The organism is Streptomyces chrestomyceticus JCM 4735 (assembly GCF_003865135.1).
GTDB lineage: Bacteria > Actinomycetota > Actinomycetes > Streptomycetales > Streptomycetaceae > Streptomyces > Streptomyces chrestomyceticus.
This window is the reverse complement of record NZ_BHZC01000001.1, coordinates 6,469,465-6,577,299: the sequence shown is the minus strand read 5'-3', so window position 1 is coordinate 6,577,299 and position 107,835 is coordinate 6,469,465. Positions and strand designations below refer to the sequence as shown.

General features: G+C 71.6%; 126 protein-coding genes, 1 tRNA gene and 5 pseudogenes (2 of these 132 cut by a window edge). 96 read left to right on the top strand and 36 right to left on the bottom strand.

Annotated elements, in window-relative coordinates; genetic code table 11:
• The 31 genes from EJG53_RS43995 to EJG53_RS28520 form a co-directional block, all read left to right on the top strand.
• Window positions 1-99 carry the 3' portion of a helix-turn-helix domain-containing protein gene (locus EJG53_RS43995; RefSeq protein WP_125047298.1) on the top strand. The gene continues 132 nt to the left of window position 1, outside the view, so only the last 99 of its 231 coding nucleotides appear in the window; the start codon falls outside the window, past its left edge; its stop codon occupies window positions 97-99.
• A 49-nt stretch (window positions 100-148) separates the two neighbouring features.
• Complete coding sequence (locus tag EJG53_RS28635) at window positions 149-502, top strand: hypothetical protein (RefSeq protein ID WP_125047297.1); 354 nt, start codon at window positions 149-151, stop codon at window positions 500-502.
• Window positions 499-864 (top strand): hypothetical protein, encoded by a 366-nt coding sequence (locus tag EJG53_RS28630; protein ID WP_125047296.1) that lies wholly within the window; start codon window positions 499-501, stop codon window positions 862-864. Before EJG53_RS28635 ends, EJG53_RS28630 begins: the two co-directional genes overlap by 4 nt.
• The gene (locus EJG53_RS28625; RefSeq protein ID WP_125047295.1) at window positions 864-1,049 is read left to right on the top strand and encodes a hypothetical protein; all 186 of its coding nucleotides are present in this window, start codon (window positions 864-866) and stop codon (window positions 1,047-1,049) included. Before EJG53_RS28630 ends, EJG53_RS28625 begins: the two co-directional genes overlap by 1 nt.
• The gene (locus EJG53_RS40770; protein ID WP_154806412.1) at window positions 1,046-1,219 is read left to right on the top strand and encodes a hypothetical protein; all 174 of its coding nucleotides are present in this window, start codon (window positions 1,046-1,048) and stop codon (window positions 1,217-1,219) included. Before EJG53_RS28625 ends, EJG53_RS40770 begins: the two co-directional genes overlap by 4 nt.
• On the top strand, window positions 1,216-1,620 hold the full coding sequence (locus tag EJG53_RS28620) for a hypothetical protein (protein WP_125047294.1): 405 nt from the start codon (window positions 1,216-1,218) through the stop codon (window positions 1,618-1,620). The genes EJG53_RS40770 and EJG53_RS28620 overlap by 4 nt, the downstream gene beginning before the upstream one ends.
• Window positions 1,617-1,961, top strand: a complete 345-nt coding sequence (locus EJG53_RS28615) for a hypothetical protein (RefSeq protein ID WP_125047293.1) — start codon at window positions 1,617-1,619, stop codon at window positions 1,959-1,961. Before EJG53_RS28620 ends, EJG53_RS28615 begins: the two co-directional genes overlap by 4 nt.
• Entirely contained in the window at window positions 1,958-2,311 is a 354-nt protein-coding gene (locus EJG53_RS28610; RefSeq protein ID WP_125047292.1) for an HIT family protein, read from the top strand. The genes EJG53_RS28615 and EJG53_RS28610 overlap by 4 nt, the downstream gene beginning before the upstream one ends.
• A gap of 87 nt (window positions 2,312-2,398) precedes the next feature.
• The gene (locus tag EJG53_RS28605; protein ID WP_125047291.1) at window positions 2,399-2,620 is read left to right on the top strand and encodes a hypothetical protein; all 222 of its coding nucleotides are present in this window, start codon (window positions 2,399-2,401) and stop codon (window positions 2,618-2,620) included.
• Between the two features lie 66 nt (window positions 2,621-2,686).
• Complete coding sequence (locus EJG53_RS28600) at window positions 2,687-2,953, top strand: hypothetical protein (protein WP_125047290.1); 267 nt, start codon at window positions 2,687-2,689, stop codon at window positions 2,951-2,953.
• A complete protein-coding gene (locus tag EJG53_RS28595; protein WP_125047289.1) occupies window positions 2,953-3,168 on the top strand; it encodes a hypothetical protein in 216 nt (71 codons plus the stop codon). Before EJG53_RS28600 ends, EJG53_RS28595 begins: the two co-directional genes overlap by 1 nt.
• A gap of 35 nt (window positions 3,169-3,203) precedes the next feature.
• Window positions 3,204-3,545: a hypothetical protein gene (locus EJG53_RS28590; RefSeq protein WP_125047288.1), complete on the top strand. Its 342-nt coding sequence runs from the start codon at window positions 3,204-3,206 to the stop codon at window positions 3,543-3,545.
• Complete coding sequence (locus tag EJG53_RS28585; protein ID WP_125047287.1) at window positions 3,545-3,754, top strand: hypothetical protein; 210 nt, start codon at window positions 3,545-3,547, stop codon at window positions 3,752-3,754. Before EJG53_RS28590 ends, EJG53_RS28585 begins: the two co-directional genes overlap by 1 nt.
• Window positions 3,751-4,215 (top strand): Pycsar system effector family protein, encoded by a 465-nt coding sequence (locus tag EJG53_RS28580; protein WP_125047286.1) that lies wholly within the window; start codon window positions 3,751-3,753, stop codon window positions 4,213-4,215. The genes EJG53_RS28585 and EJG53_RS28580 overlap by 4 nt, the downstream gene beginning before the upstream one ends.
• A complete protein-coding gene (locus EJG53_RS40765; protein WP_154806411.1) occupies window positions 4,215-4,358 on the top strand; it encodes a hypothetical protein in 144 nt (47 codons plus the stop codon). Before EJG53_RS28580 ends, EJG53_RS40765 begins: the two co-directional genes overlap by 1 nt.
• Window positions 4,359-4,378: 20 nt before the next feature.
• Window positions 4,379-5,368, top strand: a complete 990-nt coding sequence (locus EJG53_RS28575) for a DUF2637 domain-containing protein (protein WP_125047285.1) — start codon at window positions 4,379-4,381, stop codon at window positions 5,366-5,368.
• On the top strand, window positions 5,365-7,491 hold the full coding sequence (locus EJG53_RS28570) for an ATP-binding protein (RefSeq protein WP_244955381.1): 2,127 nt from the start codon (window positions 5,365-5,367) through the stop codon (window positions 7,489-7,491). The genes EJG53_RS28575 and EJG53_RS28570 overlap by 4 nt, the downstream gene beginning before the upstream one ends.
• A 216-nt stretch (window positions 7,492-7,707) precedes the next feature.
• A complete protein-coding gene (locus EJG53_RS28565) occupies window positions 7,708-7,977 on the top strand; it encodes a DUF6257 family protein (protein WP_125047284.1) in 270 nt (89 codons plus the stop codon).
• Window positions 7,978-8,015: 38 nt separating this feature from the next.
• Window positions 8,016-8,204 (top strand): hypothetical protein, encoded by a 189-nt coding sequence (locus tag EJG53_RS28560; protein ID WP_125047283.1) that lies wholly within the window; start codon window positions 8,016-8,018, stop codon window positions 8,202-8,204.
• Between the two features lie 48 nt (window positions 8,205-8,252).
• A complete protein-coding gene (locus EJG53_RS28555; RefSeq protein ID WP_125047282.1) occupies window positions 8,253-8,432 on the top strand; it encodes a hypothetical protein in 180 nt (59 codons plus the stop codon).
• Between the two features lie 11 nt (window positions 8,433-8,443).
• Entirely contained in the window at window positions 8,444-8,620 is a 177-nt protein-coding gene (locus EJG53_RS28550) for a pRL2-8 (RefSeq protein ID WP_125047281.1), read from the top strand.
• A gap of 78 nt (window positions 8,621-8,698) precedes the next feature.
• Window positions 8,699-8,872: a hypothetical protein gene (locus tag EJG53_RS40760; protein WP_154806410.1), complete on the top strand. Its 174-nt coding sequence runs from the start codon at window positions 8,699-8,701 to the stop codon at window positions 8,870-8,872.
• Window positions 8,873-8,921: 49 nt separating this feature from the next.
• Window positions 8,922-9,113 (top strand): hypothetical protein, encoded by a 192-nt coding sequence (locus EJG53_RS28545; protein ID WP_125047280.1) that lies wholly within the window; start codon window positions 8,922-8,924, stop codon window positions 9,111-9,113.
• A gap of 9 nt (window positions 9,114-9,122) precedes the next feature.
• Complete coding sequence (locus EJG53_RS40755) at window positions 9,123-9,299, top strand: hypothetical protein (protein ID WP_154806409.1); 177 nt, start codon at window positions 9,123-9,125, stop codon at window positions 9,297-9,299.
• An 89-nt stretch (window positions 9,300-9,388) separates the two neighbouring features.
• The gene (locus tag EJG53_RS28540; protein ID WP_125047279.1) at window positions 9,389-9,691 is read left to right on the top strand and encodes a hypothetical protein; all 303 of its coding nucleotides are present in this window, start codon (window positions 9,389-9,391) and stop codon (window positions 9,689-9,691) included.
• Between the two features lie 10 nt (window positions 9,692-9,701).
• On the top strand, window positions 9,702-9,875 hold the full coding sequence (locus EJG53_RS40750; protein ID WP_154806408.1) for a hypothetical protein: 174 nt from the start codon (window positions 9,702-9,704) through the stop codon (window positions 9,873-9,875).
• Window positions 9,876-9,887: 12 nt separating this feature from the next.
• The gene (locus EJG53_RS43415) at window positions 9,888-10,013 is read left to right on the top strand and encodes a hypothetical protein (protein WP_280526788.1); all 126 of its coding nucleotides are present in this window, start codon (window positions 9,888-9,890) and stop codon (window positions 10,011-10,013) included.
• 10 nt (window positions 10,014-10,023) lie between these two features.
• Entirely contained in the window at window positions 10,024-10,437 is a 414-nt protein-coding gene (locus EJG53_RS28535; protein WP_125047278.1) for a hypothetical protein, read from the top strand.
• Window positions 10,438-10,439: 2 nt separating this feature from the next.
• The gene (locus EJG53_RS28530) at window positions 10,440-10,847 is read left to right on the top strand and encodes a hypothetical protein (protein WP_125047277.1); all 408 of its coding nucleotides are present in this window, start codon (window positions 10,440-10,442) and stop codon (window positions 10,845-10,847) included.
• A gap of 16 nt (window positions 10,848-10,863) precedes the next feature.
• A complete protein-coding gene (locus EJG53_RS28525) occupies window positions 10,864-11,181 on the top strand; it encodes a hypothetical protein (protein WP_125047276.1) in 318 nt (105 codons plus the stop codon).
• A gap of 137 nt (window positions 11,182-11,318) precedes the next feature.
• On the top strand, window positions 11,319-11,507 hold the full coding sequence (locus EJG53_RS28520) for a hypothetical protein (protein WP_244955380.1): 189 nt from the start codon (window positions 11,319-11,321) through the stop codon (window positions 11,505-11,507).
• Window positions 11,508-11,612: 105 nt separating this feature from the next.
• Here the strand turns inward: EJG53_RS28520 and EJG53_RS28515 are convergent, their stop codons facing one another.
• Window positions 11,613-11,855 (bottom strand): hypothetical protein, encoded by a 243-nt coding sequence (locus tag EJG53_RS28515; protein ID WP_125047274.1) that lies wholly within the window; start codon window positions 11,853-11,855, stop codon window positions 11,613-11,615.
• Between the two features lie 52 nt (window positions 11,856-11,907).
• Here EJG53_RS28515 and EJG53_RS28510 point away from each other — a divergent pair, with 52 nt between their 5' ends.
• The 29 genes and pseudogenes from EJG53_RS28510 (at window position 11,908) to EJG53_RS28370 (ending at window position 34,622) form a co-directional block, all read left to right on the top strand.
• On the top strand, window positions 11,908-12,267 hold the full coding sequence (locus tag EJG53_RS28510) for a holin (protein ID WP_125047273.1): 360 nt from the start codon (window positions 11,908-11,910) through the stop codon (window positions 12,265-12,267).
• Window positions 12,264-12,548: a hypothetical protein gene (locus EJG53_RS28505; protein WP_125047272.1), complete on the top strand. Its 285-nt coding sequence runs from the start codon at window positions 12,264-12,266 to the stop codon at window positions 12,546-12,548. Before EJG53_RS28510 ends, EJG53_RS28505 begins: the two co-directional genes overlap by 4 nt.
• On the top strand, window positions 12,545-12,826 hold the full coding sequence (locus tag EJG53_RS28500) for a hypothetical protein (protein ID WP_125047271.1): 282 nt from the start codon (window positions 12,545-12,547) through the stop codon (window positions 12,824-12,826). The genes EJG53_RS28505 and EJG53_RS28500 overlap by 4 nt, the downstream gene beginning before the upstream one ends.
• 237 nt (window positions 12,827-13,063) lie before the next feature.
• Window positions 13,064-13,633: a hypothetical protein gene (locus EJG53_RS41760; protein ID WP_218041933.1), complete on the top strand. Its 570-nt coding sequence runs from the start codon at window positions 13,064-13,066 to the stop codon at window positions 13,631-13,633.
• A gap of 34 nt (window positions 13,634-13,667) precedes the next feature.
• On the top strand, window positions 13,668-15,197 hold the full coding sequence (locus tag EJG53_RS28490; RefSeq protein WP_244955379.1) for a hypothetical protein: 1,530 nt from the start codon (window positions 13,668-13,670) through the stop codon (window positions 15,195-15,197).
• Window positions 15,197-16,635 (top strand): annotated as a pseudogene (locus tag EJG53_RS28485) (phage portal protein). Before EJG53_RS28490 ends, EJG53_RS28485 begins: the two are co-directional and overlap by 1 nt.
• Window positions 16,635-17,672, top strand: a complete 1,038-nt coding sequence (locus EJG53_RS28480; protein ID WP_125047269.1) for a hypothetical protein — start codon at window positions 16,635-16,637, stop codon at window positions 17,670-17,672. The pseudogene EJG53_RS28485 and the gene EJG53_RS28480 overlap by 1 nt, the downstream one beginning before the upstream one ends.
• Window positions 17,673-17,734: 62 nt before the next feature.
• Window positions 17,735-18,424, top strand: a complete 690-nt coding sequence (locus EJG53_RS28475; RefSeq protein WP_125047268.1) for a hypothetical protein — start codon at window positions 17,735-17,737, stop codon at window positions 18,422-18,424.
• Window positions 18,421-18,609, top strand: coding sequence for a ribosomal-processing cysteine protease Prp (locus tag EJG53_RS28470; protein ID WP_125047267.1), 189 nt, complete (start codon window positions 18,421-18,423; stop codon window positions 18,607-18,609). Before EJG53_RS28475 ends, EJG53_RS28470 begins: the two co-directional genes overlap by 4 nt.
• Before the next feature lie 83 nt (window positions 18,610-18,692).
• The gene (locus EJG53_RS28465; protein ID WP_244955378.1) at window positions 18,693-19,910 is read left to right on the top strand and encodes a major capsid protein; all 1,218 of its coding nucleotides are present in this window, start codon (window positions 18,693-18,695) and stop codon (window positions 19,908-19,910) included.
• A complete protein-coding gene (locus EJG53_RS28460) occupies window positions 19,910-20,311 on the top strand; it encodes a hypothetical protein (RefSeq protein ID WP_125047265.1) in 402 nt (133 codons plus the stop codon). Before EJG53_RS28465 ends, EJG53_RS28460 begins: the two co-directional genes overlap by 1 nt.
• Window positions 20,312-20,323: 12 nt before the next feature.
• On the top strand, window positions 20,324-20,947 hold the full coding sequence (locus EJG53_RS28455; RefSeq protein WP_125047264.1) for a hypothetical protein: 624 nt from the start codon (window positions 20,324-20,326) through the stop codon (window positions 20,945-20,947).
• The gene (locus EJG53_RS28450) at window positions 20,944-21,351 is read left to right on the top strand and encodes a DUF6093 family protein (RefSeq protein WP_125047263.1); all 408 of its coding nucleotides are present in this window, start codon (window positions 20,944-20,946) and stop codon (window positions 21,349-21,351) included. Before EJG53_RS28455 ends, EJG53_RS28450 begins: the two co-directional genes overlap by 4 nt.
• Window positions 21,348-21,734: a hypothetical protein gene (locus EJG53_RS28445; protein ID WP_125047262.1), complete on the top strand. Its 387-nt coding sequence runs from the start codon at window positions 21,348-21,350 to the stop codon at window positions 21,732-21,734. Before EJG53_RS28450 ends, EJG53_RS28445 begins: the two co-directional genes overlap by 4 nt.
• On the top strand, window positions 21,725-22,135 hold the full coding sequence (locus tag EJG53_RS28440; RefSeq protein ID WP_244955377.1) for a hypothetical protein: 411 nt from the start codon (window positions 21,725-21,727) through the stop codon (window positions 22,133-22,135). Before EJG53_RS28445 ends, EJG53_RS28440 begins: the two co-directional genes overlap by 10 nt.
• A 12-nt stretch (window positions 22,136-22,147) precedes the next feature.
• Complete coding sequence (locus tag EJG53_RS28435; protein WP_125047261.1) at window positions 22,148-22,477, top strand: hypothetical protein; 330 nt, start codon at window positions 22,148-22,150, stop codon at window positions 22,475-22,477.
• A 64-nt stretch (window positions 22,478-22,541) separates the two neighbouring features.
• Window positions 22,542-23,021 carry a phage tail tube protein gene (locus EJG53_RS28430; RefSeq protein ID WP_125047260.1) on the top strand — a complete coding sequence of 160 codons (480 nt, stop codon included), beginning with the start codon at window positions 22,542-22,544 and terminating at the stop codon, window positions 23,019-23,021.
• Window positions 23,021-23,539: a hypothetical protein gene (locus tag EJG53_RS28425; protein ID WP_031186462.1), complete on the top strand. Its 519-nt coding sequence runs from the start codon at window positions 23,021-23,023 to the stop codon at window positions 23,537-23,539. Before EJG53_RS28430 ends, EJG53_RS28425 begins: the two co-directional genes overlap by 1 nt.
• 38 nt (window positions 23,540-23,577) lie before the next feature.
• Window positions 23,578-23,844: a hypothetical protein gene (locus EJG53_RS28420; protein ID WP_244955376.1), complete on the top strand. Its 267-nt coding sequence runs from the start codon at window positions 23,578-23,580 to the stop codon at window positions 23,842-23,844.
• 6 nt (window positions 23,845-23,850) lie between these two features.
• Window positions 23,851-28,767, top strand: coding sequence for a phage tail tape measure protein (locus tag EJG53_RS28415; protein WP_125047259.1), 4,917 nt, complete (start codon window positions 23,851-23,853; stop codon window positions 28,765-28,767).
• A 10-nt stretch (window positions 28,768-28,777) separates the two neighbouring features.
• Window positions 28,778-29,647, top strand: coding sequence for a phage tail family protein (locus EJG53_RS28410; RefSeq protein ID WP_125047258.1), 870 nt, complete (start codon window positions 28,778-28,780; stop codon window positions 29,645-29,647).
• Window positions 29,648-29,656: 9 nt separating this feature from the next.
• Window positions 29,657-30,673 carry a hypothetical protein gene (locus EJG53_RS28405; protein ID WP_125047257.1) on the top strand — a complete coding sequence of 339 codons (1,017 nt, stop codon included), beginning with the start codon at window positions 29,657-29,659 and terminating at the stop codon, window positions 30,671-30,673.
• The gene (locus EJG53_RS28400) at window positions 30,670-31,797 is read left to right on the top strand and encodes a hypothetical protein (protein WP_125047256.1); all 1,128 of its coding nucleotides are present in this window, start codon (window positions 30,670-30,672) and stop codon (window positions 31,795-31,797) included. Before EJG53_RS28405 ends, EJG53_RS28400 begins: the two co-directional genes overlap by 4 nt.
• The gene (locus EJG53_RS28395) at window positions 31,797-32,561 is read left to right on the top strand and encodes a hypothetical protein (protein WP_125047255.1); all 765 of its coding nucleotides are present in this window, start codon (window positions 31,797-31,799) and stop codon (window positions 32,559-32,561) included. The genes EJG53_RS28400 and EJG53_RS28395 overlap by 1 nt, the downstream gene beginning before the upstream one ends.
• Window positions 32,562-32,571: 10 nt before the next feature.
• Window positions 32,572-32,715: a hypothetical protein gene (locus EJG53_RS40745; RefSeq protein ID WP_154806407.1), complete on the top strand. Its 144-nt coding sequence runs from the start codon at window positions 32,572-32,574 to the stop codon at window positions 32,713-32,715.
• A gap of 61 nt (window positions 32,716-32,776) precedes the next feature.
• On the top strand, window positions 32,777-33,667 hold the full coding sequence (locus EJG53_RS42825; RefSeq protein ID WP_244955375.1) for a CHAP domain-containing protein: 891 nt from the start codon (window positions 32,777-32,779) through the stop codon (window positions 33,665-33,667).
• Window positions 33,664-34,008 (top strand): hypothetical protein, encoded by a 345-nt coding sequence (locus tag EJG53_RS28380; protein ID WP_244955374.1) that lies wholly within the window; start codon window positions 33,664-33,666, stop codon window positions 34,006-34,008. Before EJG53_RS42825 ends, EJG53_RS28380 begins: the two co-directional genes overlap by 4 nt.
• A gap of 52 nt (window positions 34,009-34,060) precedes the next feature.
• Window positions 34,061-34,312, top strand: coding sequence for a hypothetical protein (locus tag EJG53_RS28375; RefSeq protein ID WP_125047254.1), 252 nt, complete (start codon window positions 34,061-34,063; stop codon window positions 34,310-34,312).
• A gap of 13 nt (window positions 34,313-34,325) precedes the next feature.
• Window positions 34,326-34,622, top strand: coding sequence for a hypothetical protein (locus tag EJG53_RS28370; protein ID WP_125047253.1), 297 nt, complete (start codon window positions 34,326-34,328; stop codon window positions 34,620-34,622).
• 759 nt (window positions 34,623-35,381) lie between these two features.
• On the opposite strand, the gene EJG53_RS28360 is transcribed toward EJG53_RS28370, so the two are convergent.
• On the bottom strand, window positions 35,382-35,831 hold the full coding sequence (locus tag EJG53_RS28360) for a hypothetical protein (RefSeq protein ID WP_125047251.1): 450 nt from the start codon (window positions 35,829-35,831) through the stop codon (window positions 35,382-35,384).
• A 189-nt stretch (window positions 35,832-36,020) separates the two neighbouring features.
• Between EJG53_RS28360 and EJG53_RS28355 the strand changes: the two genes are divergently transcribed.
• Window positions 36,021-36,524, top strand: a complete 504-nt coding sequence (locus EJG53_RS28355) for a macro domain-containing protein (protein WP_244955373.1) — start codon at window positions 36,021-36,023, stop codon at window positions 36,522-36,524.
• Here the strand turns inward: EJG53_RS28355 and EJG53_RS28350 are convergent.
• The 4 genes from EJG53_RS28350 to EJG53_RS41230 all read right to left on the bottom strand — a co-directional run bounded on the left by EJG53_RS28350 (window position 36,521) and on the right by EJG53_RS41230 (window position 37,487).
• A complete protein-coding gene (locus EJG53_RS28350; protein ID WP_125047250.1) occupies window positions 36,521-36,700 on the bottom strand; it encodes a hypothetical protein in 180 nt (59 codons plus the stop codon). The two genes, EJG53_RS28355 and EJG53_RS28350, sit on opposite strands and share 4 nt — an antisense overlap.
• Before the next feature lie 143 nt (window positions 36,701-36,843).
• On the bottom strand, window positions 36,844-37,068 hold the full coding sequence (locus EJG53_RS28345; protein ID WP_125047249.1) for a hypothetical protein: 225 nt from the start codon (window positions 37,066-37,068) through the stop codon (window positions 36,844-36,846).
• Window positions 37,069-37,109: 41 nt separating this feature from the next.
• Complete coding sequence (locus EJG53_RS28340; protein ID WP_125047248.1) at window positions 37,110-37,328, bottom strand: hypothetical protein; 219 nt, start codon at window positions 37,326-37,328, stop codon at window positions 37,110-37,112.
• A 9-nt stretch (window positions 37,329-37,337) separates the two neighbouring features.
• Window positions 37,338-37,487, bottom strand: a complete 150-nt coding sequence (locus EJG53_RS41230; protein WP_167515179.1) for a hypothetical protein — start codon at window positions 37,485-37,487, stop codon at window positions 37,338-37,340.
• A gap of 64 nt (window positions 37,488-37,551) precedes the next feature.
• Here EJG53_RS41230 and EJG53_RS28335 point away from each other — a divergent pair, with 64 nt between their 5' ends.
• The 3 genes from EJG53_RS28335 (at window position 37,552) to EJG53_RS28325 (ending at window position 40,097) form a co-directional block, all read left to right on the top strand.
• A complete protein-coding gene (locus EJG53_RS28335) occupies window positions 37,552-38,187 on the top strand; it encodes an HAD family hydrolase (RefSeq protein ID WP_125047247.1) in 636 nt (211 codons plus the stop codon).
• 109 nt (window positions 38,188-38,296) lie between these two features.
• The gene (locus tag EJG53_RS28330; RefSeq protein ID WP_125047246.1) at window positions 38,297-39,481 is read left to right on the top strand and encodes a helix-turn-helix domain-containing protein; all 1,185 of its coding nucleotides are present in this window, start codon (window positions 38,297-38,299) and stop codon (window positions 39,479-39,481) included.
• Window positions 39,482-39,764: 283 nt separating this feature from the next.
• Complete coding sequence (locus EJG53_RS28325; RefSeq protein ID WP_125047245.1) at window positions 39,765-40,097, top strand: DUF6415 family natural product biosynthesis protein; 333 nt, start codon at window positions 39,765-39,767, stop codon at window positions 40,095-40,097.
• A 350-nt stretch (window positions 40,098-40,447) separates the two neighbouring features.
• On the opposite strand, the gene EJG53_RS28320 is transcribed toward EJG53_RS28325, so the two are convergent.
• Window positions 40,448-40,522, bottom strand: a tRNA-Val gene (locus tag EJG53_RS28320).
• 177 nt (window positions 40,523-40,699) lie between these two features.
• Here EJG53_RS28320 and EJG53_RS28315 point away from each other — a divergent pair.
• From EJG53_RS28315 to EJG53_RS28290, 6 genes are all read left to right on the top strand, one after another.
• Window positions 40,700-42,094: an efflux RND transporter periplasmic adaptor subunit gene (locus EJG53_RS28315; RefSeq protein ID WP_125047244.1), complete on the top strand. Its 1,395-nt coding sequence runs from the start codon at window positions 40,700-40,702 to the stop codon at window positions 42,092-42,094.
• A 237-nt stretch (window positions 42,095-42,331) separates the two neighbouring features.
• Complete coding sequence (locus tag EJG53_RS28310; protein WP_125047243.1) at window positions 42,332-42,979, top strand: DUF4383 domain-containing protein; 648 nt, start codon at window positions 42,332-42,334, stop codon at window positions 42,977-42,979.
• 132 nt (window positions 42,980-43,111) lie between these two features.
• Window positions 43,112-44,257 carry a galactonate dehydratase gene (dgoD, locus tag EJG53_RS28305; protein WP_125047242.1) on the top strand — a complete coding sequence of 382 codons (1,146 nt, stop codon included), beginning with the start codon at window positions 43,112-43,114 and terminating at the stop codon, window positions 44,255-44,257.
• 129 nt (window positions 44,258-44,386) lie between these two features.
• A complete protein-coding gene (locus EJG53_RS28300) occupies window positions 44,387-45,007 on the top strand; it encodes a bifunctional 4-hydroxy-2-oxoglutarate aldolase/2-dehydro-3-deoxy-phosphogluconate aldolase (protein WP_125047241.1) in 621 nt (206 codons plus the stop codon).
• Window positions 45,008-45,165: 158 nt separating this feature from the next.
• Window positions 45,166-46,170: a sugar kinase gene (locus EJG53_RS28295; RefSeq protein WP_244955687.1), complete on the top strand. Its 1,005-nt coding sequence runs from the start codon at window positions 45,166-45,168 to the stop codon at window positions 46,168-46,170.
• Window positions 46,171-46,232: 62 nt separating this feature from the next.
• Entirely contained in the window at window positions 46,233-46,451 is a 219-nt protein-coding gene (locus EJG53_RS28290) for an FmdB family zinc ribbon protein (RefSeq protein ID WP_031003538.1), read from the top strand.
• A 126-nt stretch (window positions 46,452-46,577) separates the two neighbouring features.
• Here EJG53_RS28290 and EJG53_RS28285 read toward each other — a convergent pair whose 3' ends face one another.
• From EJG53_RS28285 to EJG53_RS28275, 3 genes are read right to left on the bottom strand one after another with little or no spacing between them, the layout of a single operon-like run.
• On the bottom strand, window positions 46,578-47,237 hold the full coding sequence (locus EJG53_RS28285; protein WP_125047239.1) for an O-methyltransferase: 660 nt from the start codon (window positions 47,235-47,237) through the stop codon (window positions 46,578-46,580).
• 9 nt (window positions 47,238-47,246) lie between these two features.
• A complete protein-coding gene (locus EJG53_RS28280; RefSeq protein WP_125047238.1) occupies window positions 47,247-47,903 on the bottom strand; it encodes a response regulator transcription factor in 657 nt (218 codons plus the stop codon).
• The gene (locus EJG53_RS28275) at window positions 47,894-49,030 is read right to left on the bottom strand and encodes a sensor histidine kinase (RefSeq protein WP_244955372.1); all 1,137 of its coding nucleotides are present in this window, start codon (window positions 49,028-49,030) and stop codon (window positions 47,894-47,896) included. The genes EJG53_RS28280 and EJG53_RS28275 overlap by 10 nt, the downstream gene beginning before the upstream one ends.
• Before the next feature lie 108 nt (window positions 49,031-49,138).
• On the opposite strand from EJG53_RS28275, the gene EJG53_RS28270 reads away from it, so the two are divergent.
• The gene (locus EJG53_RS28270; RefSeq protein ID WP_125047237.1) at window positions 49,139-49,768 is read left to right on the top strand and encodes a DedA family protein; all 630 of its coding nucleotides are present in this window, start codon (window positions 49,139-49,141) and stop codon (window positions 49,766-49,768) included.
• On the opposite strand, the gene EJG53_RS28265 is transcribed toward EJG53_RS28270, so the two are convergent.
• The 3 genes and pseudogenes from EJG53_RS28265 to EJG53_RS28255 all read right to left on the bottom strand — a co-directional run bounded on the left by EJG53_RS28265 (window position 49,731) and on the right by EJG53_RS28255 (window position 54,418).
• Window positions 49,731-50,552: an HAD family hydrolase gene (locus EJG53_RS28265; RefSeq protein ID WP_125047236.1), complete on the bottom strand. Its 822-nt coding sequence runs from the start codon at window positions 50,550-50,552 to the stop codon at window positions 49,731-49,733. The genes EJG53_RS28270 and EJG53_RS28265 overlap by 38 nt on opposite strands.
• A pseudogene (locus tag EJG53_RS28260) lies at window positions 50,549-53,176 on the bottom strand (phosphoribosyltransferase). The gene EJG53_RS28265 and the pseudogene EJG53_RS28260 overlap by 4 nt, the downstream one beginning before the upstream one ends.
• 69 nt (window positions 53,177-53,245) lie before the next feature.
• Window positions 53,246-54,418, bottom strand: a complete 1,173-nt coding sequence (locus EJG53_RS28255) for an HpcH/HpaI aldolase/citrate lyase family protein (protein WP_125047235.1) — start codon at window positions 54,416-54,418, stop codon at window positions 53,246-53,248.
• Between the two features lie 219 nt (window positions 54,419-54,637).
• Here EJG53_RS28255 and EJG53_RS28250 point away from each other — a divergent pair, with 219 nt between their 5' ends.
• Window positions 54,638-55,873 (top strand): TerD family protein, encoded by a 1,236-nt coding sequence (locus tag EJG53_RS28250; RefSeq protein WP_125047234.1) that lies wholly within the window; start codon window positions 54,638-54,640, stop codon window positions 55,871-55,873.
• Window positions 55,874-56,517: 644 nt separating this feature from the next.
• Here EJG53_RS28250 and EJG53_RS28245 read toward each other — a convergent pair.
• The 6 genes from EJG53_RS28245 to EJG53_RS28220 all read right to left on the bottom strand — a co-directional run bounded on the left by EJG53_RS28245 (window position 56,518) and on the right by EJG53_RS28220 (window position 61,374).
• A complete protein-coding gene (locus tag EJG53_RS28245; RefSeq protein WP_125047233.1) occupies window positions 56,518-57,255 on the bottom strand; it encodes a TerD family protein in 738 nt (245 codons plus the stop codon).
• Between the two features lie 194 nt (window positions 57,256-57,449).
• A complete protein-coding gene (locus EJG53_RS28240) occupies window positions 57,450-58,643 on the bottom strand; it encodes a DUF475 domain-containing protein (protein WP_125047232.1) in 1,194 nt (397 codons plus the stop codon).
• A gap of 54 nt (window positions 58,644-58,697) precedes the next feature.
• Window positions 58,698-59,273: a TerD family protein gene (locus tag EJG53_RS28235; RefSeq protein WP_125049650.1), complete on the bottom strand. Its 576-nt coding sequence runs from the start codon at window positions 59,271-59,273 to the stop codon at window positions 58,698-58,700.
• A 261-nt stretch (window positions 59,274-59,534) separates the two neighbouring features.
• A complete protein-coding gene (locus EJG53_RS28230; protein WP_030023139.1) occupies window positions 59,535-60,110 on the bottom strand; it encodes a TerD family protein in 576 nt (191 codons plus the stop codon).
• Window positions 60,111-60,267: 157 nt separating this feature from the next.
• A complete protein-coding gene (locus EJG53_RS28225; protein WP_031003511.1) occupies window positions 60,268-60,726 on the bottom strand; it encodes a peroxiredoxin in 459 nt (152 codons plus the stop codon).
• Between the two features lie 207 nt (window positions 60,727-60,933).
• Window positions 60,934-61,374 (bottom strand): DUF3052 domain-containing protein, encoded by a 441-nt coding sequence (locus EJG53_RS28220; RefSeq protein WP_031003510.1) that lies wholly within the window; start codon window positions 61,372-61,374, stop codon window positions 60,934-60,936.
• Between the two features lie 469 nt (window positions 61,375-61,843).
• Here EJG53_RS28220 and aceE point away from each other — a divergent pair, with 469 nt between their 5' ends.
• On the top strand, window positions 61,844-64,576 hold the full coding sequence (gene aceE / locus EJG53_RS28215) for a pyruvate dehydrogenase (acetyl-transferring), homodimeric type (RefSeq protein WP_125047231.1): 2,733 nt from the start codon (window positions 61,844-61,846) through the stop codon (window positions 64,574-64,576).
• A gap of 143 nt (window positions 64,577-64,719) precedes the next feature.
• On the opposite strand, the gene EJG53_RS28210 is transcribed toward aceE, so the two are convergent.
• From EJG53_RS28210 to EJG53_RS28200, 3 genes are all read right to left on the bottom strand, one after another.
• Window positions 64,720-65,049, bottom strand: coding sequence for a small hydrophobic protein (locus EJG53_RS28210; RefSeq protein WP_125047230.1), 330 nt, complete (start codon window positions 65,047-65,049; stop codon window positions 64,720-64,722).
• A 69-nt stretch (window positions 65,050-65,118) separates the two neighbouring features.
• A complete protein-coding gene (locus tag EJG53_RS28205) occupies window positions 65,119-65,523 on the bottom strand; it encodes a peptidase inhibitor family I36 protein (RefSeq protein ID WP_125047229.1) in 405 nt (134 codons plus the stop codon).
• Window positions 65,524-65,940: 417 nt separating this feature from the next.
• Window positions 65,941-67,545: an MFS transporter gene (locus EJG53_RS28200; protein WP_125047228.1), complete on the bottom strand. Its 1,605-nt coding sequence runs from the start codon at window positions 67,543-67,545 to the stop codon at window positions 65,941-65,943.
• Window positions 67,546-67,745: 200 nt separating this feature from the next.
• Here EJG53_RS28200 and EJG53_RS28195 point away from each other — a divergent pair, with 200 nt between their 5' ends.
• From EJG53_RS28195 to EJG53_RS28165, 7 genes are all read left to right on the top strand, one after another.
• Window positions 67,746-68,360: a TetR family transcriptional regulator gene (locus EJG53_RS28195; protein WP_125047227.1), complete on the top strand. Its 615-nt coding sequence runs from the start codon at window positions 67,746-67,748 to the stop codon at window positions 68,358-68,360.
• Between the two features lie 269 nt (window positions 68,361-68,629).
• On the top strand, window positions 68,630-69,853 hold the full coding sequence (locus tag EJG53_RS28190; RefSeq protein WP_244955371.1) for an alpha/beta hydrolase: 1,224 nt from the start codon (window positions 68,630-68,632) through the stop codon (window positions 69,851-69,853).
• A gap of 175 nt (window positions 69,854-70,028) precedes the next feature.
• Window positions 70,029-70,925 carry a DUF4429 domain-containing protein gene (locus EJG53_RS28185; RefSeq protein WP_125047226.1) on the top strand — a complete coding sequence of 299 codons (897 nt, stop codon included), beginning with the start codon at window positions 70,029-70,031 and terminating at the stop codon, window positions 70,923-70,925.
• Window positions 70,926-71,004: 79 nt separating this feature from the next.
• Complete coding sequence (locus EJG53_RS28180; RefSeq protein WP_371858812.1) at window positions 71,005-72,387, top strand: sensor histidine kinase; 1,383 nt, start codon at window positions 71,005-71,007, stop codon at window positions 72,385-72,387.
• Window positions 72,384-73,064, top strand: a complete 681-nt coding sequence (locus EJG53_RS28175) for a response regulator (RefSeq protein WP_030023125.1) — start codon at window positions 72,384-72,386, stop codon at window positions 73,062-73,064. The genes EJG53_RS28180 and EJG53_RS28175 overlap by 4 nt, the downstream gene beginning before the upstream one ends.
• Window positions 73,065-73,274: 210 nt before the next feature.
• Window positions 73,275-74,441: an alpha/beta hydrolase gene (locus EJG53_RS28170; protein WP_125047224.1), complete on the top strand. Its 1,167-nt coding sequence runs from the start codon at window positions 73,275-73,277 to the stop codon at window positions 74,439-74,441.
• A 61-nt stretch (window positions 74,442-74,502) separates the two neighbouring features.
• A complete protein-coding gene (locus tag EJG53_RS28165) occupies window positions 74,503-75,729 on the top strand; it encodes an acyltransferase family protein (RefSeq protein WP_125047223.1) in 1,227 nt (408 codons plus the stop codon).
• A gap of 73 nt (window positions 75,730-75,802) precedes the next feature.
• Here the strand turns inward: EJG53_RS28165 and EJG53_RS28160 are convergent, their stop codons facing one another.
• Both EJG53_RS28160 and EJG53_RS28155 read right to left on the bottom strand, forming a co-directional pair.
• Window positions 75,803-76,831 carry an aldo/keto reductase gene (locus EJG53_RS28160; RefSeq protein WP_125047222.1) on the bottom strand — a complete coding sequence of 343 codons (1,029 nt, stop codon included), beginning with the start codon at window positions 76,829-76,831 and terminating at the stop codon, window positions 75,803-75,805.
• Between the two features lie 7 nt (window positions 76,832-76,838).
• The gene (locus EJG53_RS28155) at window positions 76,839-77,306 is read right to left on the bottom strand and encodes a MerR family transcriptional regulator (RefSeq protein WP_244955370.1); all 468 of its coding nucleotides are present in this window, start codon (window positions 77,304-77,306) and stop codon (window positions 76,839-76,841) included.
• A gap of 210 nt (window positions 77,307-77,516) precedes the next feature.
• Between EJG53_RS28155 and EJG53_RS28150 the strand changes: the two genes are divergently transcribed.
• A complete protein-coding gene (locus EJG53_RS28150) occupies window positions 77,517-78,335 on the top strand; it encodes a serine hydrolase domain-containing protein (RefSeq protein ID WP_125047221.1) in 819 nt (272 codons plus the stop codon).
• 52 nt (window positions 78,336-78,387) lie between these two features.
• Here EJG53_RS28150 and EJG53_RS28145 read toward each other — a convergent pair whose 3' ends face one another.
• On the bottom strand, window positions 78,388-79,062 hold the full coding sequence (locus EJG53_RS28145; protein WP_244955369.1) for a pirin family protein: 675 nt from the start codon (window positions 79,060-79,062) through the stop codon (window positions 78,388-78,390).
• 73 nt (window positions 79,063-79,135) lie between these two features.
• On the opposite strand from EJG53_RS28145, the gene EJG53_RS28140 reads away from it, so the two are divergent.
• From EJG53_RS28140 to EJG53_RS28120, 5 genes and pseudogenes are all read left to right on the top strand, one after another.
• Complete coding sequence (locus EJG53_RS28140) at window positions 79,136-80,326, top strand: PucR family transcriptional regulator (protein WP_125047220.1); 1,191 nt, start codon at window positions 79,136-79,138, stop codon at window positions 80,324-80,326.
• Window positions 80,327-80,415: 89 nt separating this feature from the next.
• A complete protein-coding gene (locus EJG53_RS28135; protein ID WP_174856468.1) occupies window positions 80,416-81,357 on the top strand; it encodes an ACP S-malonyltransferase in 942 nt (313 codons plus the stop codon).
• 13 nt (window positions 81,358-81,370) lie between these two features.
• Window positions 81,371-82,417, top strand: coding sequence for a ketoacyl-ACP synthase III (locus tag EJG53_RS28130; protein WP_125047218.1), 1,047 nt, complete (start codon window positions 81,371-81,373; stop codon window positions 82,415-82,417).
• A 123-nt stretch (window positions 82,418-82,540) separates the two neighbouring features.
• Window positions 82,541-82,789, top strand: coding sequence for an acyl carrier protein (locus EJG53_RS28125; RefSeq protein WP_125047217.1), 249 nt, complete (start codon window positions 82,541-82,543; stop codon window positions 82,787-82,789).
• 78 nt (window positions 82,790-82,867) lie between these two features.
• Window positions 82,868-84,135 (top strand): annotated as a pseudogene (locus tag EJG53_RS28120) (beta-ketoacyl-[acyl-carrier-protein] synthase family protein).
• Between the two features lie 102 nt (window positions 84,136-84,237).
• Here EJG53_RS28120 and EJG53_RS28115 read toward each other — a convergent pair.
• The gene (locus EJG53_RS28115) at window positions 84,238-85,107 is read right to left on the bottom strand and encodes an NAD(P)-dependent oxidoreductase (protein ID WP_125047216.1); all 870 of its coding nucleotides are present in this window, start codon (window positions 85,105-85,107) and stop codon (window positions 84,238-84,240) included.
• 73 nt (window positions 85,108-85,180) lie between these two features.
• Window positions 85,181-85,675, bottom strand: coding sequence for a DUF3145 domain-containing protein (locus EJG53_RS28110; RefSeq protein ID WP_003979739.1), 495 nt, complete (start codon window positions 85,673-85,675; stop codon window positions 85,181-85,183).
• A gap of 326 nt (window positions 85,676-86,001) precedes the next feature.
• On the opposite strand from EJG53_RS28110, the gene EJG53_RS28105 reads away from it, so the two are divergent.
• Window positions 86,002-86,898, top strand: coding sequence for a GDSL-type esterase/lipase family protein (locus EJG53_RS28105; protein WP_125047215.1), 897 nt, complete (start codon window positions 86,002-86,004; stop codon window positions 86,896-86,898).
• 175 nt (window positions 86,899-87,073) lie between these two features.
• Complete coding sequence (locus EJG53_RS28100; RefSeq protein WP_167515177.1) at window positions 87,074-87,805, top strand: DUF4097 family beta strand repeat-containing protein; 732 nt, start codon at window positions 87,074-87,076, stop codon at window positions 87,803-87,805.
• Between the two features lie 137 nt (window positions 87,806-87,942).
• Here EJG53_RS28100 and EJG53_RS28095 read toward each other — a convergent pair.
• Window positions 87,943-90,517 (bottom strand): annotated as a pseudogene (locus EJG53_RS28095) (glycoside hydrolase family 3 protein).
• Between the two features lie 131 nt (window positions 90,518-90,648).
• Between EJG53_RS28095 and EJG53_RS28090 the strand changes: the two are divergent.
• The 3 genes from EJG53_RS28090 to EJG53_RS28080 all read left to right on the top strand — a co-directional run bounded on the left by EJG53_RS28090 (window position 90,649) and on the right by EJG53_RS28080 (window position 93,474).
• Complete coding sequence (locus tag EJG53_RS28090; RefSeq protein ID WP_174856467.1) at window positions 90,649-91,308, top strand: TetR/AcrR family transcriptional regulator; 660 nt, start codon at window positions 90,649-90,651, stop codon at window positions 91,306-91,308.
• 73 nt (window positions 91,309-91,381) lie between these two features.
• On the top strand, window positions 91,382-92,698 hold the full coding sequence (locus EJG53_RS28085) for a C15 family peptidase (protein ID WP_125047213.1): 1,317 nt from the start codon (window positions 91,382-91,384) through the stop codon (window positions 92,696-92,698).
• Window positions 92,695-93,474: a carbon-nitrogen hydrolase family protein gene (locus tag EJG53_RS28080; RefSeq protein WP_125047212.1), complete on the top strand. Its 780-nt coding sequence runs from the start codon at window positions 92,695-92,697 to the stop codon at window positions 93,472-93,474. The genes EJG53_RS28085 and EJG53_RS28080 overlap by 4 nt, the downstream gene beginning before the upstream one ends.
• 184 nt (window positions 93,475-93,658) lie before the next feature.
• Here EJG53_RS28080 and rbsK read toward each other — a convergent pair whose 3' ends face one another.
• From rbsK to EJG53_RS28045, 6 genes and pseudogenes are all read right to left on the bottom strand, one after another.
• Window positions 93,659-94,561: a ribokinase gene (gene rbsK, locus EJG53_RS28075; RefSeq protein ID WP_125049645.1), complete on the bottom strand. Its 903-nt coding sequence runs from the start codon at window positions 94,559-94,561 to the stop codon at window positions 93,659-93,661.
• Between the two features lie 7 nt (window positions 94,562-94,568).
• Window positions 94,569-96,637 (bottom strand): annotated as a pseudogene (locus EJG53_RS42820) (ABC transporter permease/substrate-binding protein).
• A complete protein-coding gene (locus tag EJG53_RS28060) occupies window positions 96,627-98,348 on the bottom strand; it encodes a sugar ABC transporter ATP-binding protein (RefSeq protein WP_125047209.1) in 1,722 nt (573 codons plus the stop codon). Before EJG53_RS28060 ends, EJG53_RS42820 begins: the two are co-directional and overlap by 11 nt.
• Entirely contained in the window at window positions 98,345-99,379 is a 1,035-nt protein-coding gene (locus tag EJG53_RS28055) for a LacI family DNA-binding transcriptional regulator (RefSeq protein WP_125047208.1), read from the bottom strand. Before EJG53_RS28055 ends, EJG53_RS28060 begins: the two co-directional genes overlap by 4 nt.
• Before the next feature lie 572 nt (window positions 99,380-99,951).
• The gene (locus EJG53_RS28050) at window positions 99,952-100,380 is read right to left on the bottom strand and encodes an organic hydroperoxide resistance protein (protein WP_031003443.1); all 429 of its coding nucleotides are present in this window, start codon (window positions 100,378-100,380) and stop codon (window positions 99,952-99,954) included.
• A gap of 94 nt (window positions 100,381-100,474) precedes the next feature.
• Window positions 100,475-101,497, bottom strand: coding sequence for an NADP-dependent oxidoreductase (locus tag EJG53_RS28045; RefSeq protein WP_125047207.1), 1,023 nt, complete (start codon window positions 101,495-101,497; stop codon window positions 100,475-100,477).
• Window positions 101,498-101,586: 89 nt separating this feature from the next.
• On the opposite strand from EJG53_RS28045, the gene EJG53_RS28040 reads away from it, so the two are divergent.
• From EJG53_RS28040 to EJG53_RS28030, 3 genes are all read left to right on the top strand, one after another.
• On the top strand, window positions 101,587-102,018 hold the full coding sequence (locus tag EJG53_RS28040) for a MarR family winged helix-turn-helix transcriptional regulator (RefSeq protein WP_031003440.1): 432 nt from the start codon (window positions 101,587-101,589) through the stop codon (window positions 102,016-102,018).
• Window positions 102,019-102,156: 138 nt separating this feature from the next.
• Window positions 102,157-102,795 carry a mycothiol-dependent nitroreductase Rv2466c family protein gene (locus tag EJG53_RS28035; RefSeq protein WP_125047206.1) on the top strand — a complete coding sequence of 213 codons (639 nt, stop codon included), beginning with the start codon at window positions 102,157-102,159 and terminating at the stop codon, window positions 102,793-102,795.
• Window positions 102,796-102,835: 40 nt separating this feature from the next.
• The gene (locus tag EJG53_RS28030) at window positions 102,836-103,642 is read left to right on the top strand and encodes a maleylpyruvate isomerase family mycothiol-dependent enzyme (protein WP_125047205.1); all 807 of its coding nucleotides are present in this window, start codon (window positions 102,836-102,838) and stop codon (window positions 103,640-103,642) included.
• A 177-nt stretch (window positions 103,643-103,819) separates the two neighbouring features.
• On the opposite strand, the gene EJG53_RS28025 is transcribed toward EJG53_RS28030, so the two are convergent.
• Together EJG53_RS28025 and EJG53_RS41225 are read right to left on the bottom strand one after the other, a co-directional pair.
• A complete protein-coding gene (locus EJG53_RS28025) occupies window positions 103,820-105,055 on the bottom strand; it encodes a helix-turn-helix domain-containing protein (RefSeq protein WP_125047204.1) in 1,236 nt (411 codons plus the stop codon).
• 14 nt (window positions 105,056-105,069) lie between these two features.
• Complete coding sequence (locus tag EJG53_RS41225) at window positions 105,070-105,213, bottom strand: hypothetical protein (RefSeq protein WP_167515176.1); 144 nt, start codon at window positions 105,211-105,213, stop codon at window positions 105,070-105,072.
• Window positions 105,214-105,497: 284 nt separating this feature from the next.
• On the opposite strand from EJG53_RS41225, the gene EJG53_RS28020 reads away from it, so the two are divergent.
• Both EJG53_RS28020 and EJG53_RS28015 read left to right on the top strand, forming a co-directional pair.
• Window positions 105,498-106,445 carry a PorA family protein gene (locus EJG53_RS28020; RefSeq protein ID WP_125047203.1) on the top strand — a complete coding sequence of 316 codons (948 nt, stop codon included), beginning with the start codon at window positions 105,498-105,500 and terminating at the stop codon, window positions 106,443-106,445.
• Window positions 106,446-106,654: 209 nt separating this feature from the next.
• Window positions 106,655-107,835, top strand: partial view of a glycosyltransferase family 4 protein gene (locus EJG53_RS28015; RefSeq protein WP_125047202.1) — the 5' portion only. The gene runs 127 nt beyond the window's last position; only the first 1,181 of its 1,308 coding nucleotides appear in the window; its start codon is at window positions 106,655-106,657; its stop codon lies off the right edge, out of view.

The following is a 107,835-nucleotide window of genomic DNA, read 5'->3' as shown; positions in this document are numbered from 1 at the left end:
TACGAGCCCAACGATGAGCAGCGTCCCGGTGGCGCGATTCGCATCCCTGAGTCCGAGCTGATTCGCCCGCCTATCGAGCCCTCGGAGGTCGCGTCATGACCACCACCACCGAGATGACCAATGCCGCCTTCCCCCGCCGGCTGCGGCGGTGGTCCGTCGCGCGGTCGCCGCCGCGTCCGCGCAGGGCGTGGACCGCGCCGAGGTGGCGTACCTCGTGGAGCGGTTCATGGACTCCCGCGCCCGGTACGGCGAGCAGCACGCCCACCTGGTGTGGGGTCGCAGCCTGCTGGACGAGCTGGGCCTGTCCGACGGTGACCGGGCGTACCTGTACGGCACCACGGGCCGCGGCTTCATGACGGCCCTGGTCGAAGGGATCGCCGCGACCTACGACGCGCCGGCCGCCGCTCTGGCGGAGGCTGCGCGGGCGGCCGGCGACCCGGCCGGTATCGCGGTGGCGTACGTCGTCGCGAGCCTGTCGCTGGCCCGGGCGGTGACGTCATGACGTCTCTCCCGCCGCCGATGGACGAGGACGCCGGCCGCATCCTGCGGTTCGGTGAGGCCCTGGACGCCTTGGGCCAGGACACAGGCGACTTCATCGTCCGGATCAGTTTGCGGGCCATCACCGGCGAGCCCATCGGCGAGAAGATCCTGTCCCGCCGGGAGCTGGAGCGCCTGACCGATGTCACCGAGTCCTTGGTGTCCTACAGCAAGGACGACGAGGCCGAGACCGCGCCCGGCGGCAACGGCGCCTGGACGCTGGACAGCGGCGTCCCCGGGCCGGGGCCGGAGGTGGACGCGGAGACCGTCGACGAGATCGAGCAGGTCTTCACCTCCATTGACCTGGGTGAACAGGGGGACCAGTGATGTCCATTGCTCCGGTCCGTGTCCCGCAGATCAGCCTGCCTCGTGAGCTGCCCGCCGGCTCCACCCGTTCCCTTTCGATCCTCGACGCTGCGGTGGAGGTTCTGCGCGCGGCGGGTGAGGACGTGCACGTCGTCTACGCGGCGCACGGCGACGTGTTCAAGATCGTGCCGAGGGGGGAGTCATGACCGACCTCTACACGGACGCCGTCCAGGCCCTCCACCGCGAGCACTGCGACCGCTGCCGCACCCGGCACGAGGAGGACCAGGCCCGGTACGCCGAGTACGGCGCGTCCCTCCAGCGCCGCGACCGCCGCCAGCTCGGACTGAACATCCAGACCGCACGGGAGGCGTCGTGAGCGACTCCCGCGCCCCCAGGCCGGAGCCGGTGCCGACCGCGGACCGGGTCGCCGGCCTCCTCCTCCGCCTGCTCGCGGTGGGCATGCGGCTGCAGCCCGACGCGGGCCCCTGCTCGGATGTGACCGTCACTATCGCTCAGGGGTCCGGGCCGGATGCCGGGCGCGTGGCCGGGCTCTTCGAGATCCCCGAAGAACTGGCCCTGCGGATCATCGGCGTGCTGGACGCCGAGCTGTCCCTGCTGTCCGCAGACGAGCACAACCTGCGGCTCGGCCTGTACGACGACGGCGAGACGATGCCGGTCACCGGCCTCGGCCGGGACGCACTGGAACGCCGCCGGACCGGCTCCGGGGATACGCGCCGGCCCGCGCTGCGGATCGTCAACGGGGCGGTGACGTCGTGACGACTCTCGCCGATCAGCAGGCCGCGCTCGACGCGGTCGCCGCGCTGGCCCGCGCCTTCCCCGGCCTGCCCGCCGCGGCCGTCACGGTCACGGCCGCGCTCACCATCACGAGCGGGGTCTTCCCCAGCCAGGTCCTGGTCGAGGTCCGGCACGACCTCGGAGCCTTCGAGCGGTGGCGTGAGGCCCTCGGTATCGACCCCGACGGCGTCGAGTGCCGCACCTACGAGGTCGCCTACGGGCACAGCCACATGAGCCTCGAAGCCCGCAGCCAGTTCCTCGGCGCCGACATCGAGGTCACCGGCTACGCGCCGGCCCTCGCGGGGCAGGAGGTGGCGTCATGACCGAGCCGTGCCCCTTCTGCGACATCGTCGCGGGCCTGGCCCCGGCCACGGTCCTGGCTCGCTGGCCGGACGCGATCGCCATCAAGCCGATCGACCCGGTAACCAAGGGGCACGTGCTGGTGATCCCGCGGGTGCACGTGGACGGCCCGGCGGAGGATCCGATGGTGACCGGTGCCGTGATGCAGCGGGCCGCCGAGTACGCGGCCGCCACCGGCCGGCCCTTCAACCTCGTGATCTCCGAGGGCCGTGAGGCAACCCAGTCCATCCGGCACGCCCACGCCCACGTGGTCCCGCGCGCGGCCGGCGACAACCTGCCGCTGCCGTGGACGCCGCAGCAGGCCGCGGTCTGACCCTCCCGCTTCCGTCCCGCGCGGCAGCCCCGTGCGGGTGCGGCGGCCGGACGGTCCGGCCCGCACGAGCCGAAAGGACCAGTACTCATGGCAGCTGGACGTCACTTCTTCGAGGCCGGCACCCACTCCGACAGTGACCTGAAGGCGGACATCGAGTCCGACATCCAGGACGCGCACAAGGCGCGGCGCGACTGCGAACGCAACGGCCAGGTCGCGCTGGCCAGCCAGATGGGGAAAGCCGTGGACGGCTACCTCGACGAGCTGAACGCCCTGAACAACGGCACCTGGAAGCCCAAGCACGCCCGCTGACCAACCGGGCGGGGCCCCGGGCCCCGCCCGCCCACTCGTATCGACTTACCGACAGAGGACTGTCCGATGACCCTGCTCGTCGACTTCACCGCCCTGTCCGACGCGGACGCCGCCGTCACCTCCGGCCTGGTGGCCCGCCGCCGCGCCACGACGCTGGTGCCGGACCCGCACGCCACCTACCGGGCGCAGCTGGTGACCGCCTACGTCACCGCCGCCTACCCGGCTGTGCGCCGCAGCCTGCTGGAGGAGGCCGCGGCCTACGACCGCCGCCACCCCGGCGAGCCGTCGCTGGCCGACGAGCTGTACGGCGCCGAACTGAGGGAGGTGGCGTGATGTCCCGCTACCTGGAAGAGGCCGCCGACCTGCTGCGGAACGCTCGTGACGAGCTGGAGGAGACGGCCAAGGTCTACCGCGGCGACTATGAACGCCGCCGTATCGCCATCGCCCGCGAGTTCGCCACGCTGGCCGCGATCGACAAGGGCCTGCTGCCCGCCGAGATGGTCCAAGACGTGCTGCGCGCCGTCACCGGCCGGACCGGGGGTGCGTGATGGGCTGGCTCCGCTGCGGACCGAAGTTCTCCGAGATGGAGACGGAAGAAGAGCGCTACCAGCGCAGCCCGCAGCGCACCGAGCAGGAGCGGCAGGCGGAGCAGCTTCGATGCACCGAGATGGCCCGACGTGAGTGGGCCCGGCACCGCGAGGCCGAAGAGAAGGCGCAGCAGGAGCGTCGGAGCCGGGTGAAGCAGGTCGGCACGCTGACGCGGCTCCGTGACGGCGTGTGGGAGACCCGGGGCTGGCAGATCGACGGCGTCGACGACCACGAGGACGGCGTGACTCACCGCGGCAGCCTGGGCGGCCTGTCCGTACAGGATCTGTGCGCGCTGGCCCACGGGCCGCGCTGCCGCTGCACCCGCGGGAGGTCCTGATGCGTCCCGCCGCCTGGCTCGCCCTGCTCCTCACCGCCGCACTGCTGATCACCTGCCCGCAGATCGTCACCGTGGTCGTGCCCGCCGTCCTGGTCGCGGCGCTGGCCGCCGTCGGCTGGCTGCTGACCACTCCCGCCGCCCTGGTCGCGGCGCTCGCCGTGACCCTCCTGCGGCTCGTCACCCACCGGCCCGAGCAGAGGACGCCATGACGACCGTCACCCCGCCCACCGGAAGCATCGAGACCCGGATCGCCGAGGTCCGTTCGGACATCGCCCGCGCCGACAGCAAGGCCGGCGTCTTCTTCGCCGCCCTGGTCTTCGCGGCGGGCGCGCTCGCCGACAACGTCAGTGCCCTCGTGCACCGCGGCTGGGCCACCGGCGTCCCGGCCGTTGCCACCACGGTCCTCGTCGGAGCTGCCGCCTGGCTCCTGCTCGACGTCGTGCTGCCCCGCACCGGCGCGGGCCGCGCCTACTTCGCCCACTACGCCCGGTGCGACGACGAGGAGCTGGACGCCGCCCTGACCGCCTCGGACCTGCGTGCCGAACTGCGCAGCCTGTCACGGATCTGCGACGCCAAGATGCGCCTGCTCACCCGGGCGGGCCGGCTCCTCAAGGCCGCCGGACTCGCCGCCGCCGTCACGGTCGTGCCGGCGATCGGGGGGTGGTCGTGATGCGCACCGTCCTCGACATGGCCTGCGTCCTGGCCTGTCTCGCCGTGGTCGTCACCGGCGTCACCCTCCTGATCCACATGCGCGGCACCCGCACCCACAGCCCCGCCTGCCGCCCGTGCCGCTGGCTCAACCGCTCCTCCTGAACAGCAAGAAGGGAAACCCCGTGAACCGCAACTCCTGGCGCCTGGCACGGCTGGTGGTCGGCGCGGCCGCCCTCGGCGTCACCGGCTGGTCCCTGTACGTGGTCGGCCGCCACTACGGTGCCCCCGTCCTCGTCGCCGCTGCCGGAGTCGCCGTGTTCGACGGTGCCGCCTACGCCTGCCAGTACCTGGCGTCCGAGGCGTCCGCCGCCGGCCGCTCTGCCGTCGGAGCCCGCCTCGCCTCCCTGGCCATGCTCGTCATGTCCATCTACCTGAACATCTTCCACGCCACCCTCATCCACGGCGGCGTACCGGCCGCGATCCTCTTCAGTGCCCCCAGCCTCGCCCTCCAAGCCATCTCCGAACTGGCCTGGGCCGGCCCGCGTGCTCAGGCGAGGAAGGCGCTGGGGGAACGCCCGTTCCGGCTGCCGACGCTCGGCGGCTGGGCCTGGCTGCTGGCACCCAAGACCGCGGGAGGCAGCGTCCGCAAGCGGGCCCTGGCGCACATCAGCAACGCCGAACGGCCGGACGAGGAAGAGCCCGAGAAGCCGCGCGGCGCCCGGGACGTGCTGCGCGAGCAGTTCGCCTCCATGGACCCGGCACGGGCGGTGCGCATCGTCGCCGCATCACACCCGCATCTCTCGCACGCCGAACTGGCCTCCCTGCTGATCGAGCACGGGGTCGTGGTGGACGCGGTCGACGTGGCGCTGGCGCTCGATGCCCCGCGAGAGCACGTCCGCGTGGAGCGCGTATCGGACCCGCATCATGATGCGCATCATGATGCGCCGCAGGTCGGCGAACTGCCGCCGCTGAACAAGGCGCAGGCGATCGTCGAGGCCGCATCACGGCTCGGTGATGATGCGACCGCCGCCGAGGTGGTGCGCCTGGTGCACGAGAGGCACCGGCTGAAGGTGGACCCGCCGTATGTGCGCACGGTCCTGTCCCGCGAGTCCAAGAAGAAGCAGCCCGACGACGGCAGCGGCGTGGGCCAGGGCGGAGGCGGCTACGCATGAGTACCACCACCGGCCACGACGTCCACGAACGGACAGCCGAGACCACCGCCGAGCCGGTACGGCTCAGCCTCGTCAAGCCCGACGTCCCCGCCGCAGCCGCCGCGGGCGGCACGGCGCCCGCGCGCCGCCGGATCCGGCCCCTGCGCCGGGTAGGGATCATCGCCACCAGCGAGCAGACACGCACCATCGGCCGCCTCGCGGTCCGGCACGGCATGTACCTGTACGGCGGGGCCCGCATCGCGGCCCGCCGGGCCTGGGACGGGCGCACCGCGGCCCGTTACGAGCGCATGATGCGGGCCTACGAGGCCGGCGGGAAGCTGGCGGAGGCCGCCGAGTGGGAGGAGCGCGGCCAGAAGTACCGGGCCGCGCGCCACCAGCGGCGCATGGACCTGCTCACCGCCCCGGTGCGGCTGGCCAAGGGCACAGCGGTCGCCACGGGTGTCGGCGCCGGCGGTCTGCTGGCGCTCGGCGGCGCCGTGGCTATGGCCACCGGTGACCCCGGTGACATCGTCGCCCCGATCGGCCTGGTCATCGATGTCATCCACTGGGCGTTCGTCATCGGCAGCCTGGTGTGGGGCCCGGCCATGATGGCTGCCCCGGCGCTCGGCCTGCTGTCCCTGTGGAACGTGGGCCGCCAGCAGCAGGCCGCCCCGCGGTGGGCTCTGCCCGCCAGCGAGCGCGGCGGTGGTGAGCCGATCACCCCGTCCGTGGTGGTCCTCGCCCTGAGCCACCTGGGCATCTCCGCACTGCGCAAGGCCATCAAGGAGATGGGGGACGCGGGCGCGGCCATGCTCAGCCCCATCGCCTTGGCCGGATGCGGCGTCGAGGTCGATGTGACCCTGCCGCTGGAAGTGTCCACCGAGGAGATCATGGGCCGTCGGCGGAAGCTCGCCGAGAACCTCGGCCGGCACGAGCACGAGCTGTACATCAGCGTCGCCCCGGCCGCCCGCACGGTACGGCTGTGGATCGCCGACTCCGGCGCCCTGGACGAGCCGGTCCCCGCCTCCCCGCTGGTCCTCGACCCGGGCATGACCGCCGACTACAAGAACGGCCGCGCCCCCTGGGGGCGGGACCTGCGCGGCGACGCCGCCTTGGTCAGCCTCTACCAGAAGCACATGCTCGTCACCGGCCTGTCCAACGAGGGCAAGACCGCGAGCCTGCGCGCCCTGGCCCTGTGGCTGGCGCTGGACGCGGCCGTCGAGTTCCGCATCGGCGACCTCAAGGGTGTCGGCGACTGGCGGATGTTCCGCGGCCTGGCCACCGTGCTGATCGAAGGACCCACCGACGACCACGTCATGGAAGTGACGCACATGGTGGAGGGCGCGTTCGAGGAGATGCAGCGGCGCCTCCAGGCCCCCTCGGGCACCGTCTTCCGGCCGCTGGTCGTCATCGTGGACGAGGCGCAGGTCGCCTACGGGTCGGGCGCCCGGGAGACGTACGTCACGGACAGCGGGACCGTCAAGTACGGCGCCCCCTACGGCGGCCAGAAGGCCATCAGCCGGTACTTCAAGGCGGTCAAGGGCATCCACGACCAGGGCCGCGCCGTGAACGTGACCATCTGGGAAGGTACCCAGGACCCCACCGACCAGAATCTGCCGAAGCGCTCCCGCGAGGGCAACCACATCCGCGCCAGCCTGGTTCTCGGCACCGAGTCACAGGCCAAGATGGCCCTCGGCGACGCCCCCGTGACTGCCGGCGCGGCCCCGCACAAGCTCCGGCAAGGCCTCGACAAGGGCACGCTCGTCGTCGCCGGCAGCGGCATCGACCTGCCGCCGGGAGCCGCCTCCATCACGGTCCGCACCCACTTCATCGACGGCGACGATGCCGCCGAGATCGCCGACCGGGCCAAGGCCCTGCGCAACTCCGTCGCGACAACGGACCGGGCCGCCGAACCGCGCGATCACCTCGCGGACATCTCGGAAGTCCTCCGCGGCGAGGAGCGCGTGCGCACACCGGAGGTCCTCCACCGGCTGAAGAACCTCGACGAGCCGTACTACCGGGAGTGGGACGGAAGCCGTCTGCGCCGGGCCCTGACAGATGCCGGAGAGGACACCGGCGTCTATGAGGGCTACCCCGTCGTCCACCGTCAGAGGGTCCTCAAGGCACTTTCCAACCGCGAATAGATCACTCCTTGGGACCGGTGAGTCGGACGGCACCCCGGTGACTTTCCACCAAGAGCCTCACCAGATGCACCCCACCGGTACTGATCAGCGAAGACGCGGCCCTGGTGAGGCGGTGAGGCGCCGCTCCAGAAGCCTCCGGGCCCTCGTAAACAGGGCGCTCACGGGACCGCACCACCTCACCAGCGCACGCCACCGTTCATTCACAAAGGGGAACTTGTGTCGATCACTGACCGAGACGACGTCAACGCCTACGAGGCCGCGCAGATCATCGCGCTCGGCGCCAAGATCGCCCACCGACAGGCCCAGGGCAAGAGCACCGCCGACCTCGAAGCCCGCGTCGAACGAATCTTGGAGAAGGCCGCCCAACGCGAGGCGGAGAAGGACCTCATCCGCCAGGCCGCCCAAGCGGCAGCGCACGCCGCCCGGTTCGAGGCCAGGAAACAGAAGGCCGTCGACCGGGCTACCAAGAAATCCAGCTGGTGGTGAACCGCCCCCAGCACCGACACCTACCTAGGAGGAATGCCGTGGCCCTGTTCGGACGCAAGACCGCAGAGAAGCTCGACACCGCCGCAGGAGTGCTCTACCGCGCCGGCCGGAAGGCCGGCGGCGAGAAGGGCGGGCGCGTCGGCGACGCCATCGCCACCACCGTCCTCGGCCCGATCCGCGACCGCTGCGAAGACGCCTGCCCCTGCAAGGACTGCCGCCAGGACTGACGGTCACCCACGCACCCCCAGCCCGACACCACACCAGAAGGAGACCTGATGAGCGACAGCAAGAAGTTCTACGACGAGCGGTTCCAGGCCGCGAAGGCGGCGGTCGCCGACGGTGACATCGACAAGGCGGGAGACATCATCTGCCACGCCATGACGGAGTCCGCCGACGCCCTCACCGGCCTCGCCGAGCTGGCGAAGGCAGGCGAGCGCGCCCGGGACGACGGCTGATGGCGGCCCGCATGAGCACGCCGCCGGTGCCGCCCGGCGAATGCCGCCAGTGCTGGCACCACGCCTACGCCAGCCGCGAGGCACACGCCCACCTCGCCCCGCGCGAGGACTGCCCGCAGTGCGTCGACCACATGGTCAACGGCCACCCCGAGCACATGGTCGTCCCCAAGAAGTCCAGCTGGTGGTGACGGCTGCCCGCGTCGCCCCGGCCAGCGCCGGGGCGGCAAGGGGAGCCGGGACAGCCCCGGCCCGCACAAGGAGGAGCCATGGACTTCAGCGACTACGACAACGAGGACGTCAAATTCGAGGTCTGGAACTCGTCGCACAACGCGGCAGACGCCCGCGAGGCGGGCCTGTCCGATGACCGGGATCACCAGCGGGTCAATGAGGGCTTGGACGAACTGGAGCGCCGCGGCGACCTGAAGCCTTTCGGCAAGTGAGGCAGCAGGGCAGCCCAGGCGCAAGAACTCAGACAACCAGGAGGAGCACATGGCCAGGGACATCAACAACGAAGCGGCCGGCGTCGAGGCCGATGAGCTGACGCAGATCGGGACCGCAAGCGGCGCGACGGCCCTGGGGTCGGACGGCCGGGCCACCGCCACCGAGGTCCACGGCGACGGCACCACCGTCATCAACGGCGACTACACCCACACCAACGTCAGCCACACCTTCAACAAGTAGGGAGACCCCATGCCCAAGCGCAGTGAAGCCAAGCAGGACCGCAAGACCTACAAGGCCCTGAAGGCCGAGCACAACCGCCGCTTCAACAACAGCACCACCGACCCCGACAGCGACGAGTTCCTGGCCTCTGACGGCGCCGTGTCCGAGGCCGAGCAGCGCCTCCCCTTCTGGCGCCGCGGCTGGTGACCCGGCTGCCCCCGATCCGCCGGTCTCGTACCGGCGGTGAGGAGGACGCCGGGCACCCCGCCCGACGCCGAACCCGAAGGAGAACCCCAATGGACACCATCGCCCGGAGCACGGCCGGCGAGCGCCGCGCCGACCAGATCCCGAGGCAGCCCGGCCAGCAGATGCGCGCGTACACCGACGACGGCACCGTGGTCATCGACGTGGCCGTTCAAGCCGTCGCGCGCTGCCACGCCTGCGGCACGGTCGTGCCGTTCGGCATCGGCGAGGTCCACGGCAGTGCCCAGAAGTACGTCGACGGCCCGTACAAGGACGGCCTGCTGGCCGCATGGGGCTGGACCGACCAGCACCTCGCCACCTGCACCGAGACCCGCACCGACTCCAACCGCCCCTGAGGAGGCCGTCATGAGCGCAGCCCAGAACGCCGCCGACGCCATCCAGCGGCTCGTCGAGGCCGCCAACGAGTACGGCCTCCGCAGCCCGGAGGCGGACAGCGCGGCCCGCATCGTCAACGTCCTGCTCGACGCCGCCCACGCGGCCGGCGCCACCGAGGACGACATCAAGAACGCCCGAGGCTGAGAGGAGCCGACCATGCCCGAAATCACCCCGAACGGCAGCGAGATCGAAGACGACGGTGACGGAGATTTCACCATCACCTTCTCCATGACCCTGCCCCAGCCCGCCGACGACACCGACGACGACAGCAACCGACCCTGAGAGGAGCCTCATGTCCCCGCAGCCGCTGCCCGACCCGCAGCACCAGTACGGCGGGCAGCAGCTGCCCGTCCCCGCCCACCACCGGCCCCCGAACGTGCTCTACGACGCCGAGGGCCGCCCGGTGCACTTCACCATCGGACAGCCTCCGCAGCCGCCGCCCGTAGTCGTCCAGGCGCCCGTACAGCAGGGCCTGCCGCCCGAGCTGCAGCGCCTCATCATCGTGACGTTCCTGATCCTCGCCGTCATCGTCGTATGCACCGGCGCGCTCGTCGCCATCGTCGTCATGATGGGCGGCACCCTCATGGGCATCATCGGCACCGTCGGCGACAACCTCCCGTTCATCGGCATCACCTTCATCGGCCTCGTCCTCGCCGCCGGATGGGCCGCGACCAAGCTCCGCGGCGTCAACTCGAAGGAGAAATGACCATGGCAGCGCAGTACCCCCGAGAAGACGGCCGCACCTTGCCTGACTGGTCCGACCTCCCGCTGGACACGCGGGAGCACTTGGCCACCCAGACTCCCTACCGCCTCCAGACCATCATGTACGCCACCAACGTGGGCGAGGTGCCCGCGGACCACTTCGCCGCGGCCGTCGCCGACGCGGACCGAAAGCTGCGGCAGCTGCTGACCGACGAGCCCGCCGCCCGGCAGTACTTCGGCGACATGGCGTTCGCCGGAGTCGCCCACGAGACGGACCCGATGGTCGCCGCCGAGCGGGAGTACTACCTGTGTGACGCCCTGATCGAATACGGCAACCAGCACCACGGCTCGGTGTGGAACCTGCCCGTTCTGAACCGCGACCTCTACGGGCAGTTCAAGGAACAGTCACAGTGATCAAGGAGAACTGACCATGGGGTACGCGTCCTACGAGATCTACCGCAACGGCGAGAAGATACAGGCCGGATACGGTGTCGAGGCCCAGTGCGACCGACCCGGGTGCTCGGAGACGGTCGCGCGGGGGCTGGATGCCCTGTGCGGCATCGAACCCGGCGGTGACGAGTACGGCTGCGGCAAGTGGTTCTGCGACGAGCACCTGTTCATGGCCCCCGACGGCCCCGGCTACCGCTGCCCCGACTGCTACAGCAACACCGACGACCCGACGCTCCACTCACCGGACGCCATGACCGTCACCTTCCGGCCCGACGACCGCGACGCGAAGCTGCCGTAGCCGGCCGCTGTCAGTCCCAGCTCGTAGGCTCACCCTCACCACATTCGACGTGTGCCGCTCATGCTGGGAGCGCGACTCGAACGCCCCGCCGCCAGGCCAACCGGCCTACGGCGGGGCGATGCCGCATCATGGGCCCCATGCGCCCCGTGATCACCGACATATACGCCGCCGCCGCGCACAGCGGCATCAGACCCGGCACCCTCCGCCAACGCCTCCGCCGAGGCACGCTCACCCACCACGGCTACGACCGCCACGGACGCGCCCTCGTCGACCTCACCGAACTCACCGACGGACCGAGCAACCAGCAGCCCAGCGAAGCTGCTTGACCACCACCCCGACCTGCTGTAACACTGAGGCCGTGATCAGCGTGTCCACAAACCGCTGACACCCAGGCCCCAGCCGCACCACGGCGGGGCCTTCGTCGTACCCCCTCACGCCAAGCGGAAGACCAGCAGCACCACAGGGCGCGCATGAGCCGCCAACACCGCCGACTCCATCCGGTCCAGCCGCCACCCCTCGCCCTCCACCTGCTCGATCACGTCCGACAGGTCAGACGCCGCGCCGGCCCGTGCACTCTCCAGCTCCACCACCACCGAATGCACCCGGCCACCACTCGCCCGCCGCTCAGCAGCCTCCGCCGCCGCCCTCCCCGCCGCTCGCGCACCGTGCCGCATCACGCCCTCCTCCGTCTCGCTGAGGCGATCACCGTACGAGAGGAGGCAGCCCATGCCCAGACGTACAGCCTGGCGAGTGTGCTCCATCCCCGGCTGCCCCGAGTACACCAACCAGGGCGGCCGGTGCGACAGCCACCGGCAGGAAGCCGAGCAACGGCGCGGCAGCGCACGCCAACGCGGGTACGGGCGCGAGCACGAGACCAGGTTCCGGCCCGGCGTCCTCGCCCGCGACCCGGTGTGCGTGCTGTGCCGCGAGGCCCCAAGCGTGCACGCCGACCACCACCCGCTCTCCCGACGCGAGCTGGTTGACCGCGGCCTCGACCCCGCCGACCCCCGGCACGGGCGCGGACTGTGCGGCCCCTGCCACAGCAGCCAGACCGCACAGCACCAGCCCGGAGGATGGAACCGATGACCGCGGCCACCTACCGCAAGAAGCCCATAGAGATCACCGCGATGCAGTGGACCGAAGACGTCCCCCGTCGCCTCCGAGCAGGACGCTGCGGCATGAGGATCACAGTCGTCGCAGGCGAGCGGCAGGTCGCCATCCACATCAAGGGCAAGGGCGCCAAGGCACTGGCCCGAGCCGAGGCCGCCGCGGCCCGGCTGCTCACCGTCGGGCCCGAGCCCGAGGAGCGGCCGGCCTTCGGCTACGCCGTCACCTCCGACCACGAGGTGGCAGGAGAGGACACGTGAGCGTGGTGCTCGCCCTCTATCGCACCGATGACCTTCACGAGCATCGCGAGGCACTGTGCGAGTGGCTCAAGGCCAACGACGTCGACCCTCACACGGTGGCCCTGCGCTGGATCAGCGTCGAGGACGACGGCGGCCAGCGCAGCATCCGGTACCGCGCCTTCCGCACCACCTCCACCGGCAGCCGGCTCGTGGACCCCGACGATCCCGCCCAGGCGTGGACCGAGGAGCGCACCGCTCCGCTCCGAACCGACCTCCCCAAGATCGGTCACGGTCTGTGACAGACCCTGGGGGGTGACCCCATGATCATGATCCACGCCGGACCGCCGGGGAGGGCGCTTCCTCGGTGTACGGGTCTGGGAGGGCCGTGATCAGCGTCCGGCTGTGACGCAGCGTGACCCGAGCTGGCCGCGATGGCTGGCTCTGACGTGCCGCGATGGCACTTGGAGATGATCGCAATGGCTGGAATGGGGCCGGCGCCGAAGCCGAATGCCCGCCGCCGGAATGCCACGGTCGCGATGACCAAGCTGCCTGCCGGTGGACGCAAGGGAGCCCCGCCGAAGTGGCCCCTGCCGGACGACGTCGTGACGGTCGCGAAGCGCGACATGGCACAGCGCCAGGCCGACGAACTGGAACTTGCTCTGCTGGAGCCGGAACTCACAGGCCGGGCACGGTCGGCCGCCCAGCGAAAGCTGGACGCAGCCCAGACCGCGGCCACAGTGCTCGGCAAGCAGTTGGAGACGCAGGCCCGAACCGAGGGCGAGCTGTGGGCCGAGTTGTGGGCGACGCCGCAGGCAGTGGCCTGGGAGCGGCTGGGCTGGACGCGCGAGGTCGCGCAGTACGTCCGCTGGAAGGTCCGGGCCGAGATGGGCGATCTGGATGCCTCGAAGGAGGCCCGCCAGCTCGGTGACCGGTTGGGACTGACGCCGTTGGCGATGCTGCGGCTTCGCTGGGAGGTCGCGACGGACGAAGTGGGCGAGCAGCGACAGGAGCGGTCGGCGAGGCCGGCTCGTTCGGCTCGGGCGCGGCTGAAGGTCGTGGATCCGGAGGCTGCAGCCGGGGGCGACGGTGCCGTGGCGGGGAGCTAGCTACAGCGGCGAATTCCCTTCTCTCGGCTGGCTGGTGGGCGAGTGGATCGAGGAGCACTGTGTCATCCCGGACGGGGACCGGCTCGGCGAGCCGTACCTGCTCACGGACGAGATGTGGGCGTTCCTGGTCCACCACTACCGGCTGCGCCCGGACGCCGCTGAGGACCGGTGGCAGTCCGCATGGGCATACCGCCGGTCTCAGCTGGTGCGACCGCAGAAGTGGGGCAAGGGCCCGCTGACTGCGGCGATGATCTGCGCGGAGGCCGAGGGGCCGGTGCGGTTCGCCGGGTGGGACGCGGACGGGGAGCCCGTGGGCCGGCCGTGGGCGACGCCGTGGATCCAGGTCACTGCGACCAGCGAGGACCAGACGGACAACGTTTACCGCGCTCTGCGCCCGATGATCGATGAGGGACCGCTCGCCGACCTCATCCCGGACACGGGCGAGACCCGCATCAACCTGGCGGGCGGCGGCCTGATCGAGCCGGTCACGTCGTCGAAGAACGCGCGTCTTGGGCAGCGGATCACGTTCGCGGTGCAGGATGAGACGCATTGCTGGCTGGAGTCGAACGGCGGCTGGTCGATCGCTTCGACGCAGCGCCGGAATCTGTCCGGCACGGGCGGCCGGCCGGTGGAGACGACAAACGCGTGGGATCCGTCGGAGCAGTCGGTGGCGCAGCGGACCGCGGAGGCCCGGTCGAAGGATCTGTACCGGGATCACCGGGTGCCGCCGCCGTGCTCGCTGGACAACAAGGCGGAGCGGCGGCGGGCCCTTCGGATCGCGTACGGGGATTCGGCGAAGCGGCCGGACGGCTGGGTGGACATCGACCGGATCGACGGTGAGATGCGCGAGATCGCCGATGCCGGGGATCCGGCACAGGCGGAGCGCTTCTACCTGAACCGCATCGTCGCTGGCACCGGGGCGTGGATCGACCGGGACCGGTGGGACGCACGCAAGGCCCCGCAGGAGGAACCGCCGGCGCGGACACCGGTCGTGCTGGGCTTCGACGGGTCGGACGTGGACGACTGGACGGGGCTTCGGGCCGAGACGATGGACGGCTACCAGTGGACGCCGACATACGGACCTGATCGCCGTCCGACGGTGTGGGACCCGGCGGAGTGGGACGGCCAGGTGCCGCGGCTGGAGGTCGACGCGGCGGTCGATGAGCTGATGAAGCGGTATGACGTAGTGCGCATGTACTGCGACCCGCCGTACTGGGAGACCGAGGTGGACACCTGGGCAGACCGGTATGGGGAGAAGCGGGTGATCCGCTGGTACACGCTGCGGGTGTCGCAGATGCACGCGGCGTGCGAGCGCTTGGTCACGGACGTCACCAAGAGGGATGCCACTTTCCGGCACGACGGTTGCCCGACGACCGGCGCTCACGTGGCGAACGCGCGGAAGGCAGCACGGCCTGGCGGGCGGTACGTGCTCCGCAAGGCGAGCGTGCCCCAGAAGATCGACCTCGGGGTGGTCAGCGTGCTGGCCCATGAGGCCGCGGGCGACGCCATCAAGGCGGGACTGGGCAAGCCCCGCAAGAAGTCCAAGATGCTGATCATGCGCTGATGAGAGGGGTGAGCGGCATGGAGCGCTCTGAGCTGCAGTGGCTCACCCACCTGATCCGGTGTCACGACCGGGAACTGCCGGAGCTCAAGGAGCTGAACAGCTACTACGAGGGCAAGCAGCCCCTGTCGTACATGGCGCCGGAGCTGGAGCATGAGCTGGACGACCGGGTGCGCCAGGTCGTCATCAACTGGCCGCGGCTGGTCGTCGACAGTATCGAGGAGCGCCTCGACGTCGAGGGCTTCCGGTTTCCTGGGCAGCCGGCGGCGGATGAGGACTTGTGGCGGATCTGGCAGGCCAACGACATGGACAGCCAGAGCCAGCAGGGCCACCTGGACTCGCTGATCATGCGGCGCGCGTACGTGGTGATCGGTTCGCGTGACGGGGACGACGCCACGCCGCTGATCACGGTGGAGTCGGCGCTGGACATGTACGCCGAGCACGATCCGCAGACGCGGCAGGTGCGGGCGGCGGTCAAGCGCTGGGAGGAAGAGGGCGAGGACGGCAAGGTATGGCACGCCGCCCTGTACCTGCCGGACGCGACCAGCTGGTGGGTGAAGGAGCGCGGCGAGTGGGTCGAGGACCCGGAGCACGAGCGGGACGACCACGGCATCGGTGAAGTCATGGTGGAGGTGCTGGCCAACCGGCCGCGCCTGAAGAGCCCCAACGGCACCTCCGAGCTCGCGGACGTGATCCCGCTGTCGGATGCCGCCTGCAAGATCGCCACCGACATGATGGTGTCCGCCGAGTATCACGCCACCCCCGCCGGGTCGCCTTCGGCTTCGGCGAGGAGGACTTCCAGGACGAGGCCGGGCGCAAGATCAGTGCGTTCAGCCGGATCATCGGCCGGATGTGGGCCACCGAGAAGGACCGGAAGAACGACGGGGCCGACGTCATCCAGTTTCCCGAGGCGTCGCTCACCAATTTCCACGACACCCTGAAGCAGCTGGCGGTGCTGGTGGCCAGCATCTCCGGGATGCCCCCGCACTTCTTGGGACAGGCCACCGACAACCCGGCTTCCGCGGACGGCATCCGGTCAGTAGAGGCAAGGACGGTAAAACGAGCCGAGCGCAAGCAGCGCGCCAGTGGGACGACTTGGGAGCGCGTGATGCGCAAGGTGCTGCGCATCCGCGACGGTGTGTGGAACGACGCCGCGCGGTCGATGGAGACCTTGTGGCGGGACGCGGCGACCCCGACCGTCGCTCAGCGCGCGGATGCCGCGGTGAAGCTGTTCACGGCCAAGGTCGTGCCGCTGCGCCAGACCCGCGAGGACATCGGCTACACCCAGGCACAGATCGAGCGCATGGAGGAGCAGGACCGCGAAGCTGCCGACGACGCTCTTCAGCGGGTGATGGCCGGTGATCTCGCGGCGTTGGAGGCCGGCCCGAAGCCGCCACCGGTCGACGAGACCGAGCCCGAACCTGAACCGGCGGCCGCCTGATGGCCGCGCAAGATGTCCGGTCCCTCAGTGCGGAGGACCTGGCGCAGGCGTACTACGTCGCGCAGGCCCGGCACGCCCGCCGCACCGCGGACCGAGTGCAGGAGCTATGGGGCGAGTTGGACCGGCGTGACCTGACCGGGTCGTGGCAGTCGCTGGTCGGCCCCGCGGTGGTGCGGGCAGTGGCCGAAGGGCAGGTCGCTGCAGCGGCGGGTGCGGACGCGTACGTGGACGCGGTCGCCACGGCCGACGGCGAGCGCTCCCAGCGGGTGGGACGCACCTGGGCTCCGGCGTTCGCCGGGCAGGCTGCGGACGGCCGGTCGCTGGAGTCGCTGCTGTACCTGCCGGTCATCAGCAGCAAGCAGGCCATCGCCGCAGGGGCCCGGGACGTCGAGGCGATGCTCGTCGGCCTGAAGCAGCTGCTGCGCATGGCCGCGGGCGAGGTGGCCGACGCCGGCCGCAGCGCCACCGGCGCCTCGATGGTCGGGCAGCGGCTGATCAACGGCTACGTGCGTGTGCTGAATCCGCCTTCGTGCGCGCGCTGCATCATCCTGGCCGGCAAGGAGTACGGCTGGAACAGAGGCTTTCAGAGGCATCCGAGGTGCGACTGCGTGCACCTGCCGACGAAGCTGGTGGCCCGCGGTCGGCACCACCCCGGCGCCTTCGACTCGCACGCGTACTTCAATTCGCTGTCCCGGTCCGAACAGAATCGGATCTTCACTGCGGCGGGTGCGACGGCGATCCGGGACGGCGCGAGCATCAGCAGCGTCGTCAATGCGCGCCGCGGCATGACCACGGTCGCTGACCAGGCCGGACGCCGCATCCGCGCCACGACGGAGGGCACCACCCGGCGCTCGTTGTACTACCAAATGGAGCGGGCCCGCGCGTTTCGTGCCGGTACCGCCAACCCACGCTACCCGCGGCACTTCCGCTTGCAGGGGCCGCGGCTGCTGCCGGAACAGATCTACCGGGTCGCCAGATCGCGCGACGAGGCGATCGAGCTGCTGCGGCGCTACGGCTACATGGGCTGGAGCGTCTGACCGCAGACCCTGACCTGGCTGTGCGCGACGCGCAGCCATGATCCCGCGATGGGAGACGAAGAATGCGATACACCCGTCACGTCTGGCTGAACGCCGCCCCCGGCGTGTCCTGGTTCCGACTGGACCGGCATGACGATCCGGAGCCGGAGGAGCCATCCCCGGACGATCCGGTCGCCCCCGAGGCTGAGGACGAGCCGGGGAGCGATGACGATCGGGAGCCTGAGGGCGCCGACCAACTCGGCGACGCTGGGAAGAAGGCACTCGACAAGCTCCGTGCCGAGCTCAAGGCCGAGAGGACCCGGCACAAAAGGGAGTCAGCCGCCGCCCAGAAGCGGATCCAGGAGTTCGAAGACCGCGACAAGTCCGAGCTGGACAAAGCCACATCGAAGGCGGAGCAGGCCATGGAGCGCGCCGAGCGCGCTACGACACGGGCGGTGCTCGCGGAGGTGAAGGCCGCGGCATCCGACTTCGCCGACCCGGAGGACGCCGCGGTGTATCTGGACCCGTCCGCGTACACCGACGACGATGGCGATATCGACACCGCCGCCATCGCCGCGGACCTCGAAGCGCTGCTGGAACGCAAGCCGCACCTGCGACGCCCGGCCGCCGAGCCTGAGAAGAAGACGCCGAAACCCGACCCGGCTCAGGGCTCGCGCCAGGCCGCGCCGGCCACCGACTTCCGAACCGCCGACCGGGCCGAGCTCGAAGCCGAACTGGCCAAGAGCGTGCCGGGCTTCCGTCTGCGCACGTGATCCGTGTCCGCGCCCGCCTGGGCGACGGCCGCACTGTGATCGAGGTGGACGGTCACGAGGAGCACGCGGAGAACGGCCGGGTCTGCGCCGCCGTGTCGGCCATCACCCACACCGCGCTGCTGGGCCTGGAGGAGATCGCCCGGCAGCACCCGGACCTCGTGTCCGTCGACATCACACAGGAGTGACCATGACCCTGACCGCTGTGCGGCCGTGGTTCCGGCTGGACCGGCACGACGTCCGCGGCACGATCCCGGCCGCCATCCGCGCCATGATGCAGAACGGCCTGCTGGACCGTGTGTTCCAAGAGGCCCTGCGGCCCGAGTTCATCTTTCCGGCCATCGCCGATTCCGAGCCGTGGCAGGGCGGACTCGGCGACACGAAGATCATGACGCGCAAGGGGCTGCTGACCCCGTCCACCACCCCGATCACCGGCTCCGATACGTCCCCGGCGACGTACGGCATCGAGCAGTGGTCGGTCACGATGGACCAGTACGGCCTTGCCGTCGACACCAACATGCTCACGTCGAAGATGGCGCTCGCGTCGAAATTCTTGGCCGACGTGCAGACGCTGGGCATCAACGCCGGGCAGTCGCTCAACCAGATCGCCCGCAACAAGCTCTACGCGGCCTACTCGGGCGGCCGCACCTGGGTCACCACCGCCGGGGCCTCCGACACCTCCATGGTGGTCAACTCAGTAGCAGGGTTCACGCACGTCATGGTCAACGGCGTGCTCACCGCCGTATCGGCCGCCGCTCCGCTGGCGGTCACGATCGAAGGCACGCCCAACACCGTGACCGGCGTGAACACAGCGACGAACACGCTGACGCTCGGTACCGCGCGGGCCGACACCGCGGGCGACTACATCGTGGCGGCGAACGCGCCGACCACGATCCGCCCGACCGGCGATACGGCCTACGACCTGGGGGCCAACAACACCGCAACGTTCGCGATGTTCCGGGCCGCCGTGACGCGCCTGCGGAAGATGAATGTGCCCACGGTCAACGGGTACTACATCGCGCACATCGACCCGGACACCGAGGCCCAGCTCTTCAGTGATCCGGACTTCAAGCAGGCGCTGCAGGGCCGCGTCGACAGCCCCGTCTACACCGACCTGTCGATCGGGCGGTTCGGCGGGCTCGACTGGGTCCGCAACAACGAGTGCCCGACTGTTCTGGGCGGCTCCGGCGGCACGGTCCCGGTGCACAGGCCGATCGTTCTCGGCGCTGGCGCGCTGATCTCTGCGCCGTTCGACGGAATGGCCGACCTGCTCGGCGAGAGCGGCGTGGGAGACGTGCCGGACATCGCCATGGTCGACGTCGCACCAACCGTGCAGGTGGCCCGGATCGTGCGTCCGCCGCAGGACCGCCTGCAGCAGATCATCTCCACGTCGTGGAGCTGGGTGGGCGACTTCGGTATCCCGTCCGACGCGCTCGCGAACTCGGACCCGGCCCTGTACAAGCGGGCCGTCGTGCTGGAGCACGCCTGATGCGCGTGCGTGCGCGTACGGCGCTGCGGCCGTACTACAACTACCGGCTGATCGACATCGCCCAGGGCGAGGAAGTCGCAGGTGGCCTGGCGGTGCACCTGCTGGAAACCGGCTCGGACGTCGAGCCGGCCGACGACGCCGCACAGGACTGGGCGCCGCCGGCCGAGGCCATCGCACCGGGCGCTTCGGCCGCGACGGAGGACGACGACGGCAAGAGCAGCGGCGCCGCGCCGGACGCGGAGCTCGACATCGACGGCACGGCGGACGCGGTGCTGGCGTGGGTCGGTGACGACCCGGAGCGCGCCGGGGACGCCATCGAGCTGGAGACGGCGAAGGACAAGCCCCGGCAGACGCTCCTGAAGAAGCTCGGCAAGATCGCCGAATCCGGCTCCGACGAGTGAGAGGGGGCCGTCATGGCGTTGCCGCCGCTGGCCACGACGGCCGACCTCGCTGCCGCTGGCGCGACCGCCACCGGTCCGGCCGCTGAGCTGGCGCTGCGGCGGGCTTCGGCTCGGGTGCGCAAGTACACCCGGCAGACCCTCACCCTGGTGGAGGGCGACACTGTCATCCTGCCGGGCGGCGGCCGCGTGCTGGCGCTGCCGCAGCGGCCCGTGATCGTTGACGCGCAGCATCCGCTGACCGTCACCGAGCTGTCCGGCATGACGGGCATCGAGCTGGCGTGCGTCGAAGGCCGCGACTACACGCGGCTCGGCGCCGAGCTGACACGGGGCGAGCCCTGGTACCAGCCGACCCGCCTGGTGGGCTGGCCCTACAACCGCCCCTCCGGCGTGTGGGCGCCACAGGTGCGGGTGACCTACTCCCACGGGTACAGCGAGGTCCCGGACGACATTGTGGACATCGTGCTGGCTCTGGCGGTGATGAACCTGTCGAACCCGGAGAACCTGCGGGAGCAGACGATCGACGACTACCGCCGGGTATGGGCCTCGGAGACGATCGGTGGCGCCACGCTCAGCGACTCGCAGAAGGCGGACCTACGCCCTTACCGGCGCGCGGCCTTCACGGTGGCCCCGTCGTGAGCGCCTTGGAGGCTCTGCTGGCGTCGGGCCGAGCGGCGGCCGCAGAACTGATGCGCGAGACGGTGGCGCTCTACCGGCCCGGTGCCGACGGCTTCGACTGGTCGACGGGTGCTACTACGCCGACCCCGTCGACCGCCCTCTACAGCGGCCCGGCTCGGGTCAAGCCGGAGAAGGCCGAGGGCCGCGAAGTCGATGCGGGCGAGCAGCTCGTGGCGCTGCGCCGGTTCACTGTGTCGCTGCCGTGGGCGACCCCGGTGCCGTCCGTGCGGCCCCGGCCGGGGGACGTGGTCGATGTCCTGGCGTCGCCGGATGCGCGGATGGTGGGCCTGCGGCTGTGGGTGACCGGCGCGGAGTACAGCAGTACGGCCACGGCGTGGCGGATCAGTGCGGAGGACAGGTCATGACGGCAGATGTACGGGAGCTGCAGCGTACGGCGGTGGCGCTGCGGTCGGCGCCGGCGCGGGCGGAGCAGCAGATGACGAGCATCGTCACCCGCGGCGCCCTGAACATCAAGAACGCCTGGCGGGCGAACGCGGCGTCGTCGGCCGGGCGGCACGCGCGGCACTACCCGCGCAGCATCTCCTACGACGTGCTGCCCATCCCGGGCGGCGCGAGCGCGGAGATCGGCCCGGACAAGGCCCGCAAGCAGGGCGCGCTGGGCAACCTGCTCGAATTCGGGTCCGTGCACAACCGGCCGCACAACGACGGCGGCCGGGCCCTGGCCGCCGAGGCGGTGCCGTTCACCGCGCACGTGGTGGCCCTCACGCTCCGGGCGCCGTGGCAGTGACCACGGCCCCGGACATCGGCCCGCACATCGAGGCGGTGCGGGCGGCGCTGGCGGGCGCAGGACTGGCGGTGGGGCTGGGCGGAGCCCCATCGCCGGTCCCCGCCGGCGGCCGGTACGCGGTCCTGTACCCGGACCCCGGCACGGTCGGGCGCGAGTCGCTGGCCGACCGCCGCACCGACCTCGCCATCCTCTTCCAGGTCACGTGCGTGGGGCCGACCGCCGTCCAGTGCCTGTGGGTGGCGCAGCAGGTCCGCCGCGCCCTGCACCCGCCGCTCGCGGTGCCGGGCCGCAGCACTTGGCGGCCGGAGGAGCTGGGCGGCCCGCCGGTCGCCCGCGACGACGACGTGTCCCCGCCCCTGTACTTCCTGCCGGTGCAGTACCGGCTCCAGTCCACCGCCTGAAGGAGAATCCTCATGGCCACGCTGACCCCGCAGGCCGTATCCCTGGCCGGCACCTCCCCCACCTACGCCACCGCGACGTCCGGGGGCGACAAGGTCGCCCCCGGCGACCGGACGGTCCTGCACGTGAAGAACGGCGGGGCCAGCAGCGTCACGGTGACACTGACCGCGACCGCGTCCGTACGCGGCCAGGCCGTCGGCAACGTGACCGTGGCCGTGCCCGCGTCCGGGGAGCGGCTGATCGGCCCGCTCGCCAGCGACCTCCTCGCCAGCCCGGTCGACGGCCTGGTGGCCATCGGCTACTCGTCCGCGACGTCGGTGACGCTCGCCGCCCTGCGCATCTGACCTCTCCCCCGCCCCAGCTCGCCCGCCCCTCACCGGGGCTTTTTTCATGCCCTGAGGAGGGCCCATGTCCGATCTCATCTCCGACGGCAAGACGAAGGTGGTCTGGGTCGCGTCGCTGTCCAGCCAGTCCTCGCCGCCGGCCGCCGAGCTGAATGCCGGGGCCGATGTGACGCCGCGCGTCACCCCGGACGGCCTGAAAGTCGACCCCGACACCGCCAGCGTCGACACGAACAGCCTCGCGAGCCGCTTCGACACGGCCGAGCCGGGCCGCGTGAAAGTCGACATCGAGGTCACGTGCAAAAGAGGCACCACCCCGCAGGAAGACCTGCCCTGGCGCACCTTCACCTACGGCACCCACGGCTGCCTGGCCGTCCGCCGCGGCGTCGATTATGAGGTGCCCTTCGCCGCCGGCCAGGAGGTCGAGGTCTACCCGGTCGCCTGCGGTGAACCCGCGTCGGCGCCGCCCGCCGCCAACGAGGTCTCGAAGTTCACGTCGAAGATGATGTTGACGCAGGCGCCGCAGACCCGGGCGGTGGTGGCCTGATGCCCGACATCAGCGAGATCATCAAGCGGGCCCGGCCGCGCGAGACCACGGTCACCCTCTACCTGGCCGGTGACGAGGCGGCCGAGGTCGAGCGCCTGGAGAAGGAGCTGGCCGGCCTGTCGGACACCTGGCAGCCGGACAGCCTGGGAGCGAAGAGCCCCGGGGAGAAGCTGGCCAAGCAGATCGCCGCGACCCGTGAGCGGCTGAAGAAGTCCGCGGTCGAATTCCGGCTGCGGGCGCTCGGCCGGCTCGCCTGGTCCGACCTGGTGGCCGCGCACCCGTCGAAGGACAAGGCGCAGGCGTGGGATCCGGAAACGTTCCCGCAGGCGCTGCTCGCGGCGTGCTGCGTCGAGCCGGCCATGGCGCCGGAGCAGGTCGCTGAGCTGTTCGAGGTCCTCAACGAGGGCCAGCGGATCGAGCTGTGCCAGGCGGCGTACGACGTGAATGCGGAGGCGACGAGCGTCCCTTTCTCTGTCAGCGCCTCCTCGATCCTGGCCTCCCTCACCGCCGGGAAGTAGAGACCGCGCGGGCCTGGGGCGTCCCGCGGAGCATCTTCATGGGCCGCCCCATGCCGCAGCCCGGGGAGCCGCTGTGGACGGAGGAGGACCGGGCCTGGGCACTGGCGCTGGCCCAGGTGGAGGCGGACCGGTGCCCGGACTGCGGCCAGCCCTGGTCCGAGGCCGCCGCGGAGGCGGCTGAGTTCTCGTACGACGCAGAGCTGCTGCGCTGTCACGCCTGCGCCACCGGTGCCCGTGCGGCGCACCGGTATCAGGAGTCGGGGGGTGATCCCCGCGGCCTTCACGTCTCGATCCTGAAGAGGTGATGCGCCGTGGCCGATCGCACCGTTCGCGTTGTCCTGACCGGCACCGTCACGCCGTACCAGGCCGCGATGCGGCAGGCCGCCCGCGTCACCCAGCAGACGGCCGGACAGATCGCCGCGAGCGCCCGCGCCGGCACCCAGCGGGCCCAGGCGTCGCTGACGTCGATGGCCCGCGCGGCCCAGGTGCAGTCCGGCCGGGCCAGCGCTGCGGTCGACCGCATGGCCCAGCGTGCCTCCGCGTCGATGTCCCGGATGGCGGGCCGGGGTGTGGCGGCGTTCTCGCCGATCAGCGCGGCCTCCAGCCGGGCCGCGGCGCAGGTGTCGGCCCGCTGGCAGGCGGCCACGCAGACGGTGCAGTCCCGCATCGCCCGTACGGCAGCCGCCGCCCGCACGGGCGGGGCGCTGATGGGCGCGGGCCTGGCGTCCGGCGCCGACCGGGTCGCGCTGCGCTGGAACGCGGCGCTCACCGCGACGCAGGCGCGGTTCCCCCGGCTGGCGGCCCTGGCCACGGCCGCGGGGTCACGGGCGGCGGCTGGCCTGTCGGCCGGAGCGGGCGCGGTGGCGTCGCGGTGGTCCGCCGCGTCGTCGGCGGTGGCCGCGCGCTGGCAGGCCGCGATGGCGGCGGTCGGCCGGGGCGCGGCGGCCGTCCAGGGCGCGGCCGGGGCGGGTGCGGCGGCGGTGTCGGCGCGCTGGTCGGCGGCGGCCGGGGCCGTGGCAGCCCGCTGGCGGGCGACGTCGGCGGCGGTCACCGGGTCGATGGCGGCTGCGCGTGCGGCTGCCGGATCTGCGGCGGGCTGGGTGGCGGCCCGCTGGTCGGCGGCTGCCGCGGCGACCGGCCGGGCGCTCGGGTCGATGCATCTGGCGGCCGTCGCGGCGGGCGCCGGCATCATGGGCGTCGCCACCAACGGCACGAGGGCGCTCAAGGCGGTCCGGGTCGCGAGTCTCGGCCTGGTCGGCGCGTTCGTCGCCGCCGCGCTGGCCGCCGCGAACTTCGAGAAGGGCATGAGCGAGGTCCGGGCCGTCACGGACGGCTCGGCGGCCGAGATGCGGCAGCTTTCGCAGGCCGCACTGGACGCGGGCAACGCCACCAAGTACTCCGCCAGCCAGGCCGCGAACGCCGAGGCCGAACTCGCGAGGGCAGGCGTGTCGACGGCCGACATCATCGGCGGCGCCCTGAAGGGGTCCCTGGACTTGGCGGCGTCCGGGCAGCTGGAGCTGGGCGAGTCAGCGATCATCAGCGCCCAGGCCATGAACGCCTTCGGGCTGGAGGGGAAGGACGTCGCGCACATTGCCGACGTCATCTCGGCCGGCGCGGGCAAGAGCGCCACGAACGTGCACGACATGGGCATGGCCTTCCGGCAGTCCGCCCTGCTCGCCAACCAGACCGGCTTGTCGCTGGAAGACACGGTCGGCACGCTGGCGATGTTTGCCCAGAACGCGCTGACCGGCAGCGACGCGGGCACGTCGTTGAAGACGATGCTGCAGCGCCTCACTCCGCAGTCCAACGAGGCCCAGGCCGCGATGGACGCGGTCGGGTTCTCGGCGTACGACTCGCAGGGGAACTTCGTCGGCCTGAGCGAGATGGCGCAGCGGCTGCACGACTCTTTCGGCCAACTGACGCCAGAGGCGCGGAACTCTGCCTTTGCGACGATCTTCGGCAGCGACGCGGTACGCGCGGCCACGATCCTCTACCAGGCTGGCGCGATCGGCGTCGACACTTGGCGCAAGGCCGTCAGCGACTCGGGGTACGCGACGCGCGTCGCGGCCACGATGACCGACAACCTCGCCGGCGACTACGAGCGTCTGAAGTCGGCGCTGGAGACGGGCCTCATCTCCTCCGGGTCCGCAGCCAACGGCGTGCTCCGCGGCATGGCGCAGGCCCTGACCAGCGCCGTGAACTGGTACAACCAGCTTTCGCCGTCCGCCCAGCGCAGTGTGACGGCCGTCGTCGGCATCGTGGGCGCGGTCGGTCTGGCCGGGTCGGCGCTGCTGCTGATGCTGCCGCGCATCATGGCCGTACGCCGGGAGCTGGTGGCCATGGGGCTGACGGCGGCACGCGCGCGAGCCGCGATGATGATGCTCGGCAAGGTCGGTCTCGTCGTCGGTGCTCTGGCTGCGGTGAAGTTCGGCGTCGACGCCCTCGGCCGGAAGCTCCTGGAGGCCCCGCCCAACGTCACCAAGTTGACGAACAGCCTGGTAGACCTGGCTGTGCGGGGAAAAGCGGCGGGCGAGGTCAGCAAGGCGTTCGGTAAGGATCTCGACGGCTTCGGGGACGCGGTGAAACGCATCACCGATCCTGAAGGGCTGACGGCGTTCACGGACGCACTGGGCAAGGTGCCGCTGATCGGCGGTGAGGCTGGCGGCCTGACGGAGGCCAAGGACAAGGTCAAGGCCCTCGACGACGCCCTGACGCAGCTGGTGCAGTCCGGCAGTCAGGATGTGGCGCAGAAGGCGTTCGCCCGGCTGGCCGCGGAGGCCGAGAAGCAAGGCGTGTCCACCGCCAAGGTCAAGGAACTGTTGCCGCAGTACGCCGATGCGCTGACGGGTGTGGATACGCAGTCCAAGCTGTCGGCTCAGGGGCAGAAGCAGCTGGGCGACGCCGCCGCGATGACCAAGGACGAGTTCGAGGATCAGCGGTCCGAGGCTGAGAAGTTGACCGACGCGCTGAACGCCCTGAACGGCGTGAACATCTCGGCGGGCCAGGACGAGATCGCGTTCCAGGCGTCACTGCATTCGCTGACGGAAGCGGTCAAGGACAACGGCCACTCGTTGGACGTGACCAGCGAGAAGGGGCGCGCGGTCAAGAGCGCGTTCCTGGACGCGGCCAAAGCGGCGATGACGCACGCCCAGTCGGTGGCCGAGCAGAAGGGCTCGGTGGCCGCGGGCAACGCGGTGCTCGAACAGAACATCGCCGCGTTGAAGCGCACGATGCGGGCGGCCGGGTTCACCGAGCCGCAGATCCGGCAGCTCACGGCGGCCTACGCGCAGCTGCCGTCGTCGAAGACGACCGACATCAAGGCGAACACGACGAAGGCGATCCAGGACCTGCAGCAGGTCCAGAACAAGGTCCGCAACACCAAGGGCAAAGAGATCCCGATGCGCGCGCTGACCGGCGCGGCCGAGGCAGCCCTCAAGAGGCTCGGGTTCAAGGTCACGCACATGAAGGACGGGTCGGTGCGTGTCTCCGTCCCGCCCGGTCCTCCGTCCGCGCAGGTCGCCCGCATTCAGAGCGTGATCAACGGTCTGCAGGGCCGCACTGTCACCGTCAGCATCTTCAAGACCACGTACGTCGATGAGGTCAAGCGGAACACCTACGGGCCGTACGCGGACGGCTACCGGTACGGGCGCGCCCGCGGCGGCCCGGTGCCCGGCTACGCGGGCGGCGGCGACGTGCAGGCGTTCCCGCAAGGCGGATACGTGCGAGGGCCGGGCACCAGCACGAGCGACAGCATCCTCGGCCTGTTCGCCGCCGGGCCCGCCATGGTCTCGGACACGGAGTACGTCGTCAGGGCGTCCGCGGTACGGCGGTACGGGCTGCCGCTGCTCGACGCGCTCAACACTGAGCGGCTGCCCAAGTTCGCGCAGGGCGGCGTGCCCGGCTTCGCGGGTGGCGGGTTCACGTACCAGCCGACCGGTGGCGTGGTCATGACCGGTGAGGGCGGCGACCCGAAGGCCCGCTACGACAAGGAACTCCAGGACTTGAAAGACGCCTGGAAGAACCTCACGGACGCGATGGCCGATGCACGAAAGAAGGCGGCCGACCTGAAAGCGGCCGAGCAGAACCTGGCCAAGGTGCGGCGCGGCAAGCACACGGCCAGGCAACTGGACGCGGCAGAGGAGAGGGTGGGAAAGGCCCGGTCGGCGAAGCGGTCGGCGGATGCCAAGGTCCGCCAGGAGCGCAAGGACGTCAACGCCGCCGACAAGGCGCTGGGCCTGCCGTCCGGAGCGAAGCCGCCGACGACGTTCAGCTTGAAGGCGTACCAGACCCAGCTGAACAAGTCGCTCGCGGCGACGAACTGGTGGCGGCGTCAGCTTGACGTGATCGCCAAGCGTGGCGGCCAGGACATCCGCGAACTGCTGGAGGGCATGGGCTCGGAGGGCTACGCCCTGGTGGAGCAGCTGGCGAAGGCGTCCGACAAGCAGTTCAAGGACATCGTCGGCAAGCTGCAGAAGGTCGGCGGCGTTGCCAAGGCGACCCTGGCCGATTTCACCAAGCAGCTCGACTCCAGCACCTCGAAGAGCCAGCAGTTCGCCAGTGACCTGCAGTCCCTCGCTGCGCGCGGGTTCGGTGATCTGGCGGCGCAGCTGGCGGCGCAGGGCGATGCCACGGCGATGGATCTGGCCCACCAGGCCGTCACCGGCAAGGCGTCGGACGTGGCCGCAGCGAACAAGGCCGTCGGGAAGAACGGCAAGGTGCTCACCGGCGAGGAACTGTCCGCGTCGCTGACCGTGCTGGCCGCGCTGCGCTCGAAAGCGGGCGCGGGCATCGCCGACGTCATCGGCGCTGGCGTGGATTTCAGCACGCTGAAGACGCTGGTGCCGAAGATGTTGAGCCAGATCAACAAGCTGCCCGACATCTACAAGTCGACGTTCCTGAAGCAGTGGGCGGGGCAGGGCGGGGTCACCGCGATGGCGCGCGGCGGCATCCTCACCCGGCCCACCGCCGTCCTCGCCGCCGAGGCCGGAAAGGTCGAGTCGTGGATCCCGGTCGACGGCTCGGCCCGCTCGCAGGGCCTGCTCACGCGGACGGCCGGGCTCATGGGCTACCAGCTGGTGCCCGCCGGCCGGTACGGGGCCGCCCGCGCCGAGCCGTCCACGGTGGTACGCGAGGTGGCCCGGCACACCACGGTCAACCTCAACGGCGCCAAACAGAGCACGGCCGCGCAGGCCGCCGACATCGCGAGGCATCTCGCCTTCGTGGGATAGGAGGTGCGCGGTGCCGTACGCCGCGGGCGACAGCCTCGGCGGGCTGCGGGCCGATCTCGGCCCGCTCCCGCTCGGGGCCGTGGACGGGTCCGGGGTCGCCTGGTCCCTGGGGAAGCTGGACGGGTGGGGGTCCGCGTCGGTGCGGGCGGAGTACCAGCCGCGCGAGGGTGACCACGGCGCGTGGGCATCGCCGGTCTACCTCGGGGAGCGGCCGATCACGCTGGCCGGCACCATCACCGCGCCGGACCTGGCCGCGCTGGACGACGCGATGGAGCGGCTGCGGTCCGCGGCCGCGCTGACCGACACCCCGCTGGTCGTCCACGAGAGCACCCCGAAACTGGTCACGGTCCGGCGTGCGGGTGAGCCGCTGCTGGAGTACGTGACGGACCGGATCGCGTCGTACTCGGTGCTGGTCACGGCGGCGGACCCGCGGCGGTACGCCACGGTTCTGCAGCAGGGCAGTACCGGTCTGCCGGTCACCACCGGCGGGCTGACGCCGCCGTACGCCGTGCCGTACACGCTGGCGGCGACGACCGTGGCCGGGCAGGTCGACGCCTACAACGAAGGGTCGTTCGACACCCGCCCGGCCTTGGTGATCACCGGCCCGGTGTCCCGGCCGACGGTGTTCGGGCAGATGCCGGACGGCAGCGTACGGATGCTCCTGTACGGCCTGGACCTCGCCGACGGCGACCAGCTGGTCATCGACACCGACGCCCACACCGCGATCCTCAACGGCAATGTGTCCCGGCGCCGTTACCTGACCACGCCGCAGGGCTGGCCCACCATCCCCGCTCAGGCGGCCGTCAGCTACCAGTTCAGGGCGGCCGCCTACTCCCCTACCGCTCTGCTGACCGTCCGATGGCGCTCGGCCTGGATGTAAGGAGGCCCCGTGCCGTTCGACCCGCTCGACATCAACACGATCACCTACGACGAAGGCGAACTGCGCCGCGCGGCGCTCCTCGGCGTGATGGCCAACGGTCAGGTCCTCGGGGGCCGCTCCGGTGTTCGGCCGGGCGACCCAGGCCTGACCACCACCCTGTCCGGCACGACCATCAACGTCAGCCCGGGGCCCGCGTGGGTGTGGCACCCCGGCCAGGGCACCTACCGGGCGGCGCTGCCCTCGGCCTGGTCCGGCACCCTGCAGGCCGCCCACGCCACCCTCTCCCGCATCGACCTGGTGTACCTGCGGGTGTGGGATACGACGGTGGACGGGTCCGGGCTGCGACAGGCCGATGTCGTCTACCTGCCCGGCACGCCCTCCTCGACGCCGGTGGCACCCGCCCCGGTCGGCACCGTCATCTACGTCGCCCTGGCCACGATCACCGTCCCACCGGTCGGCGGCGGCTCCCCCTCGGTGTCCCTGGCCGTCCGCCCGTACACCGTGGCGCCCGGCGGCATTCTGCCGGACGCCACCGCCTCTGGTCTGTACGTCGGCATGTTCCGCGACAACGGCACTGACCTGCAGCGCTGGAACGGCACCGGCTGGGACACCTACCAGAAGGTGCAGACGGTCGGCTGGACCGTCCCGACCCTGGGCTCCGGCTACACCCAGGGCGACCTGACCTCCAACGGGAACGCCAACGGGCCGATCCGCTACCGCCGGTACAACGACCGCGGTACCGACTACATGGAGTGGGACGGCGGCGCCAGCCGCGCGAACGGCGCGCAGACCACCAACATCCTCTCTACGGCGCTTCCCGGGGGAACGAACGGTTTCCGCCCGGCCGGCCGTGCTTCCTTCAGCGTCGCCCGCAATGCGACGAGCGCCGCGGGAGAAGCCGCAGCGATCAACAGCCTGAAAGTCGACTTCAACGCTGACGGCACGGTGTCCTTGGTGTCAGCCACCTCCGGGCCGACCGAGACGAACTGGTTCTCGCTGCGCGGCATCCGGTACGCCCTCGCATGAGCACGCAGACCGTGCTGCCCGCCGCTCCTCTCGGTCAGCCCGACCCGCAGGTGCCCGTCGCCCTGGCCTGGTACGGCTGCGATCTGCGCACCGGCGCCATCATCGAGGATCTGCGCACCCTCAAGCCGGGCGGTGCGCTCGGCCGCAAGCTGGGCGAGGCGACCACGCTCAGCGCCAGTCTCGGCCTGGCCGGGGCGCCGGCCGACTGGGAGGCCGCCACCGCGCCCGGCACCGCGCTGCTGGTCGCGGTCGACACGGCCACCGATACCCCGATCTGGCCGGGCATCGTCCTGACCCGCGACGGCGGCAGTGCCACCGACATCAGCCTGCAGTGCGCCACCCCCGAGCGCTACCTCGACGCGCGCTACACCGGCACCGTCACCGCCGTCCAGCAGGACCAGGCCACCGTCCTCACCAGCCTCCTCGCCACCGCGATGAGCGACGGCCCGCCGTTCGTCCTGGACGCGCCGCCGACCGGCCGGCCGCTGGACTACTCGGTGCTGGACGGCGACGACAAGACGATCCTGTCGGCCGTGCAGGAGATCATGGGCATGGACGGCGGGCCCGAGTGGACGATCGACGTCGCCTGGAATGACGCGCACAGCGGGTTCGTGCTGCCGATCCGCGTCCGGCCGGCCATCGGTGCACAGGCCGCGGCTCCGGAGGCGGTCTTCGACTTTCCGGGGTGCGTCAGCTCCTACACTCTCGCGGAATCGTACGAAGCCGGGAAGGGTGCCACGGTCGTGCAGGCGCGCGGTGAGGGCGAGTCCGCCGGGCGCCTGACCAGCCAGGTCTACACCGCCGACGCACTGATCGCGGGCGGCTGGCCGCGCTGGGTGCACCGCTTCACCCCCGCCTCCGGCATCACCGATCCCGTCCAGCTCAACGCCCACGCTGCCCGTGCTCTGGCGATGATGCAGACCGGCGCGAAGGTGTGGAGCGTCGAGGCCGTTGCCTCCGTCGCGCCGCGCATCGGCCGGGACTGGGGCCTGGGCGACACCGTCCGCATCGCCGTCGAGTCCTCACTACGGCACCCGCGCAGCGCCGAGACCGTGGCCCGCGCCTGGGCCTGGGAGCTGGACCCCGGCGCCGACCGAATCCGCCCCATCCTCGTGGAGGACTGATGCCCACCCCCGCCAGCCAGCTGCCGCCGGACGCGACCACCCTCGCCCGCCGCATCGCCGCCCTGGAACGCGAGGTCCGCGAACTGCGCGCGGCCCGGCGCCTGGAGGCCGCGACTGTCGGCGCCGGCGGTATGCGCGTCGTCAACGGCGGCCGCCTCGCCATGGACACCCCGCCCGGCGTCCGCGTCGTAGACGTCGGGGCCATCCACGACAGCCGGTTCGATCACCCCGACGGCACTCCTCAGCAGGCGATTTGGATGCGCCGTGAGGACGGAACCGACGTGTTCACGTGCTTCGCGGGCATCGAGGACGCGACGCAGGCGTGGGTCCTGTGGGACCGCCAGGACAATGCTGTGGTCGCCGACGACACCGTGTCCGGGACCGGCCTGGCGCGTCCCTACCTGCCGGTGCAGATGGCGCCCGCGTACCAGGGCGGCTGGGATTACTGGCCCCGCACGTCATCCACAGCCGCGCAGGAGCTGTGGATCGGCCGCATCTACAAGCAGCAGCCGAGGCTCGTCGTAGTCATCCGGGCCGCCATGGACACCTCGGGCGCAACCGGCGTCGTAGACCTGATCGTCGGCAACACCGTCGCCAACAGCTTCCCGGTCGCGTTCGCTGCGGACTGGTTCACCTTCGGCCCCGTCGACCTGACGTCGTACGCCCACATGCAGCAGGTCGACGTCCGCGTGCGCGGCCGCCGCGTCACCGGCACCGGCACCATCCGCGCCTCCCTGATCTCCGCCTACACCGTCCAGAGCTGAGGAGCAGCACATGAGCACACCCATCGAAGAGCGGCCGCCGGACACCCCGCAGCCCGAGGGGCCGCTCCTGCCGACACCGCCGCCGGGCCCCACGATGCCGGACCAGCCCCCGCCCGACCGGCCGGCCGACCCCGACGGCCCTCCGGCCACGTGACCCGCCCCACCAAGGCCCCGCACTGCGGGGCCTTGCCCGTGCCCGCAGAAAGGCAGCTCCTGTGTCCTACGCACGCCGCGTCATCGCCACCGCCCGCGCCGAAGTCGGCACCCACGAAGGGCGCTCCAGCGGGCGCTGGAACAACATCCAGAAGTACAGTCCGGCCGTGCCGGGACTGGAGTGGTCGCAGGGACAGGCGTGGTGCAGCACTTTCGTGTCCTGGGTGTTCCGCAAGGCCGGCTGCGCCCAGCTTGCCCCGGTCACCGCGTCCTGCGCGGTCGGCGTCGACTGGTTCCGTTCGCGCGGCCGGTTCACCGAATACCCCGTGATCGGCGGCCCCGTCTATTTCGGACCCGGCGGCGGCAGCCACGTGGGCATCTGCATCGCCTACACGGACTCCACGATCACCACCGTGGAAGGCAACACCAACATCAACGGGTCGGCCGAGGGCGACGGGGTGTACCTCAAGTCCCGCCCCCGCAAGTCGGACTACGTCTACGGCTACGGCATCCCGGACTACCCCGAGGGCGTCGTGCTGGCGGACCCGGCATGGCGCACCCGCCGCAACGTGACCTACTTCAGCCACCAAGCCTCGGCCGACGACCTACCCACCACCGCCCCAGGCGGCCAGACCCCGGAGGACAACGTGTCCCTCACCCCCCAGCAGGCCCAGCAGCTCGCCGAGCTGCACGACGTGCTCGTGCCCTACGCCGGCTGGCAGTACAAGGGCAAGGGCGAAGAGACCGACGCCTACGCCTACCTGCGCGGCACCAACGCCTCGGTGAAGGCGCTCACCACGCAGATCGCCGCACAGACCGCCGCGATCAGCAGGATCGCACAGCTCGTCGGCTCCGGCGTGAACACCCAGCAGGTCGTCGACGCCGTCGAGAAGGCCATCGCCGAAGCCGTCGTCAAGGTCGACGTCGACGTCACGGGCGTGGACAGCGCGTGACCATCCTCAACCTGACGCCGCACCCGATCCGCCTGTACGCGAACGAGCGCGAGGACGGCATCGATGACCTCGAGCCGCACCTGCGTGAGGTGATCGAGCCTGAGCCCGTGCCTGCCAGGCTCGCCACCATCGAACTCGGCGGCGGCATCACCTTCGAGATGGTCGAGTTCGGATACGCCGAGAACCTCCCGCCCAAGCGAGACGGCTACCAGTACATCGTCTCTCTTGTCGTGGCCCTGGCCCTCGCCGACCGGCGTAGCGACCTGATCGTGCCGTACCGAGAGGTGCGCAACTCCAGCGGAACCGTCATCGGCTGCCGCTCGTTCGCGCAACCTGTCTGACGCCTTCACGGGGCACCCCGAACTTGCACCCACCAGCAGAAACGGACTCGCTATGACCAATGTGACCACGATCAGCAAGACGGCGCAGACCTACGCCAGAGACCTCGCCGAGCGCGTCGTCTGGACGTTCCTCGTCGCCGCCGGGGGCGTCGCCCTCGCGGCCGGCCCCGGCGACATGTTCGACGTGTCGTTCTGGCAGGCCGTCGGCGCCGCCGGCATCGCTGCGGTCGGCTCCCTCGTCAAGGGCTTCCTGGCGCGCGTCATCGGCGACAAGAACAGCGCCTCGACCGCCAGGGGCGTCTAACCGAGGGGCGACCGTGTCCGACGAGCCGACCCTCGGTGAGGTGGCCCGCAGAGTCGATGAGCGGTTCGCGGACGTTCGCGACGACATCCAGCAGCTCGGCCGGCGCATCGACAGCAAGGTCAGCCAGGATGTGTATGACCTGCGCCATGAGGCGCTGGCCGCGCAGGTGACGACGCTGCAGACGCTACGGGAGAAGGACGCCGAGAAGCTGGTGGCCACGCGTCGTTGGCTGATCGGCGCGGTCGTGGTCCCGCTGGTCGGCATCCTGCTGCCCGTCATCATCCTGCTCGTACAGGGGGCCGGGTCATGACGCGGTCACAGCTGCGAGCAGAAGAGAGGCGGTGGCGCCGCGGGGATGCCGCCGCGGTGGCGGGCGCCCTGGTGCTGGGCGCGGTGATGGCGTGGATTGTGCTTACCGTGCAGCATCTCGGCGGCCAGCTGCAAGACGCCAACTCGGCGCGCGACCTGCTGGCCCGGCAGGTACAGACCCTTGGTGGGAAACCGGTCGCGGGCCCGCCCGGCAGCCGCGGCGATCCCGGCCGGACCGTACGCGGCCCGGCCGGGCCCCGAGGCGCTACCGGCCCGGCCGGCCCCGAAGGCTCGGCCGGTCCCGCAGGCCAGTCCGGGGCGAAGGGCCCCGCCGGAGCGGCTGGTGCCGCGGGGAAGGACGGCGCCTCGGGATCCGATGGCGCCGCCGGAGCGGACGGTGCGGCGGGCAAGGACGGAACAGCTGGCCAGCCTGGCCCTCAGGGGCCGCAGGGCGAGCCTGGCCCGGCAGGACCGGCAGGACCGGCAGGTAAGGACGGGGCCAACGGAACGGACGGTGCGCCCGGTCGCGACGGCCAGACCTGCCCCGTCGGCTACTCCCTCCAAGCCCCGCCGGGAGACCCGGACGCGCTGGTGTGCCGCCGCGACGGGGCCCCTGCCCCGCAGCCGCCTCGGACCGCCGCGCCACCGGCGCTCGCTCCCGAGCGGAAGAGGAGATGACGGCGTCCCGCCCGCGCTTCGGCAGGAGCAGAGCGTTACGTGGTGCTCCATCGGTGCCAACGACAACAATCGCCGGAAAGGTCTACCTCGTCTCAGCAGCCCGGCGAAAAGGGTTGCTTGATGCCAGGGGATAGGGACCGCGCCCCATCATCCACGACAGCATCGGATCATTGTCGATCCTCTCGTTTGTTCGCCTCTTGCCTTCTTCGACGACATCGCCCCACTTACCTGTGGCGATTGTCACGCGGTAGGGAAGCCCGAGGACCACGTCCTCGTCCACTGTCAGGTGGAGGACGGCGCGCGATTCCCGTGTCCGACACTCGACGCCCTTGGCCTGATGGTTGTAAAGAGTCATGAGTACCGCGCGCCCTTCCTCCGCGATGGCGCGTGCGGCACGTTGAGCTACGGCGACTTCGCTCTTCGTTGCGGTACCGCCGAGAGATTTGGCCAGCGACTCCCGAATATTCACGGTGGGGTGCTGGTCCAGCGCCGCCAGCAGCGTCTGCCGACAAGTACTGATCATGGAACTCATACGGTGAGTGTGACGGTAGATTCTCCCAGGCTGATGAAGGATCGCGCCTCTCCCTGGGATCACCACCCCACCGGGTGACGCCACCGCCGCCTATCGAGACGCTCGACGCGCTCGCATGACCGCGCCCCGCCCCTGCTCCGGCAGGTGGCGGGGCCTTTCGGCATACCTGCGCGTGGCTACCATCAAGTTGTGACCCCCTCGATCTGCTACGCGGTAGGCGACGCCACCGCTCCGTCCGCCACGGGCCCGCGCATCATCGCCCACGTCTGCAACGACGTCGGCGGGTGGGGGCGCGGCTTCGTGACCGCCCTTTCGCGCCGCGGTCCCGAACCGGAGGCCGCGTACCGGCGCTGGTACCGCGAACGCGAGCAGAACGACTTCGGGCTCGGCGCCGTGCAGCTCGTGCCGGTCCACACGAACCTGTGGGTCGCCAACATGGTCGGCCAGCACGGTATCCGCCGGGCAGGCGGACAACCGCCCGTGCGGTACGAGGCCATCGAGGAAGCGCTCGGCAGACTGGCCGGCCACGCGCTCGACCTCGGTGCGGCCGTGCACATGCCGCGGATCGGCGCCGGTCTGGCGGGCGGCGACTGGACGCAAATCGAACCGCTGATCGAGAAGCAGCTCTGCGCCCGCGGTGTGAACGTCACGGTGTACGACCCGCCCGGCAGGCAAGGGAACGTTATGCGCTAGTCCTTGTTCAGGAGGGCGGCCAGTCGCCGGAGCGCGTGCAGGGCCTCGGCGTTCCTTGCCGTGTCGTCGAGGCAGCACCAAACGGCGAGAGCTTCTTGGTGGGTCAGGTACAGGGTGTAGACGCCTTCATCTTCGGCGATCTCGGCGGCAGCCTCGGGGACTGATCTCCTCTTCACCGGAGCGTCGTCCCCCTGCCCTTGTGAACGTGCTGCCCGAAGCATTGCTCACCGAGAAACTTTTCGTGGGTGGTGGGGTCACTCATGACCTGGGCAACGATGATGGTCCGGCCGTGATGCCCCCTGTCACCCGCACGTCGTAGTCACGCGCTGCTGAGGCTCGGCCCGCCGTAGTCGTGCGGCACCCCGCCGCGCCATTCGACCCACGTCGGGTCATCGAGCAGGGCCTCAGAGTCGGGGAGCCCCGCCCGTCGAAGGAATTCGATCACGTCGGCATCGGAGTGCGCGAGACCGAGAATCTCCCCGTCCACGCGCACTCGTCGGCCGCCCGTGGGGCTGGGTTCCTGGATCACGATGCGCGCGGCCATAACTCCAGGCTGCGTCGGGGCGGGCGGCGGCGCATCTGGAACTACGGCGACTCGGGACCTTGGGAGTCGGGCTCCGGGTGCCGTACCGCCTTCTTCAGGGCCTTCTCGACCTCGTGCCGGCTCTGGCCGGTCGCTTCGGCGTGCGCGGTGATGGCGGCCTGGACGGCCTCGGCGGTATCCGTGGTGAGCGCGCCGGCCTGGATCTCGGCCCAGGCCGCGGTCTCCAGCTTGATCAAGTCGTTCGACAGTTCGATAGCCACTGGCTGATTTTACGCGGCCGTGACCAAATCCCGACGCGCCGCCGCAGCCCACTCGCCGAGGAGCCGCTCGTACTGCTCCTGCTCCTCCGGCCATAGCGGGCGGCCGGCGCGGTCGGTCATGAAGGCGCGGATCGTGTCGTTCGCCTCGGCGGTCGTCATGAGGCGGATCCTAGAGGCGGGCACTGACAATCTCACCCGGATTCCGGCCCCGTAGGCTGGCCGCATGATCGAAGCGGCGGTATTCGACATCGGCGAAACCCTGACCAGCGACGAGCGGTACTGGCGCGACTGGGCCGACTGGCTCGCCGTACCCCGGCACACCTTGTCTGCCCTGGTCGGTGCTGTCGTCGCCCAAGGACGGGACAACGCCGACGCTGTCCGGCTCCTCAAGCCGGGCGTCGACATCGCCGCCGAGTACCGGGCACGCGAGGCGGCTGGCCGCGGCGAACATCTCGACGAGAGCGACCTGTACCCCGACGTCCGGCCCGCCCTCCAGGCCCTCCGGCACGCCGGGCTGCGCGTCCTGATCGCAGGCAATCAGACCGTCCGCGCCGGCACGCTGCTGCGGGGCCTGGGCCTGCCAGCCGACGCCATCGCCACGTCCGGCGAGTGGGGCGTCGCCAAACCGGCCCCCGAGTTCTTCGACAACGTCGTGGAGCTCGCGGGCGCGGCGCCGGAGCGCGTCGTCTATGTCGGCGACCACCCCGCCAACGACATCGCCCCCGCCCGCGCGGCAGGCCTGCGCACCGCCCACATCCGTCGGGGAGCCCTCGGCCACCTGTGGGCTGGCACCCCCGACGCCGAGGCCGCCGACTGGCGCATCGACTCCCTGCACGACCTGCTGCCGCTCATCCGCTGAACAGCCCCAACACCACGGCCCCGCCCGCGCATTGCGGACGGGGCCGTTCACGTACCCGCACGTCGCCGCGCGGGTACGGTTCGGAGTGGACGCCCCGAACGGAGCCAGTATGCCCGCCATCGTGTACCACCGGGTAGGCGCACGCGTCGCCTACCAGCGCCGCCTCGCGAGCCTCACCCAAGCCGAACTCGCCTCTGCCGCCGCCATCGCCCTCGGCACCCTTCGGAAGATCGAACGCGACGAGCGTGGCGCCTCCGACGCGGTCCTGGACGCCATCGCCGACGCCCTCGGCATCGACCCCTCCGAACTGCTGCCCGGCACAGGGAGGCCAGACGACCGCGTCCACCAGGCCATGCCTGCCCTGTCCGAGGTCATCGCTACCTACGACATGCCGGACGACGGCCCGGTGCGCCCGCTGCGCCAACTGCGAGATGCCGTTGACGAGGCGGTCCGCTGGCGGCTCGCTGCCCAGTACGTGCGCATCACCCGCCACGTACCTGCCCTGCTCGCCGAACTATCCCGCGCCCTGCACACCGCGCCGCCGGCCGACCGGGCCGCTGTGGCCGCGCTGCTGGTCTCCGCCTACCGTGCCGCCGACGCCGTCGCCTACAAGTACGGCGCCCGCGACCTGTCCGCCCGTCTCATCGACCTCATGCGCTGGACCGCCCCGCACGCCGAGGACCCGCTGCTTGACGCCGCCGTCGCCTACGTCCGCACCGAAACCTTCTTCGCGGCCCGCGCCCACGAAGCAGGGCTCCGCGCCCTCGAACAGGCCGCCGACGCGGCCCTCCGCCGCAACGACACCGCCACACTCGCTGCCCGCGGCGCCCTGCACATGCGAGCTGCCGTCATCGCTGGCCGCGCCGGGCAGGCCGCCACCGCCGAGACTCACCTCGACGAGGCGCGCGCTCTCGGCGACCGCGTCCCCGAAGCCACCTACGGTGGCACCGCGTTCGGCCCGGACAGCGTCCGCATCCACGAGGTGTCCCTGGCTGTGAGCCTCGGTGACGCACACGCCGGCCGCGCCCTGAGCCTGGCCCGCGAATGGCAGCCGCCCGTGGACTTGCCCGCCGAACGGCGTTCGGGCTTCTACATCGAACTCGCCCGCGCCCAGCTGTGGGCAGGGCAGGCAGATCACGCCTTCGAGTCTTTGAAGGTCGCCCGCCGCATCGCTCCCCAGCACACCCGCGAGCACCGCTGGGTGCGGGAGGACACCGCGACACTGCGCCGACTCAAGCGAGCGGACGCGGAGAGCCTGAACAACTTCGCCGCCTGGTGCCGCGCCGGCGAGTGACCCCGCTACCCCTCGCAGGGGTACTTGTGGCCCTTGCGGTGGATCACCATCTTCCTGACCCCGCACTCCAGGGAGACCAGGTGAATTCACCCAGCGCGTCGACGGCGCCTCCAGGCATGGACGACATCAGCATCGTGCGTTTGCACGGGGAGGCGTGCTGGTGGTGCGGAGCGGCATTCGGCAGCCTTCACCCGGCAGGGTCCTTCACCATGCCACTGCAGGGTGGCGGGTGCCGTCAGTGGTTCATCGTCGCCTGCGACGCGCACCGGGATTTGAGGGCCGCATGAGCACGAACGCGCACGCCGACACAGCAGAGATCCAGCGCACCATCACCAGCGCGCTGTCGATGCGTCACGGCCGCACCTCCCTGCCGGCGCTCGCCGACATGGACCGGCGCCTGCGGGAGCACATCGAGTACCTGTTGCCCGAGGCGGAGAAGGTTGTCGGCGGCCTGTGGCGGGGCTCCATCGACTGGTACCGCGGGTCCAGCGTGCTGGACGCGATCCGCGATCATGCCCGGCCGCTGCCTGCCTCGCCCCTGTCCGCGCTGGTGGATGTCGAGCAGCGGGCGCGCCACTGCCAGTGGCTGCTGGATCAGCACGCGCCGCCGGTGTAGCCGGGGCGGATGGTGTGCGGTCCGCGTCACACGGCTGGGTGATTGCAGCATGAATCGAATTCGTGTTCCCATGCTGTGGCCGCCCCCAGATGTGTCAGGTGAACGGAGGCGGCACCTTCACTGCCTGACACAAGCAGGCCCCCTTCCGACGGGAGGGGGCCTGTTTCCCATTGCGGGCCCGACCTGCACCTTCGTGGTGATCGTTTGGGAGAGATTCGGGAGACGGCACGAGTCACCGAAGGGGTCGCCAAGGGGTAAGCAAAGGTCAACCAGAGTGCGGGCAACGGAGAAGGCCCAGGATCAGAACTCGCTCTGACCTGGGCCTTCTTGCGTATCTACGCTGGTACTGATGGTGGGCACAACAGGATTTGAACCTGTGACATCTGCTTTGTAAGAGCAGCGCTCTACCGCTGAGCTATGCGCCCTGGCTGAGCCGACAGACTACCTTGCTTCCCGGGCTGCTTCACAAACCAGGGGCGCCGGCTCCGGCGGCGGGCCGGGCAACCAGCCTGCGAGATCGCGAACCAACCGGCCGCTGTGTTCGTTCCCACTGGGTGGGAGAATGGCAGCCGGGCCTGGGGCGATGCGATCGGGAGAGGGATGTGACGGCGACACACACGCAGCCGCACGAGCAGCGAGCACGCCGTGCAGTACGCCGTCGCCCCCGCGGGGGTGCGTTCCGGGACACGATGACTCTGCTCCTGCTGCCGCTGCCCTTGCTGGCGGCCGCGGCGCCGGCCGCGTTCGCGGGTGGCGGTACGCGGCGCTGGTTCGGGCGCGGGGAGAGCCAGCGGGCGGACGCGCAGGCCGCGAAGGATGCCGCGGCCGCGGCGTTCTACGAGCTGGACACGGCACAGCGCGATCTGCGGATCTCCATAGAGACGATCACGGCGGTCGACAGTTCGCCGGCGGCCGCACGCGCTGCGAAGGACTACGAGAATTTCGGACGACGGATCGACGAGGTCAGCCAGGGCTACATCAGCGCTGTCGACGCCCATGATCTCGACCGGGACGACCTCGACGCCGGTGCCGCCTCGCGGGCCCGCGCCGACCTGACCCGGGCCAAGGAGGAGCTGGAGCGGGTCAAGGCCGACCTCGACCGGTTCGAGCAGGGGCTCGGCCCGCTGCTGCAGACCGCGGAAACGCAACTGGCACGGCTCGCACCGGCGGTGGAACGGGCCCGGCAGGCCCTGCTCGCGGCGAGCAACGCGCTGGACGCCGTCCGGGCGCAGGACTTCAAGGCCGACGATCTGGCGGCCCGGCTGGCCGCCCTGTCGCCCGAGCTGACCAAGTTGAACCAGGGCGCCGGTCAGCACGGCGTGCAGGAGACGATCCGGCGCGCCGACGACGTACTGCGCCAGGCCGAGTCCGTACGGACCGAGGCCGAGCGGCTGCCCGAGAAGGCCGCGGAGATCGACAAGCGGCTGGTGTCGCTGCGTACCCGGGCGCAGGCCATCACGACGCGCGCGAGCAAGGTCGATCCCGTACTGAGCGAATTGCGGCGGCGGTACAGCGCTGCCTGCTGGCAGGACCTCCAGCACGTACCGGACCAGGCCGCGGACGCCGTCGCGCAGGCCGAGAGCAAGGTGCGGGAGGCCCAGCGGGCACGGGACGAGCAGCGCTGGGCCGACGCCACGAGCCTGCTGGCGACCGTGCGGGCCCTGCTGAACACCACCGACGAGGCGGTCTCGGCGGCCGGCGACCGGCTGCGGCGGCTGGACGAGGTGTCCTTCGACCGGGAGAAGGAGGTCGAGCGTACGCGCTTCGCCGTGCGGGACGCGCAGCGTCTGGCGATGGCCGGACGCAGTACGCCCGACCCGCGGCACGCACGGCCGCTGGACGACGCGGTGGCGCGCCTGGAGCGCGCGATCGCCGGTCTGGAGGGGCGGCACCCCGACTGGTGGCACTTCCTGACCGAGACGGAGGCGGTACGGCAGACCGCGGCCCGCGTCGTCCAGGAGATCCGGGACGAACGGGGCGGCGGCGCAGCGGGCTGAGCCGGCTCCGGTCCCAGCCCTTCGTCCCCGGCACGCCGCCACGTAGGCACGTCTGCACGTCGGCACACCGGTACGTCGATGCACCGGCTCGCCGCACTCCGCCCCGTCGCTCCGGCGATTCCTCCTCACCCTGCACGCCCGACCCTGTGACCTGGCGCTATGGCGTTACGCCCGGTACGGGCGGATGCTGGTGTCAGGCACGGCCCAGGCGGTTCCTCGCGCTAAGGAGGCCGGAACATGGACGCTGGCCAGGCTCTGCACGGGCCCACCCGGACGCTGCGCGGCAAGGTGCGGCACACACGGCTCGACGAACATCTGCCCGTCGATCACCGGCTGAGCACGGTGTACCGGTTCGGCGCCGGTCTGATGGGGCTGATTCTCGTCGCGTTCGGCATTCTCGGACTGATCGACAAGATCGGATTCTTCGACACGGGCGGCGACACCGTCGCGGGCCTGAACACCAACGGCGCGCTGAGCGTGCTGTCGATCATCGTCGGCCTGGTCCTCTTCGGGGGCATGGTGATCGGTGGAAACCTCGCCTCCACGCTCAACATCGTGCTCGGAGTGGCCTTCCTGCTGAGCGGCTTCATCAATCTCGCCATCCTGGAGACCGGCTTCAACTACCTGGCCTTCCGCATCCAGAACGTGCTGTTCAGCTTCTTCGTCGGCCTGATGCTGCTGGTCTTCGGCATGTACGGACGGGTCTCCGGCGGCCTGCCGCACGACAACCCGTACTGGCGCGCCCGGCACCCGGAAGTGGCGCAGCGACAGCCCCGGCGCCCTGTCCCGCCCCCGCCCCGTACCGGCGCTCATGTGTCACCACGGCACGAGACCGCCACGGGCGGCCGCCACCGCCGCCCGAAACACCGCAGGCACGCGGTGTGACACGGTCAGGCCAGCACGGCTGCCATGATCGGCTCTGCCGCTCCCTCTCCCCTCGCATCCACTCATCGATTGATTACCCCGCCCCACATGCCAGCCTCTGACCAGCCACGATCAGAGGAAGGGCGGCGGCTTGTGAAGATCAGCCGTGTCGAGACGTTCCTGGCTCCGCCACGCTGGATGTTCGTCCGCGTGGAGACCGACGACGGCCTCGTCGGCTGGGGCGAGCCGGTGGTCGAGGGCCGTGCGGAGCCGGTACGTGCCGCTGTCGAGGTCCTGTCCGAGTACCTCCTCGGCCGAGATCCGTCGCGCATCGAGGACCACTGGCAGGTCATGACGAAGGGCGGCTTCTACCGCGGCGGCCCGGTGCTCTCCTCCGCGGTCGCCGGGCTGGACCAGGCCCTGTGGGACATCAAGGGCAAGCGGTATGGCGTGCCCGTCCACCAGCTCCTCGGCGGCCCCGTACGGGAACGCGTCCGCGCGTACGCCTGGGTCGGCGGCGACGAGCCGGACGAGATCCGGGACGCGCTGACCGCCCAGGTGGAGGCGGGCTTCTCCGCCGTCAAGATGAACGGCTGCGGGCGGATGTCACCCGTCGCCACCCGCGCGGAGGTGCGTGACTGCCTGCGCCGGGCCGAGACCGCCCGTGAGGTACTGGGCGACGAACGGGACTTCGGCCTGGACTTCCACGGCCGGGTCTCCCCCGCCAACGCGCGCCGTCTCCTTCCTCTGCTGGCCGAGCACGCACCGATGTTCGTCGAGGAACCCGTGCTCTGCGACTACCCGCACGCACTTCCCGACCTGGTCAACGCCTCCAACATCCCGCTCGCATTGGGCGAGCGGCTCTTCACCCGCCAGGAGTTCCTCGCTCCGCTCCAAGCGGGCGTCTCCATCGTCCAGCCGGACATCTCGCACGCGGGCGGCATCTCCGAACTGCGCCGGATCGCCGCCCTCGCGGAGACGTACGGAGCCCAGCTCGCGCCGCACTGCCCCCTCGGCCCGGTCGCCCTCGCCGCCAGTCTTCAGGTCGCCTTCACCACCCCCAACTTCCTCATCCAGGAACAGTCCGTCGGCATCCACTACAACCAGGACGCCGAACTGCTCGACTACGTGGCCGACCCGGAACCCTTCCGTTTCCACGACGGTTTTCTCCTGCGCACCGACCGCCCTGGGCTGGGCGTGACGGTCGACGAGCCGGCCGTACGGGCCGCCGACAGACAGGGCCACGCCTGGCGTAACCCGGTCTGGCGTTACGCGGACGGTTCGTTCGCCGAGTGGTGACCGGCACCCCGACCAGCAAGCCGCACAAGGAGACGTCAGCAACACATCAGCGATACCTGCGCGCCCACCACAGAACACGTGCACCGGAACACGCACCCCGCACGCATCAGAGAGGCACGGCCCCACCGCATGAACTTCGCCGACGCGCTGCGAATCGCCCGTCTGGTCGCCATCATCCGTGGCACGGACGCCGACGCATCGTTCCGTACGGTCATGCCCCTTGCCGAAGCAGGCGTCTCCCTGATCGAGGTCTCCCTCACCGGCCGCGACGCACTGCACGTCATCCGCCGGGCCCGCGCCGAGCTGGGCACTGACGCCTGGCTCGGCGCCGGAACCGTACTCACCGCCGACGACGCCCAACACGCCGCCGAGGCCGGAGCGAACCTGACCGTCACGCCCGGCCTGGGCGCGGGCCTGGACACTTCCGTACGTCCCGGCCTGCCGGTTCTCGCCGGGGTACTCACCCCCTCGGAAGTGATCGCTGCCAATGCCGCAGGAGCGGCAGCTCTGAAGCTCTTTCCGGCCTCGGTAGGCGGCCCCGACTACCTCAAGGCCCTCCGCGCGCCGTTTCCCGACGCGCCGTTCGTACCGGTCGGCGGGGTGGACGCGGCAGCGGCCCGTGCTTACCTGGCCGCCGGAGCGGTGGCTGTCGGAGTCGGTTCGCCCTTGGTCGGGGACGCCGCGGACGGCGGCGACCTGGCCGCCCTCCGCACCCGCGCAGCCGACTTCCTCTCGGTGTGCGGCGGATGAGCGCGGACCCGGAACGCACAGCACCCGATACGTCCGACGGCGCCGGGCCCGGCCCGAGTGCTGGAGTCGACCCGGGTGGCGGCGCGGGCGACAGCGTGGGCCCGGGTGACAGCGTGGGCGCGTGTGGCGGCGGCAGCGTCCTCACCTTCGGTGAAACCATGGTGGCGCTGCGCGGCAGCGGCCCCCTGAAGCTGGGCGGCACGATGAACGTCTCCATCGCGGGCGCCGAGAGCAATGTCGCCATCGGTCTCGCCCGGCTCGGCCACACCGTGCGCTGGGTGGGCGCGGTCGGGGACGACGAGGTCGGGGACCTCGTGCTCCGTACCCTGCGGGCGGAAGCGGTGGACGTCTCCGGAGCCTGGAAGGACGCCGGGGCTCCGACCGGCCTGATCCTCTTCGAGCCACGACTGCCGGACCTGACACGGGTGCACTACTACCGCACGGGCTCGGCCGGCTCTCGCCTGACTCCGGGCATCCTCGACCGGGCCTTCGCCACCGCCGTACCTCGGGTTCTCCACCTGACCGGCATCACCCCGGCGTTGATCCCCACCGCCCGCGCGGCCTCGATGCATTCCCTTCGACTGGCCCGCGACCACGGCACCCTGGTGTGCCTCGACGTGAACCACCGCGCACGGTTGTGGTCGGCCGACCAGGCGTCGGCGGTATTGCAGGACTGGATGCCGTACGTGAACCTCCTGATCGCCTCGGCCGACGAGCTGCCGCTGTGCCTCCCGCCCGGCTCCCCGACCGACACCGGCGCGCGAGCTCGTACCTTGCTTTCGGCGGGCGTTCAGGAGGTCGCCGTCAAACTCGGCTCGGCCGGTGCCACCTCTTACGCACGCCCGTCCCACCCTGGCGCTCCGGCCGGGAGCACAAGCTGCACACCTTCTACGGAGGCTCCGAGCGACGCGCAGGACGCTGGTGGCGACTCGCTGTACCAGCCGGCCGTAGCCGTGCAGGCCGTGGACGCGGTCGGCGCCGGTGACGCCTTCGTGGCGGGGTACCTCTCCGCTCTGCTGGACGGCGAAGGGATCGCCGGGCGCCTCGAACGGGGCGTGACGACCGGCGCCTTCGCGGTGGCCTCGCCGGGTGACTGGGAGGGCGCTCCCACCCGAGCTGAACTGAACCTCCTCGGCGCACCTCCCGGCACCGTCGTACGTTGACCCGGACCGCTTCCTCCCCATGCCCCGCCCCCTCTCCCCCACTCGCGGGCTAATCTGTCGCCATGCCTCGTTACGAATACCGCTGCCGTTCCTGCGGCTCGACCTTCGAGCTGAACCGCCCGATGGCCGAGTCCTCCGCCCCGGCCACCTGCCCGGACGGGCACGAGGACACGGTCAAGCTGCTCTCCACGGTCGCCGTCGGCGGCTCGGCCACCGCTCCTGCCCCGGCCCCCGGTGGCGGCTCAGGCGGTGGCTGCTGCGGAGGCGGGTGCTGCGGTTAGCACCGGTCACCGGTAGTTCCGGTGGCACCGGCGATGCCAGTGACACCGGTGGCCCCGCGGGCCCGGTGGCACCGATGGCTTCGGCTTGCCGGCGGTCGCTCCGGGGTCCGCACCCGCACCCAGCCGTCACAGCTTGCGTGCCACCGTCAGTCCGTCTGCCACGGTGAGTATCACCGCCTCCACCCGCTGGTCCGCCATGACGTGGTCGTTGAACTCCCTGATCGCCGCGGCTGCGCCTGTCGCCTGCGGGTCGGTGACGGTGCCGCCGAAGAGGACGTTGTCCGCGACGATCAACCCACCTGACCGAAGGCGCGGCACCAACTCTTCCCAGTAGGGGATGTAGTTGCCCTTGTCCGCGTCCAGGTAGGCGAAGTCGATGTGCGGCTCGGCGGGCATCGATCGCAGGGTGCCCAGTGCCGGTGCGATGCGCAGGTCGATCCGGTCCGCCACACCGGCTCTCTCCCACGCTTCACGTCCGTATGCCGTCCATTCCTCGGACACGTCGCAGGCGATCAGCTTGCCGTCCGGAGGCAGGGCCTGGGCCATCGCCAGGGTGGAGAAGCCGGTGAAGGTGCCGACCTCCACGATGCGACGCGCACCGCACAGACGGACCAGGAAGGCCAGCAGCGGGCCCTGCTCCTGGGCCGACTGCATCTGTGCCTCGTCAGGGAAGTGCTGGTAGGTGGTCTCCACCAGCTTCCGTTGGACGGCGTCCAGCGGCGGGTTGTGCGCGAGGACGTAGTCGTACAGCTCCTCCGTGATCGCGGTGGATTTGCTCTTGGTCACCGGTGCTCCTCAGGTCCCCAGATAGCGCAGAACGGCCAGGACGCGGCGAGAGTAGCCCGAAGTGCCCGCCAGACCGAGCTTGTCGAAGATCGCGTTGGTGTGCTTCTCCACCGCGCTCTGCGAAATGTGCAGCCTCCCGGCGATGGCGGCGTTGGTGTGGCCTTCGGCCATCTGGGCGAGCACCTCACGCTCACGTGCCGTGAGCGAGTTCAGCGGATCGGTGCGGCTGCTGCGGGAGAACAGGACGCGTACGACCTCCGAGTCGAAGGCCGCCTTGCCCGAGCCCACCCGCTCCAGCGCGTCCAAGAACTCGTCCACCTGTACGACTCTGTCCTTGAGCAGATAGCCGACGCTTTCACTGTCCTCCGTCAGCAGTTCGGTGGCGTACCGCCGCTCGACATACTGCGAGAGGACGAGCACGCCGACATCCGGCCAGCGCTCACGGATCTGCACCGCCGCTCGCAGCCCCTCGTCCGTGTGCGTGGGAGGCATCCGTACGTCCACGACCACCACGTCGGGCCGCTGCTCCGCCGGTGCGCGCTCCAGCACGGTCATCAGTTCGGCGGCATCCGCGACCGCGGCTGTCACCTCGTGGTCCTCTTCCGTCAGCAGGCGCACCAGGCCCTCCCTCAGCAGGGTCGAATCGTCGGCAAGTACTACGCGCACGGCAACTCCGCGGTGATCGTGGTGGGTCCGCCGACCGGGCTGTCCACCCGTAACCGGCCGTCCAGGGCGGCGACCCGGCGCGCCAGCCCGATCAGCCCGCTTCCCGAGGCATTCGCACCACCCCAGCCGTCGTCCTGGATCCGGACGGACAGGATGTTCTCGTTCCGGTCGACGGTGACGGTTATCCCTTCCGCACAGGAGTGTTTCACCGCATTGGTCACCGCTTCGGAAACGACGAAGTAGGCGACGGTCGCCACGGCGGCCTCGGGCTCCCGGGTGAGGCGCCAGGTCAGCCGGACCGGGACCGCTGAACGCTCCGCGACGGTTTCCAGAGCGGCCTGCAAGCCTGCTTCGTCCAACACCGTCGGATAGATACGCCAGGCGACCTCGCGCAACTCGGTCAGGGCCTGGCGGCTTTCGGCGTGGGCCTGCCGGAGCAGTTCGACCGCATGGACCTCGTCCTTGCTGCGCACCGCGCGGCCGAGCAGCATTCCGAGGGCCACCAGTCTCTGTTGGACACCGTCGTGCAGGTCGCGCTCGATGCGGCGGCGTTCGTCGTTGACCGCCGCGACGACCCCGGCTCGGCTGGAGGCCAGTTCCGCGACCCGGCGTTTCAGTTCTTTCTCGTGTGTGGGGCCGAGGAAGTGCCGTGCCAGCCGGGCTTCCAGGGCCGCCACCCCGAACACCGCCTGCAGACTGAGGAAGAGCAGGAAGAGGGCGCCCACGCCGGTCTCCGCGACGTCGACCGGATGCTCGACATGGGTGAACGTCCATACCGTCGATGCCCAGAGGACTATGGTCGCCCCCGTGAGCGCGGCGAAGACCACACCCGCGCCGAGAAGCCCCAAGAGCCAGCGGACCGCGAGGTACTTGAGCGCCCGCTCGTCGTCGTACCCGTAGGCGAAGTCGGCACCGCCGAACTGCAGGCGGCGGCGCGCCGACTCGATGAGCCACCGGGCCACGGCCATCACCGGCTCCAGCACCCTGCGTCTCCCGCGCGGCCAGACGAAAACGCAGAGCAGCGCGATTCCCGAGAGCACGATGAACGGCAGCTCGACCGCCACCGTGCCCGCGCCGACCAACAACCCGACTGTGAGGCGCATCCCGCGCCGTGCCATCCCCCGCATGATCGAAACGCTAGTGGCTGCGCCGGCACCGCCGCACTGCGGAAAACCGCAGTGTTCCGTGCGGTTTTCCGCAATGTGCCGGTGTCCGCGAATTTCTAGCGTCGAAGCATGAACGAACACGCTGAAACCAGCTGGATCACCGGACTCATGGACACGCTCGGCGCGCCGGGCGCCGGCTTGGCCATCGCCGCCGAGAACCTCTTCCCGCCCCTGCCCAGCGAGCTGATCCTGCCCCTGGCGGGCTTCGCGGCGGGCCAAGGCCGGATGACTCTGTTCTCCGCTCTGCTGTGGACGACGCTCGGGTCGGTCCTCGGGGCCCTTGCTCTTTACGGCGTGGGCGCGCTGCTCGGCCGGGACCGGATGCTCGCGATCGCGGCCAAGCTGCCGCTGGTCAAGGTCTCCGACGTCGAGAAGACGGAGCGCTGGTTCCAGCGGCACGGCAACAAGGCGGTCTTCTTCGGCCGGATGGTGCCGATCTTCCGCAGCCTGATATCGGTGCCGGCCGGTATCGAGCGGATGTCGATACCGGCCTTCCTCGTCCTGACCACTCTCGGCAGCCTGATCTGGAATGCGATCTTCGTCCTCGCCGGCTTCGCGCTCGGTGAGAACTGGGAGGAGGTGACCGGCTATGTGGACGCGTATTCGAAGGTGGTGCTGGTGGCCGCCGTGCTGGCGGTCCTGGCCTTCCTCGTCGTACGGCTCAGCAAGAGCGGAGGGGGGCAGCGACGCCGCGGGTGAACGCCCGCAGGATCTCCTCGCCCGCCACGGCTCCGCGCGCGTCCAGCGCGGTGACGTGGGAAGCGCTCCACCCGGAGTCCGCCAGTTCACCGTGGCCGGGACGCCATCCGCGGTCCGCGGCAAGCAGCAGGTCGGCGTCCAGCAGCGAGTCGCCGGCGGCGAGGACCTGCGAGGCGCCGGTCCGGCGGACGACTTCGGCGACGGCGGCGCTCTTGGTGAGCGGCTTCGGCACGGCGTAGACCTTCCGTCCCTGGAGCGAGACGGTCCAGCCCCGGGCATCCGCCCACTCGGCGAGTTCCTTGACCCAGGTCTGCGGCAGCAGCGAGCGCTCGACGACGAGGTAGGCGAAGAGGTCCTCGGCCACGCGTTCCTTGAGCATCCAGGCCGGGTCAGCGGTCCGCAACAAGTACGCACGGACCTCGTCGAGCGTTGCGCACTCCGCGCTCAGTCGGGCGGCGACGGTGCGCTGCCAGTCCTGGTCGGACTCTCCGTCGACGAGCAGGTGCCCGCCGTTCGCACAGATGGCGAACCGCGGTGCGGGGCCCGGGAGGTGGATGCGTCCGTACTGCTCGCGGGTGCGCGTGGTCGTGGGGACGAACGTGGTGGCGTCGGCGAGAGCGGCGAGCAGCTCCGCCGCCGTCTCCGTCATGTAGGAGAGCGGTCTGTGCTCGTACACCTCGACGCAGAGGAGGCGGGGCGCCTCGGCGTCGGGCACGGCCAGGTCCAGTGCGGCGGCCGAATAGATCAGGGTGCGGTCCAGGTCGCTGGCGACGATCGTGCTCACGGCGCGGTCACCGCCTTGCCGTCCGCACCCGTAGCGCCCCGCGTGAAGCGGGGGTGAATCAGACCGACACAGGTGTAGGGGAGTCCGTCGACCTCTTCGACGGGGACGCCCCGCTGTTCAGCCAGGAGACGCACATGATCCAGGTCCGCTCCGGCGCCGCGCCGGGCCAGAATCTTCCAGGGGACGCGCCGGAGCAGTACCCGCGTGGTCTCTCCGACACCCGGCTTGACGAGGTTGACGTCGTGGATGCCGTACGCCTCGCTGATCCGCTCGACCGCGGCCCAGCCAGCCCAGGTGGGTGTCCGGTCGGCCGCGGCCAGTTCCTTCACGTCGATCGCGACCTGCTCGGCGACTTCGTCGAACCGCGCCGCGACGGTGTCGATGAGCACACGCGACAGGTCGGACGGCGCGAGGTCCCGGTAGAACTTGGCGCCGTGGAAGTCGTCGGGGCCGACCAGATCGTCGCGAAGTACGGTGCGCGAAATGAGGCCGGACACGGTCGAGTTGAGGCACGCCGAGGGGATGAGGAAGTCGTCGCGGGTGCCGTAGGTGTCCACGCAGCCGCCGGGGTCGGCGAGGACGGCGATCCGCGGGTCGAAGCCGGGGAAGTCGCGCAGCGCCTGGGCAAGTTCCCGGGTGATGGCGCCCTTGCCCGTCCAGCCGTCGACGAAGACGACGTCCGCCGGGTCGTGGTGGGCGGCGAGCCAGCGCAGTGCGGTGGTGTCGATACCGCGGCCGCGCACGATCGAGACCGCGTAGTGCGGCAGGTCGAGCCCGTGGGCGTGCAGGGCCCAGCGGCGCATCAGAACGCCCACCGGGGTGCCCGCGCGGGCCAGCGAGACCAGTACCGGACGGGCGGAGCGCTCGGCGATCACCGTTTCGGTGACGGCGCCGACCGCCTGCGCGATGCGGCCGGCCGAGGTCTCCAGAGCACTGTGGAACAGCGCCTGGTACCGCTCGCTCGGCTGGTATTCGACGGGCAGCGACTCGGCGTAGTGGGCGCCACCTGCTTGTATCGCTTCCTCGCGCTCCTCCGTCGGCGCTTCGAGGGTGATCGAGGACAGGTCCTGGAGCAGCCAACCGACCTCGTCGGGGGCGTAGGAGGAGAAGGCGGGGCCGCGCAGCGGCTCGGGGAGGGGCATCGGTCAGACCTGTCGTCGCGTGACGTGGAGCGTGGGCTTCGGGGCGGACTCCGGCGTTTGCGGCAACGGGTCCGCCGGTGTGTAGGAAGGGATGACGGCGAGCAGCAGCCGGTCGGTGTGGGCGGCGAGCCGGCCCAGGAGGCCGTCGGCAGAGTGGAGTTCCGGGGTGTCGCCGTGCGAGTCGGTGACGGCGACGACCGCGTCGAAGCGCCGCTGCGGGTCCGCGCCGGGCGCGACGTTGTACGCGTACCGCTCCCCCGGTCCGTCAGCCGGCCGGTCGTGGGCGGGGAAGGCCAGCCGGGTCCGTATGGCGTAGCCCGGGTCGTCCACGGCGAGGACCGGGGAGCGGGTGGTGGTCGAGAAGTACACCTCGGCAGATGTACCGGCGTCCAGGGCTCCGGCGAGGCGCAGCGGCGCGTACATCAGCTCTTCGTTGCCGAGGACCAGCACCCGGCGGGCGCCGGTGAGCCCGTCGGCGATCCGGGCCGCCATGCCGGGAAGCGCCGTCTCCAGTCGGGACCGGTGGGCGGCGGTGAAGCCATGGCGCCCACCGTCCGGCACGCCCTCCGGCCAGCCGAGGTCGATCCGTACGGCCTGCACCGGTTCGCTCGGAGCCGCCGGCGAATCCGAGGCCGTGCCCTCGGCCCTACGGCTGTTGCCGCTCCCGCCGCTGTCGCCCTCCCAGGCGTCGGCCACCGTGGTGCCCGAAGCCCGGTTCGCGGGCGTCGGTGCGGGCTCGGGCGCCGTCTCCTGATGGGCGGCTACGAGCGCTTGGCCGCGTTCGAGGACATCGGGCGGGAGGTGTACGCCGCCGGCGGCCAGGGCGATGAGGTCGACCCGTGCGCCGAGGTCCGCGGCGAACTTCCGCAGGTGATCGCGGTCCGTGTCCGAGCGCATGTCGACCAGGGCGACGACGACGTACCGCTCGCGGGGGAAGCGGGCGTGCAGCGCCTTGATGGTGTTCAGAACCGTGCGACCGGTGGAGAACTCGTCGTCGACGAGGACCAGGGGGCCGTCGCCGGCCAGCAGCGCCGGGTCCTCCGGGAGCAGCAGGTGCGAGGTCGCGTGGCTGTGTTCCTCCTCGAAGCCGCCCGCCTGCTCGACCCCCGCGACCGGCCGTCGCGTGGAGTGCAGATAGGGCGCGAGGGCCAGTCCGTCGGCCACGCTGTGCCCGAGTCCGGTGGCGGTCTCGGCGTATCCCAGGACGACGGCGCGCGCCGCCTCGGTGTCGCCGAGCAGTTCACGGACCTGGCGTCCGAGCCCGAGGCCCGCGCCGTAGACCGTGTCCGGCCGCTGCGGTACGTGCTTGCCGAGCACGTTCGACACGAGCAGGTGAGCCCGCTTGGGATTGCGCCGCAGCGCCAGCCCGAGCAGTCTGGGCAGCTCCGCCCCACCGCTCAGCGAGACACCGAGCCGCTGGGCGACCCACTCTCCCGTCCACACCACTGTGCCCGTCTCCTTCGTCTCTTCCGCCGTCGTCATCGTCCGTTGCTTCCCGGACGTCGTCGGCCCGGTGGGGCGGTGACCGCCAGGCTCGAACCGTTCGCCGTCTCAGGTGGGCGGAAGGCCGGCCGCCAGCAGTTCCACGAAGCCGACGCCCTCGCGGGCGACACCGAACGCCTCGGCGCGCAGGAGAGTCCGTTCGGCCCAGGCACGGTGCGGCTTGATCTCGTTCATCTTGTTCGTGTACGCGGAGCGCAGCACGCCGCCGGCGCCGCGTTCGGGCCGCAGGATGTCCACGGCGTCGCTGAACTCCTCATGGCTGACGACCGAGAGGGCGTGCACCGGTGCCACGTGCGAGGGGTGGATGCAGGTCTTGCCCTGCAGGCCGTTCGCGCGGTCGAGTTCGATCTCGCGCAGCAGGCCGTCCATGTCATGTTCGATCAAGGCCGTCCGGAGTTCCTCCGCTCGGCCGAGGAAGGGGCTCTGCCGCAACTGGGGCTTGAACATCCGCTCGTGCAGCCGGAAGTACTCCCACACCGGGCCGGTGACCGTGAAACCGGTGCCGTCCGCTCGGCCGAGGACGTTCACCACGTCCGCGATCACGGAGGCGACGATCTGCACGTCGTACGCGGTCATGTCGGGGGCCCGGCGCAGGCCGTAGGCCGAGCAGAAGTCGGTGACGCCGAGACGCAGGGCCAGGATGCGGTCACGGTACTTGTCCACCGTGCGCGCGATGCCCCGCAGTGTCTCGCCGCGGCTCTCCAGGTGGAGCAGATCGGGCGATTCGAGCACCGGCATGGCGAACAGCCGTCGACCGCACTCCTCCTCCGCGCCGGTCAGCGCCTCCAAGAACGGGACGCCGCGCTCCTCGGTGAACTTGGGCAGTACGAATCCGGACAACAGCCGAACGTCACGGCCCAGTCGGCGCACCAGGTCGGGTATCTGCGCGGCGGCGCGCACCCGGATGAACAGCAGCGGGAGGGCCGTACCGTTCTCGGCCTCCGCGCCGAGGGCCGCGAACTGCCGTACGAGATTCTCCTCACCGGCGGCCACGTCCGCGTCGCTGATGGAGTCCTCCAGGCACAGCACCATGGAGACCACTCCGCGTCCGGCCTGTTTGACGATGTCCTCGGCGAGCCGTGGACGGGTGGCCGGGCTGTAGAGCGTTGCGCCGAGGGCGACCGAGAGCATGCCGGGCGGGGAGTCGGCGGTGAACTCGACCGGCTCCTGGTGGAACAAAGCGTTCCGGATATCGGGCGCAAGATGCCCAAAGTGACGCATAGAACTCCCCGTGAGCAGGCGGGGCCGGGGCCACCCCGCGGCGACTCGCTGTCTGGATCCGGCCGGTAATCGTACGTGCGGCCGCGAGGAGAAAGTTCCCGACCATGTGAAAAGCACGTGACCCGCACACGGCGGCCAGGTGTCGCGGACACCGAGCGGGCCACGCCGGGACGGCCCCCGCGTTGTCCCCCCGACCTCCGGGAAGGCAGGATTACGGACATGACGCACGCGATGCTGAAAGGGTCCAACGTACCCCTCGACGCCACGGCGGTCCGGGCCGTACTGCGCTGGGCCCCCGGCGCGGGGGTGCCCGATGTCGATGCCTCGGCCCTGCTCCTCGGTGCCGACGGACGCGTGCGTTCCGATGCGGACTTCGTCTTCTACAACCAGCCACGGCACCCCAGCGGGCTGGTGCGGCACCTGCCGAAGACGCAACTGGCCGACGGAGTGGCGGACACCATCGAGGCGGACCTGTCCGGACTCGATGCGTCGGTGGACCGTGTCATGCTCACCGCGTCGGCGGACGGCGGCACCTTCGCGCACGTACGGGATCTGCGCGTCCTGCTGCACGACGCCTCCTCGCCGGACGACGAGCCGGTCGCGGTCTTCGACGTAGTGCCGGAGACGGGCAAGGAGACGGCCCTGATCTGCGGCGAGTTGTACCGGCGCGGAGACCGGTGGAAGTTCCGCGCGCTCGGGCAGGGGTACGAGAACGGGCTGATCGGCCTGGCCACCGAGTTCGGGATCTCGGTGGAGGAAGAGGACGAGTCAGCGGGGCAGGAAGCCGGTGCGGCAGCCGGTCCCGCGGCCGCCGCGTCGTCGGCCGCCACCGCGCCGGCTGACGGTTCCGGTTCCGGTGCCGGCACCGGGGCCGGGTCCGGCGAGGCGGAGGGGCCTGCGGCGGCCTCCGCCAGCCCTGAGGCCGCGACACAGCACCTTCCCGACCCGAGTCCGAGCCAGAGTCCGGGCTCTGGCCCGAATCAGGTGCCGGCACCGGTCCCGTCCCCCGCCGCAGGCCAGGCGCCGGCCCCGGACTCCGAAGCCTCGTCAGAACCGGACTCGTTTCCGCTGTCGCCGCCCACCGCTCCGCCCGCGACCGCCCCGCACGCGGCTGCGCCTGCTGCGGCGTTCCCGCCTCCACCGCAGCCCGCCGGTGGGGGGTACGGCTATCCGCAGCACGCTCCGAACATCCCGCCGCCTCCGACGCAGCCCCCGGCCCAGCCCGCGTACGGGTACCCCGGTCCGATGCCGCAGCAGCCGCAGCCCTCGTACGGCTATCCGCAGCCTCCGCAGCAACACCAGCCTCAGCCTCAGCACCAGCCGTATCCGACGGGTCCCATGGCTCCGGCCGTCCCGGCGCCTCCGGCCTACGGTTACCCGCAGCAGCCGCCTGGCCCCGGGCTGGACCCGAACTTCGTCCTGCCGCCGCAGGGGCCGCAGTTCCAGCACCGCTGACGGGCGGGCGGCGGCAGCGGGTCACCGCTCGCCGTCATCCGCTCACCCGTCACCGCGCAAGGGGTTGTGACGCCCGGCGACGGCTTTGTTCGGGCCGGCCGGGGCGGCGGCATGCCCTCCCGGGCTCGCTCGGCGGCGTGTGGAGAATGGAGAGCCCCTCAGGCGCCTACCCGCAAGCAAGCGCCTGCCCGCGCACGGCCGGAGCCCACGCCCGGCCAACGGCTGGCCCACACCTGGTCCACAGCCGATCGGCCAGCGGGATAGGCCGTCGAGCCGCTGCCCCGCCGGGCCACCGAGCCACCGAGCCACCGAGCCACCGAAGATCGAAGCAACACAGGGCCAGCCGGGCAAAACCACAGCCGCGAGCCCCGGCCCCCGCCAGGCCCCGCACCAGCCGTAACGTTTCCCCTCGCCCCGCCCAACCGGCCCACTCGGCCCCGTACTCCCCGGCACGCTCCCAGCGCCGACTCACGCCTCCGCTCACGACCCTCAGCACGGCCACCGGAATCTCGGCCCACGACCCTCAGCCCACGGACTCTCGACCCTCAAGCCCACGACCCACGGTCTCTCGGCCCACGGCCCACAGGCTCACGCCCCCAGCCCTCGGGCCCACGGCGCCCCTCAGCCCAAGCCCCACCCCCACCTCAAACCTTCGACTTATACCCCCGCCCCCACTGCAACCCCCAGCCGTACAGGCGGTCCAGTTCGGACTGGAAGCCGTAGACGTACTTCACCTCGCGGCGGACGGTGAGGTCGCCCTTGTTGTTCTCCAGCATGAAGATGGCGCAGGAGCGGGCCTGTGGGGCGCGTTCGTCGAGGCCGATCTCCACGCGGGGGCCGCTGCTCGGATAGAGCGTCACGACGGCGTGGGTGCGGTCGAAGGCCGGTGTGCCGTCGTAGATGTAGACGAAGATCAGCAGGCGCTTGATCTCGTCGCGGTGGTCGAGGTTGATGTAGAGCGTTTCGCCGGAGGGCGAGCCGAACCGGTCGTCGCCGCTGAGCTTCACGTACGGCGCGGCGTTGATGTCGCCCAGGAAGTTGCCGAGCGGCTGCACCACGCCCTTGGTGCCGTCCTTGAGCTCGTACAGGCAGGCCAGGTCCAGGTCGATCTTGACGACCGCCGGCCCCTGGGCCTGCACCACCTCCGGTTTGAACATCTTGCCCGGGTTGCGCAGCAGGCTGCCGCCGCGCTGCGAATTGCGCATCCCGATGTCGGTCGTGCGCATCTGCCAGGACAGGTTGACCCGCAGGTGCCCGGAGGCCGCGCCCTGCTTCGTCAGCGAGACGACCGGATTGCGTTTGGTCAGCTCGACCACGTACGACGCGCCACCGGCTTCGAACTTCGGCGCCCCGCCCCGACGCCAGTTGTCCAAGAACGACACCTTGCCCACCCCATCGATCCGACCCGGAGGCCGCCCGCCCGGATGGCTCGGCGACCCGACTGCTGCGTGTCGCGGCTGTACCGGTTCTCCCGGGAATGTCCCGGCCGCCCCGCGGCCCGGTACGGCCGCGGGGCGGCCATGGAGTGAGCACTCCATGGCCGCCCCGCTGAGAGCGTTCCTCAATCAGGCCCTCGTCACACTCCGGAGGCAACTTCCGACTTTGCCGCGGATTCTTCCCCCGGCTTGCCCTCTTGCCGGTTCTTGCGCACGGACGACCAGAACGACAGCCCGATCAGGACGATTCCGACCAGGCCGGTGATGACCTCGTTGATCTCGTACTTGATCGTGGCGAGCAGGATGACGGCCAGCGCGCCGATGGCGTAGTGCGCGCCGTGCTCCAGGTAGACGTAGTCGTCCAGGGTCCCCTTGCGTACCAGGAAGACCGTCAGCGAACGGATGTACATCGCGCCGATGCCCAGACCCAGCGCCATCTCGAAGATGTCGTTGGTGATGGCGAAGGCACCGATGACGCCGTCGAAGGAGAACGACGCGTCGATGACCTCCAGGTAGAGGAACAGGAAGAACGCGGCCTTGCCCGCGAGCCCCACACCCGAGACGGAGCCGCGCTTGGACGCAGCGCCGTTCCGGTCGGCTTCCTGGGCCGCCACCGCGGGCTTCGCCGCGGAGCCCTTCCCGTCGTCCTCGGCGTCCTCGGCCTCCTGTGCTTCCTCGGCCTCCTCCAGTTTGTCCTCGAAGTAGCCGGAGACACCGCCCACGACCAGGTACGTGAGCAGGCCGGCGACTCCGGACAGGAGCACGGTCGCGCTCTTGTCACCGCCGCCGTGCGCGACGTCGGTGGCGACCGTCATGGCGACGACGAGCAGGACGACCAGCGCGACGATGACGGACAGCATGTCGAGCTTGCCCATTTTGGCCAGCGGGCGTTCGAGCCAGCCCAGCCACTTGTGCTCGCGCTCCTCGAAGATGAAGTCGAGGAAGATCATGAGGAGGAACATGCCACCGAAGGCCGCGATGGCCGGGTGGGCCCCCGTGACCAGGTGCTCGTACTGCGCCTTGTCGTTGATCGCCAGATTGACGGCCTCAAGCGGTCCGATCTTCGCGGTGACCGCGACGATGACGACCGGGAAGACCAGACGCATGCCGAAGACGGCGATGAGGATGCCGACGGTCAGAAAGATTTTCTGCCAGAAGGCGTTCATCTTGCGCAGGATTCCGGCGTTGATGACCGCATTGTCGAACGAGACCGAAATCTCCAGGATCGACAGGATGCCGACGATCGCTAGCCCCTGCCACCCCCAGAGGACGCCGGCCAAGGCCAGGCCGGCCGCCGTGACGGCGAACGACCAGCCAAAGGTTCTCAGGAGCACTGCCTAACCCAATCCCTCGCTGTATGGGGTCCCCCGCGCGCAGTGCGCGGCGCTTTACGAAACGTTGACCCCGAAGTCTAGAGCGATGCCTCGCAACCCCGACGCGTACCCCTGGCCCACCGCGCGGAACTTCCATTCACCGCTGTACCGGTAGACCTCACCGAAGATCATTGCGGTTTCGCTGGAGGCGTCCTCGCTGAGGTCGTAGCGCGCCAGCTCGCTGCCGTCCGCCTGGTTGACCACGCGGATGAACGCATTGCTGACCTGGCCGAAGCTCTGGCCGCGGACATCCGCCTCGTGGATCGAGACGGGAAAAACGATCTTGTCGACCTCTTCGGGGACCGCGCTGAGGTCCACGAGAATCGACTCGTCGTCCCCTTCACCCTCACCCGTGAGGTTGTCGCCCGTGTGCTCGACCGAGCCGTCCGGGCTCTTGAGATTGTTGTAGAAGACGAAGTACTCGTCGCCGAGCACCCGCCCCGACCTGCACAGCAGCGCGCTGGCATCCAGGTCGAACGGCGCTCCCGTGGTCGAGCGCGCGTCCCAGCCGAGGCCGACCATGACCTGCGTGAGATTCGGAGCGGCCTTGGAGAGGGAGACGTTGCCTCCCTTTGCGAGCGTGACGCCCATGGTGTTCGCATCCTCCCCGGTGACGGTGGTGCCGCGGTTGCCCACGGCTTTCATACGGGTTCGTACAGGCTCCGTACGGCACGGACACGGCCCGGGATACGCCATCTTCACGGCGCGCCCGGGGACTCCGGGCGGTGCGCGTCCGCCGCGCGCCGGGATCCGGGGACCGCACGGTCCGCGTACGGGCTTCAAGCGCGCCCGGCGCCGTACTCCCCGGGACAGGGGGGTACGGCGCCGGGTGCGGAAGGGTGATGGCTCGGGTCAGACGTTGACGCCGAAGTCCTGCGCGATCCCGCGCAGGCCCGAGGCGTAGCCCTGGCCGATGGCCCGGAACTTCCACTCCGCGCCGTTGCGGTACAGCTCGCCGAAGACCATGGCGGTCTCGGTCGAGGCGTCCTCGCTCAGGTCGTAGCGCGCGAGCTCGTTGCCGTCGGCCTGGTTCACGACGCGGATGTAGGCGTTGCGGACCTGGCCGAAGCTCTGCTGGCGGTTCTCGGCGTCGTAGATGGACACCGGGAACACGATCTTGGCGACGTCGGCGGGCACGCCGGCGAGGTTCACCTTGATGGCCTCGTCGTCGCCCTCGCCCTCACCGGTGGTGTTGTCGCCGGTGTGCTCGACCGAGCCGTCCGGGCTCTTCAGGTTGTTGAAGAACACGAAGTTCTGGTCGTTGGCGACCTTGCCCTGGTCGTTGGTCAGCAGCGCGCTGGCGTCCAGGTCGAAGTCCGTACCGGTGGTGGTACGGGCGTCCCAGCCGAGACCGACGAGCACGGCGGTCAGATTGGGGGCTTCCTTCGTCAGCGAGACGTTTCCGCCCTTGCTGAGGCTGACTCCCACGAGTCCTCCCTGGGTTCGAGGGGTACGAATTGCTTTGCGCCCCCATCGTGCATGGCATCAGATCAACGATTTGATCCTAGTGACCGGTTCCCACCGATTACAGGTAGCGGTACGGACACCGCGCCGATGTCGCGGCGGGAGCCGGTCACGGCGGGAATCAGAGGGTGCCGAGCGCCTTGAGGTAGTCGTTGAGGTCACGGGCGTCGGGCAGGCCGTTGACGACCGTCCAGCGCACCACGCCCTCCTTGTCGATGATGAAGGTGCCGCGCACCGCGCAGCCCTTCTCCTCGTCGAAGACGCCGTACGCCCGCGAGGCCTCGCCGTGCGGCCAGAAGTCCGACAGCAGCGGGTACTCCAGGCCCTCCTGCTCGGCGAAGACGCGCAGCGCGAAGGGCGAGTCGTTGGAGACGGCCAGCAACTGGACGTCGTCGTTGACGAACTTCGGCAGCTCGTCGCGCAGGGCGCACAGCTCGCCGGTGCACACGCCGGTGAAGGCGAAGGGGTAGAAGAGGAGGACGACGGCCTTCTCGCCGCGGAAGTCGGAGAGCTTGATCAGCTCACCGTGCTGGTTCTTCAGCTCGAACTCCGGAGCCTTCGAGCCGACCTCGATCGCCATGGGGACCGTTCCCTTCGCAGACACCGTGCGCGGACGCCTTTGCCGTGCCCGGCGCCGTCACCGGCGTGTGGCGCGGGGCACCGCCGGCAGCGTCCGCTCCGGCGGATTCCAACAGGTTGCGGCCAACCCTACGCGCCGGCGCGTACACGCCGAGCCCCCCACCGGATCATCCGGCGGAGGGCTCGGTACGGAACGTGGGGGCGCAGCTCAGCGCTTGCCCGACTTGGCGGCCTTGGGGGTGACCAGGCGGCTGCCGCTCCAGTCCTTGCCCGCGTTGATGCTCCTGGTCTGGGACAGGCCGGCGGTCTGGGCGGCTTCGTTGATGTCGCTCGGCTCGACGTACCCGTCGCGGCCGGTCTTGGGCGTCATCAGCCAGATCTCGCCGCCCTCGTCGATCAGACCGATGGCGTCCACCAGCGCGTCCGTGAGGTCGCCGTCGTCATCGCGGAACCACAGCACGACGACGTCGGCGACGTCGTCGTAGTCCTCGTCAACGATCTCCTGGCCGATCACGGCCTCAATGGCTTCGCGGAGCTCCTGCTCGACGTCGTCGTCGTAGCCGATCTCCTGGACCACCTGTCCGGGCTCGAACCCCAGCTTGATGGCCGGGTTGGTCCGCTCCTCCGCGTGGTCCGCGGTCGCGCTCACGGATTGCCTCCTGTCATGTTTCGGTAAATGGCTTGCACCCACGCGTGCGCGGGGCATTGGGCGTAGTCCACACGGGCCGGGCGGATCGCGCAAGTACCCGGCGTCCGAGACCGTCGAAACGGTGACGTTTACCGCCGTCTCGCCGCAACTGCGACCCCGCACACCGGGCGGGAAGTGATTCAGCCCACACCTTTTTATCGCCTTTATTACGTTTTGGTAGGGGACTGGGCTCTTTGGGGGTCGCCACCCGGCGTCCGCACCCCTTCTCGGGGTTCGCACGACCGTACGGCGACCGGTTCCGGCGTGGGCGTATGGTTGCGATTTGGCCGACCTCAAAAACCGGCCTGCGAGCGCCCGTCTCTTAGGGGGTGGTTACCCACCGGTAGAGATGACGTATCCCGGTGAGCCGGTACACGATGGAAGACGGCGCGACACCAAGCAGAGCAAGACCGAACAGCGAAGGAACAGCGTGGCTTCCGGATCCGATCGCAACCCGATCATCATTGGCGGCCTTCCCAGCCAGGTCCCGGACTTCGATCCCGAAGAGACCCAGGAATGGCTCGACTCGCTCGACGCAGCCGTCGATGAGCGAGGCCGGGAACGTGCCCGCTACCTCATGCTCCGCCTGATCGAGCGGGCCCGCGAGAAGCGCGTGGCCGTGCCCGAGATGCGCAGCACGGATTACGTCAACACCATCGCGACCAAGGACGAGCCGTTCTTCCCCGGCAACGAGGAGATCGAGCGCAAGATCCTGAACGCGACCCGGTGGAACGCCGCGGTCATGGTGTCGCGGGCCCAGCGCCCCGGTATCGGCGTCGGCGGCCACATCGCCACCTTCGCGTCCTCCGCCTCCCTGTACGACGTGGGCTTCAACCACTTCTTCCGGGGCAAGGACGACGGCAAGGGCGGCGACCAGATCTTCTTCCAGGGCCACGCCTCGCCCGGCGTGTACGCCCGTGCGTACCTCCTGGACCGGCTCACCGAGAAGCAGCTCGACGCCTTCCGCCAGGAGAAGTCGAAGTTCCCCGACGGCCTGTCCAGCTACCCGCACCCGCGGCTGATGCCGGACTTCTGGGAGTTCCCGACCGTCTCGATGGGCCTCGGCCCGCTCGGCGCGATCTACCAGGCCCGGATGAACCGCTACATGGAGGCGCGCGGCATCGCCGACACCTCCGACTCGCACGTGTGGGCCTACCTCGGCGACGGCGAGATGGACGAGCCGGAGTCGCTCGGCCAGCTCTCCCTCGCGGCGCGTGAGGGCCTGGACAACCTGACCTTCGTGGTCAACTGCAACCTGCAGCGCCTGGACGGCCCGGTCCGCGGCAACGGCAAGATCATGCAGGAGCTGGAGTCGCAGTTCCGCGGCGCCGGCTGGAACGTGATCAAGCTGGTGTGGGACCGGAGCTGGGACCCGCTGCTGGCCCAGGACCGCGACGGCATCCTGGTCAACAAGCTGAACACCACCCCGGACGGCCAGTTCCAGACGTACGCGACCGAGACCGGTGCGTACATCCGCGAGCACTTCTTCGGTGACGACCACCGCCTGCGCGCGATGGTCGAGAACATGACCGACCAGCAGATCCAGCACCTGGGCCGCGGCGGTCACGACCACAAGAAGATCTACGCGGCGTACGCGGCGGCCAAGGCCCACAAGGGCCAGCCGACGGTGATCCTCGCGCAGACCGTCAAGGGCTGGACCCTCGGTCCGAACTTCGAGGGCCGCAACGCGACCCACCAGATGAAGAAGCTGACGGCCGAGGACCTCAAGCGCTTCCGCGACCGGCTGCACCTGCCGATCTCGGACAAGGAGCTGGAGGACGGCAACCCGCCGTACTACCACCCGGGCCGCGACTCCGAAGAGATCCAGTACATGCACGACCGCCGCAAGGCGAACGGCGGGTACGTCCCGACCCGTGTCGTGCGCGCGAAGCCGCTGCCGCTGCCGGACGACAAGGCGTACGCGGGCGCGAAGAAGGGCTCCGGCCAGCAGAAGATCGCCACGACCATGGCGTTCGTGCGGGTCCTGAAGGACCTCATGCGGGACAAGGAGATCGGCAAGCGCTTCGTGCCGATCGCGCCGGACGAGTACCGCACCTTCGGTATGGACGCGTTCTTCCCGTCCGCGAAGATCTACAACCCGCTGGGCCAGATCTACGAGTCGGTCGACCGCGAACTGCTGCTCGCCTACAAGGAGTCGCCGACCGGCCAGATGCTGCACGACGGCATCTCCGAGGCCGGCTGCACCGCCTCGCTGATCGCGGCGGGCTCCGCCTACGCCACGCACGGCGAGCCGCTGATCCCGATCTACGTCTTCTACTCGATGTTCGGGTTCCAGCGCACCGGTGACCAGTTCTGGCAGATGGCCGACCAGCTCGCGCGCGGCTTCGTGCTGGGTGCGACCGCCGGCCGTACGACCCTGACCGGTGAGGGCCTCCAGCACGCGGACGGCCACTCCCAGCTACTCGCCTCGACCAACCCGGCGTGTGTCGCCTACGACCCGGCGTACGGGTACGAGATCGCGCACATCGTCAAGGACGGTCTGCGCCGGATGTACGGCGAGAACAGTGAGGACATCTTCTACTACCTCACCGTCTACAACGAGCCGATCCAGCACCCGGCCGAGCCGGCGGACGTGGACGTGGAGGGCATCCTCAAGGGCCTGTACCGCGTCAACCAGGGCGACAAGGGCGAGCACGCGGCCCAGATCCTCGCCTCCGGCGTGGCCGTGCCGTGGGCCATCGAGGCCCAGCGCATCCTGGCCGACGACTGGAACGTCAAGGCGGACGTCTGGTCGGCGACCTCCTGGAACGAGCTGCGCCGCGACGCGGTGGAGGCCGAGGAGCACAACCTGCTCCACCCGGAGGAGGAGCAGCGCGTCCCGTTCGTGACGCGGAAGCTCGCCGACGCCGAGGGTCCGAAGGTGGCCGTCTCCGACTGGATGCGTGCCGTTCCCGACCAGATCGCGCGCTGGGTACCCGGCACCTACCAGTCGCTGGGCGCCGACGGCTTCGGCTTCGCGGACACGCGGGGCGCGGCCCGCCGCTTCTTCCACATCGACGCGCAGTCGATCGTGCTCGGCGTGCTCACCGAGCTGGCGAAGGAGGGCAAGGTCGACCGTTCGCTGCTGAAGCAGGCGATCGACCGTTACCAGCTCCTGGACGTCGCGGCCGCGGAGGCCGGCGAGGCGGGCGGCGACGCGTAGTCGCCCGCTGGACCGCTGACACCACGGGGCGCCCCCGGCCGGATCTCTCCGGCCGGGGGCGCCTCGCGTCGCTGTCATCGGTGGCCCGGCCCGTCGGTGGCTCCGGGGGCGGGCAGATCACGTACGGCTGCCGCGGGGTCCGCTCAGAACGGGGCTCCGACGGCCGTGGTGGTGATCCTGATGACCGCGAATATCGTGTCGATCACACCGAGGACGACAGCCACCAGCGCCGGGAGCGCGGGGCTCCCGCTGTTCCACCGGCGGCCCGTCGCGAGCCAGCCGAGGAGCACGGACACCGGCCCGAGCACGATGCTCAAGATGAAGAATCCGGCGACCGCGCAGATCAGTCCGATCACGCCCAGCGTCGCGCGGTCCGGCCCGGTCCGAGGCCCCGTCCGGCCTCGTGAGCGGGGGTTGCTCCGCAGGTGGGTCCGCCATCGGGTGCGGCTGTGCTGTCCGAGGCCCGCCATCATCCCTCCCGAGGGTCGCGTGGTTCGGGCTCGGGCTCCGGGTACCCCGCGTCGCGGTGCCCACTCCCCCGGTCAGCTCTCCCAGATTTTGAACGCCCTGACCTGGTACGGGGATTCGGGCACCCAGCTTCCGCCACCCGGGTAGGTGTCGTACTCCCCCGTCTCCGCGCACTCGGCGCTCTGGTACGTGGTGACGGGCCGGCCGGTGCGGTTGGCGAACGAGACGCCGCGGGTTCCGGCGGGCAGCGTGACACAGCTTTCGATGTCGGTGCCGGACAGTTCGTAGGTCTGCCGCTTGCCGCCGAAGCCGCGGTCCGGCCAGACGCAGAACTGGCCGGTGGCGCAGTCGCCCGCGGCCGGTCCCGGGTGCGCCCGCGGCCGTTGCTGCGGCGCTCCGTGCGCGGCCGGGACGCCGAGGTGGGCGGCGGCCAGCGCGGCGGCTCCGGTCAGCAGGGCGACGGCGTGGATCGTACGCATGTGCATCACTCCCCCGTGGAGTACGAAGTGGTCTGCCGCGGCGGGCGGTGGTCCGCCGCGGGCCGGTGATCCGAGCTTGGCCGGGTGCGGGCGACGAAGCCAAGCCCGTGGCGGGTGTCCCACCCTGATAGGCGATGCGCCCTTGCCGGGGTCTTCAACGGGCGGCCGGAGGCGCGCCGTTGACGGCGCTTCCCGGGCGTACGGCCGGGCGGCGTACGGCGGGGTGCGGTAAGCCTCAGGCCCGTACGGGGGACGGCACGCCTGTGGAGAAACGAAACGCGCGGCCGGCCGGAGCGGGGAGCTCCGGCCGGCCGCGCGTCAACGCGATCCGGCTTTCCGGCGGACGGCCGGACGCCAGGTGTCAGGCATCAGACACCAGGCATCAGGCGCCAGGCGTCAGGCGTCAGGCATCAGGCATCAGATGTGACCGACGCCCGCGCCCGCCTCCGCGTTGGCGCCGCGCTTGGTGAACAGCGCGACGACGGCCGCGACGACCGCCACGGCACAGGCGACGGTGAAGGCCAGGCCCATGCCCGACACGAACGTGTCGTGCACGGCGGTGCTGATCCGGTCGACGATCTGCGGCGTCATGCCCGGGGCCTGGGCCACCTGCGGCGGCACCACGCCGACCTCGGCGGCGGCCTTGAGCGCCGGGTCCGGGGCGCCCGGCAGTCCCGCCTTGGTCCAGTTGCCCGCGAAGTCCGAGCTGACCTTGCTGGACATCACGGCGCCGAGCACCGCCGTACCGAGGCTGCCGCCGACCTGCATGGCGGCCTGCTGGAGGCCGCCCGCCACACCGGACAGCTCCAGCGGCGCGTTGCCGACGATGACCTCGGTGGCGCCGACCATGACCGGCGCGAGGCCCAGGCCCAGCAGCGCGAACCACAGGGACATCGTCAGCGTGCCCGTGCTGGTGGACAGGGTGGTCATGCCGAACATGGCGACGGCGGTGAAGACCATGCCGCCGACCAGCGGCACCCGGGGGCCGAACTTGGTGATCAGCGCGCCCGCGGCCGGCGAGCCGACGATCATCATCGCGGTCAGCGGGAGCAGGTGGAGACCGCTGTCGACGGGGCTCAGGCCGTGCACGTTCTGCAGGTAGAAGGTGACGAAGAAGAGGCCGCCCATGAAGGCGAAGGCCATCAGCACCATCAGGATCGTGCCGGCCGTCAGCGGTACGGAACGGAACATCCGCAGCGGGATCAGCGGCTCGCGGACCTTGGTCTCCAGGATCGCGAAGGCGGCGAAGACGACGACCGCGGCGGCCAGGAAGCCCAGCGTCTTCGCATCGCCCCAGCCCCACTCGCCGGCCTTGATCAGGGCCCAGATGAGGCAGAACATGGCACCGGAGAGCAGCACGATGCCGGGGATGTCGAAGGAGCGCGGGGCGTTCACGGCGCGGTGGTCCTTGAGGATCACCAGGCCCAGCACCAGGGCGAGGACGCCGACCGGCACATTGATGAAGAACACCGACTGCCAGTTGACGTGCTCGACGAGCAGACCGCCGACGATCGGGCCGCCGGCGGTGGAGGCGCCGATGACCATGCCCCAGATACCGATGGCCATGTTGAGCTTCTCGGCCGGGAAGGACGCGCGCAGCAGTCCGAGGGCGGCGGGCATCAGCAGCGCGCCGAAGATGCCCTGGAGCACACGGAAGGTGATGACCAGCGAGACCTCGCTGGACAGCCCGATGGCTCCGGAGGCGAGCGCGAAGCCCACCACACCTATGAGGAACGTCTGCCGGTGGCCGAAGCGGTCACCGAGCTTGCCGGCGGTGATCAGCGAGACGGCGAGGGCCAGCAGATAGCCGTTGGTAATCCACTGGACGTCGGCGAGCGACGCCTTCAGGTCCGCCTGGATGGCCGGGTTGGCGATGGCGACGATGGTGCCGTCGAGGGCCACCATCATCACGCCGATCGCGACGGAGAACAGGGTCAGCCACGGATGGCCCCGGAGTCCCTTGCGAGGCTCCGGTACGGAAAGGTCCGGCGCGGCTTGGGCAACCGGGGTCTGAGACTTCATTCTCCGAGGCTAATGTCAGCCACTGACAGTTGACAAAGTAATTCATCAGTCGGTAACTGTCATTTAGCTCACAGGTATTCTGAGCAGCGGCAACAACGAGAAAGGCGGCGCAGGATGACCGGCTCCACGCCGCAGGTGACCCGACCTGAAACCGTCCGTCCCCCGGAGGCGAGCCCTCCGGCGGCACCGGGACCGGCGGCCTGCGTGAGCGCAAGAAGCAGCGCACCCGTGACGCGCTGATCCGCTCCGCCCTCGAACTGTTCACGGCGCACGGCTACGACGCGACGACGATCGACGAGATCGCCGAGGCCGTGGACGTCTCGCAGCGCACCTTCTTCCGCTATTTCGCGAGCAAGGAGGAGGTCGTCTTCGCCGTCCACGAGATGGTGGAGGCGCGCTTCGTCGAGGAACTGGAACGGCGCCCGGCGGCCGAGGCGCCCCTGGAGGCGCTGCACAACGCCGTGATGACCTCCTGGGACGACATCGGCGGCGCGATCCAGTCGGTGATTCCGCTCGAGCTGCACATGCGGACGTACCAGATGATCGAGTCGACGCCCGCGCTCATGGCCGCCCACTGGCGCCGCTACTCGGAGCTGGAGGAGCAGATAGCCCGGCTCATCGCGCGGCGCGAGGGCGTGGACGTGGCCACCGACCCGCGGCCGCGGGTGGTGGTCGCGGCGTTCAGCGGGGTGATGCGGGTGGCCGGGAAGGTGTGGGGCGAGGGCGAGGACGTCAGCGTCGAGTCGATCCGAGAGATCACCGAGCAGTACCTGGCGCAGATCTGCCCGGCCGTGTGCGGCGACTGGCGCGGCTGAGCGGAGACCGGTGACGGCTCTCCCGGAGGCGGTCCCCAGAAGCGGCACATACGGAAGCGTCGCCTCCAGAATCGGCGCATCCGGAAGCAGCACCCCCGGAAGCGGCCCGCCCGTCGCCCGCCCGAGTGCCTCCGTGAGTACGTTTCCGCACGTCTGAGCGACGGCCGTTACCCAACCGTGTCCGAAGTGGTCACATATGACCAGCCTGAAACGTGATATCCCTCACCCCCTCAGCGGGCACCCCGTCACGTCTCCTAGGGTGGCCCGCGGTGACTTCTTCCTTTCCGGGCCTCGGTGCCCCCTCCTTCGGCTTCCTGCAGTCCACCGCCTGGCGTGCCGCGCTCGCCCTGCTGGTGGTGTTCGTGATGCTCGCGATGACCGGCTGGACGGCCGTCAGAGGCAGCAAGGACGACGCGAACCCGCTGGCCAGCGCGCGGTCCGCCTGGGAGCACGCCTCCTTCCGCGGCCACCGGCTGCCGACCGCCGACTCCGCGCCCGGCGCGCTCGCCGCCTTCTTCCGGAAGCTGAGCCGCGCCGACCGGGCCACGCTCGCCGACCGCTACCCGCTGGTGGTCGGCAACATGGGCGGCGCCCCCGTCGACCTGCGCTACCAGGCCAACAAGCTGGCGCTGCGGCAGGCCGGTGAACTGGAACGGAAGCGGATGCACGACCGGCGGCTGACGCCGGTGGGGCGCCAGGAGGCGAGCCGGCTGATGCACCGTTTCGAGTCGATGCGCGGCCCCGGCCGGCAGATCCTCGCGTTCGACCCGGCCGGCGGCGGCCGGGCCGCGGAGGTCTTCGGCGACCTGCGGCAGGCCCGGCACGTCTCGGTGGTGGTGCCCGGTGTGGACACCAATCTCGCGACCTTCGAGCGCACCGCGCGGGCGACGAGCGCGCCCGCCGGGATGGCCAAGTCGCTCTACGACGCCGAGCGGTCGGTGCGCGACAGCGACTCCCGTACGGCCGTGATCGCCTGGGCCGACTACACCGCGCCCGCCGGGCTCGGTGTCGGCGCGGCCACCGGGCAGCTCGCCGAGGCGGGCGCGGTACGGCTGAACGCGCTGGTGCGGGCGCTGCCGAAGGCGGCTTCCGTCGCGCTGATGTGCCACAGCTACGGCTCCGTGGTGTGCGGCGTCGCGGCCCACCGGCTGCCGTCCAGCGTCACCGACATCGCGGTGGCGGGCAGCCCGGGGATGCGGGCGGAGACCGCCGCGGGGCTCGGTACCGGCGCCCGGGTGTGGGCGATGCGCAACCCCGACGACTGGATCCAGGACGTTCCGTACATGGAGGTCGGCGGGCTCGGCCACGGTGCCGACCCGGTCACCGCGGCCTTCGGTTCCCGGGTGCTGTCGGCCGCCGGCGCCGAGGGGCACGCCGGGTACTTCGTGCCCGGCACGGAGAGCCTGCGCAACTTCGCGAAGATCGGGGTGGGCGCGGTCTCCTCGGTCGACTGCGCCGCGCAGGACCGGGAGTGCTCGGCCGACCTGGCCTGAGGGACGGCGAGCGATGCCGCGCCCGGGTCCGTACCCGTGCCCGGCTCCGGGTCCGCACGGCGTGAACCGGACGGGCCGGGCGCAGGGGTGACATGGGGCAAAAGCGGCTTGACGCGCGTAGCACATGATGTCCGGAAGGGGGACGGGCGGGCGACCGCCGCTTACGATGAGCCGCATGGGTGATGTGCTGGCCGGTTTTCACGCCGTCTGGGAGTTCGACACGGACTCCGTGCTCATCCGCTTCGAACGGGGGATCCGCAGGCCGAAGCTGTTCCAGGCGCTCGGCGAACGGCGCGTCCCCTACGAGGCGCTGAGGTCCGTCGAGCTGTCCCCGGGCAGACGCGGCACGGTGGTGCTGCGCGCGGTGCCCCGGCCGGGCGCCGACCCGCTGATGGAGGCCGCCGACGGCCAGCTCAAGGACGACCTCGACCCGTACCGCCTGGCGTTGCCCGCCGACCGGGAGACCCTCGCCGAGTACTACCGCGACGAGCTGCGCGGCGTGCTCGGGCCCGCCGCCGCGCTCCCCGCCGAGGAGCATCTGGTGGCCGCGCCGGAGCCGCCGCTGACCTTCAAGGCGTACGACGGCAAGGCGTCCTTCGACGGCAGTTCGGTGGCGTTCCGCTGGTTCTGGACGGGCGCGTCGTCGGCCAAGTGGAAGTGCGGCGACCAGCACTTCCCGGTCGGCGGGCTGACCGGGGTGGAGTGGCGCTCGCCGGAAGGCGGCGCCGGGGTGCTGTCGGGCAGCGGGTACCTGCGGCTGGTGGAACGCGGCGCGGAGGACCGGCGGCCCGGCGAGGCGGACCAGGACCCGGCCTCGGTGGTCTTCGGGCTGGGGTACGGGCCGGTGCACGAGTCGCTGCCGTTCGCCGCCTCGGTGCTCCAGGCGGTACGGGCGGCCACGCCCGGCGCCGACGCGGGCCCCCGCCGGCCGGTACGGACCCGCGCCGACGAGCGCCGCGACCCGGCCGACATCGCCGACCGCATACGGCAACTGGGCGAGCTGCACACGGCGGGCCTGCTGACGGACGCCGAGTTCTCGACGAAGAAGGCCGAGCTGCTGGCGGAGCTGTAGCGGGACGACCGGGGCGCCCACCCGGGACCCGGCCGGCCCGTCCCCGTACCGGGGTATGACGGCAGAGGCCACCCCCGGTATGACGCCCCGGCCCCCGGCCGCCGCTTACGCTGATCAGGCCATGCAGACCACACCGCGCCCCACCGGCGACCGCCCGTCCGCCCGCACCCGCGCCCTGCGGGCCGGGCAGCAGGCGCTGCGCACCCTCGCCGAGGATCTCGGGAGGCCGACCGGCCCCGGCGCCGCGCTCTTCGGCCAGGTGCAGAACCGCTGGCTGCGCCTGCTGCCGTACGTGGTCGCCTTCGCCTTCATGGCCTCCCTGCTGCCGTCGACGGTGCACGTGCTCACGCACGACTACGGGCTCAGCGGCGGCCCGGCGGGCGCCCTGGCCACCGCCCAGACCGTGCCGCTGCTGCTCGCGGTGACCCGGCCGCTCCAGGCGTGGTGGGTGATCTTCGCGGCGGACGTGCTCGGTGGCATCGCGCTGGCCTTCGTGCCGGTGGGAGAGGGGCGCGCCTGGCCCTGGCCGGCCACGGTCATGGTCGGCTATCTGGTGCTGATGCTGGCGCTCTCGCTGCGCGAGCGGCGCCGTACGCTGATCGCCGTCTGGGGCGCGACCGGCGCCGTGAGCGTCCTGTTCGAGCTGGTCCGGCCGGACCGCAGCGACGGCACCTGGGTGCTGATGTTCGTCCTGTCCGGGCTCTTCCTGCTGGTGGGCGGCGCACTCCGGGAGCGCGGGGCGGCCCAGCGCAAGCTGATCGAGCAGGAGAACATCAGCGAGGCGGAGCGGGCCATGCGCACCCTGCTGGAGGAGCGCACCCGGATCGCCCGTGAGCTGCACGACGTGGTCGCCCACCACATGTCGGTGATCACGGTCCAGGCGGACAGCGCGCCGTACCGGATCAGCGGCATCCCGGAAGCCGCCCAGGAGGAGTTCAGCACGATCGCCGCCACGGCGCGCGAGTCGCTGGCCGAGATGCGGCGGCTGCTGGGTGTGCTGCGCAGCGAGGAGACGGAGCGGCACGGCGGCCCGGAGAAGGCGCCGCAGCCCGGTCTGGCGCAGTTGCCGAAGCTGGTCGAGGGGACGGTGCGGGCGGGGGTGCCGGTCGAGTTGGCGCTGCCCGACGGGCCGGTGGCCCTGGCGCCCGCGGTGGACCTGTCGGCGTACCGCATCGTGCAGGAGGCGCTGGCCAACGTCGTACGGCACGCGCCGGGCGCGCACACCCGCGTCTCGGTCACGGCCGACGAGGCCGGCGGCCGGCTGACCGTCCTGGTCGTCAACAACGCCCCGCCGCGCGTCGCCGCGCCGCTGGAGACCTCCGGTACGGGACACGGCCTGGTCGGCATGCGCGAGCGCGTACGGCTGCTGGACGGCACCCTGGACACCGGGCCCCTGCCCGACGGCGGCTTCCGGGTCGCCGCCCAACTCCCCATAACAGCAAAGGACCGCCACCCCGCATGACCACTCGGGTGATCATCGTCGACGACCAGGCCATGGTGCGCGCCGGCTTCGCCGCGCTGCTCGCCGCGCAGAGCGACATCGACGTGGTCGGTGACGCGCCGGACGGCGTGCAGGGCGTCGAACTGAGCCGCCGTACGCACCCGGACGTGGTGCTGATGGACGTGCGGATGCCGGAGATGGACGGGCTGGAGGCGGCCCGGCAACTGCTGGACCCGCCGCCCGGTGTCGTGCACCGGCCGAAGGTGCTGATGCTCACCACGTTCGACGTGGACGACTACGTGTACGAGGCGCTGCGGGCGGGGGCGTCGGGGTTCCTGCTGAAGGACGCGCCGCCGGCCGACCTGATCTCTGCGGTACGGGTGGTCGCGGCGGGTGAGGCGCTGCTCGCGCCGTCCGTGACGCGGCGGCTGATCGCCGACTTCGCCCGGCAGCGGCCCGCGCCGCGCAAGGACCGGACCGCGCTGCGGCTCAACGGGCTGACCCCGCGCGAGACCGAGGTGCTGGAACTGATCGCCCGCGGGCTGTCGAACCAGGAGATCGCGGAGGCGCTGGTGCTCGCCGAGCAGACCGTGAAGACCCACATCGGCCGGGTGCTGGCCAAGCTGGAGCTGCGCGACCGCGCGCAGGCCGTGATCTTCGCGTACGAGTCGGGCCTGGTGTCCCCCGGCGTGAACTGAGCGGGCTCCCCCGAGCACCGGCCCATGGGGGCAGGGTGGGGGTAACCCCCCAGGGGCGCCTGGGGGTGGCCGGTCGTGCTGAAGGACGAGCAGGTCAGGCACCCCCTACCCCGGTATCAGCGGACAGTTGGCCCCGCGGTGTGACGCCATGTCACCCACCCGCTTCCTACGTTTCCCTCCGTCACGCCAACGGAAGAGGGAGACCCCACCATGTCCTTGCTGCGCCGGTTCACCCCACGCGGTAGGCGCACGCTCGTCGCGGTCACGCTGGCGGCCGTGGTCGCCGGCGGAACCGGCGGCTGGGCGGCGGGGTCCACCCAGGAGGCCGTCACCGGGCCCGCGCCCGGCGCCGCCGCCTGGCGCGCCGACCACTCGCTGGGCAAGCGGCTGCCGGACCCGGCGACCGCCACCCCAGCGCAGGTGGCCCGCTTCTTCGCCGCGCTGAGCGAGGCGCAGCGGCAGGAACTGGCGGCCCGTCACCCGCTGACCGTCGGCAATCTGGACGGCGCGCCGGTGGCCCTGCGCTACCGCGCCAACGCCCTCGCGCTGGCGGCGGAACGCGACCGGCAGACGGCCCGTGCCAACGATCCGGCCGGCACCCTCCAGGACCACCAGGAGGCCCGCCGCCTGGCCGCCCGGTACGCCGAACTCCTGCGCCCCGGCCGCCAGATACTCGCCTTCGACCCGCGCGGCCGCGGCCAGGTGGCCGAGGTGTTCGGCGACCTGATGGCGGCGCGGCGGACGTCCGTGTTCGTGCCGGGCTCGGACATCGACCTGTCCTCGTCCGACCGCGCGCGCGACCCGTACGGCACGCCGTCCGGCATGGCGAAGTCGCTGCGGGCCCGGATGGCCGCCGAAGCGCCCGGTGTCCGTACGGCCGCGATCGCCTGGACCGGCTACACCACGCCGGTCGGCCTCGGCCCGGACGCGGCGACCGGCCGTCTGGCGGAGGCCGGTGCCCCGCGCCTGGCCCGCTTCCTGGACGGGCTGGCCGCCGCCGGCGTCCGCGCGCCCGCCCTGCTGTGCCACAGCTACGGCACGGTCGTGTGCGCCCAGGCCGTACCGCTGCTGAAGCCGGGGCGGATCGCGGACCTCATCGTCTTCGGCTCCCCCGGGATGCGCACGGACAGTGTGGCGGCGCTGCACACCACCGCCCGGGTGTGGGCCGCCAAGGACGCATCCGACTGGATCGGCAACGTGCCGAACGTCGAGCTCCTGGGCCTGGGGCACGGTACGGACCCGACGGACCCGGAGTTCGGCGCGCGCCGGGTGCCCGCCAGGACGGCCGAGGGGCACACCGGCTATCTCGCGCCCGGCACCGACTCGCAGCGCAACTTCGCCGACATCGCGCTCGGCCGCTACGACCGGGTGCGCTGACGGCGGCGCCGTACCCCCGCACCCGGAACACCCGTCCGAACCTCCTCCGAAGGAGGCCCTCATGGCCGCCCCACTCCTGGCTCCCCTCCGCAAGACCGTCCGCACCATCGAGGGCCGCACCCCCGCCCACCGCGACCGTGCCGTCGACGGCCTGCGCGCGCTGGCGCTGCTCGCCGTGCCGACCGGCCACTGGCTGCTCGGCGGTTTCACCCTCGATTCCGGCGGCGCGCTGCACAACGCGAGTCCGCTGTCCTCCTTCGCCGCCCTGGCACCCGCGAGCTGGGTGCTCCAGATGCTCGGCATCTTCTTCCTGGTCGGCGGGTACGCCTCGGTGCTGTCCTTCCACCGGGCCGCCGCGCGCGGGGAGTCGACGGGCCACTGGCTGCGGGCCCGGCTGGCGCGGCTGGGCCGTCCCGTCCTCGGGGTGACCGCGGTCTGGGCGGCGCTGATCCCCGTACTGTCCACGTTCGGCGTGCCCGAGGCGACGCTCCGTACGGGCGCGACGCTGGTCATCCAGCCCCTGTGGTTCGTCGGCGTCTACGCGGGCATCACCGCGCTCACGCCGTACTGCGTCCGCGCGGCGCGCCGCCTGGGCGTCTGGGCCGCGGCGCCGCTGCTGGGCGCCGTCGCCGTCGTCGACTTCCTGCGGTACGGGCCGTACGCCGACGCGATGCCGTCGTGGCTGAGTCTGCTCAACCTGCTGCCCGGCTGGATGTTCGCGTACCAACTGGGCGTGTCCTGGGGGGAGAAGCGGCTCGGCAGGCGCGCTGCCTGGACGCTGCTGCTCGGTGGTACCGCCCTGTTCGCCGCGCTGCTGCTGTTCTTCCACTACCCGGCGAGCATGGTCGGCGTCCCGGGCCAGGACCGTACGAACTCCCACCCGCCGTCGCTGCTGGTCCTCGCGCTGGCCGCCGCCCAGTCCGGCGCCGCGATCCTGCTGCGCGACCGTATCGCCCGGCTGCTGCGCCGTCCCGCTCTCTGGGCGCCCGTGGTCGTCATCAATCTCTGCGCGATGACGATCCTGTGCTGGCACCAGACGGCGATGTTCTCGGCGGCCGTCCCCGCGTCCTTCCTCGGCGGCGTGCCCGGTCTCACCACCGCGCCGGACACCGCCGGCTGGGTCCTGGCCCGCCTCGCCTGGCTGCCCGTCTTCGCCGTGGCGCTGCTGCTCATCGGCCGTCTGACCCGCCGTTTCGAGGCGCCGTGGACCGGTGTCACGACGGCCCTGCGGGCCGTGACGGGGACCCTGGCGGCGGCCTTCGCGGTGTTCGCGCTGGGGCTCGCCTGAGCCCGGCGCGGGCGCGGGAAACACGGCGGGTGGAGCCGATCGGGGGACGGCTCCACCCGCCGCGCGCGGGGTGTTACTCCCGGCCCGCCGACGTGAACGACATGTCCGCGTACCGGTCGCCCGCGACCTTGCCCGCGACGGGCGCCAGCAGCGCCAGCTCCGCCTCGCTGAGCACGAGGTGCGTGGCGGCCGCGTTCTCCTCGATCCGGCTGCGCTTGCGCGTCCCCGGGATCGGCACCACGGCCAGGCCGTGCACCTGCGCCTGCTGCTGCACCCAGGCCAGCGCGACCTGCCCGAGCGAGGCGCCGTGGGCGGCGGCGACCTCACGGACCGGCTCCAGCAGAGCCGCGTTGGCCTTCGCGTTGTCGCCGGTGAAGCGGGGCTGCTGGCGGCGGAAGTCGTCGTCGGTCAGCTCCTTGTCGGCGCTGACGAACGAGCCGGTCAGGAAGCCGCGGCCGAGCGGCGAGTACGGCACGAAGCCGACGCCGAGTTCGCGTGCGGCCGGCACCACGCTGTTCTCCACGTCCCGGCTGAACAGCGACCACTCCGACTGCACGGCCGCGATCGGGTGCACGCCCTGGGCCGCGCGCAGTTCGCTGCCGGTGACCTCGCTCAGGCCCAGATGCTTGACCTTGCCCTCGGCCACCAGCTCGGCCATCGCGCCGACCGTGTCCTCGATGGGTACGGCCGGGTCGCGGCGGTGCATGTAGTACAGGTCGATCTCGTCGACACCCAGGCGGCGCAGGCTCGCCTCGACGGCCTGACGGATGTAGGGACGGTCGTTGCGGATGACCCGCTTGGCCGGGTTCAGCGGGTCGTCCGAGTCCGCGGCGATCGCGAACTTCGTCGCCACCACGACCTCGTCGCGGTGCGCCTGGACGAACGGGGCTATGAACTCCTCGTTGTGGCCCATGCCGTACATGTCGGCGGTGTCGTAGAGCGTGACGCCCAGTTCGAGCGCCCGCTCCAGCGTGGCCCGCGCCTCGCCCTCGTCCTCCGTCGGGCCGTACGCGAAGCTCATGCCCATGCAGCCGAGGCCCTGGACACCGACCAGCGGTCCGGAGGCGCCAAGCTGAACGGTGCCGATCTTCTCTGTGGTCATGCCGTCCTCAGACTCTCTCCGACGCCCGGCGGGCGTCGGCGTAAACGTCGATCTTGTAGTCGAGGACCTGGAGCGTGCTCTGCAGCTCGGCGATCCGCTGCCGTACGTCCTCGCGGTGGGCGGTCAGCAGCCGTTCCCGTTCGGGGAAGGTGTGCTCGCCCTCGCGTACCAGTTCGGCGTAGCGGACCATGTCCGCGACCGGCATGCCGGTCAGGCGGAGCTTGGTCACCAGGTCCAGCCAGTCCAGGTCACGATTGCTGAAGCGGCGCTGGCCCGTGTGCGTACGGTCCACGTGCGGCATCAGCCCGATCCGTTCGTACCAGCGCAGGGTGTGGGCGCTCAGGCCGGTGCACTCGGCGACCTCGCTGATCGTGTACTGGTCGCGGCCGGTGGGCCGCGGGTGCCGGACCGGCCCTTTGCAGGCCGTCAGCCGTACTGGTTCCCGCACTGTCCGGTCCGTCGCCGTCACCGTCATGCCGCGCCTCCCGTAGTCGCCGGATGTCCCGTCGCCGGAACGTTTTCTCCGGATCTCTCACGACGGCTTCAACGCTAGAGACTTGGAGTGCACTCCAAGCAAGCGAAGTCTTGACCCGGTCTTGAGATGATCCGCTGCCCGCGCGGCCCGGACCCGCCTTCTCCCCCGGCCCGTCCCGGCCCCGTCCCCCGGAGCGTTAGGCTCGTGGCCATGCCCTTGCAGAGCCTTCGGATGATCGAGAACTGGCCGGTGCCGACCGCGGCCGTCGCTGTCGTACGGACCGACGGGACGGTGGCCGGATCGTACGGTCCCCAGGAGCACCGCTTCCCGCTGGCCTCGGTCACCAAGCCGCTCGCCGCGTACGCCGCGCTGCTCGCCGTCGAGGAAGGGGCGGTGGAGCTGGACGAACCGGCCGGGCCGCCCGGCTCGACCGTCCGCCACCTGCTCGCGCACACCGGCGGGCTGGCCTTCGACGAGGACCGGGTGCAGGCCGCGCCGGGTGAGCGCCGGCTGTACTCGAACGCGGGCTTCGAGGCGCTCGGCGACCACATCGCCAAGGCCACCGACATCCCGTTCCCGCAGTACCTGCGCGAGGCGGTCCTCGAACCGCTCGGCATGACCGCCACCGACCTGCCGGGCTCGCCCGCCAAGGACGGCGTCTCGACCGCCGCCGACATGGCCCGCTTCGGCGCCGAACTCCTCGCGCCGCGGCTGCTGGCGCCGCAGACGCTCGCCGAGGCGACGTCGGTGGTCTTCCCCGGCGTACGCGGTGTGCTGCCCGGCTACGGCATGCAGAACCCCAACGACTGGGGCCTGGGCTTCGAGATCCGGGACGGCAAGTCGCCGCACTGGACGGGCGCTTCGTCCTCGCCGCGGACGTTCGGGCACTTCGGCCAGTCGGGCACGTTCCTGTGGGTGGACCCGGACGCGGGCGCGGCCTGCGTGGCGCTGGCCGACCGGGCCTTCGGCCCCTGGGCGATCGAGGCGTGGCCGCCGCTCACGGACGCGATCCTCGCCGAGCTGCGCTGAACACGCGCCGCGGTGCCGCGGGGGCCCGGGCCGTACGGCGGCCCGCCGCCCCTCAGCCGTACGACGGTTCGCCCGGCATCTCCCACAGCAGGCACTCGGCGGCGCCCTCGGCGGTCAGCTCCAGGTCCGCCGCGTCCGTGACGCGCGCCGCGTCCCCGGCCGCCAGACGCTCGCCGGCCAGCCGTACCGCGCCGCGCACGACGTGCACGTACATCCGCGGCGCGTCCGGCACGGCGGACCGTTCGCCGTCGGCCAGCCGCCGTACGTGCAGCATCGAGGCGGCCCCGGGCAGCGCGTACGGCGTGCCGTCGGCGATGCCGCGCACCACCTCGTACTCCGGCTCGCCGCCGGGCCCGGTGGGCGTGAGCCACATCTGCACGAACCGCAGCGGCCCGGCGCCCTCGTTGCGCTCCTCGTGCCGCACACCGTCCGCCGAGCTGAGCCGCTGCACGTCGCCGGGCCGCACCACCGTCTCGTGGCCGGTGGTGGAGTCGCGGTGGGTCAGCTCCCCCTCGACGACCCAGGTGACGATCTCGGTGTCGCGGTGCGGGTGCTCGTCGAAACCGGCGCCGGGCGCCAGCCGTTCCTCGTTGCAGGCGACGAGCGGGCCGAAGCGCAGGTTGTCCGGGTCGTAGTGCGGGCCGAAGGAGAAGGCGTGCCGGGTCTCGATGCCGGCCGCCGCGTCACCGCCCGGATAGCGTTCGTCGCCTCTGTGTACCTGGATCACCCGACCACCGTAGCCCCCGCCCCCGAGAGCCCACCGCGCCATCACACCGCCCCGATAAGGCAGGCTTGTCCCCGTGTCTGAACCCGCATCGCGCGACCCGCACCCGCATCCGCACACCGCGACCCTCCGCCGCCTGGAGAAGTCGGCGGGAAAGCTGGCTGCCAACGCCATCGCCCGCATGGACGCGCAGTTGCCGTGGTACCGCGCCATGCCGCCGGAGAACCGCTCCTGGATCGGGCTGGTCGCCCAAGCGGGCATCGCGGCCTTCACCGAGTGGTTCCGGCATCCCGAGACCCCGCAGGCCATCAGCACGGACGTGTTCGGCACGGCGCCGCGCGAGCTGACCCGGGCGATCACTTTGCGCCAGACCGTAGAGATGGTCCGGACGACCATCGAGGTCATGGAGGCGGCGATCGACGACGTGGCGGCGCCCGGGGACGAGGGCGTGCTGCGCGAGGCACTGCTCGTCTACGCGCGGGAGATCGCCTTCGCCACCGCCCAGGTGTACGCGCAGGCCGCCGAGGCCCGGGGCGCGTGGGACGCGCGGCTGGAGTCGCTGGTCGTCAACGCGGTGCTCTCCGGGGAGGCGGACGAGGGGGCGGTCTCGCGGGCCGCCGCGCTCGGCTGGAATTCTCCCGAACATGTGTGCGTTGTGCTGGGTACGGCCCCCGACGGGGACAGCGAGCTGACGGTGGAAGCCATCCGCCGTGCGGCCCGGCACGCCAAGCTCCAGGTGCTCACCGGTGTCCTGGGCAGCCGCCTGGTGGTCATCGCGGGCGGCTCGGACGATCCGCTCAAGGCGGCGAAAGCCCTGATCGGGCCGTTCGCGGCGGGCCCGGTGGTGGCCGGTCCGGTGGTGGGCGACCTGCTGGCCGCGACCCGGTCCGCGCAGGCCGCCGCGGCGGGACTGAAGGCATGTGCCGCATGGCCGGATGCCCCCCGTCCCGTACTGTCCGACGACCTCCTGCCGGAGCGGGCGATGGCGTCCGACCCGGCGGCGCGTGACCAGTTGGTGGAGGAGATCTACAGACCGCTGGAGGAAGCAGGCTCGGCGCTCCTGGAGACGCTGAGCGTGTATCTGGAACAAGCCAGCAGTCTGGAGGGCGCGGCGCGGATGCTCTTCGTGCACCCCAACACCGTGCGCTACCGGCTGCGACGTGTGACCGATGTCACCGGATGGTCACCTTCGGACGTACGCTCCGCCTTCACGCTGCGCATCGCGCTGATCCTGGGGCGTCTGGCCGACGGCGACAGCCAACTTTAGTCTTTTGTAGAACACCAACAATTCCCCTGATGGTTCTTCGTCCCTGTCCCCACGGGCGGGCGGGACCTCCCACAAGAGAGAGTGTGAGGGTGCTCGTACTCGTCGCTCCCGGCCAAGGCGCTCAGACGCCCGGCTTCCTGACCCCCTGGCTCGACCTCCCCGGTGTCGAAGACCGGCTCCGTGCGTGGTCGGCCGCCATCGACCTGGACCTGGTCCACTACGGCACGAACGCGGACGCGGACGAGATCCGCGACACCGCGGTGGCACAGCCGCTGCTGGTGGCGGCCTCCCTGGTGTCCGCCCGGCAGCTCTTCGCGACCGCGGAGGACGTCTCCCGGCAGGTCGGCGCCGCCGCCGGGCACAGCGTCGGCGAGCTGGCCGCCGCGGCCCTGACCGGTGTCCTCTCCGAGGGCGACGCGCTGACGCTGGTGCGCAAGCGCGGCCTGGCGATGGCCGAGGCCGCCGCCGTCACCGAGACGGGCATGGCCGCCCTCCTCGGCGGCGAGCAGGACGTCGTCCTGCCGCACCTGGAGAAGCTGGGCCTGACCCCCGCGAACGTCAACGGCGCGGGCCAGATCGTGGCCGCCGGCACGGCCGAGCAGTTGGCCGCCCTGGCCGCCGACAAGCCCGAGGGCACCCGCCGGGTCGTACCGCTGAAGGTGGCCGGCGCCTTCCACACCGAGCACATGGCCCCGGCCGTGACGGCCCTGGAGGAAGCGGTCGGGCAGGTCACGGCCGCCGACCCGCACACCCGGTACGTCTCGAACCGGGACGGCCGTGTCGTCACCGACGGGCAGGACGTCGTGCGCCGCCTGGTGGGCCAGGTGGCCAACCCGGTGCGCTGGGACCTGTGCATGGAGACGTTCAAGGAGCTCGGCGTCACCGGCATCATCGAGGTGAGTCCTGGCGGCACCCTCGTCGGCATCGCCAAGCGCGCGCTGCCCGGTGTGCAGACCCTCGCGCTGAAGACCCCGGACGACCTCGACGCGGCCCGCACGCTGATCGCCGAGCACTCTGCCCAGGCCGAATAGGAGCCCCGAGAGCATGACCTCGAAGATCAAGCCCGCCAAGGGCGCCGCGTACGCGCGCATCATGGGTGTCGGCGGCTACCGCCCGACCCGGGTGGTGCCGAACGAGGAGATCCTCAAGCACATCGACTCCTCCGACGAGTGGATCCGCTCGCGCTCCGGCATCGCCACCCGCCACTGGGCCGGCCCGGACGAGACCGTGGCGGCCATGTCGGTGGAGGCGGCCGGCAAGGCCATCGCGGACGCCGGGATCACGCCCGAGCAGGTCGGCGCGGTGGTCGTCTCGACCGTCTCGCACTTCAAGCAGACCCCGGCCATCGCCACCGAGATCGCCCACAAGATCGGCGCGGGCAAGCCCGCCGCGTTCGACATCTCCGCGGGCTGCGCCGGATTCGGGTACGGTCTGACGCTCGCCAAGGGCATGATCACCGACGGCAGCGCCGAGTACGTGCTGGTCATCGGCGTCGAGCGGCTCTCGGACCTGACCGACCTGGAGGACCGGGCCACCGCGTTCCTCTTCGGCGACGGCGCCGGCGCCGTGGTCGTCGGCCCCGGCAAGGAGCCCGCGATCGGCCCGACCGTCTGGGGCTCGGAGGGCGACAAGGCCGAAACGATCAAGCAGACGTTCGGCTGGGACGTCTACCGCCGCACCCCGGTGCCCGGCGGCGACGGCCCGGACGCCCGGGTGGCGCTGGACGAGATCCGCTACCCCGCCATCACCCAGGAAGGCCAGGCGGTCTTCCGGTGGGCGGTGTTCGAGATGGCGAAGGTCGCCCAGCAGGCGCTGGACGCGGCCGGAGTCAGCCCGGAAGACCTGGACGTCTTCATCCCGCACCAGGCCAACATGCGGATCATCGACTCGATGGTGAAGACCCTGAAACTGCCGGAGAGCGTCACGGTCGCCCGCGACGTGGAGACCACCGGCAACACCTCGGCCGCCTCGATTCCGCTCGCCATGGAGCGGCTGCTGGCGACCGGGCAGGCCAAGAGCGGGGACACCGCGCTCGTCATCGGCTTCGGGGCGGGTCTCGTCTACGCCGCGACGGTCGTTACCCTCCCCTAGGCGAGATTCGCGCAACGCGTCCGGTGACCTCGCGTCCCGGTGCCTGCGCGGAACCCGTCCACACCCCCGGAACTGCAGACTTTCCACCGCCGTTCCCCGACCCATTACCGAAGGAGCGCCATCATGGCCGCCACCCAGGAAGAGATCGTCAAGGGTCTCGCCGAGATCGTCAACGAGATCGCCGGGATCCCCGCCGAGGACGTCAAGCTGGACAAGTCCTTCACCGATGACCTGGACGTCGACTCGCTGTCCATGGTCGAGGTCGTCGTCGCCGCCGAGGAGCGCTTCGACGTGAAGATCCCCGACGACGACGTCAAGAACCTCAAGACGGTCGGCGACGCGACCGATTACATCCTCAAGCACCAGGACTGATCCAGTCCCGGCGCATGTCGCCACCCCGCGGTGGCGCCGTCGATTCTCAACCCCTCAACCTGTGGAGTAGGAATTTCCGTGAACGCGACCAATCGCACCGTGGTCGTCACCGGTATCGGCGCAACCACACCGCTGGGTGGCGACAGTGCCTCGACCTGGGAAGGGATGCTCGCCGGACGTTCCGGCGTGACCGCCCTCGACCAGGACTGGGCGGCCGACCTCCCGGTCCGCATCGCCGCCGCGGCGGCCGTCGACCCGGGTGAGATCATCCCCGGGCGCAGGCCCGCAAGCTGGACCGCTCGGCGCAGCTCGCGCTGATCGCGGCCCGCGAGGCGTGGGCGGACGCCGGTTTCGAGGCCCGGGCCGGCGAGGACGCCTCGGTGGACCCGGACCGGCTCGGCGCGGTCATCGCCTCCGGCATCGGCGGCGTGACCACCCTGCTGAACCAGTACGACATCCTGCGGGAGAAGGGCTCGCGCCGCGTCTCCCCGCACACCGTGCCGATGCTGATGCCCAACAGCCCGTCGGCCAACGTCGGCCTGGAGGTCAACGCGCGGGCCGGTGTGCACACCCCGGTCAGCGCCTGTGCCTCCGGCGCCGAGGCCATCGGCTACGGCATCGAGATGATCCGTACGGGCCGTGCCGACGTCGTCGTCGCGGGCGGTACGGAGGCGGCCATCCACCCGCTGCCGATCGCCGCGTTCGGCAACATGATGGCGATGTCCAAGAACAACGACGACCCGCAGGGCGCATCCCGTCCCTACGACGCGGACCGCAACGGCTTCGTGCTCGGCGAGGGCTCCGGCGTGATCGTCCTGGAGTCGGCCGACCACGCCGCCAAGCGCGGCGCGAAGGTCTACGCCGAGGCCGTCGGCCAGGGCATCTCCGCCGACAGCCACGACATCGTGCAGCCCGAGCCGTCCGGCAACGGCATCGCGCACGCCCTGCAGAACCTGCTCGCCAACACCGACCTCAAGCCCGCCGAGATCGCGCACGTCAACGCGCACGCGACCTCGACGCCGCTGGGCGACCTGGCCGAGATCAAGGCGCTGCGCAAGGTCTTCGGCACCGACGTCGACCACATGGCGGTCTCCGCCACCAAGTCGATGACCGGCCACCTGCTGGGCGGCGCGGGCGGCGTGGAGACCGTCGCCTCGGTGCTGGCGATCCACCACCGGGTGGCGCCGCCGACCATCAACATCGAGAACCTCGACCCCGAGGCGGCGGACGCGGACATCGTCCGGGACGAGAAGCGCGCGCTGCCCGCCGAGGGCACGATCGCGGTGCTGAACGACTCGTTCGGCTTCGGCGGGCACAACGTGGTGCTGGCCTTCCGGACCGTGTGACCGGAGCCGGGACCGCTGGTCCGTGAGGTGTGAAAAGGGGCCGTGCCGTGTGGCGCGGCCCCTTCCGCGTGCCCGGGGGGCGTACGCGGAACCGCGTACGCCTCAGAAGCTGGCGTAGTACGCCGCCGCGCCGTCCTCGTCGCCGTGCCCCTGTGCCTCCGCCCGCCGGAAACGTTCCGCCGCGGCCGCCGCCAGGTCCATGTGCACCCCGCCCGCCGCGGCGGCCTCCTCGATCAGCCGGGCGTCCTTGCGCGCGGCGGACACCGTGAAGCTCGCCGGGTACGCGCCGGACAGGATCAGCTCCGACTTCATCCGGAGGTAGGGCAGGTCGAGCGGTCCGCCCGCGACCGCTTCGAGGAAGGAGCGGGGGTCCACGCCGAGTCCCTGGGCGAGGGCCAGTGCCTCGCCGGTGCCGTTGATGACGGTGAGCACCCAACTGTTGACGACGAGCTTGAGGCGGCTGGCCGCGCCCGAGGACGCGTCCTCGTCGACCCACAGGGTGCGCTGTCCGACGATGTCCAGGATGCGCGCCGCCCGCTCCCGTACGTCCTGCGGCCCGGCCGCGAGAACGGTCAGCAGGCCCTTCTCCGCGGGTTCCTTCGTGCCGACCACGGGCGCGTCCACGAGGTCCAGCCCGTGTTCGCGGGCGAAGGCGGCGAGCGGGGCGGTTCCGTCGGCGCCCACGGTGCTCATCTGGAGCCAGAGGGTCCGCGCGCGCAGGGCGGGGGCGCTCGCCCGTACGGCGTCCAGTACGGCCGGTCCGTCCAGCAGGACGGTCAGCACGGCGTCCGCGCCGTCCACCGCCTCGGCCGGGGTGTCCACGACCCGTACGCCGTCGGCGGCCAGGGGTTCGGCCTTGGCGCGGGTACGGTTCCAGGCGCGGACGTCCAGGCCGGCGCCGGCGAGGTTGCGGGCCATCGCCGAGCCCATGATTCCGGTGCCGAGCACCGCCACTGAGGTCTTGTCAGGCATGCCCGCACGCTACGGCCTGGAGCGGGCTCCAGGGCAAGGGCGGCACCGGCGCGCCGCGGGCCGGTGCGGCGGGTCAGACGACCTGGTGCAGCCAGCGGACCGGGGCGCCCTCGCCCGCGTACCGGAAGGGCTCCAGCTCGTCGTCCCAGGGCTTGCCGAGCAGCTTGGCGACCTCGGCCGCCAGCTCGGTCTCGCCGCCCGCCGAACGGGCGAGCGCGGCGCGCAGCCGGTCCTCGGGGATCAGGATGTCGCCGTGGATGCCGGTGACGGCGTGAAAGATGCCCAGCTCGGGCGTGGCGCTGTAGCGCTCGCCCTCGGCGGTGGCGCAGGGTTCGGCGGTCACCTCGAAGCGCAGCAGGTGCCAGCCGCGCAGCGCGGAGGCGAGTTTGGAGGCCGTGCCGGACTCGCCCTGCCAGGAGAACTCGGCTCTCCAGGTGCCGGGGGACGCCGGCTGGCGGATCCAGTCGAGGTTGACGCGCACACCGAGGACGCCCGCGACGGCCCATTCGACGTGCGGGCACAGCGCGCGCGGTGCGGAGTGGACGTACAGGACTCCACGTGTCGTCACCGGGACCTCCGATACGGTTCGAGGTTCGCCTTCCCCAGCGGCCTCGTGCCCGTTCCGGTCGCGGCCGGGACAGCTTCCAGCATTCTGCCCCAGTGATCACGTCGGCACCAGCATCCGAGGTTACCTACAGTAAACACCATGAGCCCCAATTTGCCGCAAAAGGGACAGTTAATGACGTGATGTACTACACGCGTGCCGACTGTGCCGGTGCCGTCGGGCGAGGACCCTACGGGTCACGGCACAAGCTACCGCGCGGCAGGCGTCGGGGGGTGACGTACCGTCGGTACCGGAACAGATATCACTCGCACGCCGGAGGGGGACAGGGGATGACCGAGGCCGATCGCCCCTTTCGGCCAACCCGGGCCCGTACCGCCGTGGCCGCCGTCCTCACGGCGGCCGCGCTCGCCGTCTCCCTGGCGGCCTGCGCCGGCGCCCCCGACGACGGCGGCCGGACGGCCCCGCGCCTCTCCCCCAAGCCCTCTCCCGCCTGGCGCACCGACCCCGCCTCGGTGGCCGCGGTCGGCGACTCCATCACCGTCGGGTTCGACGCCTGCTCGGTGCTGTCCGACTGCCCCGCCGTCTCCTGGGCGACCGGCACGGACCCGGACGTGAACAGCGTCGCCCGGCGGCTGGTGAAGGACCCCGCCACACAGAGCTGGAACTTCGCGAAGACCGGCGCGCTGATGCGCGACCTGCCCGCCCAGGTCGAGCAGGCCGTACGGAAGCGGCCCGAGCTGGTCACCGTCCTGGTGGGCGCCAACGACGCCTGCCGCACCGACGTCGGCGCGATGACCACGGAGACCGCCTTCCGCGCCGACTTCGAGGCGTCGCTGCGCGCGCTGCGGCGCGCCCTGCCCAAGACGCAGGTGTACGTCGCGGCCGTACCGGATTTGATGCGGCTGTGGTCGCAGGGACGGCAGAACCCGCTGGGCAAGGAAGTGTGGAAGCTCGGGATCTGCGGCTCGATGCTGCGCGACCCCGACGACCTGTCGAAGGCCGCGGACACCCGCCGGCAGAGCGTGCGGGACCGGGTGATGGCCTACAACAAGGCCCTGGAGTCGGTCTGCGAGCGCGACAAGCTGTGCCGCTTCGACCGGTCGGTCTTCGACTTCCGCTTCACGGGCGCGGAGTTGAGTGCCTGGGACTGGTTCCACCCCGGCCGGGAGGGGCAGCGGGAGCTGGCCCGGATGGCGTTCCAGGAGATCACCCGTAAGGGGACGTAGCGGCCCTGACGGTGCGGCACGGACACCCTTAAGGGGCGGGGCGGGCAGATCGTTCCTGCTGGGGATGGGGACGGAACGCGGGGCGCGGGAGGATGAAGCCGACCCGCGCGGCGGCGCGTGCCCCGTACGCCGCTCCCCGCCCGCGCACGCCGCAACCCGTTCCGGGGGACCCACCATGACCGCACGCCGCGCCGCCAGGCCGGGAGACCGCACCACCCGCGTCGCGCTGGCCTCGGCCGCCCTCGTCACGGTGGCCGTCGCGGTCACCGGCTGCGAGCTGACCGAAAAGGTCACCGACAGCGAGCAGACCTACACGGTGAAGGGGAAGACGGCGAAGCTGGACGTGACGACTCCGGGCGGCAACATCTACGTGGTCGCCGACGACACGGCCGGTGGCGGGGTCAAGGTGACGGAACGCCTCGTCTACGGCGAGAGAAAGCCCAGCACCCAGCACTCCCTCGACAACGGCACGCTGAAGCTCACCGCGGACGACTGCGGAGGCGTCAAGGGCAAGTGCAGCGTCGCCTACGAGGTGCGGGTGCCGCGGTCGGCCGCCGTGAAGCTGTCGACCGACGGCGGGGACATCGATGTCGAGGGCGCCGTGGGGGCCGTCGACGCGCACACCAGTGGCGGCGGCATCGACCTCAGGGACTGTGCGGCCGAGCAAGCGGCCCTGAAGACCGACGGCGGGGACATCGAGGCGCGCTTCACCGCCGTACCGGACCGGGTGGACGGCCACACCAGCGGCGGCCAGGTATCCGTCCGGCTGCCGCAGGGCCGTTACGCGGTGGACGCCACCACGGACGGCGGGGACCGCACGGTCACCGCCCGTGTGGACAGCGGTTCGCCGCACAAGGTCAAGGTGCACAGTGACGGGGGCGATGTGGAGGTGCTGGCCGGGGGCTGAGGCTCCGGCCGCCGCGCCTCCGGGCCTTCGCGCCTCCGGGCCTTCGTGCCTCCGGGCCTTCGCGCCTCCGGCCGTCGTGCCTCCGGGCCTTCGTGCCTTCGTGCCTTCGTGCCTCCGGGCCGTCCTGACGAGCGCGGTCAGGCCACGGTGACCTGTGCGGCCAGCCGCCGGTCGGCGACGCTGCGGGCCGCCTCGATCGCGTACGTACCGTCCACGAACCGGCGGGCACCGGCCGCCTCGTCCCAGATCTCGAAGGCGCGGCGCGGCAGCACGATCTCGGCCTCGGCCGTCTCGCCCGGGGCGGCCTCCACCGTCGCGAATCCGGCCAGCCAGCGGTCCGGGCGGTCCGCCGGCGCCGGGCCCGCGACCCGGTCCAGGGGCGCGAGGTAGACCTGTACGACCTCGCGGCCGGGGCGCGTGCCGGTGTTGCGCACCCGGACGCGGGCGCGTGCCGGGGTCGCCTCCAGGGACTCGTAGCTCCAGTCGGTGTAGCCCAGTCCGTGCCCGAAGGGGTACGCCGGTGCCGGGCCCGCCTCCTCGCGGGCCCGCCGCTGCCAGGCCCGGTAGCCGATGAAGACGCCCTCCTCGTACGTGATGCGGCCGCCGGCCGGGGTGACCTGGGTGACCGGGGCGTCCGCCAGGCGGGCGGGCCAGGTGGTCGGCAGACGGCCGCCCGGCTCGTGCGTCCCCAGCAGGACGTCGGCCAGCGCGGCCCCCGCCTCCTGGCCGGGGAACCAGCCGAGCAGGACGGCGGGCACCTCCTCGCGCCACGGCATCTCCACCGGGGAGCCCGCGTTGACCACCACGACGGTGTACGGGTTGGCGGCGGCCACCCGCGAGACCAGCTCGTCCTGGCGCCCCGGCAGGGCCAGGCCCGTACGGTCGAAGCCCTCCGACTCGGTCTCCTCGGTGGTCGCCACGACCACGACCACGGCGTCCGCCTCCGCGGCGGCCCGTACCGCCTCCTCGATCTCGGCGTCCGGGTCGAGCTGCGGCTCCGCGTGGCCGAGCGCGAAGGTCAGTACGGGCAGGTCGGGGCCGAGACCGGTGCCGCGCGGGACGAACCGCAGGACCACGTCCAGGGTCCGCCCGGCCGTCAGCTCCGCCGTCACGCGGTGCTCCGCCGGGTTCATGAACGCCTCGAACGGGTCGTCCGTGTCCGGGGCGCAGGGGGCGTCGAACAGCACCCGGCCGCCGACGGTCAACCGTAGTTCGCCGGTGCCGGAGACGGCGAAGGTGTGCGCGCCGCCGACCTGTGGAGTGAACGTGCCCGCCAGTTCCACGGTGTGCAGATTGCGCTGCGTGACGCCGTCCGGGAACCGGCCCATGGCCTGCACCTTGCCGTCGAACTGCGGCTGTTCGGCGAGCAGCACGCCGTCCGAGCCGTAGTAACGGGCGCACAGCTCGAAGCCCGCGCGGGCGTGCGGGACCTTCGTGCGCGGGTCGGCGCCGGCCGAGAAGGTGACCTCCGTGTCCGGCAGCGCGGCGCGCAGGCCCTCCAGCGGGGAGACGATCCGCTCGGGGAAGACGGTGGCGGAGCCGCCGCCGAGCACCCGGGCGTCCTTGGCCGCGGCACCGATGACGGCGAGCTTGCGGAGGGGGTGGGGGGGTGAGGGGGAGGGCGCGGGGTGGGGTCGGAGCCGGTGCGGTTTCCGGGGCCGGCTCGTCCCGTACGACCGGTTCATCCCGTACAGCCGCTTCATCCCGTACGACCGGCTCGTTGCGTACGAGGACGAAGGCGCGGCGCGCGATCTCGCGGGCCAGCGCGCGGCCGTCGATGTCCGGCGGCACGTCCTCGGGGGCGACGGCGGCCGGAACGCCTTCCAGGCAGCCCGTGCGGGCGGCGAGCAGCAGCACGCGGCGCACCGCGTCGTCCACCTCGTCCTCCGTCACCCGCCCGTCGCGGACGGCCGCCGCGAGCGGGGCGCCGAAGACCGTGCGCGGCCCCGGCATCGCGATGTCCAGGCCGCCGCGCAGCGCCCGTACCGTGTCGCGGGCCGCCGTCCAGTCGGAGACGTTGGCCCCGTCGAAGCCCCACTCACCCCGCAGGACACCGGCGACCAGCTCGCGGTGTTCGGTCATCGTCACGCCGTTGACCTGGTTGTAGGCCGTCATGACGGCCCAGGGCCGGGCGGTTTCGACGATGTGCTCGAAGGGCGCCAGGTACAGCTCGCGCAGCGGCCGGGGGGCGATCCGGTTGTCGACGGTGAAGCGCTCGGTCTCGGCGTCGTTGCCCACGAAGTGCTTGACGGTCGTCCCCACCCCACCGTCCTGGACCCCGGTGACGTACCCCGCGCCGATCACGCCGGTCAGGTACTGGTCCTCGGAGAAGCACTCGAAGTGGCGGCCGCCGAGCGGGGAGCGGTGCAGGTTGACGGTGGGGGCCAGCAGGACGTGCACGCCCTTGCGGCGCGCCTCCTGGGCGAGCAGCCGGCCCGCGCGGCGTGCCAGCTCCGGGTCCCAGGTGGCGGCCAGCGCGGTGGGGCTGGGCAGGGCGACGGACGGGTCCGCCGCGCCCCACCCCTGGCCGCGCACGCCGACCGGGCCGTCCGACATGACCAGGGACCGCAGCCCGATCTCCGGGACGGCGGGCAGCGTCCAGACGTCCTGCCCGGACAGCAGCCGGGCCTTGGTGTCGAGGTCCAGCTTGCCGAGGGCCTTCTCGACGGCCACGGCGGCCGCCGCGGTGTGGGCGCTTCGGTGGTCGGTCATACGGCTCTCCCTGGCGTGGACGTACGGCTTCGGGTCCTGGGCCTGATTGTGACCGGTTCACCTGGCGAACGGTAAGCGTCGTTATCTTCTGGTTACCTTATGACCGGGGTGGGCGGGGTTACGCTCGCCCGGTGACTGCACGGGACCAGGTACGGACCGCCGGCCGCCGGAGCGGCGGCGGACGCGAGGCTCGGCGCGCGGAGCGGCGCGAGGCGATCCTCCAGGCCGCCATGGAGCTGATCGCCGAGCGCGGCTACCGAGGTACGTCGCTCGCCGCCGTCGCCGAGCGCGCCGGACTGACCCAGCAGGGCCTGCTGCACCACTTCCCCAGCAAGGAACTGCTGCTGGTCGGCGTCCTGGAGGCGCGCGACCGCTGGGACACGGCCGCGGCGGCGGCCACCGGCGCCTGGCGCACGGACACCCTCGCCGGGCTGGTCGAGTACAACGCCGGGCGGCCCGGGGTCGTCCAGACGTACACGGTCCTGGCCGGGGACAGCGTCACCGAGGACCACCCGGCCCGTGATTTCTTCGAGCGGCGGTTCCGGCGGGTGCGGGAGGGGCTGGCCGAGGTGCTGCGGACGGAGTACGGCGACCGGCTGCCGGGCGGGCTGACGCCGGAGCGGGCCGCGCCGCTGCTGGCCGCCGTGATGGACGGACTCCAGTTGCAGTGGCTGCTGGACCCGGCGGAGGTGGACATGACGGCGGCGTTCGGGGACTTCCTGGCGCTGCTCGGGGCGGCCGACGGGGAGGGGGACGCGCCGGCGGCCGGCGGGGGTACGGGCGAGAGTTGACGGCGGCCGGTCCGCGCGGAGGGAAATGGATCAACCCCTTCCGCCCGCGGCACGGCGCCGGTTTACTCGCCCCATGAGACGCATACGTACCTCGGTGGGCGTGTTCGGCGCCGCGCTGCTGACCGCGGCCCCGCTCGCCCTGACCGCCCCGTCCGCCACGGCGGCCTCCCCCGCCGCCGGCACCGCCCGGCCGACGACGGCCGCGCCGACCGTCGAGGAGCAGCGGCTGTCGCAGCGCGCGCCGCAGGAGATCCTGCGGCGCAGCGGGTTCGCGGACGTGGCCGGGACGTTCGGCGACGGGCTCGCGCGGGTGCACTCGTACGGGGCGGCGAAACGGTACGTCACGGAGGCCGGACGCGGCCTGTGGCGGCGCGCGGTGGACCGCGCCCAAGGGCGCGGGCCGCAGGGCGGCGACCTGAGCCGGGACGACGACCGGCCGCTGTACTGGGCGCGGCTGGGCATGACCGAGGCGCTGCGCGAGTGGAAGCCGCGGTTCCGGCTGACCGCGGACCAACGGGACACTCTGGCCGGGGCGCTGGAGCGCGGGTCGCGCGGGCAGGACTCGATCGAGCTGCCCGGCGGGAAGCGGACCCTACGCGTCGTCGTGACCGGGTTCGACCCCTTCCAGCTCGACGCGGACGCCCGCCGCAGCAACCCGTCGGGGGCCGCGGCGCTCGCGCTGGACGGTACGACGGTCCGTACGTCCTCCGGGCGGCTCGCCCGTGTCGAGACCGCCGTCTTCCCCGTACGGTGGGCGGACTTCGCGGCGGGCACGGTGGAGCGGACGCTGCTGCCGCACTTCCGGCGCGGGCCGCGGCAGGTGGACCTGTTCACCACCATCAGCCAGGGGCGGCCGGGGCGGTTCGACCTGGAACGGACGAACGGCGCCTGGCGGGGCGGATATCCGGACAACGCACGCGAATCCCGTACCGAGACGGTGCCTGTCCCGAAGGGCGTGCCGACCGTACGGCCGCAGCCGCAGTGGACCACCACGACCCTGCCGTACGCGCGGCTCGCCACCACCCCCACCGGGCCGTTCCCGGTACGGGACAACACGGCGGTGACCGAGATCCCGGCGGGCGGCGGGGCGCCCGTCGAGCGGCCGGACGGGCCGACGCCGGGCTCCACGGCCCGTGCGGGCGGCGGCGGTGACTACCTGTCCAACGAGATCGGCTACCGGGCGACGCTGCTGCGGGACGCGCTGAAGCTGAAGGTGCCGGGCGGCCATCTGCACACGCCGGTCCTCCAGTTCGGCGCCGGGAACACCGATCCGGCGACCGGCGCGGTCACCGATCCCGACTTCGTACGGAACCGGACGGCCATCACCGGGCAGGTGCGGAGCATCCTGACCGCCGCGTTGTCAGTGGCACCGGGCATCATGGAGAAATGATCGTCGCAGCAGCACAATTTCCGTCCACGCCCCTGGACATCGAGGCCAACGCGGCGCGGACGGCCGCTCTGCTCGCCGAGGCCGCCGGCCGCGGTGCCGAGCTGGTCGCCCTCGCCGAACTGGCCCTGACCAACTACGAGCTCGACGCGATAGCCGCCGCCCCCGAGCAGTACGCCCTCGCGCCGGACGACCCGCGGCTGGCCCCCGTCCGGGACGCGTGCCGGGCGGCGGGCGTCGCCGCGGTGGTCAACTGCCCGGGCGCCGGCCCGGCGGGCACGGCGGACGGGATGACGATCGCGTCGTTCGTGTACGGGCCGGACGGCGCGCTGCTGACCCGCTACGACAAGCACCACCTGTACGGCCGGGAGAACGACCTGTTCACGGCGGGGCCGGACGCGGGCGGCCGGTTCACCTTCCGCGGCCTGAAGTTCGCCCTCGCCACCTGCTACGACAACGCCTTCCCCGAGATGGCGGAGCAGGCCGCGGCCGACGGCTGCCAGGTGTATCTGGCCAGCTCGTTCCACGACTCGGCGGAGCGCACGGAGCAGTACGGCGCCACGGCGCGGGACAACGGGCTCGACGTGCTGCTGGCCAACGGCGTCGGCCGGGGGAGCGAGAGCGTGGCCTGCGGGTACAGCGGCATATGGGCGGCGGACGGGACGTGCCTCGCGCGCCTGGCCGACGAGGCCGGGCTGGCGGTGGCCGAGGTGGGCCGGGCCGCCGGGATCGCGGCGGCGGGTGCGGAAGGCGTACGGGAATCGGTGGGTGACCGGTGATCCGGGACCGGTGGCCCGGGACCGGTGGTCCGCGGCCTGTAGACCGTCCGGCAGCAGTCTGCGGGGCGGGCTTACGGGGCGGGCGACGGCCTACGGGGCCGGCTTGCGTGCGCCGTAGCCCGCCCGTAGGCCCGCCCCGTGAGCCGCTACCGCCGGGGGCTCTCCCGGTCTCCCGGCTTCCCGGTCAGGACGGCAGTTCGTCCAGCGTCGGGTAGGACGGCTGGGCGCCCGGCTTGGTGACGGCCGCGGCGCCCACCCGTACGGCGAAGCGGGCCGCGTCCGTGAGGGAGTCGCCGCGGGCCAGGCGGGTCGCGAGGGCGCCGGTGAAGGCGTCGCCCGCGCCTGTGGTGTCGACGGCCTCGACCTTGACGCCGGGGACCCGGCCGGTGCCGCCCTCGCCGTCCACGACCAGCGCGCCGTCGCCGCCGAGGGTGACCACGACCGAGCGGGCGCCCTGCTCGCGCAGCGCCCGGGCCCAGTCCTCCGGGGTGCCTTCGGCGCTGCCACCCGCGAGCTGCTGCGCCTCGTGCTCGTTGACCACGAGGGGGTCGGCGGCGGCGAGCAGCTCCGGGTCGAGGCTGTCGGGGGTCGGGGACGGGTTGAGGACGACCCGGGTGCCGGTCTCCGTGGCCGTGGCGGCGGTGGCCCGTACCGTCTCCATGGGCACCTCCAACTGGAGCGAGACGGCGGCGGACGCGGCGATGACGTCGCGGGCGGCCGCCACGTCCTCGGGGGTGAGCGCCGCGTTGGCGCCCGGGGAGACGACGATGCTGTTGTCGCCGTCCGGCCCCACGATGATCATCGCGGTGCCGGTACGGGCGCCGGACTCGACGATCACGTGCGCGACGTCCGTGCCCGCGGCGCGCTGCGCGTCCAGCAGCAGTTCGCCGTACGCGTCGTCGCCGACCCGGGCCAGCAGGCCGACCCGGCCGCCGAGCCGGGCGGCGGCGGCCGCCTGGTTGGCGCCCTTGCCGCCCGCCGACTCGACCAGGTCGGAGCCGTGCACGGTCTCGCCCGCGCCGGGCCGCCGCGCCACCCGGACCGTCAGGTCCGCGTTGGCCGAGCCCACTACCAGTACGTCATACATCTGCTTCTCACCCATCGAATTCCGCCGCGTTCTTGCCGGTCACCAGGACCACCGGCACCTTCACCTGCTGCGGCAGCCGCTCGCCGCGCGCCGCCTTGAGCGCCTGCTCCACGGCCTGCCTGCCCAGCAGCCTGGGCTGCTGGGCGACCGTGGCGGTCAGCGTTCCGCCGCGTACCGCCGCGACGCCCTCCGGCGTCCCGTCGAACGCCACGATCTTCACGTCCTTGCCCGCCCGGGCGCCCAGCGACTTGGCGGCGCCGAGCGCCATCTCGTCGTTGGCCGCGAAGACGCCGCCGATGTCCCGGTGTACTTGGAGCATATTGGACATCACGTCCATGCCCTTGGTCCGGTCGAAGTCGGCGGGCTGCCGCGCCACCACCTCGATGCCCGGGTACGCCTTGATGCCCTCCTCGAAGCCCTGCCCGCGCTCCCGGGCGGCCGAGGTGCCGGGCTGGCCCTCCAGGAAGGCCACCTTGCCCTTGCCGCCGAGCGACTCGGCCAGCGTCTTCGCGGCGAGCCGGCCGCCCGCGACGTTGTCGGAGGCGATGGCCGTACCGACCCGGCCGCCGTTCACGCCGCGGTCGAGGGAGATCACCGGCACGTCCGCCCGGTTGGCGACCCCGACAGCCGGGACGGCGGCGTCGGAGTCCACCGGGTTGATGATCGCCGCCTTGACGTCCTGGCTGGTGAACGTCTCCATCTGGTTGATCTGCTGCATGGGGTCGTTCTGCGCGTCGGTGATGTTGATGTGCAGGCCGCGCCGGTCCGCCTCGGCCTGCGCGCCCTCCCGGACGGCGACGAAGAACGGATTGTTCAGGGTGGAGAGAGCCAGCCCCAGGTCGGTGTCACCGCCGCGGTCGCAGCCGGACAGGGCGAGGGCCCCGGCCAGGAGGGCCGCGCCGAGAAGGCCCGTACGGTTGCGGAGCGAACCGGTGCCACCGGCGGGCGTACGGCCGGCGGGCAGGGCCGTACGCCGCTGGCGGAACGAGCCCGTCCCTCCACCGGACGCGCCCCGACCGGACACACCCCTGCCGGGCGTACCGCCACCGGCCGGCCCCGTACGCCGCCTCATCGGGCGCTCCGGCGCCGCAGCGTGTCCAGGAGCACCGCCAGCGCGATGACCAGGCCGGTGGCCACCTGCTGCCAGAACGCCGAGACGCTCAGCAGGTTCAGGCCGTTGCGCAGCACGGCGAGGATCAGCGCGCCGATGAGGGTGCCGGACGCCTTGCCGGAGCCGCCGGAGAGGCTGGCGCCGCCGATCACGACGGCGGCGATGGCGTCGAGTTCGTAGCCGACGGCGGCCTGCGGCTGGGCGGAGGTCAGCCGGGCCGCGAGGACGATGCCCGCGACCGCCGCGAACAGTCCGGACATCGCGTAGATCACCAGCTTGCGGCGCTTGACGTCGATGCCGGAGAGCCGGGCGGCCTCCTCGTTGCCGCCGATGGCGAACATCGCGCGGCCCGCGTACGTCCGGTTGAGGACCAGCGCCGCCACCAGCCCCATCGCGATCATGACGAGGACCGGGACGGGCAGCCAGCCGCCCAGCGTGTCCCCCAGCCTGCTGACCGAGGCCGGGAAGGGGATCGGCGTGCCGCCGGTGATCACCAGGGCCAGGCCGCGGCCGACGGAGAGCATCGCGAGGGTGGCGATGAAGGCGGGCAGCTTCCCGTACGCGACCAGCGCGCCGGAGACCAGGCCGGCCGCCGCGCCGAGCGCGAGTCCCAGCAGGACGGCGGCCCACACCGGCAGGCCCGCGTCGGTCGCGGCCCAGGCGACCACGGTGGCGCTGAGGGCGGCCACCGAGCCGACCGACAGGTCGATGCCGGCCGAGACGATCACGAAGGTGACGCCGAAGGCCAGGACGGCGGTGACGGACGCCTGGACACCGACGTTGAGGAGGTTCTGCCCGTTCAGGAAGTCCCCGGACAGGATCGCCATGACCACGACCAGGGCGATCAGGCCGCCCAGCGGGCCGTTCTTCAGGACGGCCCGGGTGAACCAGGGGCCGAAGCCGTCACCGGGCGGGGCGGTGCCGACCGCCTCGGCGGCCGCTCCCGTCTTCACATCAGCGGACATCGGAGCCCTCCTTCGCGCTCTCGTTCGTCGTGTGCGGCGGGGTGTTCGGCGGGGTGGACGGGACCGTCCGCGGTGCCGTCCCGTGCGGGCCGGACGCGCCGCCGTCGGACCGCACCGCCAGTTCCATCACCGCGTCCTGCGTCGCCTCGTCGCCGGAGAGTTCACCGGCGAGCCGCCCCTGGGCCATGACCAGCACCCGGTCGCTCATACCGAGCACCTCGGGCAGGTCGCTGGAGATCATCAGCACCGCGCGGCCGGCCGCCGTCAGCTCGTTGACCAACCGGTAGATCTCGACCTTCGCGCCCACGTCGATGCCGCGCGTCGGCTCGTCCAGGATCAGCAGCCGGGTGTCGGTCAGCAGCCACTTCCCGATGACGACCTTCTGCTGGTTGCCGCCGGACAGGGTCCGGGCGTGCTGCCCCAGGCCGCTCATACGTACCTTCAGCCGGCCGGCCACCTCGGCGGCCGCGCGCCGCTGGCCGCGCCGGTCGACCAGGCCGGCGCGGGTGTCGCGGTCCAGCCGGGCCAGCGTCAGGTTGTCCTGGAGGGAGGCGTCCAGGACCAGCCCCTGGCCCTTGCGGTCCTCGGGGACCAGGCCGAGCCCGGCGCGCATCGCGGCCCGTACGTCGCCGGGGGCCAGCACCTTCCCGTCGACCTCGACGCTCCCGGCGTCGTAACGGTCCACACCGAACACCGCCCGCGCCACCTCGGTACGGCCCGCGCCGACCAGGCCCGCGAGGCCGACGACCTCACCGGCCCGCACCTCGAAGCCGATGTCCTCGAAGACAGGCGTGCCGTTGGGACCGCGCCGGGTCAGGCCGTGGACGCGCAGCAGCGGCGCGCCGGGCTCGTCCGGGCGCTGCCGCGGGTACTGCTCGGCGATGTCCCGGCCCACCATCAGGCGGATCAGCTCGTCCTCGTCCGTACCGGCCGGGACCTCGGCGACCGAGCGGCCGTCACGCAGTACGGTGACGCGGTCGCCGAGGGCGCCGATCTCCTCCAGGTGGTGGGTGATGAAGATGATCCCCACGCCGTCGGCGCGCAGTTCGCGCACGATGCCGAAGAGGGTCTCGACCTCCTCGGAGGTCAGTACGGCGGTCGGCTCGTCCATGATCAGGACGCGGGCGCGCACGCTCAGCGCCTTGGCTATCTCGACCATCTGAAGGCGGGCGATGCCCAGTTCGGCGACCGGGATGTCCGGGGAGACGTCCAGGCGTACCCGGCGCAGCAGTTCGGCGGCGCGCGCCCGCATGGCCTTCTTGTCGATCAGGCGGAGCGCGGTGCGCGGCTGCCGGCCGAGGAAGATGTTCTCCGCGACGGTCAGCCGGGGAACGAGGTTGAACTCCTGGTGGATGGTGGCGATACCGAGGCGTTCGGCGTCCTGGGCGGTGCGGATGTGCACTTCGCGGAGAGGGCCGCTGTGGCTGCCGTAATCACCGTGATCGCCCTGATCGCCCTGATCGCCCGTCGGTGCGTCGGCCGCGAGGATGCGTCCGGCGTCGGGACGGTGGGCGCCGGAGAGCATCTTGATCAGGGTGCTCTTGCCCGCGCCGTTCTCGCCGAGCAGGACGTGCACCTCGCCCGCGCGCAGGCTCAAGTCCACGCCGTCCAGCGCGCGCACGCCGGGGAACGACTTCGTCACCCCCTCCATGCGCAGCAGTTCGCGGCCGGCCGGTGCGTCGTCCCGAACGTCGTCGTTGACGTCGGTCATGCGCTGCCCTCCTCCTCTTGGGTGTCCTCACGGGCAGTGCCCGGTTCGCCGCAGGAGCGGCGGGTGACGAGGCGGGCCGGCAGCAGTACGGAGCCGGGCGCGCGCCCCTCGATCCGTTCCAGCAGGGTGTGCAGGGCGGCCCGGCCCAGCTCGCGGGTGGGCTGCGCGATGGCGGTGAGCGGCGGGTCGATGTGCGCGAACCAGGGCACGTCGTCGTACACGACCAGCGCCATGTCGTCCGGCACCCGCAGCCCGCGCGCGCGGAGCTCGTCCATCGCGCCGAGCGCCATCAGGTTGTCGGTGGCCAGTACGGCGTCGGGCGGCTCGGGCAGGTCCAGGAGACGCCGCATCACCTGGCGGCCGCCGGTGGGCTGGAGGTCGGGCGTGGAGCCGACGCGCTCGTCCGGCAGCACTATGCCGTGCGCGGCCAGCGCCGTACGGAAGAGTTCCAGCCGCTCGTCGCCGGTCGGCGTGCCGGCCGGGGCCACGATGACCGCGGGGCGGCGCCGGCCGAGGGCGGCGAGGTGGGCGGCCAGGTCGGTGAGCGCCGCGGCGCCGTCGGCCCGTACGCACGGCGCGTCGACGCCCGGCACGATCCGGTCCAGCAGCACCAGCGGCGTGCCGGAGGCGACGACCTCGCGCAGCATCGCGGAGCCGGTACCGGCCGAGCTGACCAGCAGGCCGTCGATACGGCGGTCCAGCAGCGTACGGATGTAGTCGTCCTGCTGGGCGGTGCGTTCGGCGGCGTTGCCGATGATCAGGCTGTAGCCGAGGCCGCGCGCGGCGTCCTCGACGGCGTCGGCCAGCTCGGTGAAGAACGGGTTGGTCAGGTCGCTGATGACCAGGCCGAGCGTGCCGGTACGGGCGGTCCGCAGGGCGCGGGCGACGTTGTTGGGCCGGTACCCCAGCTCCTCGACGGCGGCGAGCACCCGCTCCCGCGTCTCGGCCACCGGGCTCCGCCCGTTGAGCACCCGGGAGACGGTCGCCACGGACACCCCGGCCCGCTCGGCCACATCCTTGATCTTCGCCATCCCGCCCCAGCCCTTCCGTGCAGGTCCGCGCAGGCAGGTCGAGGACACCACGGCGCAAGGGGGCGTCTCGATCGCACAACGGCGTGTAATCGATTTCGTGTGGGCTTACGTAATCGATTTCACGCCATCGCCGTCAAGATGGCGTACGAGTGGCCTGCGTCACAGGGAGGGTGCAGGGGGTTGCGGAAGAGGCCGCGGGAGGGCGCAGGGGGGTTGCGGAAGAGGCCGAAGGAAGCCGTGGGGATGACGGTGGGCGGCGGCGCACAGTCCGACTCAGCCGCCACTCGTCTCCTCGGACGCCTCGCACCATCACGTCAGCCACTCCGCGCATTACGCAGTTCCGGGCACTCGGCGCACTCGGCGCACTCGGCCTACGCCTGGCGGGACAGCGCAGCCTCCGCTCGGGGCACCGGAAACGCAGTCTCCGCTCGGGCACCGGAAGCGCAGTCTCCCCTCGAAGTGCCGGCACTTCCAGCCCTTCCCTGCGACAAGAACGAGGACCGCTCGCCGGCCGGAACGAGCCGAGGGCCGCACCCCACGACGGAGTGCGGCCCTCGGCCCGAAGCCTCGCGTCAGCCGACGCTGAGCTTGACGTCGATGTTGCCCCGGGTGGCGTTCGAGTACGGGCACACCTGGTGGGCCTTTTCGACCAGGTCCTTGGCGGTGGCCTCGTCCACGTTCGGGATGGTGGCGTTGATCTCGACGGTGAGGCCGAAGCCGCCGGACGGGGTCTTGCCGATGCCGACCTTGGCGGTCACCCGGGAGCCGGAGACGTCCGCCTTCTCCCGGCGGGCGACGACGCTGAGCGCGCCCTGGAAGCAGGCGCTGTAGCCGGCCGCGAAGAGCTGCTCGGGGTTGGTGCCGGCGCCGCTGCCACCCTGCTCCTTGGGCGGGTTGACGACGACGTCCAGCTTGCCGTCGTCGCTGGCGACGCGGCCGTCCCGGCCGTTCTCCGCGGTGGCGACGGCGGTGTAGACGACGTCTACGGGCTGGATGGACATAGAGATCCTCCTGTGGTTCGCCGCGACTCGCGCCCACGATCGCGACGGCTTGGAGCCGAGCCTAGTAGGCCGGCGGAACCGGGTCCGTGCAGGGTCAGTCCGTGAGATCGACGATCATCTTGCCGGTGTTCTCGCCGCGCAGCAGGCCGAGAAACGCCTCGACGCCGTTCTCGATGCCGGCGACCTTCGTCTCGCTGAACTTCAGCTCTCCCGAGCGCACCCAGGCCGAGACCTCGGAGACGAACTGGTCCTGGAGGTGGCTGTGGTCGGCGACGAGCATGCCCTGGATGCGCAGCCGCTTGCCGATGACCAGCGCGAGGTTGCGCGGCGCCGGGGTCGGCTCGGTGGCGTTGTACTGCGAGATCATGCCGCAGACGGCGACCCGGCCGTGCACGTTCAGCGAGTCGATGGCGGCTTCCAGGTGGTCGCCGCCGACGTTGTCGAAGTAGACGTCGATGCCGTCGGGGGCGGCGTCCCGGAGCTGCTCCTTGACGGACCGGTCGGACTTGTAGTTGAAGGCGGCGTCGAAGCCGTACTCCTCCGTCAGCAGCTTGACCTTCTCGTCGGAGCCCGCGCTGCCGATGACGCGGGAGGCGCCCTTGAGCTTGGCGATCTGGCCGACCTCGCTGCCGACCGCGCCGGCCGCGCCGGACACGAAGACGGCGTCGCCCTCCTTGAAGGAGGCAACCTCCAGCAGGCCCGCGTAGGCCGTCAGGCCCGGCATGCCGAGCACGCCCAGGTAGGCGGAGAGGGGCGCCAGGGAACCGTCCACCTTGGCGACCTTGGCGGCGTCCACCGCTGCGTACTCGCGCCAGCCCTTGAAGTGCAGGACGTGGTCACCGACCGCGAAGCCGTCGGCGTTGGAGGCGACGACCTCACCGACCGCGCCGCCCTCCATCGGCTCGTCCAGTTGGAAGGGCGGGGTGTAGGACTTCACGTCGTTCATCCGGCCGCGCATGTACGGGTCGACGGAGAAGTACAGGTTGCGGACGAGGAGCTGCCCCTCGCCGGGCTCGGGGACCGCCGCCTCGCGCAGCGCGAAGTCCTCCGGCTTCGGCCAGCCGTGCGGACGGGCGACGAGGTGCCATTCGCGGGCGGACGTGGGCAGTGCGGACATGGGCTGCTCCTCCTCAAAATGCTTCAGGTGCTGAAACAACAATGCTCCTCGATATTTCATGTTGTCAAGCAATTCGGTACCCTGGTGGCATGACTCCTCGCGCAGACCACCTGACCGCCGAGGTCGTCGAGCTGATCGGCACCGTCGTGGCCCGCTATCACGAGGAGTACGAGCACGCGGCGGCCGAACATTCCCTCACGGGTGCCCAGGCGCGCGTTCTCGGCCTCCTCGCCCGCGAGCCGATGCCGATGCGCCGGATAGCCCTGAGCCTGAAGTGCGAGCCGTCGAACGTGACCGGGATCGTGGACCGGCTGGAGTCCCGCGGCCTGGTCGAGCGCCGCCCGGACCCGGCCGACCGCCGCGTCAAGCTGGCCGCCCCCACCGAGACGGGCCGGGCGACGGCGGCGCAGCTACGCGACTCCCTGGACTTCGCGCGCGAGCCGCTCGGCGAGCTGTCCGTCGCGGAACGCGCGCTGCTCAAGGAGCTGCTCCAGCGGATGCTGGGCGTCTCACCGGAGTAGCCCCGCCGGCCGAGGGCGCGAGCCTGCGGGCGCCGACCTGTGGACGCGCCCCGGAAGCCGCCCGTCCGGACGTGGCTCCTCCGGAAGCCGCTGCCGTAACTCCCGGCCGGAAGTTGCGAAGCGAACTATCGTGGCGTCATGACTGCTCAGAATGCGTCTTCTCCGGACAACATCCGTCACACAGTCGACTTCTACTTCGACCCGCTCTGCCCGTTCGCCTGGATCACCTCGCGCTGGATCCTGGAGGTGGAGGCCCACCGCGACATCGACCTGCGCTTCCGCGTGATGAGCCTGTCCGTTCTCAACGAGGGCCGTGAAGGGCTGCCGGAGCAGTACCGGGAGCTGCTGGCCAAGGGATGGGGGCCGGTGCGGGTGTGCATCGCCGCCGCCCAGAAGCACGGCGAGGAAGTACTGCGCGACCTGTACACCGCGCTCGGTACCCGTCTGCACAACGACAGCCGGCAGGACTACGGCACCGTCATCGAGGAGGCACTCGCCGAGGCCGGCCTGCCGGTGGAGCTGGCCGCTGCCGCCGACAGCACGGAGTACGACGACGCGCTGCGCAAGAGCCACCACGAGGGCATGGACCCGGTCGGCGAGGAGGTCGGCACGCCCACCATCCACATCGACGGCGTGGCCTTCTTCGGCCCGGTGCTCACGGCGATCCCGCGCGGCGAGGACGCCGTACGCGTCTTCGACGGCGCCCGGCTGCTCGCCGGTTACGACAAGTTCTTCGAGCTGAAGCGGACGCGGACGGGGGACCTGGACTTCAACTGACCCGAAGCCGGTTGTCAGTGGCGGGACTTACCGTGGCGTCATGAACGCTTCGACGTACGACCGCCACTGCTCCGAAATCGTCGCGCAGACCGACCTGTTGAGGTCGCTCGTACGGGGCGCGGACCGGCTGAGAACCCCGGTGCCCTCCTGCCCCGGCTGGAACGTCGGCCAGTTGCTGCGGCATCTGGGCGGTGCGCACCGCTGGGTCGAGGAGGTCATCCGTACCGGTACGGAACGGCCGCCGCCCGACGGGCACTTCCGCGATCTGTCGCCGTACGCCGACGAGGACCCGGCCGTGCTGGACGGCTGGCTGGGCGAGGGGGCCGCCCTGCTGGCCGAGACCCTGCGGACCGCCGGGCCGAGCGCGGAAGCCTGGGTGCCCCTCCCCCAGCTCGGCCCGGCGGCCGCGTTCTTCGCCCGGAGGATGGCCAACGAGACGGCGGTCCACCGCGCCGACGCGTTCCTGGCCGAGGGCGCGCCGTTCACCCTCGGCGAGGAGACCGCCGCCGACTGCCTCGGCGAGTGGCTGGAGCTGGTCGCACAGCCGCAGACCCTCGATCACCGCCCGGAGCTGCGGGACCTTCTCGGCCACCCTGGTCGCACGCTGCGCTTCCGGGCCGGCGGCACCGCACCGGGGACGGCGGCCGACTGGCTGGTCGACCTCACGGGTGCGGCGATCTCCTGGCGCCACGCACCGCGCGAGGAGGCCGCCGTCACCGTCAGCGGCCCGCTGACCGACCTGCTGCTGGTCCTCTACCGCCGGCTGCCCGCCCGCAGCCCCGGCATCGTGATCGGCGGTGATGCGGAACTGCTGGACTCCTGGCTGGAACGGGTCAGCTTCGGGTGACGGGGGGGACGGGTACCGGCGAAAGCAGCGTTGCTGGAGCCGGGGTACGAGCGGTTCGTGGAGTCCGGTTCGTTCCCGATGTACGCGGGGATCGGCGACACGGGCGACGGGGGACGCTGCGGCTGGACGCGCTGTCCGAATTCGGGACGGCCCGGCTGCTGGACGGCTTCGAGGTGTTCAGCGACGGCTGGAAGGGCCGCCCGGCACCCTGAGTTCGCCGCGCAGCCGCCGGGCCCGCAGCACCAGTTCCAGCTCGAAGCGGCGGTCCGGATCGTCCACCTCGTCGCCCCACAGCTCGCGTATCTGGCGCAGCCGGTAGCGGACGGTCTGCGGGTGGACGCCGAGCCGGGCGGCCACCTCGGGCGCGCCGCCGCGCGTCTCCAGCCAGGCGAGGAGGGTCTCGGCCAGCCGGCGGCCGTGGGTGGGCCCGCAGTGCGCCAAGGGCTCCAGCCGCCGCCGGGTCAGGTCCTCGATCAGTTCCTCGGGCGGCAGGAGGACCAGCGCCTCGGTGTGATCGGTGCAGTGCAGCAACTGCCCGGCGGGCAGCAGGCCCCGCTCGATCAGATCCACCGCGGTGTTCGCCCAGCGCAGCGACTTGGCCGCGTGCGCCAGCGGTACGGCCGGGCCGAGCGCGCCCGACCACCCCGCCGTGGCGCGCTGGAGCAGTTCCCTGCGCCCGGCGGCGTCCGGCTCCGGCACCACCATGCGGGGCCGCTCGCACTCCATGTCCAGGAGGACGTCCGTACCGACGGCGGGTGCGACGGACTCGCGGGCGGGGCGCAGCAGTACGGCCACGGCGACCTGCGCGGGCAGTGCCCAGCCGATCCTGGCGGCGCGGTCGGTGAGTGCGGGGGCAGTGTGCGCGCGTGCCCCGGCCGCGAACAGTTGCTCCATGAGCCGGCGTTGATGCCGCAGCCGTTCGCCCGCCTGACGGGCCGCGGCCTCGGCGAAGCCGCGTACCGATTCGGCGACCAGCCCGTCCAGGTACTCGAAGCCCGATTCGGCCAGTTCGTACATGGCCGGGGCCGGAATCGCCACCTGCTGGCCGATTTCGGCCAGCCGCCGCCAGGCCAGCCGTACGCCCAGCCGGTAGATGGCTTGCAGGGCATCCAGGCTGCGGCCCTGGATGCCCGCGCCGCGGCCGAACTCCTGGAAGATACGCGGGTGGACGTGCGGACTGTCCAGGCCGGCGGACATGTGCTCCACGAAGTGCTCCAGCGACTGCCGGATGCCGACCAGCGCGCGCGGCTCGCCGTACTCGTCCAGAGCCAGCGGCAGTTGCGGATACTCCCGGCGGATCTCCGCCAGGATGCGCTGGGCCAGTGCCGGGACCTCGTCCAGAGCGCGCGCGGCGAACTCCCGTACCTGCGCCGGGGGTACGTCGCGCCAGGCCGAGCGGACCGTCTCCACCACGCCTGCGGCCTCCCCTAAGGCGTCCGGTCGAAGGTCACCAGGGGCACGTTGGGCTGCTCCGGCGTGGCATCCAGGGCGGCCACGATGCCGAGGGACGCGCCTACGGCCAGGGCGGCGGCGCCCAGCGAAGTCAGTACGGCGGCGAGCAGTCTGTGCATGGCGCGGCGGGCCCCTTCGGTGGCAGGTACGTCGAGGGTTGCGCGGCGCACCGGCCCGGCCCGGCCCGGTCCGCGGACGGCCTCGGGCGCCCGCGGGACCGCACGGTGACGGCCGCGGTGCCGTACCGCGCCGGCGGGGCGCCGGACCGCGGCGGCCGCGGTGCCTGCCGAGTGTGTGGGGGCATTGACGGCATGTCAAGGATGCGCCTACGGTTCCCGCCCGTTCCCCCGGACCACCGCCACGCCGCACGTGCACTGCCCCCGCAGCCCTCAGGAGTGCTCGTATGCGTAAGACCGCCTCACCCTTTTCCCTGGTCCTGCTGGGCCTCGGTGTCTTCCTCCTGGTGCTCGCCCCGATGCTCGCCTGGTACGTCGCGCCGCGCGCCCAGCGCACTCCGGTGGACGTCGACGTGACCACCGTCTTCACGGGCACCGGCAGCTACTTCGACACCGGGACGCTGCGTACGAAGAACCGGCAGAAGATCACCATCACCCGGCACGTACTGGGGGACGTGGCGGAGAGCGAGCGCAGCGGGCGGGCCGTGTGGGACGTGTCCACGACCGTCGACACCCCGGTGACGCTGGAGCTGAAGGACCCGCGCAAGGCGTTCCAGTGGACGCTGGAGCGGTGGGTCACCGACCGGCGCACCAACGCCCCGGTGCACTGCTGCAAGGAGGCGCCGACCCGCTTCGAAGGGGACGCGTACCTGAAGTTCCCCTTCGACGTGCAGCGCCGGACCTACCGCTGGTGGGACAACACCCTGGGCGCCGCGGTCCCGCTCCGCTTCGCCGGCACCAAGCACGTACAGGGGTACGAGGGGTATCGCTTCACCGGGACCGTCGCACCCACCAGGACGGGCAGCCGGCAGGTGCCGGGGCGGCTGGTCGGGCGGCCGGCGCAGGGCCAGGTGCAGGCCGAGGAGTGGTACGCGAACAGCGGGATCGAGATGGTCGTCGAGCCGCGTACGGGCCGGATCATCAACGCGTCGATCTCGCCGCACAAGACGCTGCGGGCACCCGGGGCACGGACCGACGCGGTGACGCTGCTGCGCGGGTCGGGCCTGGAGTTCACGCCCGCGACCCAGCGCAGGCAGGTGGCGCTGGCGGACGCGGACAGCACCAGGCTCAAGACGGTCGGCGAGACGGCGCCGCTCGCGGCAGCCGTGGCGGGCGGCGGATTGACGCTCTTCGGGGTGGTGCTGGTGGTGCGCGGGAGGCGGCGGTTCAACTGATCCTGCGCGAAGTGATGAGGCGTCAGGCGGAACCGGGGCGGAAATTGTCACGCCGGTGAGTAGCCGCATCGAACAGGGCGGCGAAAACTATCCAGCTCACCCACCCGCGTCCCCGTCCGCGGCCCCAGGCCGGCAGGTCCGCACGACTCAGTACGCAGTACGTCCCCCCACACCACTGGTACCGCACCCTGAGACGAGTTGGAGCGCACATGCCCCAGCACGTACGACCGTCCTTGTCCGCCGCAGCGCCCGCACGCCGCGAACCGCTCACACGCCGCGAACCGCCCGCACACGCCGCACCCCCCGCACACCCCGCACCGTCCGCACGCCACGAACCGCCGGCCCACCCTGCACCACCCACCCACGCCACACCACCGCCCACCCCCGAACACTCAGGTCACTCAGAGCACTCCGAACACCCCCCACCCCCACTCCCCCACCGCATCGTCTTCCTCGCCCGCCGCGACCTGGGCAACCCCGCCGCCGGCGGCTCCGAACTGCTCGTCGACCGCATCGCCGAGGGCCTGACCGCGCACGGCCACGAGGTCACCCTGCTGTGCGGCGGCCCCGCCGCCGACCGCGGCTACCGGGTGGTCTCCGCGGGCGGCGACGCCGGTCACTTCCTGCGTGTGAGACGGCAGTTCAGCCGCCGGGTCGGCGCGTGCGACCTGCTGGTCGAGGTCTGCAACGGGATGCCGTACCTGGCGCCCCTGTGGCACACCGGACCGACGCTGTGCCTGGTCAACCACGTCCACACGGACCTGTGGGGAATGCGCTACCCCGCGCCCGCCGCCCGGCTCGGCCGGCGGCTGGAGCACTGGGCGCTGGCCGGTACCCACCGCGGCAACCTCATGGTCGCCGTGTCGGGCTCCACCGCCGCCGCGCTGCGCGGGCTCGGGGTGGAGCGGGAGCGTATCCGGCTGGTGCACAACGGTGTGGAGGAGCCGGGGCCGCTGCTGCCCGAGGCGCCGGAGCCGCTGTTCCTGGCCATGGGGCGGCTGGTCGAGTACAAGCGCGTCGATCTGCTGCTGCGGCTGTGGGAGCGGGTGCGGCCGGTCACCGGCGGCCGGCTGGTGATCGTCGGCGACGGGCCGGAGCGCGACCGGCTGACGGCCATGGCGGGCCCGGACGTGCACTTCACCGGCCGGATCAGCGAGCAGGACAAGCACGAACTCCTCTGCCGCGCCTGGCTGCTGCTGCACCCGTCGCTGGTCGAGGGCTGGGGTCTGGTCGTCATGGAGGCGGCCGCCCGGCACACCCCTGCCGTCGGGTTCGACATCCCGGGCCTGCGCGACTCGGTGGACGACGGGGTGACCGGGCTGCTGGCGCGCGGCGAGAGTTCCTTCGCCGCGCACTGGTGCACACTGGCGCTCAGCCACCCTCGTCGGCA

Excerpts from the sequence above, each read along its gene's own strand:
- EJG53_RS28630 (WP_125047296.1), top strand. The coding sequence starts at position 499 with ATGACGTCTCTCCCGCCGCCGATGGACGAGGACGCCGGCCGCATCCTG.
- EJG53_RS28625 (WP_125047295.1), top strand. The coding sequence starts at position 864 with ATGTCCATTGCTCCGGTCCGTGTCCCGCAGATCAGCCTGCCTCGTGAG.
- EJG53_RS40770 (WP_154806412.1), top strand. The coding sequence starts at position 1,046 with ATGACCGACCTCTACACGGACGCCGTCCAGGCCCTCCACCGCGAGCAC.
- EJG53_RS28610 (WP_125047292.1), top strand. The coding sequence starts at position 1,958 with ATGACCGAGCCGTGCCCCTTCTGCGACATCGTCGCGGGCCTGGCCCCG.
- EJG53_RS28605 (WP_125047291.1), top strand. The coding sequence starts at position 2,399 with ATGGCAGCTGGACGTCACTTCTTCGAGGCCGGCACCCACTCCGACAGT.
- EJG53_RS28600 (WP_125047290.1), top strand. The coding sequence starts at position 2,687 with ATGACCCTGCTCGTCGACTTCACCGCCCTGTCCGACGCGGACGCCGCC.
- EJG53_RS28595 (WP_125047289.1), top strand. The coding sequence starts at position 2,953 with ATGTCCCGCTACCTGGAAGAGGCCGCCGACCTGCTGCGGAACGCTCGT.
- EJG53_RS28590 (WP_125047288.1), top strand. The coding sequence starts at position 3,204 with ATGGAGACGGAAGAAGAGCGCTACCAGCGCAGCCCGCAGCGCACCGAG.
- EJG53_RS28585 (WP_125047287.1), top strand. The coding sequence starts at position 3,545 with ATGCGTCCCGCCGCCTGGCTCGCCCTGCTCCTCACCGCCGCACTGCTG.
- EJG53_RS28580 (WP_125047286.1), top strand. The coding sequence starts at position 3,751 with ATGACGACCGTCACCCCGCCCACCGGAAGCATCGAGACCCGGATCGCC.
- EJG53_RS40765 (WP_154806411.1), top strand. The coding sequence starts at position 4,215 with ATGCGCACCGTCCTCGACATGGCCTGCGTCCTGGCCTGTCTCGCCGTG.
- EJG53_RS28570 (WP_244955381.1), top strand. The coding sequence starts at position 5,365 with ATGAGTACCACCACCGGCCACGACGTCCACGAACGGACAGCCGAGACC.
- EJG53_RS28555 (WP_125047282.1), top strand. The coding sequence starts at position 8,253 with ATGAGCGACAGCAAGAAGTTCTACGACGAGCGGTTCCAGGCCGCGAAG.
- EJG53_RS28550 (WP_125047281.1), top strand. The coding sequence starts at position 8,444 with ATGAGCACGCCGCCGGTGCCGCCCGGCGAATGCCGCCAGTGCTGGCAC.
- EJG53_RS40760 (WP_154806410.1), top strand. The coding sequence starts at position 8,699 with ATGGACTTCAGCGACTACGACAACGAGGACGTCAAATTCGAGGTCTGG.
- EJG53_RS28545 (WP_125047280.1), top strand. The coding sequence starts at position 8,922 with ATGGCCAGGGACATCAACAACGAAGCGGCCGGCGTCGAGGCCGATGAG.
- EJG53_RS40755 (WP_154806409.1), top strand. The coding sequence starts at position 9,123 with ATGCCCAAGCGCAGTGAAGCCAAGCAGGACCGCAAGACCTACAAGGCC.
- EJG53_RS28540 (WP_125047279.1), top strand. The coding sequence starts at position 9,389 with ATGGACACCATCGCCCGGAGCACGGCCGGCGAGCGCCGCGCCGACCAG.
- EJG53_RS40750 (WP_154806408.1), top strand. The coding sequence starts at position 9,702 with ATGAGCGCAGCCCAGAACGCCGCCGACGCCATCCAGCGGCTCGTCGAG.
- EJG53_RS43415 (WP_280526788.1), top strand. The coding sequence starts at position 9,888 with ATGCCCGAAATCACCCCGAACGGCAGCGAGATCGAAGACGACGGTGAC.
- EJG53_RS28535 (WP_125047278.1), top strand. The coding sequence starts at position 10,024 with ATGTCCCCGCAGCCGCTGCCCGACCCGCAGCACCAGTACGGCGGGCAG.
- EJG53_RS28530 (WP_125047277.1), top strand. The coding sequence starts at position 10,440 with ATGGCAGCGCAGTACCCCCGAGAAGACGGCCGCACCTTGCCTGACTGG.
- EJG53_RS28525 (WP_125047276.1), top strand. The coding sequence starts at position 10,864 with ATGGGGTACGCGTCCTACGAGATCTACCGCAACGGCGAGAAGATACAG.
- EJG53_RS28520 (WP_244955380.1), top strand. The coding sequence starts at position 11,319 with ATGCGCCCCGTGATCACCGACATATACGCCGCCGCCGCGCACAGCGGC.
- EJG53_RS28515 (WP_125047274.1), bottom strand. The coding sequence starts at position 11,855 with ATGCGGCACGGTGCGCGAGCGGCGGGGAGGGCGGCGGCGGAGGCTGCT.
- EJG53_RS28510 (WP_125047273.1), top strand. The coding sequence starts at position 11,908 with ATGCCCAGACGTACAGCCTGGCGAGTGTGCTCCATCCCCGGCTGCCCC.
- EJG53_RS28505 (WP_125047272.1), top strand. The coding sequence starts at position 12,264 with ATGACCGCGGCCACCTACCGCAAGAAGCCCATAGAGATCACCGCGATG.
- EJG53_RS41760 (WP_218041933.1), top strand. The coding sequence starts at position 13,064 with ATGACCAAGCTGCCTGCCGGTGGACGCAAGGGAGCCCCGCCGAAGTGG.
- EJG53_RS28480 (WP_125047269.1), top strand. The coding sequence starts at position 16,635 with ATGGCCGCGCAAGATGTCCGGTCCCTCAGTGCGGAGGACCTGGCGCAG.
- EJG53_RS28475 (WP_125047268.1), top strand. The coding sequence starts at position 17,735 with ATGCGATACACCCGTCACGTCTGGCTGAACGCCGCCCCCGGCGTGTCC.
- EJG53_RS28465 (WP_244955378.1), top strand. The coding sequence starts at position 18,693 with ATGATGCAGAACGGCCTGCTGGACCGTGTGTTCCAAGAGGCCCTGCGG.
- EJG53_RS28460 (WP_125047265.1), top strand. The coding sequence starts at position 19,910 with ATGCGCGTGCGTGCGCGTACGGCGCTGCGGCCGTACTACAACTACCGG.
- EJG53_RS28455 (WP_125047264.1), top strand. The coding sequence starts at position 20,324 with ATGGCGTTGCCGCCGCTGGCCACGACGGCCGACCTCGCTGCCGCTGGC.
- EJG53_RS28445 (WP_125047262.1), top strand. The coding sequence starts at position 21,348 with ATGACGGCAGATGTACGGGAGCTGCAGCGTACGGCGGTGGCGCTGCGG.
- EJG53_RS28435 (WP_125047261.1), top strand. The coding sequence starts at position 22,148 with ATGGCCACGCTGACCCCGCAGGCCGTATCCCTGGCCGGCACCTCCCCC.
- EJG53_RS28430 (WP_125047260.1), top strand. The coding sequence starts at position 22,542 with ATGTCCGATCTCATCTCCGACGGCAAGACGAAGGTGGTCTGGGTCGCG.
- EJG53_RS28425 (WP_031186462.1), top strand. The coding sequence starts at position 23,021 with ATGCCCGACATCAGCGAGATCATCAAGCGGGCCCGGCCGCGCGAGACC.
- EJG53_RS28420 (WP_244955376.1), top strand. The coding sequence starts at position 23,578 with ATGGGCCGCCCCATGCCGCAGCCCGGGGAGCCGCTGTGGACGGAGGAG.
- EJG53_RS28400 (WP_125047256.1), top strand. The coding sequence starts at position 30,670 with ATGAGCACGCAGACCGTGCTGCCCGCCGCTCCTCTCGGTCAGCCCGAC.
- EJG53_RS28395 (WP_125047255.1), top strand. The coding sequence starts at position 31,797 with ATGCCCACCCCCGCCAGCCAGCTGCCGCCGGACGCGACCACCCTCGCC.
- EJG53_RS40745 (WP_154806407.1), top strand. The coding sequence starts at position 32,572 with ATGAGCACACCCATCGAAGAGCGGCCGCCGGACACCCCGCAGCCCGAG.
- EJG53_RS28375 (WP_125047254.1), top strand. The coding sequence starts at position 34,061 with ATGACCAATGTGACCACGATCAGCAAGACGGCGCAGACCTACGCCAGA.
- EJG53_RS28360 (WP_125047251.1), bottom strand. The coding sequence starts at position 35,831 with ATGAGTTCCATGATCAGTACTTGTCGGCAGACGCTGCTGGCGGCGCTG.
- EJG53_RS28345 (WP_125047249.1), bottom strand. The coding sequence starts at position 37,068 with ATGGCCGCGCGCATCGTGATCCAGGAACCCAGCCCCACGGGCGGCCGA.
- EJG53_RS41230 (WP_167515179.1), bottom strand. The coding sequence starts at position 37,487 with ATGACGACCGCCGAGGCGAACGACACGATCCGCGCCTTCATGACCGAC.
- EJG53_RS28335 (WP_125047247.1), top strand. The coding sequence starts at position 37,552 with ATGATCGAAGCGGCGGTATTCGACATCGGCGAAACCCTGACCAGCGAC.
- EJG53_RS28330 (WP_125047246.1), top strand. The coding sequence starts at position 38,297 with ATGCCCGCCATCGTGTACCACCGGGTAGGCGCACGCGTCGCCTACCAG.
- EJG53_RS28325 (WP_125047245.1), top strand. The coding sequence starts at position 39,765 with ATGAGCACGAACGCGCACGCCGACACAGCAGAGATCCAGCGCACCATC.
- EJG53_RS28310 (WP_125047243.1), top strand. The coding sequence starts at position 42,332 with ATGGACGCTGGCCAGGCTCTGCACGGGCCCACCCGGACGCTGCGCGGC.
- EJG53_RS28300 (WP_125047241.1), top strand. The coding sequence starts at position 44,387 with ATGAACTTCGCCGACGCGCTGCGAATCGCCCGTCTGGTCGCCATCATC.
- EJG53_RS28295 (WP_244955687.1), top strand. The coding sequence starts at position 45,166 with ATGGTGGCGCTGCGCGGCAGCGGCCCCCTGAAGCTGGGCGGCACGATG.
- EJG53_RS28290 (WP_031003538.1), top strand. The coding sequence starts at position 46,233 with ATGCCTCGTTACGAATACCGCTGCCGTTCCTGCGGCTCGACCTTCGAG.
- EJG53_RS28275 (WP_244955372.1), bottom strand. The coding sequence starts at position 49,030 with ATGCGGGGGATGGCACGGCGCGGGATGCGCCTCACAGTCGGGTTGTTG.
- EJG53_RS28270 (WP_125047237.1), top strand. The coding sequence starts at position 49,139 with ATGAACGAACACGCTGAAACCAGCTGGATCACCGGACTCATGGACACG.
- EJG53_RS28255 (WP_125047235.1), bottom strand. The coding sequence starts at position 54,418 with ATGCGTCACTTTGGGCATCTTGCGCCCGATATCCGGAACGCTTTGTTC.
- EJG53_RS28250 (WP_125047234.1), top strand. The coding sequence starts at position 54,638 with ATGACGCACGCGATGCTGAAAGGGTCCAACGTACCCCTCGACGCCACG.
- EJG53_RS28235 (WP_125049650.1), bottom strand. The coding sequence starts at position 59,273 with ATGGGCGTCACGCTCGCAAAGGGAGGCAACGTCTCCCTCTCCAAGGCC.
- EJG53_RS28225 (WP_031003511.1), bottom strand. The coding sequence starts at position 60,726 with ATGGCGATCGAGGTCGGCTCGAAGGCTCCGGAGTTCGAGCTGAAGAAC.
- EJG53_RS28210 (WP_125047230.1), bottom strand. The coding sequence starts at position 65,049 with ATGATGGCGGGCCTCGGACAGCACAGCCGCACCCGATGGCGGACCCAC.
- EJG53_RS28205 (WP_125047229.1), bottom strand. The coding sequence starts at position 65,523 with ATGCGTACGATCCACGCCGTCGCCCTGCTGACCGGAGCCGCCGCGCTG.
- EJG53_RS28200 (WP_125047228.1), bottom strand. The coding sequence starts at position 67,545 with ATGAAGTCTCAGACCCCGGTTGCCCAAGCCGCGCCGGACCTTTCCGTA.
- EJG53_RS28185 (WP_125047226.1), top strand. The coding sequence starts at position 70,029 with ATGGGTGATGTGCTGGCCGGTTTTCACGCCGTCTGGGAGTTCGACACG.
- EJG53_RS28180 (WP_371858812.1), top strand. The coding sequence starts at position 71,005 with ATGACGCCCCGGCCCCCGGCCGCCGCTTACGCTGATCAGGCCATGCAG.
- EJG53_RS28175 (WP_030023125.1), top strand. The coding sequence starts at position 72,384 with ATGACCACTCGGGTGATCATCGTCGACGACCAGGCCATGGTGCGCGCC.
- EJG53_RS28170 (WP_125047224.1), top strand. The coding sequence starts at position 73,275 with ATGTCCTTGCTGCGCCGGTTCACCCCACGCGGTAGGCGCACGCTCGTC.
- EJG53_RS28165 (WP_125047223.1), top strand. The coding sequence starts at position 74,503 with ATGGCCGCCCCACTCCTGGCTCCCCTCCGCAAGACCGTCCGCACCATC.
- EJG53_RS28160 (WP_125047222.1), bottom strand. The coding sequence starts at position 76,831 with ATGACCACAGAGAAGATCGGCACCGTTCAGCTTGGCGCCTCCGGACCG.
- EJG53_RS28155 (WP_244955370.1), bottom strand. The coding sequence starts at position 77,306 with ATGACGGTGACGGCGACGGACCGGACAGTGCGGGAACCAGTACGGCTG.
- EJG53_RS28150 (WP_125047221.1), top strand. The coding sequence starts at position 77,517 with ATGCCCTTGCAGAGCCTTCGGATGATCGAGAACTGGCCGGTGCCGACC.
- EJG53_RS28130 (WP_125047218.1), top strand. The coding sequence starts at position 81,371 with ATGACCTCGAAGATCAAGCCCGCCAAGGGCGCCGCGTACGCGCGCATC.
- EJG53_RS28125 (WP_125047217.1), top strand. The coding sequence starts at position 82,541 with ATGGCCGCCACCCAGGAAGAGATCGTCAAGGGTCTCGCCGAGATCGTC.
- EJG53_RS28115 (WP_125047216.1), bottom strand. The coding sequence starts at position 85,107 with ATGCCTGACAAGACCTCAGTGGCGGTGCTCGGCACCGGAATCATGGGC.
- EJG53_RS28105 (WP_125047215.1), top strand. The coding sequence starts at position 86,002 with ATGACCGAGGCCGATCGCCCCTTTCGGCCAACCCGGGCCCGTACCGCC.
- EJG53_RS28100 (WP_167515177.1), top strand. The coding sequence starts at position 87,074 with ATGACCGCACGCCGCGCCGCCAGGCCGGGAGACCGCACCACCCGCGTC.
- EJG53_RS28085 (WP_125047213.1), top strand. The coding sequence starts at position 91,382 with ATGAGACGCATACGTACCTCGGTGGGCGTGTTCGGCGCCGCGCTGCTG.
- EJG53_RS28080 (WP_125047212.1), top strand. The coding sequence starts at position 92,695 with ATGATCGTCGCAGCAGCACAATTTCCGTCCACGCCCCTGGACATCGAG.
- rbsK (WP_125049645.1), bottom strand. The coding sequence starts at position 94,561 with ATGTATGACGTACTGGTAGTGGGCTCGGCCAACGCGGACCTGACGGTC.
- EJG53_RS28060 (WP_125047209.1), bottom strand. The coding sequence starts at position 98,348 with ATGACCGACGTCAACGACGACGTTCGGGACGACGCACCGGCCGGCCGC.
- EJG53_RS28055 (WP_125047208.1), bottom strand. The coding sequence starts at position 99,379 with ATGGCGAAGATCAAGGATGTGGCCGAGCGGGCCGGGGTGTCCGTGGCG.
- EJG53_RS28050 (WP_031003443.1), bottom strand. The coding sequence starts at position 100,380 with ATGTCCATCCAGCCCGTAGACGTCGTCTACACCGCCGTCGCCACCGCG.
- EJG53_RS28045 (WP_125047207.1), bottom strand. The coding sequence starts at position 101,497 with ATGTCCGCACTGCCCACGTCCGCCCGCGAATGGCACCTCGTCGCCCGT.
- EJG53_RS28040 (WP_031003440.1), top strand. The coding sequence starts at position 101,587 with ATGACTCCTCGCGCAGACCACCTGACCGCCGAGGTCGTCGAGCTGATC.
- EJG53_RS28035 (WP_125047206.1), top strand. The coding sequence starts at position 102,157 with ATGACTGCTCAGAATGCGTCTTCTCCGGACAACATCCGTCACACAGTC.
- EJG53_RS28030 (WP_125047205.1), top strand. The coding sequence starts at position 102,836 with ATGAACGCTTCGACGTACGACCGCCACTGCTCCGAAATCGTCGCGCAG.
- EJG53_RS41225 (WP_167515176.1), bottom strand. The coding sequence starts at position 105,213 with ATGCACAGACTGCTCGCCGCCGTACTGACTTCGCTGGGCGCCGCCGCC.
- EJG53_RS28020 (WP_125047203.1), top strand. The coding sequence starts at position 105,498 with ATGCGTAAGACCGCCTCACCCTTTTCCCTGGTCCTGCTGGGCCTCGGT.